This is a genomic window from Streptomyces montanus, assembly GCF_005786655.1.
Taxonomy (GTDB): domain Bacteria; phylum Actinomycetota; class Actinomycetes; order Streptomycetales; family Streptomycetaceae; genus Streptomyces; species Streptomyces sporangiiformans.
Map to the genome: position 1 here is coordinate 113480 of NZ_VBZC01000001.1, position 115343 is coordinate 228822.

Below are 115343 nucleotides of genomic sequence, written 5' to 3' on the forward strand. Positions count from 1 at the left end.
GCGACGACCGGAATGGGCATCGCGGAACCGGCCGTCGCCCAACCGGCCGTCGCCCAACCGGCCGCCGCCCCACCGGGCGCGGCCGTCGGTCCCGTGGCCCTCACCGGCATGCGTACCGACCGCGAGTGGCAGGACTTCCTCGCCGGCCAGGACCCGCGCTGGAAACGACTGCCGCGCGCCTGGTACGAGGGCCCGTTCCTCGGCAACGGACTGCTCGGCTCGATCGTCTACCAGGAACCCGGGGCGAACGCCCTGCGGTTCACCGTTCACCACAGCGAAGTGCAGGACCATCGGCCGCAGTTCGGCCACAACTGGGGCGTGGCCCGCCTTCCGGTCGGCAATCTCCTGCTGCGCCCCGTCGGCACCCTCACCGGTGCCGACCTGCGCCTGGACCTGTGGAACGCCGAGGTCAGCGGAACGGTCACCACGGACAAGGGCACCATCGAACTACGCGCCCTGGTCCACAACGACCGTACGCTGCTGCTCGTCACAGCGCGGGCGAGCGCGGGGGAGCAGGGCTTCCGCTGGGAGTTCGTCCCCTCGCCCGCCGTCAGCCCGCGCATCGTCCGGGAGAACCCGCCGGCGGGCCTGGAGCCCAACCCCGAGCCGGTGACCTCGAGGGAGCCGGACGGCACCGGTGTCGTCGTCCAGTCCCTGGTCGCGGGCGGCCGGACCGTCACCGCCCACCGGGAACGCGACGTCGGCGACGACCGCGTGTACGTCCTGGCCGTCGCCCACTCCCATCCCGGCACCGACGCCGAGGGCCGCGCCAGAACGGCCGTCCGCAAGGCGTCCGCGCTGCCCGTCTCCGGCCTGCTGCGCACCCACCGCGAGTGGTGGCACCGCTTCTACCGCAAGAGCTTCCTCTCCGTCCCCGACGGGATGCTGCAGAGCTTCTACTGGATCCAGCTCTACAAGCTCGCCTCCGCCGCCCGCGAGCACGCGCCGATCATGGCGACCACCGGCCCCTGGCTGGAGTCCACCCCGTGGCCGGCGGTGTGGTGGAACCTCAACGTCCAGCTGGAGTACTGGGCGGTGCACGGCTCCAACCACCTGGAGCTGGACGCCGTCCCGCGCACCCTCGCCGAGCACACCGACACACTGATCGGCGCCCTGCGCCCCGAGTACCGGTCCGACTCGGCGGGCGTGCGCCGCGCCACCGACGCCACGTGCGACACCAGCGGCACCGTCGCCGTCCCGGGCGTCAGCAGCACCCCCGAGGTCGGCAACCTGCCCTGGGCGCTGCACAACGTATGGCTGACCTACCGGCACACCATGGACCGAGGCGTCCTGGAAGACGTCCTGTTCCCGCTGCTGCGCCGGACCACCAACTACTACCTGCACTTCCTGTACGAGGGCGAGGACGGGCGGCTGCACCTGCCGACGACCTACTCACCGGAGTACGGCAGCGCCCCTGACTGCAACTACGACCTGGCGCTGCTGCGCTGGAGCTGCGCGACCCTGCTGGAGACCGTCGGCCTGCTCGGCATACGGGACGACCTGGAGCCGAAGTGGCGCGAGGTGCTGGAGAAGCTCACCGACTACCCGGTGGACGAGAACGGCTTCATGATCGGTGCCGGGGTCCCCTTCGACAAGTCCCACCGGCACTACTCCCACATGCTCTCCGTCTACCCCCTCTACCTCGTCAACTGGGAGCAGCCCGAGCACCGTGACCTGATCGAACGCTCGCTGAACCACTGGATAGGCTTCGAGGGTGCCCTGCGCGGCTACAGCTTCACCGGCGCCGCCTCGATCACCGCCCAGATGGGCCGGGGCGACGACGCGCTGACGTACCTGCGGGAGCTGGTCGACCGGTTCGTGCAGCCCAATACCATGTACTACGAGGCCGGGCCCGTCATCGAGACACCGCTGTCCGCCGCGCAGAGCCTGCACGACATGCTGTGCCAGAGCTGGGGCAGCACGATCCGCGTCTTCCCCGCCGTCCCCGACGCATGGCGAGACGTCACGCTGCACGACTTCCGCACCCAGGGCGCGTTCCTGGTCAGCGCCGTCCGTCGGGGCGGTACCACCCGCTGGGTCCGGGTACGCAGCCTCGCCGGGGAGCCGTGCCGGGTACGCCACTCCCTGAGCGGACGGCTCACGGTCACCGGGGTCGACGGCCCCGCCCCCTCCTGGCGCGACCTGGGCGACGGCGTGATCGAGCTGGACCTGCCACAGGACGCGGAGGCGGTGATCCACCCGGCCGGCTCGCGGCCCGACCTGCGGATCGCCCCGGTGACGGTGACCGTGCCCGCCGCCCCGTGGGGACTGCCCGAACCGCCGCAGAACGGAACCGCCACCCAGATCGATCTCACCGGAGCCTTCGACAACGACGGCATCACCACCGAGATGTACTACGGCGACGGGGACTTCGACGGCGCCGGCCGTACGTACCCCATGGCCCAGCTGCCGCAGACCGGGCAGACGATGGACAACGGGATCGCCTTCCTCTTCACCAACGGGAGCGAGGGAACCAACAACAACGTCGTGGCGGCCGGGCAGGAGATCGCCGTCCCGCAAGGTGCGTACACGAAGCTGCATGTGCTCGGTGCGGGCGACACGGCGGCCGTGACCGTCCCGGCGGTTGTCCGGTACGCCGACGGGACAAGCGAGGCCGCGCCGTTCACGCTCACCAACTGGCTGGCGTCCGGCCCCGAGAACGGCGAGACCGAGGCGGTGACCACCGGCCAGATCCACACGCGGACCGGGCCGGTGGCCACCAAGGCGGCCATCTTCCACCAGGTGATCGATCTCGACGCGAACAGGCAGCTCACCGCGATCACGCTGGCCGCGCCCTCCGGGTCGGCCAGGGCCCATGTCTTCGCACTCTCGCTGGAGCAGCAGACCTGATCCTCTCGGCCCTTCAGAAGTGATCGCCCCACCCCTAACGTGGTGGCCAGGCACGTGGCCACTTCGCCCAGCCGGAGGCACCCGGGGGAGTGGCTGGGCTCACATGGCAGTGAAGCGGCGTGGCCGACACCATGGTGCGTGTCTCCGGCAGGCTGAAGGGATCCCCAGATGTTCCGCAAAGTGCTGGTCGCCAACCGCGGTGAAATCGCGATTCGCGCGTTCCGCGCCGGCTACGAGCTGGGTGCGAGGACCGTTGCCGTCTTTCCCCACGAGGATCGCAACTCACTGCACCGGTTGAAGGCCGACGAGGCCTACGAGATCGGCGAGCCGGGCCACCCGGTGCGGGCCTACCTGTCCGTCGAGGAGATCGTCCTCGCGGCGCGCCGCGCGGAGGCGGACGCGGTGTACCCGGGATACGGATTCCTGTCGGAGAACCCCGAGCTGGCGCGCGCCTGCGAGGAGGCCGGCATCACGTTCGTCGGGCCGGACGCGGGGACACTCGAGCTGACCGGGAACAAGGCTCGCGCGGTGGCCGCCGCCCGCGCGGCCGGCGTACCGGTGCTCGGCTCCTCGGCGCCCTCCAGCGACGTGGACGAGCTCGTCCGTGCCGCCGAGGACATCGGCTTTCCGGTGTTCGTCAAGGCGGTCGCCGGCGGTGGCGGGCGCGGTATGCGCCGGGTCGAGGAGCCGGCGATGCTGCGCGAGTCGATCGAGGCGGCGGCCCGCGAGGCCGCGTCAGCGTTCGGCGACTCCACGGTCTTCCTGGAGAAGGCCGTCGTCGAGCCTCGCCACATCGAGGTGCAGATCCTCGCCGACGGGCAGGGCAATGTCATCCACCTGTTCGAGCGCGACTGCTCGGTGCAGCGCCGCCACCAGAAGGTGATCGAGCTGGCGCCCGCGCCGAACCTCGACCCGGAGCTGCGCGACCGGATCTGCGCCGACGCCGTGCGATTCGCCCGGGAGATCGGCTACCGCAACGCGGGCACCGTGGAATTCCTGCTCGACCGCGACGGCAATCACGTCTTCATCGAGATGAACCCGCGCATCCAGGTCGAGCACACGGTGACCGAGGAGGTCACCGACGTCGACCTCGTACAGGCGCAGCTGCGCATCGCGGCCGGTGAGACGCTCACCGACCTCGGCCTCGCACAGGACACCGTCACGCTGCGCGGCGCCGCACTGCAGTGCCGTATCACCACCGAGGACCCGGCCAACGGCTTCCGCCCCGACACCGGCAGGATCAGCGCCTACCGGTCGCCGGGCGGCTCGGGCATCCGCCTGGACGGCGGCACCACCCACGCCGGTACGGAGATCAGCGCGCACTTCGACTCGATGCTGGTCAAACTCACCTGCCGAGGCCGGGACTTCAAGACCGCGATCGGCCGGGCCCGGCGCGCCGTGGCCGAGTTCCGCATCCGCGGCGTGGCCACCAACATCCCCTTCCTGCAGGCCGTACTGGACGACCCGGACTTCCAGACCGGCCAGGTCACGACGTCGTTCATCGAACAGCGGCCGCACCTGCTCACCGCACGACACTCCGCCGACCGCGGTACGAAGCTGCTGACCTACCTGGCCGACGTCACGGTGAACAAGCCCCATGGCGAACGGCCCGCGCTGATCGACCCGAGCACCAAACTGCCGCCCGTGCCCCCGGCCGAGCCGCCCGCCGGCTCCCGGCAGCGGCTCGTCGAACTCGGCCCGGAAGGCTTCGCCCGGTGGCTGCGCGAATCACCGACCATCGGCATCACCGACACCACGTTCCGCGACGCCCACCAATCGCTGCTCGCCACCCGGGTTCGCACCAAGGACCTGCTCGCCGTCGCCCCGGTGGTCGCGCGTACTCTGCCGCAGCTGCTGTCCCTGGAGTGCTGGGGCGGCGCCACCTATGACGTCGCGCTGCGCTTCCTCGCCGAGGACCCGTGGGAGCGCCTGGCCGCGCTCCGCGAAGCCGTACCCAACATCTGCCTGCAGATGCTGCTGCGCGGCCGCAACACCGTGGGCTACACGCCGTACCCGACCGAGGTGACCGACGCCTTCGTGCAGGAGGCCGCCGCCACCGGCATCGACATCTTCCGCATCTTCGACGCGCTGAACGACGTCGGCCAGATGCGGCCCGCCATCGAGGCCGTACGCGAGACCGGAACGGCCGTCGCCGAGGTCGCCCTGTGCTACACCTCCGACCTGTCCGACCCGTCGGAGCGCCTGTACACCCTGGACTACTACCTCCGCCTGGCCGAGCAGATCGTGGCCGCCGGCGCCCACGTCCTGGCCATCAAGGACATGGCGGGCCTGCTGCGCGCCCCGGCCGCCGCGACGCTCGTATCGGCGCTGCGCCGTGAGTTCGACCTGCCGGTGCACCTGCACACCCACGACACGGCGGGCGGCCAGCTCGCCACCTACCTGGCCGCGGTCCAGGCCGGCGCGGACGCGGTCGACGGCGCGGTGGCGTCGATGGCGGGGACCACCTCGCAGCCGTCGCTGTCGGCGATCGTGGCCGCGACCGACCACTCCGAGCGGCCCACCGGGCTGAGCCTCCAGGCCGTCGGCGACCTGGAGCCGTACTGGGAGAGCGTCCGCAAGATCTACGCACCGTTCGAGGCGGGCCTGGCCTCGCCGACCGGGCGCGTCTACCACCACGAGATCCCCGGCGGCCAGCTCTCCAACCTGCGCACCCAGGCGATCGCGCTCGGCCTCGGCGACCGCTTCGAGGACATCGAGGCCATGTACGCCGCCGCCGACCGGATGCTCGGCCGCCTGGTCAAGGTCACCCCGTCGTCGAAGGTGGTCGGCGACCTCGCGCTCCACCTGGTGGGCGCCGATGTGTCACCGGAGGACTTCGAGGCGACGCCGGACAGGTTCGACATCCCCGACTCCGTCATCGGCTTCCTGCGCGGCGAGTTGGGCAACCCGCCCGGCGGATGGCCGGAGCCGTTCCGCACCAGGGCACTGGAGGGCCGCGCCGACCCCAAGCCGGTGCAGGAACTGACGGCGGACGACCGTACGGGGCTGGTGAAGGACCGGCGGGCGACGCTCAACCGGCTGCTGTTCCCCGGGCCGACGCGCGAGTACGAGACGCACCGCCAGACCTACGGCGACATCAGCGTGCTGGACAGCAAGGACTTCTTCTACGGTCTGCGTCCCGGGAAGGAGTACGCCGTCGACCTCGACCCCGGCGTACGGCTGCTCATCGCGCTGGAGGCCGTCGGCGAGGCCGACGACCGCGGCATGCGCACCGTGATGTCCACCCTGAACGGCCAACTGCGCCCGATCCAGGTACGCGACATCGCCGCGGCCTCCGACGTCCCGGTGACGGAGAAGGCCGACCGGGCCAACCCCGGCCATGTCGCCGCGCCGTTCGCCGGAGTGGTGACACTCGCGGTCGTCGAGGGGGACGAGGTGGCGGCCGGCGCCACGGTGGCCACCATCGAGGCGATGAAGATGGAAGCGACGATCACCGCGTCGAAGGCGGGGAAGGTGTCGCGGCTGGCCATCAACAGGATCCAGCAGGTGGAGGGCGGCGATCTCCTCGTCGAGATCGCCTGAGTCCCGGGATCGCTTCGGTCTGGCGGGCGTTCTCTCGGGTCCGGCGCGGGCAGCGGTCGGCGCGGCAGCGGTTGGTGCGGCAGCGGTCGGTGCCGGCGGGCGCCGCGCCGACCGGCCGCGGCGCCGCATTCTGCTGTTCGTTGGGGGGCTGCCCCCGGCCCCCCCGACGACTACTGCGGAACCGCGCCGAAGATCATGCGGTGCCCGCGGGCTGTGTCCATGTACTCGCGGACTCGGTGGATCAGCCCGTCCCGGAGCTCGAAAACGAAGCAGTAGTCGTTTGCGTAGTGGCTGCCGTTGGCCAGGGTCGCCGTCATGGTCTCCTCCACGACCACGCGATCGCCGTCGGCGTAGAAACCGTGGAAGGTGACGGTGACGTCACGCACGAAGAAGCGGGGAAAGTCCTCCGCGAGGAAGCGCACGATCGCCTTCCTGCCGACCAGGTGGCTGGGACCCTCCAGCGCGACGGCAGTAGCGTTCCCCGGGGGCGCCAGCCACTCGGCGTCCTCGGTGAAGACCGCGGAGATCCGGTCGGAGTCATGGCTGGCAAATGCCTTCCAGGCGTTCTCAACGACGGTGCGGCTCTGCTGCGACATGCCCGCGACCCTAGGCGACCGCAGGCGAAGAGCCTGGCGGCTTTCCGACATCACCCCTTGGATCTCGGGACCGACACTCCCACTGTGCGCAGTCCGCACCGCTCGGTACGAGTGCGGGCCAGGAGCGCTACTTGGTTCTGCCCGGCTGCTCGTTGGAGCGGGAGCGCCGGTGGGCCGCGACGCGTTCGCGGGTCGCGCAGCGGCGTGAACAGTAGCGGCGCTCCGGGCCGCTGCCTTGCGTGATGAAGACGTTCCGGCAGCTCGGTGACGCGCAGATACTGCCGGGCGGGCGTTGATGGTCCCAGACCAGCACGGTCAGTGCCAAGCAGGAAGAGGCGAGCAGCCACTCGCCCCAGGGGCCGTTGTCGTCGTGGTCCAGGTGGGGGTGCCAGGGGGCGCTGCCACCGTGTGAGGTCAGACGCAGGTGCCCGGCGTGCTCCCGCAGGAGACGGTTGAGCGTTTCGGCGGCGTCGTCGACGTGATCGGCCGCGAAGACCTCTCGGAGCAGGGCGGCAGCCGTGCGCATCTGTGCGACGTCACGGGGTGCGAGGTCGATGGAGCCCGTCTCGCCGAACGCGCGAAGCACCTCGGCGACTGTCGCGGGGGCGGGACGGTCGTCGGCGAGGACGTTGATGAGGGCAGCGGTGCGCCGCGCCATGGTCAGCACGGAGTGCCGGGTGGACCAGTCGTCAGCGGTGAAGGGCACGCACGCGACTGTAACGCATATTGCAGAGTTTTGAGTTACATCCGTAACGTTCCGCTGATGACAAAGCGTTACCCGATGGGCTGCTATCTCGCTGGAACGGTGACCGCCCGCACCGGTGATGAAATGTCCGGGCCGGCTCTGATGCTGGCAGGATTCGCCCTCGCCGGATCGACCACCGAAGCGTCGTCGTTGCTCGCCGGCATCACGATGTCCGCCGCGGTCGGTGGACCGGTTTTCGGAGCACTGTTCGACAGAGCGGCGCGGCCGGGCCGTCTGCTGGCCGGAGCGCTCGTCCTGTATGCGACGGGCCTGGCGATGATTCTCGTGGGGCTCGGCCGCCTTCCGACCGCTGTCACCGTGCTGATCGCCGTGCTCACGGGGCTGTTGGGGCCGGCGCTGTCGGGCGGCTGGACGGCCCAGCTGCCCCGGTTGGCGTCGGCTGATGACCTGCCTCGGGCGAACGCGCTCGACGCGATGACCTTCAGCACGGCGAGCCTGGTCGGACCGGCCCTCGCCGGCGGCGTGGCAGGGGCGTTCGGGGCACCGACGGCCGTGGTGGTCTCATCGGTGCTCATCGGCCTGGCGCTGCCTGCCGCATGGGCGTTGCCAGCCCGCTCCGGTGCGGCGCGGGATGCGCGAACGGCCTCGGTGGTCAACGCCGTTGCTGCCGGATCGCGGTTCATCGTCAGGAGTCCTCGCCTGGCCCGAGCGACCCTCACCTCGGTCATCTCCTGCATCGCCCAGGGCATGCTGACCGTCTGCATCCCGCTCCTGGGCGAACGCGCCTTCGGCGGAGCCGGCCGCGGCGTGATGCTGCTCTCCTGCGTTGCCGTCTCGGCCCTGGCGGCCAACGCGGCACTGGCGCGATTTCCGCGCTCGGTCGCTCCCGACACGATCGTCTGGGGCAGTGCCCTTGTCCAGGCCGCCGCGTTGGCTCTGGCCACGACGGGTCGACCACCCCTGCTCATCGCCGCGGTTCTCCTCGCCGGATTCGGTGAAGGGCCCCAGCTCACCGCCCTGTTCGCCGTGCGCCACCGGGAAGCACCGGAACACCTGCGCGGCCAGATCTTCACCACCGGCGCCAGTTTGAAGATCACCGGATTCGCCCTGGGCGCGGCAGTTGCCGGTCCGGTCACCGCATGGTCCCTTTCCGGCGCCCTGGCGCTGGCGGCCGGCGTGGCGGTCCTCGCGGCACTGGCCTTCTTCGCGGGTCCGTCGGTGTCGCGGGAAGGCGTGCCCGATGAGTGGAGAGCGATGTGAAAGACGCTCACGCGCGGGCCCCGACGGGTTGACTCCGTCGGGGCCCGCGTTCTGACGAGTTACTTGGTGTGGGCCACGTCCACGATCAGCTTGTCGCCGGACTGCTGGACCCGGAACGGCAGCTTGGCGGCGACGCCGAGCCCGACCTGGGTCTGCCCCTCGAGGCTCGCCCCGAACTTGGTGTCCTGGAACGTCTTGTATCCCGTCACGTTCACACCCGGCAGGGACTTCCCGGGCTGACCGGCGTACGTCTGCTCGGTCGGGTTCGATGTGTCGTAGCTCGGAGCGTTCACGACGATCTCCAGGATCGCGCCGCCCGCGACCTTGATCTCGTCACCGGTGCCGTCCTGGTGGAACTGCTTCACGTACCCGACGTGGTAGCCGATCTTGCCCGTCGCGCCCGTGACATCGAAGACCATGCGGTCGTAGCAGGCGTGCTCGCCCGTCCTGATGTTCCGCAGCGGCTTGGCGGTGCTGTCCGCCGCCGACTTGGTGCCGCTGGTCCAGGAGGCCGAGCAGGCCGCGGCCGAGACGGCCTTGTCCGCCTGACCGGTCGCGGCGCCGGCGATCCCGGCCGTGCTCGCCAGACCGGCACCTGCCATGACGAGTAACACGGCAGCTGTTCCGATCTTGCGCATGTGATACCTCCGAGAGGTTGGAGTAGTGGTCCACGAGAGGGGCGGCGCCCCTCTCGGTGACCTCCACTTTCCCCGTCCGGACAGTGAGGCCGCATCCGCCCGGGTACTCAACTCAGGCCACTTGAGTACTCATTCCCCGCAGGTACGTCACACCCGGCGGCGCAGATCACTCGTCGATGGCGTCGCCGAAGCGGGCGTTGTCACCCGGGGCGCCGAGCGATCCCGCACCGTAGAGCCACGAGCCGTTCGCGACGAGTCCCTTCGTGCTCGCGGGCAGATGCCAGACAACCCCGTCCTGCGTGTCCTCCTCCGGCGCGGCGGCCAGCAGTTCGGAGCGGCGGTCGCGGTTCGTGTCGGCGAGCCGCACCTGCGAGCCCCACCGGTCGCCGGCCTCCGCGGTACCGGGGACGTCGGTGGTGTTCTGGTCGAAGGACTGCGCGCCCGTCGTGGTCACTCCGTCCGCCGAGCCGCGCAGCAGCCACACCGCACCGGCGTCCGCGACGGTCCCGATGTCCTCGCCGGGAGCGCCCACGGCCACGTCCGCGTAGCCGTCCCCGTCGACGTCGCCGATGGAGAGCTCCGTGCCCCAGGCGTCACCCGGCTCGCCGGCGCCGGGTACACCCGGGGAGGTCTGCGTCCACCACTGGGGCGCGCTGCCCGGCCCTTCATGCCCCTCGGGGCCTTCCTCGCCTCCGTAGTAGACGGCGATTTTCCCGCCGTGGTAGCCCTCGGCCTCGTCGTCGGGGGAGCTGTTCTGGCCGAGGACGAGGTCGTCGTACCCGTCGTGGTTGATGTCGCCCGACGCGCTGGAGAGACCGCCCCAAAGGTCCCGCAGGTGGGTCACACCACTGTCCCCGCCCGAGTAGACCGACGCCCAGCCCTGGGCGTAACCGTCGTCGGGGCCGTAACCCGAGACCACCAGGTCGGCGTAGCCGTCCGAGTCGTAGTCCCCCGTGGTCAGGTACGCCGGCTGGATGGCGCGCCCGGCGGGGTGCGCGGTCGTGTCCAGCGTGCCCGTGTGCCGCAGCGTGCCCTCGCTGTACGTGAACAACTGCGCGCCGCGCTGGTCGAGTACCGCGACGACGTCGCCCGGGGTCGCCCCCGTCAGCCGTGCCGCGGTGACGGCGGAGCCGAAGCGGGTCCCGGCGGCCGGTTCCGCGGAGGTGAGGGAGACACTGCGGGCGGAGCCGAGTCCGGTCTTGGAGCCGTACAGGACGGTCACCCGGCCGGCATCGTCCAGGGAACCGACGTCCTCGCCGGGCGATCCTATGACCGCGTCGTCATAGCCATCGGCGTCGATGTCACCCGTGGCGACGGCCGCGCCGAAGAAGCCCCACCTCTGAGAGTCGCCCGGGACGCCGGCCGTGGAGGGGCTGAAGACGGCGGTGCGGGCCTTGGGAACGCTGTTGTTGGTGCCCAGACCGTTGGCCGCCCCGTACTGGACGGTGACGTATCCGGCTTGCTCCTTCCCGCCGACGGTACCGTCCGGCGCTCCGGTCAAGATGTCGTCGTAACCGTCGCCGTCGAAGTCGGAGTTGCGGTCGATCGCGGAGGTCCCGCCGGGGGTGCCCGCGAAAGAGGCGGGCGCGGCGGCGATGCCGAGGCCGGTCAGCAGCAGGAAGGAAGCCGCGGTTAAGGCGGTGGAGGCGATTCTGCGGCGGGAACGCGGTCCGCGCTGCCCGGAGTTGGCGGTGGTGCTGCCGGAAGGCGTGGTGCCGGTCGTGAGCTGCGTGGTGGTCATGATCTGCTCCCCGTTGATGATGTGACCCGAGAGGTCGAGAGTCGGTCTTGTGCATGAATGCGGCGATAGAACCGAGTTGCTTTCATTCACGCCCAGTTCGACACGAGAGGTGCCGGGGGAGTTGTGGTGCCCGAAGGGGCCGTGACACAGCGGTGACATGTGTTGCGATACGAAGATGATCCGTCAGTCGATGCGGGGCAGTGCAGGACTCAGCTCAGCGCAGGACTCAGCTCAGGACTCAGCTCAGGACAAGCATGACCGCCAACGCGATGAGCAGTGAGTCGATCCGGTCCAGCAGGCCGCCGGAGCCGGGCAGCCAGTTGCCGGCGTCCTTCGCCTCCGCACCTCTTTTGATCATGGACTCGAGAAGGTCGCCGGCCGGGCCGCCGACCGCCACCGCGACCGCCATCGGCCAGCTCAGCGCGGACAGCACGGCGAGCGCGCCGAGGCCGGCCGCGGCCCCGGCCAGGGTCCCGCTCCACCGCTTGGCCGGTGACAGTGGCGACAGCCGCGGACCGCCCAGCCTCTGACCGGCGAAGTACGCCGCGATGTCGGCGATCGAGACCGCCACGAACAGCGCGAGCGCACTCGCTCCCAGTGGCACCAGTGCGGCCAGCGCACTCAGCCAGGCCAGCCCGAGCAGGCCGGCGCCGAGCCGGCGCAGGCCATGGTCGGCGTCGCCGGCCAGGAGTGGCACCGCGGCCACCGCGAGCGCCCCGATCGCGACGACCCGGAGTATCTGTCCGGGCGCCAGCCAGGCGGCCAGCACCACGCCCGCCACCGCCGCGGCCAGCACCACCCGGTCCAGCCGGCCCAGCCGCATCAGCCCGCCGAACTCCATCACCGCGATCACCCCGACCACGATGGCGAGGGCCGCGGCGCCCGGGCGGCCCCACCAGAACGCACCGGTGACCAGGGGCACTCCGACCGCCCAGGCGCACCACCGGATCAGCAGCTCGCGGCGCCGGGACACGGCCACCGCGACTCCGCCCAGCGCCAACGCCCCACCGAGGTAGGGCGCCAGGGAGGCCACGGTCATCATCGGGCGGATCCGGCGGCGGGAACGCCCGGAGGCATCGAAAGGAGCGAGGCCGACCCCGGCCGCAGTACGTCCAGGGCGGCCTGACACGCGGCAACGATGCGCGCGTTCTCGGCGGTGTCCCTGACCGCGATGCGCACGGCCCGGCCCTGGTACTCCGACGACAACGGCGACAGATCGCGCAGGTACACGTCACGGCGGCGGCATTCGTGCACCAGTTGTGCGGCACTCGGCCCGCCGGACGGCAGGGTCACGGTGAGGAAGTTGGCCACGGCCTCCTCGACCACCACGGCCTCGTCCAGCCCGGCCAGGCCGGCGGCCAGCTGCCGGCGCAGTGCATGGGTGCGAAGCCAGCGGTCGCTGTAGTACGCCGGGTCGCGCAGGGCTGCCACCGCGGCCAGTTGCGCGGGGAGGCTGACCGGCCAGGGCGGTGTCCATCGGCGCAGCCGCGCCGCGGTGCTCGGCTCGGCCACCAGGTACGCGGCCCGCATGCCGGACAGCGCGTACATCTTGGACAAAGAGCTGCACACCACCACCCGCGGGTCCGCCGTGGCAAGACCGGCGAGCGACTCGGCCAGATCGACATAGCCCAGATACGCCTCGTCGATCCACCAGCGGGTTCGGGCCGGCGCGGCGGCGATCACCGAGCGCAGCTCCGCGGCCGGTGCGTGGCGTCCGGTCGGGTTGTTCGGGTTGACCACCACCACGAGGTCGTAGCGGCCGGACTCGACGGCGGCGGACAGCCGGGCCGGGTCGATCCGCCAGCCGTCTTCGCGGTGCAGCCGGAACCGGTCCACCCGGCATCCGATCACCCGCTCGGTGACGTGGGCGTACTCGCCGTAGCCCGGGTCCGTCAGAAGCACCCTGCTCTCCGAGGTCAGCCACTGGCCAAATGCCCTGAAAATCAAGTCGGATGAACCGGCGCCGACCGCGAGCGTCTCCGCCGGCAGTGCCCGGGCCGTGGCTATTTCCGCCAGCAGGCCCTCGGCGTCGGTCGGCGGCGAGGTGCGGGCGGCCCAGGCCGGATCTTCGGCGAGCGCCGCCCGCACCCCGGGGGCCGGCGGGAACCAGGCGTCCAGCACATCGGCCGCGACCACTTGATGGCGCCGGTGCAGGCTACGGAAGTCCGTGCCGATGGCGGTGAACGAGGCGCCGCCGTGTTCGCAGCCGTCCGGCCGGGGCGCGAACGCCACGTCCAGCCGCCAGTCCACGGCGGACCGCAGCCGCTCCAACGTGCCGCGGTAACGGTCCATCGCGACCTTCGTCAGCTCGGTCACGCTGCCGGTCAGCACCTCGAACGTCAACGCACCGCTGTGCACGGTCCGGCCGACCGGGCGCAGGCCGACGGCCAGGTACATGTCGAGCAGCTCGGTGCGCCCCATCGCCACCACCCGGCGACCGCCCCGGGCGGCGATCCAGCGCAGCGCCGCGTACATCAGCAGCGCTGCCGCCGCGCTGGACCGCCGGCGCGGCTCGACGGTGAGTATGCGCACCTCGAACAGATCGTCCTCGGTCAGCAGCGGCAGCTCGTCCCGGGTCAGGTACTTGTCCAGCCCGTACCGCCCCAACCAGGGCGGAGTCAGGCTGACAAAGCCGATTCGGTCCGCGCCTCGCGCCGCGACCAGGTAGACGTTGTCGCCGTCCAGCCCGTCGCGAAGCCGCCCGGTGGGATCCGGCACATGCTGGCCCAACTCCTCCGCGTACACGCGGTGACGCAGTTCGTGGACCCATTCGAGATCCTCCGGAGTGGCAGCGCGCAGCTGCAGGTAACGGCCCATCAGTACCTCTTCCGACGCAGGGTGAGCCGTTCCATCGTGGGGATCGCGGACAGGCCTCGTCAGTGCTGAACGACACAAGCACCCTGGGTACGCGTACTCAGGCGAAACCGTCCCCGGTGTGCTCTCGACTCGCGGTGTTTCAGGGGCGGCGCGGCGTGTGAAAATGCGGCCGATTCGTGGAAAACGTCAGGCGGTGTGCCGTGGGGAAATAGAGAGAAGATCTGCGTGATGGCATCAGGAATTGGTGTCTTCCGCGCCGGACTCGCGGAAGTCCGTGATGAGTTCATGGAACAAGTCGTGCACGGCGAGGGCGGGCTCCGACAGGGGCTGGCTGTCGGAGGTACAGAGCGACACCTTGACCTCGATGGTCGGGTCGACGATCCGGCGCACCACCAGATTCCGTACGTCGAGGATGGGGCGCGCCGCCGACCAGGGCAGCACCGTCGCCCCGAGGTCGGCGCCGACGGCACTGACCAGGGTCAGAACCGACTCGATCTCCCCGACCACCCGCGGCTTCAGCGACGCCTGCTGGAACGCGCCGTCGACCACCTGCCGGATGGTGTGAATACGGCTGGGCAGCAGCAGGCCCACGTCGGCCAGCTCCTGGAGGCGGACATCGCCTTCCCCGGGCGGCGCGGCTCCGCCGGGCGCGGCGATCAGGAACAGGTCCTCGGTGCGCAGCGGCTCGAACTGCACGCCCCGCAGGGGCCCGGCCCCGTAGATGAACGCCATGTCCATACGCCCCGTCATGATCGCTTCGCTGATGACGCCACCGAAGTTCTCGTTGATGTGCAGCAGGATGTCGGGATAGCGCTCACGCACGCTCGTGAGCAGCGGTAGTGCGAGTGCCGCGCCCATGCTGTACGGAGCGAGGCCCACGGAGACGCTGCCGGCCGGCGCGCGGCCGGAGACGTCGACCGCCGCGTGGGCGAGCTCGACCTGGCGCAGGATGAGCTGCGCGTGCCGGTACAGCGCGCGGCCGGCTTCGGTCGGGGCGACCCCTCGCTTGCTGCGGATCAGCAGCTGCTGTTTGAACTGGGCTTCCAGCGCGGAGAGTTGCTGGCTCAGCGCGGGCTGGGCGATGTGCAGGATGTCGGCCGCGCGCGTGATGCTCCCGGCATCCACGATCTTCACGAACGAGTAGAGACGCCTGGTGTCCATGCGCGGCCTTCCAGCGTGGGCGGAGCCTCATGGTAGGTGCCGGACCGCGTGCCGAACCCTGGCCCGTGTGTCCCACGTCATATCCAGCGGTGATTGCGTCACGCAGAACGCATATTTGCCGCCACGTCGCGTTGGTATTACGTTCACCGGAACGCAAAGATTCCGGCCGTTCGACCGGCAAACACCCAGGTTTGCCGCGGGAATGTTGACGGCCTGTTGATTTCCCGCCGCCGGTGATGGGCGGGTCCGGTGGAAAGCGCCGAAAGAGAAGAAGCGGCGATTTCGTGCTCTTCCTTTTCTGGAGGAATTCATGCCCCACACGGTCGATCTCGTGGCCGACCTCGGCGAGGGTTTCGGCTCCTACACCATGGGCGATGACGAGGCGCTCATCGATGTGCTCACCTCGGCCAACATCGCTTGTGGATTTCACGCGGGTGACCCGCGGATCATGGACGACACGGTCCGCAGCTGCGTGCGGCAAGGCGTCGCCGTGGGAGCGCACCCGAGCTTCCCCGATCTCGTCGGATTCGGCCGCCGCGCCATGGATCTGTCGCCGGACGAGGTCCGCACCGACATGCTCTACCAGATCGGTGCGCTGCAGGCGTTCGCGGCCGCGCACGGCACCCGCGTGCACCATGTGGCCCCGCACGGCCGGCTCGGCAACCTGGTCGCGGTCCGTCCGGACTACGCGGCCGCGGTGGCCGACGCCGTCGCCTCGGTCGACCGGTCGCTGATCGTGCTGGCGCAGGACGGAGAGCTTGCCGATGCCGCCCACGCGCGCGGCCTTCGCGTCGGCATCGTCGGGATCGCCGACCGGGCCTATCGGGACGACGGCACGCTGGTGCCGAGGAGTGAGCCCGGTGCCGTCATCCATGACCCGGGGGAGATCGCCGAACGGACCGTCCGCATGGTGACCGAAGGGGTCGTACGCGGCGTCGGCGGCCACGACATCCCCGTACGGTGCGACACGGTGCTGGTGCACGGTGACACGCCCGGGTCCGTCGCACTCGCGCACCGCGTCCGCGAGGAACTGCTCGCCGCGGGCATCAAGATCACGTCGCTCACGGACGTCCTGGACGGCCGGGATGCCTGAAACGGAAACGGACGGCGGCGTCGTGATCGTGGACTGCGGTGACTCGGCTGTCATGGCCAGGGCCGTGAGCAGGGACGCGGAGCACAACTGGCGGCTCGTGCACACCCTGGCCGACGCGATCGACTCGGTCCGGCTCGACGGGGTGCACGGGATCGTGCCCACGTACGATGCGCTGCTCGTCGAGTTCGACTGCGCCGGCACCGATCACGACACGGTACGGCGCGTGCTGCGGCACGAGGCCGACCGGCTCGGCGAGGGGCCAATCCGGACGGCCACGGCGCGGCACTTCGTGGTCCCGGTGGTGTACGGGGGCGAGTACGGCCCCGATCTCCCCGTCGTGGCCGAGCAGTTGGGGATCACCGAGCAGGAGGTCGTGGAGCTGCACTCCGGTTCCGACCTGACGGTCCGCTGCCTCGGGGCACCCGCCGGCGCGCCGATGATGGACGGCCCGGCGTTCCCCGGACCGGTCCCGAGGCTGGCCTCGCCGCGTACGCGGGTCCTGCCCGGGTCGATCGCGGTGGCCGGACGGCAGGCCGTCATCTGCCCGATGCCGTCACCCGGCGGCTGGCCGCTCCTGGGCCGTACCCCGTTGCGCGTACTCGACTTCGCCGCCGACCCGATGACTCTGTACCGGCCCGGCGACACCTTCCGATTCCAGCCGATCACCCCCGACCAGTGGGACGACCACGCCGGCCTGCCCCTGGCGGTGTCCCATGGCTGACACCCTGACCGTCCACCGCGCCGGTCTCGCGACGGTGCAGGATCTCGGACGGTTCGGACGCTCGCGGTACGGGCTCCCGGTCAACGGCGCGCTCGACCAGCACTCGGCCCGTGTCGCCAACGTGCTGTGCGGCAACGACGAGGGCGCACCCCTGATAGAGATCACCGCCCTCGACTTCAGCTGCACTCCCTCGACCGACGTGCTCATGGCCGTGACCGGCGCGCCCGCGGACCTGACCGTCGACGGCGTCGCACGCCCCCAGTGGGAACCCGTCTCCGTACGCTCCGGCCAGACGATCCGCATCACCGGCATCCGGGTCGGCATCAGGGTCTACCTGGCCGTGCTCGGCTCGGTGGACGCCCCCTGGCTGCAAGGCAGTTGTGCCCCGGACACGATCCTCGGCTTCGGGCGCGCGCTGCGCGACGGCGACGAAGTGGGCCTGCGGACCCACTGCCCGCCCATCGACCATCCGCACTTCCGCATCCCGCTGTTCCGGCTGCACGCCCCCGTGCGGCGCTTCCACGCCGCGTGGACGATCGACGTCACGGACGGCCCCGACCGCACGGAGTTCGGTGACACCGCCGAACGGCTCTTCCGGTCGCCGTACACCGTGGGCCCGCAGAGCAACCACATCGGACTGCGCCTGCGCGGCGACGTACCGCGGCGGGTGGCGACCGGCGAGGTGCTCTCGCGCGGCGTCCCCGTCGGGGCCGTCGAGGTGCCCGCGGGAGACGAACTCCTGATCCTGCACCGCGGCCGTGGTGTCACCGCCGGCTATCCGGTCCTCGCGGTCGTCACAGCGACCGGTCTGTCCGCACTGGGGCAGGCCGGACCGGGCCAGGCCGTCCGCTTCCGGCACCGCACCATCGCCGAAGCGGTGACCGCGTACCGGTCTCAGCGAAACGCCGTCAACGCCCTCAAGGCGCGGGTGCGTACGGCTTTCGACGCCCTGCGTATCCCCGTCCCCTCAACCCGTAACCCGTCCCCTCAGCCCGTAACCCGTCCCCTCAGCCCGTAACCCGTCCCCTCAGCCCGTAACCCGTCCCCTCAGCCCGTAACCCGTCCCCTCAGCCCGTAACCCGTCCCCTCAGCCCGTAACCCGTCCCCTCAGCCCGTAACCCGTCCCCTCGGTCCCTATCTCGTCCCCTTCAACCGTCATCACCCGCCGCCCCCCTGAAAGCAGCACCCGCATCGAGCCGTGAGCAACCCATCCCCGTCCCACCCCCAGACAGGAGACGCCATGAGTACCGTGGCCGCTCAGCCGGTACCCAACACCGTCGACCCGAGAACGGCGAGGAAAGTCACTCTCGCCGGATGCGTCGGAATCTTCGCCGAGCTCTACGACAACGGCATCTTCGGCTTCATGGCGGGCACCCTGGCCGCCGTGTTCTTCCCCGGTTCGGAGAACGCCGTCCAGCTCGTCTTCCTCGGCTACGCCGTCTCGTTCTTCTTCCGCCCCCTGGGCGGAATCATCTGCGGACACCTCGGTGACCGCATCGGACGGCAGCGCATGCTCGTCTTCGTCATCCTGCTCATCAGCGTCGCGACCGCGGGCATCGGCATCCTGCCGACGTACGCGAGCATCGGTATCGCGGCACCCGCCCTGCTCATCCTGCTGCGCGTCGCGCAGGGCTTCTCGGTCGGCGGCGAGGCCTCCGGCGCGATGAGCTTCCTCGCCGAACACGCCCCCGAGGGCAAGCGCGGCCTCTACACCAGCTACGCGCAGATCGCCTCGTTCCTCTCCCTGCTCACCGGAACGCTCATCGCCGCCGCGATGACCAGCGGCCTCGGAGCGGAGCGCATGGAGTCGTGGGGCTGGCGCATCCCGTTCCTGCTGGCCGTCCCGCTCGGCATCACCGGCATCTACATCCGCAAGCGGATCAGCGACACCCCCAACTTCACGCGCCTGCAAGAAGGCGGAGGCCTGTCGAAGAACCCGCTGAAGGAGGCCTTCTCCTCGGCCGAGCACCGCCGCGCGATGCTGCTCGCCCTGTTCATCCCGCTCATGAACGGCTCCGGCTACTACGTGCTGTTCGGCTACATGCCGACGTTCATGAGCACCGAGCTGCACTTCGGCCAGGTGCAGGGCCTGCTGGTCACCGCGGCCAGCCTGGTGGCCATCTCCCTCGCGATCCCCTACATGGGCCGCCTCTCCGACCGGATCGGCCGCAAGAAGGTCCTCGCGGGCGCCGCGATGGCCATGGCCGTCGCCGGCATCCCCTGTTACCTGCTCATCGGCACCGGCAGCGTCCCGCTCGCGATCCTGGGCGCCTGCCTCATGGCGGTCATCTTCGCCGGGCACACCGGCGTCATCCACATCCTGCTCGTCGAGCTCTTCCCCACCCGCGTCCGCTACTCCGCCTACGGCCTGGGCTACAACGTCTCCGCCGCCCTCTTCGGCGGCACGGCGCCCCTGCTGATGACGTACCTCATCGACAAGACCGGCAACGTCAACATGCCCGCCTTCTACGCGGTCGTCACCGCCCTCGGCACGCTCATCGCCGTGTCCCGGGTGCAGGACAGGGCCCACCTGCCGCTACGCGACGTATAAGACGCGCGACCGGCTGATCACCCCCCCCACATCTCTCCAGACCTCTAGGAGCACACCCTCATGCCCTTTTCCGACTACAGGACTGCCCTGGTGACCGGTGCCTCGACCGGAATCGGAGCGGTGGTCGTCGAGCGGCTGGCCAAACAAGGGCTCCAGGTCCATGCCATCGCCCGTAACGCCGAGCGGCTCGACGACCTCGCCCGGCGTACGGGATGTACACCGCACGCCGTGGACATCACCGACACCGCGGCACTGAGCGAAACCCTGCACGACCTCGACATCGACGTCCTCGTCAACAACGCCGGGGTCTCCCGCACCGGAAACATCCTCACCGCCGACGAGTTCGCCGTCGACGAGCAGATCGCGGTCAACATCCAGGCCGTACTGCATCTCGTACGCCTGCTGATGCCGGGGATGGTCGAACGCGACCGCGGGCACATCGTGAACATCAGCTCGATCGCCGGCGTCTACAACTTCGGCGGGAACACCGTCTACCACGCCACCAAGGCGGCCGTGCACACCCTCTCGCGCCAGCTCCGCGTCGACGGATACGGCCGTCGCGTCCGGGTCACCGAGATCTGCCCGGGCCGGGTGGAGACGGAGATCTTCGGCCGTCTCCTCGGCGACATGGAAGAGGCCCAGCGCCAGTTCTACGACGGCTACGAGTCGCTGAAGCCGGAGGACATCGCCGACGCCATCGAGTTCGCGATCGGCTCACCGCGGCACGTGAACATCGGCCATGTGGAGATCCTGCCCACGTTCCAGGTGCCGGGTGGCCTCAACTTCGAGAGGAGGACCGGCTGACATGACGGCCGCTGACAAGACGACGACCGACAAGACGACGACCGACAAGGCGACGACCGACAAGACGACCGCCCGGCGCGTGCAGCGCATCAAACCCTCGCCGAGCACCGCGGCCGCCCAGCGCGTCCGCGAACTGAAGGCCCAGGGCCTCGGCATCCTCGACCTCACCGTGGGCGAGCCCGACTTCGACACCCCCGACCATGTGAAGGCCGCCGCGATCGAGGCGATCCGGCAGGGAGACACGAAGTACACCCCGGTCAACGGCACCCCCCAACTGCGGGCCGCCATCGCGCAGAAGCTCCAGCACCGGCACGGACTGCACTACCCGGCCGACCGGATCGCGGTCGGCGGGGGAGCGAAGCAGGTCATCTTCCTCGCGCTGATGGCCACCCTGGACGCGGGCCACGAAGTGGTCATCCCCGCTCCGTACTGGGTGTCCTATCCGGACATGGTCCTCGCCAACGACGGCACTCCGGTCATCGTGACCTGCCCGGAGGCGGACGGCTTCAAGCTGACTCCGCAGCGGCTGGAATCGGTGATCAACGACCGGACGCGCTGGGTCGTCCTCAACGCTCCGGGCAATCCCACCGGCGCCGCCTACACGGTCGGCGAACTCGCCGCGCTCGCCGAGGTGTTGCTCGCTCATCCGCACGTCCAGGTGCTCACGGACGAGATCTACGACGAGATCTGGTACGAGCCGGGCCAGGTCCCCAGCATCGCCGGCGTCGAACCACGCCTGACCGACCGGGTGTTCCTCACCAACGGCGTCTCCAAGACGTACGCGATGACCGGCTGGCGCATCGGCTACGGCGTGGGCTCCGCCGAACTGGTGTCGGCCGTCAACGCCCTGCAGTCGCAGATCTCCTCCTGCCCGTCGTCGATCAGCCAGGCGGCGGCCACCGCTGCGCTCACCGGCGACCAGACCTTCGTACGCAACTGTGTCGCCGTCTACCGCGGGCGCCGCGATCTCACGGTGAAGCTCGTCAACGACATTCCCGGCCTGTCCTGCACCCCTCCCAGCGGCGGCTTCTATGCCTTCGTCAACTGCTCCGGCGTACACGGAAAGCGCACTCCGGCCGGCGAGGAGATCCGCTCCGACGAGGACTTCGCCCGCTATCTGCTGGAGTCGCAGCAGGTGGCGGTCATCCACGGCGCCGCATACGGATCGCCGGGCTACTTCCGCGTCTCCTTCGCGACCTCGACCGACGTCCTCACCGAGGCCTGCGAGCGCATCGGCCGCGCCTGCGCGGCCCTGTCCCCGGCCGATCCCTCCCGACGGAGCTCAAGGAGCTGAAGGAGCGACATGATCCGAGTCAACACCAAGTTCGAGCGGCCCGAACCGGCGCTGGTCGAGCAGCTCAGCACGTACTCCGCCGCCACCATTCACGAGGCACAGGGGCGCCTGGGCGCCCTCGACTCGACGATCAAGCCGGTCGACCACACGATGTCCCTGTGCGGCCCCGCGTTCACGGTGTCCTGCGCTCCCCGCGACAACATCATGCTGCAGGTCGCCATCGCCCACGCGCAGCCCGGTGACGTCATCGTCGTCTCCGCGGGCGCGTACGCCGAGGCCGGCTCCTTCGGCGACGTCCTCGCCAACGCGTGTGTGGCCAAGGGCCTGGGCGGCCTCGTCACCGACACCGGTGTGCGCGACACGCAGGAACTTCGCGAACTCGGCTTCCCGGTGTTCTCGTACAGCGTCTGCATGAAGGGCACCGTCAAGGAAACCGTCGGGCCGATGGCCGAACCGGTGCTGATCGGGGGCGAGATCGTCCGTCCGGGAGACGTGGTGCGCGCGGACGCCGACGGCGTGGTGGTCGTTCGGCGTGACGACGTTGCGGACGTCATCCGCAAGTCCCAGCAGCGAGTCGAGGCCGAGGACTCGTACATCGCCGCCTACCGTTCCGGGAGGAGCGTCATCGAGGTCAGCAACCTCGCCGCCGTGCTCGAAGCCAAGGGGCTCGTCATCGACACGTGAGTCATCGACACATGAGCCGCTCCCGGAACGGGCTTCAATGGGGCCGCCCGGCGATTCGGTCCCAGGTGCGGGGAGTGAGGCCCCGTTCCCGCAGCACCGCTTTGCGTACCTTGCCCGTCTCGGTGAGCGGCAGGGCCGGGACCGTCTCGATGTACCGGGGGACGGCGAACGCCGGGAGCTCCCGTGCGCAGTGGCGGGCCAGGTCCGCCGGATCCAGCACGCCGCCGGGCCGGACGACCACCACGACCATGACCTCGTCCTCGGCCAGTTCGGAGGCCACCGGGAACGCCGCGGCCTCGACGACCGCCGGATGGGAGCGGACGGCCGACTCCACCTCGTACGAGGAGATGTTCTCGCCGCGGCGCCGGATGACGTCCTTGATGCGGTCGACGAAGCGGAACCAGCCGTCGGGTTCGCGGATCACCCGGTCGCCCGTCCGGCGCCAGGAGTCGGGGGCCGCTTCCGGGTCCCCCAGGTAACCGGTGGAAAAGGCGTACTCCTGGTGGCTGCGCACGACGAGTTCGCCGGGCGTCCCGTCGGCGACCTGAACGAGGGCTTCGTCGACCACCCGCGCGGAGAAGCCCGCGCGCACGGTGCCGACGTAACCGGGCCGGTACTCCTCGGGTGTGGACCCGATGACGAGGTTCGTCTCCGTGGAACCGAACCCGTCGACGAGCGTCACACCGAAGCGCGCGCGGAACGGCTCCCACACCGGCCCCGGCGTCGCCGGGGAAAGGCCGCGCCACACCTGGTGCGCCCGATCGTGCGGACCGGGTGGCCGTGCGAGCAGCATCGGCACCATCGCGCCGAGCAGACAGACGGCCGTGGCGCGCGCGTCGGCCACCTGCGACCAATAGCGCGAGGCGGAGAAACGCCGCTCCACGACGCAGCTCGCGCCCACCGTCATGGCGTGCGCCAGGGTGTTGAGGGCGTTGGTGTGGAACAGCGGAAGACAGGTGAACAGCACGTCGTCCGGTGTGAGGCGCAGGGCGTCCGAGACATTGCGGCCCCACCGGACGAACTGGGCCTGCGGGCAGCGGACGCCGCGCGACGCGCCCGTGGTGCCGGACGTGAAGAGGATGGCCGCGGTGTCTCCCGGACGCACCGGCGCGGGCCGGACCGCTTCGGTCGTCGCCCCGGGCCGGGGGACGTCGTCCCCGCCCACCACCCACACGCCGCCACGGTGTCCCGCCGCGGCGGCGTGCTGCGCCAACTCGGCCTCGGCGTACAGGAATCGCGGCTCAGCCGCCTGCAGCACCTGCCGCAGCGACCGGCCGCGCAGCGCGGTGTTCAACGGCACCACGACCGCACCGAGCCAGGCGCAGCCGAGCACCAGGTCGACAAGCTCGATCCGGTTGGACAGCAGGGCCGCGATGCGGTCGCCGGGCCGGCAGCCGTGGGCCGCGAGGGCTCCGGCCATGGTGGCCGCGGCCTCGCGGGTCTGGGCGTAGGTCCGCGTCGTGTCCGCCATGCGCAGGAAGACGCGGTCGCCGAATCGCTCGGCCGCCGCCTCGACGAGTCCCGGCACGGTCAGGTCGTTCACCGCAGGACCCCGGCCTCGTGCAGACGCCGGAGCCGCTCCGGGGAGAAGCCCGCCACCTCGCGCAGCACCTCGTCGGTGTCGGCGCCGAGCAGGGGCGCGGGCCGGCGGACGGAGCCGGGAGTGCCGGTGAGGCGGATGGGCACGCCCTCGTGGAGGAAGGCGCCCGCGGCGGGGTGTTCGAGACGGACGTAGAAGCCGCGCGCCCTCAACTGCGGGTCGTGTTCGACGAGATCGCGGCCGTCCTGCACGGCTCCGGCCGGAATCCCGTGCTCCTGAAGCGACTCCGCGGCCACGTCGGCGGGCAGGCCGCGAGCCCACTCGGCGATCACCCCGTCGACCAGGACACGCTCCCGCCCACGGCCCTCCGCCGTGCGCAGCCTCTCGTCGGCGGCCAGTTCGGGGCGTCCGACGGCGTGGCACAGGGCCGTCCATTCCGCGTCCGAGCGGACACTGACGGCCAGCCAGCGATCCGCCCCGAGGGCCCGGTAGACACCCTGCGGGCTCCACCGCGGATCCGCGTTGCCCGTCGGGGACCCCGACGACGTGAGGAGACTCGTCCCCATGTGGGCGGCGATCGCCTCGAGTTGGGACAGGTCGATGTGCTGTCCGCGGCCGGTCTCCGCGCGGTGCTCCAGCGCGGCGATCGTCGCCAGCGCCGCCTGGAGTCCGGCGACGATGTCACCGTGTCCGTAGATCACGCCGACCACGTCGTCCGGCTCCCAGCCGGTCAGGCCCGTCAGCCCCGCACTCGCCGACACGGTGTCCGCGTACGACACCCAGCCGGAGCGGGGGCCGCTGTGTCCCATGCCCGACATGCTCACATAGACGAGACCCGGGTTGATCTCGCGCAGCGCGTCGTAGCCGAGGCCGAGTCCGGTCATGACTGTGGCGCTGAAGTTCTCCACGAGGACGTCGCAGGACGCGATCAGGTCGCGGAGCACGGCGACGCCCTCCTCGGTCCGGGTGTCGAGGGCGATACCGCGCTTGTTCCGGTTGACCTCGTTGAAATAGCCGTTGGTGTTCGGGTCGGTATGGGGACCGCGGGACAGGTGCATGAACGGCGCGAACCGGGTGGGGTCGGGGCGGCGGACGGACTCGACCTTGATGACGTCCGCGCCGTGGTCGGCCAGGACCTTGGTGCAGTACGGGCCCGCGAGGACCCAGGTCAGGTCCAGGACACGTACTCCGTCCAGGGCGGGCCGGGCGGGCGAGCCGCTGCCGCCGACCGCGGGCGTCGCCCGGTGCTCGTCGAGCAGGGCCTGGTCGTCACCGGGCCCGGGTACGGTGAGCGAGGTGACCCTGCGGCCTTCGGGGAACGCGAAGGGGAAGCCGAGGTCGGTCCGGCCCTCGACCTCGGTGAAGAAGTTCCGGGCCGCGAGCTGAGGGTTGTCCGGCAGTTCGGGCGGCAGGTCGACGGCCGCCCACGGCAGCTTCCTCGCCTGAGCCTGCTCCGCGAACTCGGACTTCGGCCAGGTGCCCACGAAGTCCTGGACGACCTTGAAGACGTGCTCCTGGTGCTTCTTGCGCTCCACCGGGTCCTGCCACCGCGGCTCCGCCAGATCCGCCTCCGCCCCCTCCTCGCACAGCCAGGCGAGCAACGCGTCCCACATACGGGGGCTGCCGCCGAGCCCACCGCCGACGTGACCGTCGGCCGCGCGGAACAGCCCGTGCGGGACCAGGGGATGCACACGTCCCGGACGTGGCGGTACCCGGTCCTTGTGCAGGTAGGCGAGGGTGCCCGCCTCCAGGGCCGCCGCGACGCACGCCTGGGCGGAGACGTCGACGAGCTGCCCCGGCCCGCGGCGTCGTGCCCGCAGGCCCAGCAGGGCGGCGATCGCCGCGTTGACGCCCGCGAGGTGCTCCGCCTGGTTCTCCGGCAGACGCAGGGGCGGGCCGTCGGGATCGCCCACCTGCGCGAGCATCCCGCCCAGCGCGGCCACCACCAGATCGGTGCCCTGCCAGCCGCTGCGCGGGCCGACCAGCCCGAACGGGGTGACACGTACGTGGACCAGGTGCTCGAGACCCTCGACGGCCGCCCCCGCACCGTCCGGTGTTCCGTCGAGCAGCACGTCCGCGCCCGTCAGGAGGTGGCGCAACTCGGCGGGGGCGGAAGGGGCCAGGGTCACCGAACGCTTTCCGGCGTGCCAGTGGGCGAAGGCGTCGCCGTCGAGTTCGCGCCGGGTCTCGTCGCCCTCCGGGGGCTCGACCAGGACGACCTCGAAGCCGAGCCCCACCAGAAGCCTGCCCGCGAACCGGGTGAGGGGGCTGGACAGTTCGACGACGCGTGGAATCGATGCGCTCACGTGTCCTCCGCTCGCTGTCAGCCGTGGTGCTGGTTCAGGAAGCCGCTGACCGCGCTGTAGTAGTCATACGGTCGCTCTTCCTGGGGGTGGTGGGAAGCCCGGCTCATCACATGGAGATTGCCCTGGGGGACCATGCGGGCGAGCATCAGCGGGTAGTCCGGCGTCAGGAACGCGTCGTACATCGCCCAGAAGAAGAGCGTGGGGGCCTGGATACGGCCGAGTTCGGCGGACAGGTCCTGCCAGTCACCGCGCGGGTTGTCCGACGCACCGGCCAGCGCGGTCTCCTCCGCGTCGAGGCTCTGCTCGTAGCGCAACGTCACGGTGCCGTCGGGGATGGCGTCCGGGTCGTACCACTCCAGGCGCGCCATCAGGTCCCGCATCTTCTCCCAGGACGGGCCGTCACCGCCGTAGTACCTGTCGCGGGCGTTGCGTCCGCGGCGGCCGCCCTCCGGGAGCGGGGCGAGCGGGCCGTGGAAAACGGGCATGCTGCCGGTGATGACCAGCGACCGTACGCGCTCGGGGTACTTGGCGGCCAGGTTGAGCGCGATCGTCCCGCCCCACGAGTTGCAGACGAAGTCGGCACGGTCGATGCCCAGCTCGTCCATCAGGGCCACGGTCTTGGCGGCGTGGTAGTCCCACATCGGGCCCTCGATGACGGGCTTCGCCGACTTGCCGTACTGCAGGATGTCGACCAGGAAGCAGCTGCGGTCCTCGGCGAACAGCGGGGCCACCTGCCCGAAGTCGGACCAGCCGGTGCACCCCGGGCCGCCGCCGTGCAGGAAGATCGTGGGGCTGCCCTCGCCCAGCTCGATGTAGTGGTACTTGACGCCGTCCGCCTCCGCGTAGGCGCCCTGCGGAGGCGCCTGAATGTCCATGAGATCCATGGGCGGATGGTCTCGGGTTCCGCAACGCCGGTCCAAGCGGACCGGTCCGCTCAGCGGGCCGGTTCCGTGGCCGCCGGGCCACGGCCGCTCCTGGCGTTCCGGTATCGGACCGACCGGCGGGGGAGGCGGCATGGTGGTCAGGAGGCGCGCTGGATCGGTGACGTGCGGCCGGGCGATCGGATCGAGGTGCACCATGCGCTCACAGATGTTCAACGCAAGGTCGCCGCAACGGAGTTCCTGCTGCCGAGCGTGGACAAGACCTACACCGCCGGGCGAGGGCTCCTCGCCGAAGTCACGGAGAGGTTCATCGTGCGATGACGGAGACGGCGATGCGCGGCATGTGCACCGGACGGGTCCTCCGGGTCCGCCTGGCAGAACCGGGCGCCCGTGTATCCCGGCGACCGGGTGAGGGTGACCGGAACGGTACGTGAAGTCGACCGGGCGAGCGGGGGGGATCACCCTCGACCTCGTGGAACGCCGGCTCGGGGAACACCGGGAAGGCCCCGGCATCGTCTCCTGCCGGGGCCATGCCGTGGTCGTCCTGGGCTGAGCCCGCGTCACGCCAGGTCGAGCACCACTCTCCCCACCGCCGCCCCCGTCCGCAGCCGCTCCACGGCCTCGGTCAGCCGGTCCGGGCCGTACCGTTCGATCGGCAGGTTCAGCTGGCCCGCCGCCAGCTCGGTCAGCAGCCGCTCGGCGTCCGCGGCGACCTCCTTGCCCCGCGTCATCAGGTTCACGGGCAGCAAGGAGACGTCGGCCAGCAGGAAGTCCGCGAGATCCACGGTGAATTCGCGGCCGGCGGTGTAGCCGACCAGGGCGACACGTCCACGTGGGCGGACCAGGCCCAGGGCGTCCCGCAGTACAGAGCCGCCCACGGTGTCGACGACCGCATCGATCTGCCCGCCCACGGCCTCGGGCGACATCTCGGTCGCCAGTACCGCCTTGGCCGGCGCGGGCACGTGGCTCAGCTTGGACGCGCGGCCGACGACGCCGATCACCTCGGCCCCGGCGCGCGCCGCGATCTGCACGGTCAGGGACCCGACCGCCCCCGCCGCGCCGGTGACGAGGACCCGCTCGCCCGGCTGCACGGCCGCCACCGGGTGCACCGCCGCCCAGGCCGTGCCGACCGGTGTGAAGAAGCTGCACGCCAGCGCGGGATCCGTGCCCTCCGGTACCGCGATCACGGCCGCATCGGGCACCACGGCATGATCGGCCCAGCAGCCGTCCCAACGCAGCCCGAGCCCCTTGCCGTTGACCCTCACCAGGGTGCCTTCTTGATGACGGTCCGAGGCGAGCACGATCCCGGCCCCGTTGGTGCCGGGCACCGCCGGCAGATCCGGGAGGATCCCGAACTTGCCGTCGACGACATTGAGATCGAGATGGGCCACCTGTGTCGCCAGCATCCGTACAAGTGTCTGTCCCGGGCTCGCCGCGGGCACGGGCCGCTCCACCAGCCGGGGCAGCTCGCCGAAGTGCTCCAGGATCAGGGCACGTGACATCTGACCGCTCACAGCTTCACTCCGTATCGACGCAGGACCCGGGACGCGACGATCCGCAGCACACGGTCGAAGACGAACCCGAGGATGCCCAGGGTGATGATGCCGACGAAGACCCAGTCGATACGACCGTAGTTGCGGGAGGTCCAGATCAGCGCGCCGAGTCCGACCTGGGCGGCGACGATCTCGGCGGAGACGATGGTCAGGAAGCTGTTGCCCATGGCCAGTCGGGCCCCGGTGATGATGTACGGCACCGTCGAGGGCAGCACGACCCCCCGCAGGATCTGCCGTCGGCTCGCACCCAGGCTCGCCGCGGCGCGCAGCTTCGACTCGCTCACCGCCATCACCCCGGCACTGGTGTTCAGGATGACGATGAAGACCGCCGTGTAGAAGATCAGGACGACCTTCGACGACTCGCCGATGCCCAGCCACACCACGGCCAGTGTCACGAAGGCGATCGGCGGGATGAAGCGGAAGAACTCGATGTAGGGCTCGAGGAGTTGGCGTACGAGCCGGATCTGCCCGATGAACAGGCCCGCCGGTACGCCCACCAGCAGGCCGAGGCCCCAGCCGATCAGAATGCGGCGGCCGGAGGCGATGATCGAGTTGGTGAGCGTGCCGTCGCTCGCGAGCTCGCCCGCCGCGGACAGGGTCGCGCTCGGGGAGGCCACGAGCGAGGGGCCGTAACTCATCGCGAGCAGTTGCCAGACACCGATGCCGACGAGGACGGACACCGCGTACAGGGCGACCGTGCGCAGCCTGAGCCGGGTGACCTGCAGCGCGCGCCGCTCGTCGCGGGGCTTCGGGGTGGCGTCGACGGTGACCGTCGTCATCGTTCCTCCTCCGGGCCGAGTTCCGGGCCGAGTTCCGCGTCGCGCTCCGTGTCGAGCCCCTGGTCGCGCAGGGCCTTGCGCACCTCTTCGCCGATGTCCCGCCGCAGGCTGCGGCGCAGCTCGAGGGCCGCGGGGTCGGACTCGTCGCGCGGCCTGGGCAGGTCCACGGGGTAGACGGACTTGACGGAGGCCGCGGGACCGGCGGTCATGACGGCGATGCGGTCCGCCAGCAGGATCGCCTCGTCGATGTCGTGGGTGACGAACACGACGGTGCAGCCAGAGGCCTGCCAGAGGCGGGCCATCTCCTCCTGCATCACCTGCCGGGTCTGTGCGTCCAGCGCCCCGAACGGCTCGTCCATCAGCACGACCTGGGGCTTGTTCGCCAGGACGCGTGCGATCTGTACGCGCTGGCGCATGCCGCCCGACAGCTGGGCGGGGTACCGGTCGGCGCAGTGCCGCAGCCCGACAAGGCCCAGGTACTCGTCGGCCAGCGCCGCCTGCTCGGCCCGGGACCGGCCGCGCATCCGCGGGCCGAAGGCCACGTTCTGGCGGACCGTCAGCCAGTCGAAGAGGGCCTCGCTGCTCTGGAAGACCATGCCGAGTTCGGGATCGGGACCCGTGACGGGCGTGCCGTCGACGGTCAGGCTGCCCTGGTGCGGCCGGACGAACCCGGCGAGTGCGGACAGCAGGGTGGACTTGCCGCAGCCGCTCGGCCCGAGCAGACAGAGGAACTCCCCGGCGGCGATGTCGAGCGATATGTCCCGTACGGCGTGGAAGGAGCCGAACCGGATGTCGACGCCATCGACGCGTACGGCCGCGCCATGCCCACTCCTGTCGGTCTTCTCGGCCCTGGCGGGCGTCGCCGCGGCCTTGATGGCGTTCGTCATCACGATCCCTTCGTCTGCCGGGTGGCGGCGCCGCCCCCGGTGGCGGAGCCGGTGGTGGTGGCGCCGCACGCGGTGAGCGGGACCAACGCGGTGGTGAGGAGGGCGAGGACGCCTCTGGCGGGGTGTCCTCGGCTGGCCTGTGGCTCCATGAGCACCTCGATGGGTGGTGGCGGGAATGCGCGCACCGTAGAACGCGGTGCCACGGGAGCGCATGGACCCTGGTCCGCTCAGTGGGACACGACCTGCGGGGTGACCGCGGATGACCGCCGTCCGCCGGGCGGTCTGCTGGGCGGAACGGTTCCGTAGGCGGACGCGCCGCCTCACCCGATGCTCAAGGCCATGCATCGACTGCAGCAGGAGGTCACGCACGATGACGACGGGTGAAAGTTCGCTCGCTCCCAAGGGCAGAAGCCGGTCCGGGCGCGGCCGCACAGCGCAGCCCGGCCGGCAGGACTGGACGTCGTGGCCGCATTACGACGGGGCGGCCGCGGGATTCCGCGGGTACTGGTATCCGGTCACCTGGTCCAGCCAGATCACGGGCAGGCCGCTCCCGTTCACCATCTGCGGCGAGAAGATCACACTGATCCGCGACGGCGGAAAGGCCTACGCCCTGCACAACCGCTGCCCGCACCGCGGAGTGCCGCTGTCCGAGGGCAACCAGCAGTTCCCGGGCACCGTCAGCTGTCCCTATCACGGCTGGACGTTCGACCTGCCCACCGGCAACCTGAGCGCGGTCATCACCGACGGTCCCGAGTGCCGGCTGACCGGCAAGGTCCAGGTGCGGACGTACGCGGTCGAGGAGCGCCTCGGCATGGTGTGGGTGTACATCCCCCTCGCCGACGAGGAGCCGCATCCGATCGACGAGCAGCTTCCCGAGGAACTCGTCTCCAACGGCTTCGTCATGGGCGGCCGTATCGAGCCCCGCGGCGGCAACTGGCGTTTCGCCTGCGAGAACGGATTCGACGAGGGCCACGCCAAGTACCTGCACCGCACGGCCCTGTGGCGGCTGTTCAAGCCGATGCCGACCTGGAACATCACCCGGATCGTGCCCAAGGGCCGCTGGATCTTCCGGGTGCAGGACGAGGTCCACTGGGATGCCGAGTTCCCCGGCGTCGGCCGCTGGACCAACAAGCGCTGGTGGAAGCTGCAGCCGCCGAAGGAGACCTTCAACATCGGCAACACCGGCGCGGCGGACAAGGTCAACCCGACCATCGAGGCCCAGGACTTCCCCGGCTTCGCGTCCCTGTCCATGCCGGGCATGCTGCGCATCGTCTACCCCAACTTCATCCACTACGAGTTCTACGTCCCCGTCGACGCCGACCACCACCGCTACGTCGGCGTGATGGTCAACTTCACCGAGGGCTGGAAGACCCTCGGTTTCTACGCCAAGTACCTGGGCGCCATCCGCTGGCTGTTCCACGGACAGTTCTCCGGCCAGGACGCCTGGATGGTCGACGTCACCGACGCGCCCCCGGAGAAGCTCTACCGCCCCGACATCTCGCTGACCGCCTGGCGGAACCTGAGCGAGGAGGAGTACGGCAAGAAGCTGGCCGCGGTCGGCGCCCACACCCGGAGTGAGAAGGAGGCGTGACCATGCGCCGCACACTGCTCGCAGTGCTGGCCGGGGCCGCCCTCGCCGTGGGGCTGCCCCGGGTCAAGAGGCGCTTCGCGCGCACCACCATGACCCAGGTCCACAGGGTCAACCAATGAGCGGCGACGGACTGGCCGGACTCGACACCCCACGCCGCACCTGGGTGGAGGAGGCCTGGCGGCACGTCACCGGCGACCGGCTGCGCGAGCTGATCATCGGGCTCGTCGACATCCCGAGCCCCACCGGCGACGAGGGCCCGCTCGCCACCCACATCGCGGACACGCTGAAAGCGTCGGGATGCGGTGCCGCGATCCAGCCGCTCGACGACCGGCAGGCCAACGCGTGGGCCAGGCTCTCCGGCGACGGCACCGGCCCCGACCTCATGCTGTACGCGCCGATCGACACCCTCACCGTGGGCGAGGAGAGCGAGGACCTCCCCTGGATAGGCCCGGAGTTGCGGGACGACATGCGCCCGCGGGCCACCGTCTACGACGACCTGGTGACCGGCCTCGGGGCATCGAACCCCAAGGGGCACGCGGCCTGCGTGATGATGGCCGCCGAAGCGATCGCCCTCGCCGGGATCCCGCTCACCGGGGACCTCGTCGCGGCGTTCGGCGCGGGCGGTATGCCCACCAACGCCCGGCCGGTCGGCACCCGCCTCAACACCGGGCAGGGCGTGGGCTGTTCGTTCCTCCTCGAGCAGGGCGTGTGGACCGATTACGCGCTCATCGCCAAGCCCGGCTGGACCGTCTCCTGGGACGAGGTCGGCCTCGTATGGTTCGAGGTCACCGTCCGCGGCACGCACACCTACGTGGGCTCCCGTCACCGGCTGCCGTACGACAACGCCATCGCCCGCGCCGGCGAGGTCGCCCGGCACCTGGAGGAGTGGTTCGTCGCATACGCCGACCGTTACACGGACGGCACGGTCGCACCGCAGGGCATCGTCTCCTCCGTACGCGGCGGCTGGCCGCGCATGGCGGCGGTCACGCCGGCCTCCTGCACCCTCAGGGTGGACCTGCGCATCAGCCCCGACACGACGCCGATGCGGGCCAAGCGGGAGTTCGCGGCCGCCTTGGAGGCCATCCGGGACAAGGTGCCCGGACTCGACGTCACCGCCGAGATGATCCTGGCCATTCCCGGGACACGGACCGGTCCGGACAGCTGGATCTTCCGCAGCGCGGCGGCCGGCTGGGAGGCCTTCGAGGGACGCGAGCACGAGGTCGTCCGGGGCAACAGCGGCGCCACCGACGCCAACATCCTGCGCGGGCGCGGCATCCCGACCGTCCGGGTCGGCATGCCGAAGGTCCCCGAGGCCGAGGCACCCTTCGAGATCGACTTCGCCCGCGGGATGAACACCGTCTCCGTACGGGCCATGGAAAAACTGACACGCCATCTGATCCGTACGGCCGTCGACACCGTCACCCGCTCCCGCGACGAACTGCACCAGCTGGAAGGAGAGGCGGCATGACCGAGATCGTCCTCGGGGTGGGCGCGTCGCACAGCACGCTGATGAACACCCACTGGGAGGAGACCCTCCACAAGGACCGCGCCGAACGGTTCCGTGACGCACTGCGCTCGGCGCGCGACGAACTCGCCGCGGCCCGCCCCGACACGGTGATCCTCGTCGGCTCCAACCACTTCCGTGGCTTCTGGCTGGACCTGATCCCGAGCTTCACGATCGGCGTGGGGGAGTGCATCGCCAGCGGCGAGTCCGGCACCCCCAAGGGTCCGCAGCCGGTGGACGTGCCACTCGCCCGGCACATCGCCAACTCCCTGGTGGAGCACGGCCGTTTCGACGTCGCCTTCTCGGCCCGGCTGCAGATCGACCACGGCCAGTCGCACGCGATCCAGTACCTCCTCGACGGTCTGGACGTGGAGATCGTGCCGCTCGTCGTGAACGTCTTCGCACCTCCCTTGCCCACCCTGGACCGCTGCGAGCAGCTGGGCCGGGCGATCAGGGACGCCGTACTCGCCTTCCCCGAGGGCCGCCGCGTCGCCGTCATCGGCTCCGGCGGGCTCTCGCACCGGCTGCCCTGGCCGGACTGGCGCGAACCGCACGGCGACGACGAGGAGTTCATGGTCGGTGCCTGGCTCAACGGCCGGGAGAACTGGCAGGACTACGACGCCCGCCGCCGCGAGATCATCCGGGCCGCCGAGGCCGCGCTCAACCCGGAGTTCGACGACGAGTTCCTGACCCTGGTGGAGCGCGGCCGGACACACCGCATCACCGAATACACCACCGAAGCGCTGGAGAAGACCGCGGGCAATGGAGCGCAGGAGCTGCGCACCTGGCTGCTCACGGCTGCCCTGCTCGACCACGCACCCGCCCGCCGACTGGCGTACGAGCCCATGCCCGAGTGGCTCACCGGCATGGCCGTCGCCGTCCTCGACCCCGCACGCATCACCCAGGAAAGGCAGCCATGAGCATCTGGACCGAACTGTCGGGCATCGACCACCGGCACGCATACGTCGACGCCGGCGGCATCAGGACCCGTGCGCTGCAAGCAGGCCCCGAGGACGGCGAGCACGTGGTGTTCCTGCACGGCACGACCGGCCACCTGGAGGCGTTCGTCAAGAACATCCCGGTGCACGCCGAGCGCTACCGCTGCCACGCCATCGACATGCTCGGCCACGGCTACACCGGCAAGCCGGACCGCCCCGGTGAGATTCCCGCGTACGTCGAGCATCTGATGGCGTACCTCGACGCGGTGGGCGCCGAACGCGCGCACCTGGTCGGCGAGTCGCTGGGCGGCTGGGTGTCGTCCTGGGCGGCGAGCGAGTACCCGGACCGCGTCGCCTCGCTGCAACTGCTGTGCATGGGCGGTACGAAGGTCAACCCGACAGTGATGGAACGGCTGAAGACCTCCACGCGGGCCGCCGCGCTGGAGGAGGACATCTCCCTCACCCGGGACCGGCTGCGCCTGTTGTGGGCGGAGTGGGACGAGGACCTCGGCGACGAGCTGACCCAGGTGCGGTACGAGATCTACCACCAGCCCGAGTTCCAGCGGAATCTGCACAACCTGCTGGCCCTGCAGGAGGTCGAGACCCGCGAACGCAACCTGCTCCGGCCGGACCGTATGGCCAGGATCAAGGCACCCACCCTCGTGGTCTGGGCCAACAAGAACCCGTTCGGGGACGTCCCGGAGGCCGAGGCCATCACCGCCGCGATTCCCGGGGCCCGTCTTGAGATCTTCAATGAGTGCGGGCACTGGCCGCAGCACGAGAAGGCCGACCTCTACAACCCGCTCAGCCTGGGGTTCCTCGCCGGGGTTTCGTGAACCCGCCCCGGTGCGGGCCCGCGGTCACCGCGAATTTACGACGCCACCCATGGCCATGATCAAGGAACACGTGGTTCCGTTGAGGGGCCAGATCCAGCCAAGAACGTGTTCCGAGGCAGGCAACGGATCGACCGGGAGGTTCTCCCCATGACTGTCACCGCAGTCGGCCGCACCGACCCCGCGGCCGTCGTACCCCGCGGGTCCGCCATCCCCCGGGACGCGGCCCCCGATCCCGATCCCATGAACTCGGTCCTCGGCAAGGTCAGGCCCATCCTGGAGGCCTTCACGGCCGAGGACGCCACCCTCTCCCTGGCCGAGCTGGTGCGCCGGACCGGGGTCGCCAAGGCCACCGTGCACCGGCTCGCCCAGGAACTCGTCGTGTGGGGCCTGCTGGAACGGTCGGGTTGCGACTACCGGCTCGGGCTGCGCCTCTTCGAGATCGGGCAGCGCGTGCACCGCCAGCGCATCCTGCGCGAGGTCGCCCAGCCGTACATGGAGGACCTGCTGCTGGCGACCCAGGAGACCATCCACTTCGCCATCCACGACAGCCTGGACGTCGTGTACCTGGAGAAGATCTTCCCGCACCGGGGGCTGAACGAGGAGTCGCGGGTGGCGGGCCGGCTGCCGCTGTACTGTACGGCCACCGGCAAGGCGATCCTCGCCTTCTCCCCGGCCTCCCTGTTCGCCGATGTGGTCAGGAGCGGGCTGAAACCCTTCACCCGTCACACCGTCACGTCACCGGGCCGGTTGCGGGTCCAGCTGGAGCGGATCCGGGCGGAGGGCATAGCGACCGAGGCCGAGGAGATCCGCCTGGGCTACACGAGCATGGCCGTCCCCGTCTTCGGCGGCCGGGCCTCCCTCGTCGGCGCGCTGTCCATCACCGCGCCCACCTACCGCATGGATCCTTCCGGGCACGCCGTCGCCCTGCGCGCCGCGGCTTCGGGGATCAGCCGGTCGCTGCGGTGAGTTCGGTACTGGAGGAGGTCCTGGCCAGGGCCCGGAAGCTGATCGGGAAGTGGGAGGACGAGGACTGCGGCGTGCTCACCGTGAAGGACTTCTGCCGGTACGCCGCCGCCCTCAACGACCTCGACTACATCCGCACCGCCCGCGCCCAGGAGACGGCGGGAGAGCCTGTCCAGGCCCCCGCCCTGTTCCTCGCAGGGACGCTGAGCTGGGAGGACGGCCCGGCGGAGGACGGACTGCGCCCGGACGGACTGGCCGCCCGCGAGTCGCCCTGCACCCAGGGCCTGCCGGTCCGCCAGGTGCACGGCGGCCAGACGGTGCGGTTGGGCACGCCCCCGGTCGCGGGCATCCGCGTCACCGCCACCCGGGCGGTCACCTCGGCCGACCACCGCCGCGGCCGCTCGGGCGAGTTCGTGCTGCTCGGCGTCACCACCCGCTTCACGGCAGCACACGACGGAGAGGACCTGATGGCCGTGGACGAGACGATCGTCGTACTCGACGCGCTCGACGGCGTTCCGGACGAGCGGAGCGGCGCCGACGAGCGGAGCGGAGCCGACGAGCCGAGCGAGGCCGCGGCATGACGGCGGGCGCCCCGGTCGCCGGGCAGGTCTGCCCGTCGCGCGCGTACTCCCACAGCAGGGTGCAGCTGTTCCGGTTCAGCGCCGTGTCGTGGAACGCGCATCGCATCCACTACGACGCCGAGTTCGCCGCCTCGGAGGGCTTCCCGGACGTGGTCGTACAGTCGACGCTGCACGGCGAGATGCTCAGCCGGCACGCACTTCGGTGGGCCGGGCCCGGAGCGCGCCTTACGTCGGTTAACTGGCGCAACCGCGCGACAGCCGTGGCAGGAGAGCCGCTCACCTGGACGGCGACGGTGCGCACGGTAGCGCCCTGCGACGACGGGGCCCAGGTGACGCTGGACGTCTCCGTCCTCAAGGGCGACGGCGCCCCCTGCGTCACCGGGCACGTCGAACTCACTTGGCGTTCTGCTCGTACCAGCCCTTCAGCAGGGTCGTCCCCAGCTCCGGCGACTTCTTGACCAGTTTCTGGACGAGGTAGAAGTCGACGATCTTCTTCGATTCGGCGACATCCGCGTCGTCGATGCCGCGAGCGGTGAAGGTGATCTCCGGCAGCACCTTCTCCGTCTGCTCCTCGGGCAGCTTGACCTGCTGCTTGGTCGCCTTCGCCGCGGCGGCCGGATCGTCGGTGACGAGCTTGTCCGCGGCGGCCACCACCTTGAAGATCTTGCCGGCGATCTCCTCGTTGTCCTTCAGCCAGCTCTGGTCGGCAAGCAGCCACTGCACGTACTTCACGCCGAAGTCGCCGATCGTCCCGGCGATGTGACCACCCGCCGCGTCACCCCGGGCCGCCCACGGTTCGAATAGGACGTACGCGTCGATCGAGCCCTGCTCCAGCATCCCGGGGATCTCCGGCGGTGAGCTCTGCAGGATCTTCACGGACTTCGGGTCGATGCCGTTGTGCTGCAGATACCGGTGTGTCGAGTACAGGCCGAGCCCGCCGATCGACGCCATGGTCCTGATCTGCTTCGGGGACTTGATGCCGTCGCGCAGCACGACCTTCAAGTAGCGGTCGGAGGACTGGAAGACACCCAGGGCCCGCAGATCGGGGTTGTTGACCATCAGAGGCAGCGCGGTGGAGTCCGCGTTGGCCGATATCTGCGCGGTGCCCGCGGACACGGCCTCGGACGCCGCCGGACCACCCTCGGTCTTCACCAACTCGACATTCACGCCCGCCTTGGCGAACATGCCGCGCTCCACGGCCAGATAGAACGGGGCGTACGAGGCGTCCACCCCGAGGGCGACCCGCACCGTCGGCTTCCCCGCCGCCGACACCCCCGCCGAGTCCGTGGTACCGGCCGAGCAGGCGGTGACGAGAACGAGGGCCAGGGCCGTACAGCCGACTGCCGTGGCACCTCTCCTGCTGATCTTCTCCGTGTGCATGTGTGTCCTCCGAGCGCCGGACTTGATGGGATGCAGACGTTCCCAGCACCATGCGCGGTCGCATAAGCGTGGCGTCCTGCTCAACGGAACGAACCCATTTGTCGGGACCCGGGCCGTCCCTACGCTCCCAGCCCATGAGTGTTCTTTCCGACGTGCCGACGAGCACGGACGACGACTCGCGCACGATCGAGACGGACATCCTGATCATCGGAGCCGGCCCCGCAGGCCTCTACGGCGCCTACTACGCCGGCTTCCGGGGACTGAGCGTCGCCGTCATGGACGTCCTGCCCCAACAGGGCGGTCAGATCAGCGCGATGTACCCCGAGAAACCCATCTTCGACATCGCCGGATTCCCCGCCGTGCGCGGCCGCGATCTGGTCGCGAACCTGGTCGCCCAGGCTGAGCCGTACGACCCCCGTTATCTCCTCGGCCACCGGGCGGCCGAACTCTCCCACGATCCCGACGGCCGTCCCGTCGTCCGCAGCGACCAGGGGGCCGTGGTCCGGGCCGGAGCGGTCGTGATCACCGGCGGGGTGGGGACGTTCACGCCCCGGCCGCTCCCGGCGGGCGAGGACTACCTCGGCCGCGGGCAGGTGTACTTCGTACCGGACCCCGCCGACCACACCGACCACGACGTCGTGGTCGTCGGCGGCGGCGACAGTGCCTTCGACTGGGCCTCGCTGCTCGCCCCCATCGCCCGCTCCGTCCGGCTCGTCCACCGCACCGACCGGTTCCGGGCCCACCGCAGCACCGTGGAGAAGGTCCGCGCCCTCGGCATCGAGATCATCACCGACTCCGAGGTGAGCGCATTGCACGGCGCCGGGCACCTCGAGCAGATCGAGATCCGGCACCGCACCACGAAGGAGACCAGGCTGCTCCCGGCGCGCACCGTCGTCGCCGCACTCGGTTTCATCGCCAACCTCGGGCCCCTCCAGCACTGGGGCCTGGCACTCGAAGCACGGCGGATCGCCGTGGACACCCGGATGGCCACCAACCTGCCCCGCGTCTTCGCCGCCGGGGACATCACCGACTACCCGGGCAAGGTGCGCCTGATCTCCGTGGGCTTCGGCGAGGTCGCCACCGCGGTGAACAACGCGGCGACCGTCATCGACCCGGAGGCGGCCCTGTTCCCCGGGCACTCCACCGAGAAGGAGAACTGACATGGCATACGTCATCGGCCCGGCCTGTGTCGACATCATGGACCGTTCCTGCGTCGAGGAATGCCCCGTCGACTGCATCTACGAGGGCGAGCGCAAGCTCTACATCCATCCGACGGAGTGCATCGACTGCGGCGCCTGCGAGACGGCGTGCCCCGAACAGGCGATCGCCGTCGACCGCCTGGCCGACCCCGACTTCCGTGCGGACAACCGCCGCTTCTTCGAGGAGCCCCTGCCCGGTCGTGAGGCGCCTCTCGGCGCCCCGGGCGGAGCGACCGGTCTCGGTCCCGTGGGCGCCGACACCCCGCTGGTGAGCGCCCGATGACGGCGGCGGAGGTGGCCAAGACCGCCGAGGTGCTGAGGGAGGCCGCGCGCACGAACTCCCCGTGCCCGCCCGTGCGTTCTCATCTCGGCGACGGCGACATCCAGGCCGCGTACGCGGTGCAGCGGACGAACGTCGAGCGGGGCGTGGCCGCCGGCCGGCGGATCGTCGGCCGCAAGATCGGCCTGACCTCGCCCGCGGTACAGGACCAACTCGGCGTAAACCAGCCGGACTTCGGGACGCTCTTCGCCGACATGGCGGTCCCCGAGGGCGGCCTGGTCGAGGCCGGGCGGCTCATTCAGCCCAAGGTGGAAGCGGAGGTCGCGCTCGTCCTCGGCGCCGAACTGCCGCACCGTGACTGCACGGTGGCCGACGTGCTGCGCGCGACCGACTTCGCGCTGCCCGCACTGGAGATCGTGGACAGCCGCATCGCCGACTGGGACATCGGCATCGTCGACACCGTCGCCGACAACGCCTCCAGCGGACTGTTCGTCCTCGGCGGCACCCCCGTACCGCTGACCGGCCTGGACCTGCGCGGTGTACGGATGACGATGACCCGCGACGGCGAGGTGGTCTCCGAAGGAACCGGCGCCGACTGCCTGGGCAGCCCGCTCAACGCCGCCGCCTGGCTGGCCTCGACGCTGGCGGGGATGGGCGATCCGCTACGCGCGGGGGATGTCGTCCTGACCGGGGCGCTCGGGCCGATGGCGGTCGCCGGCCCCGGCGATCGGTTCGAGGCACGCATCAGCCAACTGGGGTGCATCACAGTCGAGTTCGCGACGGACACGGAGGGAGACAGGCCGTGAAGGACACCACCCGCACCAAGGTCGCCGTCATCGGCTCCGGGAACATCGGCACCGATCTGATGATCAAGGTGCTGCGACTGTCCGAGAGCCTGGAGATGGCGGCGATGGCGGGCATCGACCCGGACTCCGACGGACTGGCACGCGCCGGCCGCCTGAAGGTCGCCACCACACACGAGGGAGTGGACGGCCTGGTCGCCCTTGACGAGTTCGACGACGTGCGGATCGTCTTCGACGCGACGTCGGCGGGCGCCCACCGCCGCCACGACGAGGTGCTGCGCGACCTGGGGCGGACGGTGGTCGACCTCACCCCGGCGGCCATCGGCCCCTATGTCGTGCCGCCGGTCAACCTCGACGCCCATCTCGACAGCCCGAACCTCAACATGGTGACCTGCGGCGGCCAGGCGACGATCCCGGTCGTGGCCGCCGTGTCCGCGGCGACTCCCGTCCACTACGGGGAGATCGTCGCCTCCATCGCCTCCCGCTCGGCAGGCCCCGGCACCCGGGCCAACATCGACGAGTTCACCGAGACCACCGCCGCCGCGATCGAGAAGGTCGGCGGCGCGCGGCGGGGCAAGGCGATCATCGTCCTCAACCCGGCCGAACCACCGCTGATCATGCGGGACACCGTGCACTGCCTGGTCTCCGAGTGCGACGAGGAGGCGGTCACCGCCTCGATCGAAGCCATGGTCGGCCGCGTCCAGGCCTACGTACCCGGCTATCGCCTCAAGCAGAAGGTGCAGTTCGACCGGATCGACGCGGAGGATCCACTGCGCGCGCTCGTGCCGGCCGGCTTCGCGCCTGTGAAGGTGTCGGTGTTCCTGGAGGTCGAGGGCGCCGCCCACTACCTGCCGGGCTACGCCGGGAACCTCGACATCATGACCTCGGCCGCACTGCGCACCGCGGAACGCCTGGCCGCCCACCACGCGACGGAGGCAGCCAAGTGACCGCTTTGTACGTTCAGGACGTGACGCTGCGCGACGGCATGCACGCCGTCCGGCACCGCTACACCGTCGAGCAGGCCCGCACCATCGCCGCCGCCCTGGACGCGGCAGGTGTTCGCGCCATCGAGATCGCGCACGGCGACGGCCTGTCCGGCTCCAGCATCACCTACGGCGTCGGCGCCCACACCGACTGGGAGTGGATCGAGGCGGTCGCCGACGCCGTCCGGCACGCGATCCCCACCACCCTGCTGCTGCCCGGCATCGGCACCGTGCACGACCTCAAGCAGGCCCATGCGCTGGGCATCCGCTCGGTGCGCATCGCCACCCACTGCACCGAGGCCGACATCTCCGCCCAGCACATCGCCGCGGCCCGCGAGCTGGGCATGGACGTGGCCGGTTTCCTGATGATGTCGCACATGGCGGAGCCGGCCGAACTGGCCCGCCAGGCCCAGCTGATGGAGTCGTACGGCGCCCACTGCGTATACGTCACCGACTCCGGCGGCCGCCTCACCATGGACGGCGTCCGCGACCGCTTCCGCGCCTACCGCGACGTGCTGTCGCCCGACACCGAACTGGGCATCCACGCCCACCACAACCTCGGCCTCGGCGTGGCCAACAGTGTGGTCGCCGTGGAGAACGGCGTCACCCGCGTCGACGCCTCGCTGGCCGGTCAGGGCGCGGGCGCCGGCAACTGCCCTCTGGAGGCGTTCGTCGCCGTCGCCGACCTGATGGGCTGGGCGCACGGCTGCGACCTGTTCCCGCTGATGGACGCCGCCGACGACCTCGTACGGCCCCTCCAGGACCGCCCGGTGCGCGTCGACCGCGAGACCCTCAGCCTCGGCTACGCGGGCGTGTACTCCAGCTTCCTGCGTCACGCCGAGGCGGCCGCCCGGCGCTACGGCCTGGACACCCGGGCCATCCTCGTCGAGGTCGGCCGGCGCGGCATGGTCGGCGGACAGGAGGACCTGATCACCGACGTCGCCCTGGATCTGGTGGGGGAGGCGCGGGCATGAGCGCACCGGGGACCCCGCTGCGGGTCGGTGTCCGCGTGCCGCCCTGCGACCGGGCGGACCGCGTGGTCGAGACCGTACGACGAGCGGAGCGACTCGGCTTCGACGACGTGTGGTTCCCCGACTCCCAGTTGCTGTGGCGGGACGTGTTCACCACACTGACCGCCGCCGCTCTGGGGACCGAGCGGATCGGCCTCGGCACCGCGGTCACCAACCTCGCGACCCGGCACCCGGCCGTCGTCGCCTCGGCCGCACGCAGTGTCGCCGAGCTCGCCCCCGGACGTTTCACCCTCGGCCTCGGCGTGGGCAACAGCTCCGTCGGCCCCGTCGGGCTGCGCCAGACCACCTCGGCGGCGATGCGTGAGGGAATCGGCCTGGTGCGCGCACTGCTCGGCGGCGAGGAGTGGGACTTCGCGGGGAAGGTCCGCTCGCGGCTGCGTGACCCTCAGCCCGGACTGCCTGTACACCTGGCCGCGAGCGGGCCGAAGAACCTGCGGCTCGCGGGTGAGATCGCGGACGGGGTGATCCTCCTGAGCGGTGTCTCACCGAGGACCCTGGCGGGAGCGACCGCGCGCGTACGCGAAGGCGCCGAGGCGGCGGGCCGGAACGCCGACCACATCCCCCTCACCGTCTCCGCGTTCTGCGCGGTGACCGACGACATCGAGGCCGAGGCCCGGCTGGTCAAACCCATCTGCGCCTCCGTCGCGCAGAACGGCGGGGCACCCTTCCTCGCCCTCGCGGGGATCGATGTCCAGGTGCCCGCGACGGTCGACGGGGTCTACCCCGACCTCGTACACGCCGAGGACTGGGACCGGGCCGTCGAGATCTGCTCGGCCTGGATCAGCGACGAGGACGCCCTCCGATTCGCCCAGGAATTCTGTCTGTTCGGCACCGCGGAACAGATCGCCGAACGGCTCCGCGCGCTGCACACGAGTGGAGTCACCGGTGTGTTCCTCCAGCACGTGGGCTCCTACGACCCTCCCACCGATCTGATCGAGGCCGTCGGCTCCTCCGTGCTGCCGGCGCTGTCCCCGACCCGAGCGAAGGCGAACGACTGATGACCTTGCGAAAGGGCTATGTGCCCAGCGGCTTCGGCCAGTTGCACTACGTCGAATGCGGCGCGGGCGAACCCGTCCTGATGCTCCATCAGACCCCGCGCTCGTGGACCGAGTACCTCGACGTGCTGCCGCTGGTCGGTGCCGCGCACCGGGCGATCGCCATGGACACCTTGGGCTTCGGAGCCTCCGCCAAGCCCGACGCACCTCACTCGATCGAGCGTTTCGCCGACGCCGCTCAGGCACTGGTCGACGCACTCGGACTGGAGCGCTTCCACCTCGTCGGACACCACACGGGCGGCGTGATCGCCGTGGAACTCGCCGCGCGCCTCCAGGGCCGGGTCGCGAGCCTCCTGCTCTCCGCCACGCCCTTCGTCGACGAGGAGAAGCGCCGCACGGCGGGCGAGCGCAAGCCCGTCGACCACGTCGACCCGAAGCCGGACGGCTCGCACCTCCTTGAGCTGTGGAACCGGCGCCGCGGGTTCTACATGGACGGGGAGGAGGCCGCGCTCACCCGGTTCATGGTCGACGCGCTCTCCGTGCTGGACCGGGTGGAGGAGGGCCATGTGGCCGTACGGCGGTACGCGATGGACCAACGGCTGCCGTACGTCACCGCCCGCACCCTCGCCGTCTGCGCCCCCGGGGACCACTACTCCCTGCCGGCGCTGGAGAAGTTCGCCGACGCCCTCGGCTGCGAGACCCGTGTCCTTTCCGGCGGCCACGTCCCACTCCCCGAGCAACTGCCCGGGGAGTTCGCCAAGGTCGTACTGGCATGGGCGGCGTCCGCGTAGCGCGGTCACTTGAGGCCGATGTGCGCACCCGGCCCGAGCGGCAGATCGAACCCGTAGAAGATCCCCAGGATCGCGAGCCACACCACGAGGAAGGGCACGGTGAAGATCGACAGCCGGGAGATGAGCGTGCCCAGACGTGCCTCCGGTTCGTACTGGCGCAGCATCGCCAGGAGCAGGAAGACATACGGGTTCATCGGCGTGATGATGCCGGTGGCGGAGTCGCCGATGCGGAAGGCGGCCTGACTGAGGGCAGGGCTCATGCCCAGGAGCATGAACGCCGGGACGAACACGGGACCGACCAGCGACCACAGGGCGGACCCGGAGACGATGAACAGGTTGAGGCAGGACGCCAGGAGGACGAAGGCGATGAGCGCCCAGAACCCGGTCAGGCCGATGGAGTCGAGCCCCGCCGCGGCCTTCACGGCGAGCAGGATTCCCACGTTGGACCAGTTGAACAGGGCGATGACCTGGGCGGCGACGAACATCAGGACGATGTAGCCCGACATGTTCTTCACCGAGTCGGTCATCGCCGTGACCACGCCCTCCGAGCCGGCCAGCGCCTTGACCGTGAAGCCGTAGGTGAGCCCCGCCAGCAGGAACGCGCCGAACAGCACCGGGACGACGCCGGTGAGCAGGGGCGAGGGCACGAGGGCTCCGCCCTCGCCGCGCAGCGGTGCGCCTTCGGGCAGCCACAGGGACAGGACCGCCCCCGCGTACAGGACGACGACCAGGGCGGTGAACAGCAGCCCCCGGCGCTGAACCGGCGTCAGGGTGAAGTCCGGCTCGTCCGGCTCGTCCGCGGTGGGCTCGTACGGGGCCAGGCGCGGTTCGAGGACGCGGCTGATGAGGAAGCCGCCCAGCAGGCCCAGCACGAGGCTGCTGGAGGCGGTGAAGAAGTAGTTGATGAGCAGGTTCAGGTCGAGGCCCTCGGCGGCCGGCAGCACCGAGGCCGCCTGCTGGGTGATGCCGATGTAGAGGGCGTCCAGCGAGCCGATGGTGAACCCGGCCGCGTAACCGGCGCCGACGCACGCGAAACCACCGATCAGGCCGGCCACGGGGTGGCGCCCGGCGCTCTTGAAGACCACGGCCGCCAGCGGCGGGAGCACGATGGCGGCGACGTCGCTGATCATGTGCGCCTGGCAGGCGATCAGCGCCAGCAGGTACGGCAGGACCGCACGCGGGGCGCGGGCCAGCGTGGCCCGCATGACGGTCTCCAGGAGTCCGGCCTTCTCCGCGACGCCTACGGCCATGATCATGAGCAGAACGGCGGCGATGGGCGGGAACGTGGCGAAGTTGGTGATGAGATTCTCCGTCAGCCAGCGCACCCCCTCGCCGGTGAACAGCCCGGTGATGGCCTTCGTCTCGTCGGTGCCGGGGACGGCGACGGACACGTCCGCCAGCGCGAGCGCGGTGGATATGACGGCCAGCAGCACGAAGAGGCCGGTGAACAGCAGAATCGGGTTGGGCAGGGCGTTGCCCGCTCGCTCGATGAGGGACAGCGCGCGGTCGAGGCGGGTCGGCCGCCGCGTGTCCGGGGATTCGCTGTCCGGGGCCGGGAGGTTGGTCAATGAGGACATCAGGGCTGCCTTCCGCTCGGAGCCGCTGGGAGAAGGAGGTCCTTGCGGACGACGCCGCCCTGGACGACGCACACGATGCGGGCGGGATCACCGAGGACACCGATGTCCTGGAGCGGATCGCCGTCGCAGATGACCAGGTCGGCCGTGCGTCCGGGGGCGAGAGTGCCCAACCGGTCGGCGACGCCGAGGAGTTCGGCGGAGGTGCGGGTGCCGGCGACGATGGCGGCCATGGGGTCCATGCCCAGGTCCACCAGATAGCTGAGCTCCATCAGGTTCACGCCGTGCGGACCGACGGCGGCGTCGGTGCCGAGCGCGATCCGGGCGCCGTACTCGATGGCCCGGGCGATGTTCTCCTTGGTGGTGCCGGACCAGCGGACCTTCTTCTGGTAGTGGTAGTCCGGCATCGTGTCCTTGTTGATGCCCGCGTACACGGTGGACAGCGTCGGTACGACGAAGACACCGCGCTCACCGGCCAGGTCCAGCGCTCGCTCGTCCAGTCCGTAACCGTGCTCGATGCTGGTCACACCGCCGCGGAGCGCGTTGAGGATGCCCGCGTTGCCCTGGGCGTGGGCGGCGACCGGCCTGCCGCCGTGGCGCCGGGCCTCGTCCACGACGGCCCGGATCTCCTCCTCCAACAGGCCCTCGTCGTCGGGGTCGTCATAGGGGCTGCCCATGCCGCCCGTGGCGCAGACCTTGACCAGGTCGGCGCCGTCGCGCAGCACCCGGCGCACGGCGAGCCGGGCCGCGTCGGTGCTGTCGGCGATCTCGGACATCCCGGCGCTCAGATCGGTGCCGTCACGCAGGCGTACGTCGGCGTGGCCGCCGGTGTGGCTGATGATCCGTACGGCCGTGTGCAGCCGCGGGCCCACGACCCGTCCGGTTTCGACGGCCGTACGGAAGCCCGCCGACAGGCCGCCCAGGTCGCGGGCGCTGGTGATGCCGGCGTCGAGGGTCTGCCGCAGCCGCGTGACCGTGTCCAGGGTGACCAGGACCGGGTCGAGCTCCGCGCGGCGGCCGGGCGGCGAGCCCTGCGCGTAGGCGAGGTGGACGTGGCAGTCGAAGAAGCCCGGCAGTACGGTGCGGCCGCCGGCGTCGACGGCGCGGACCGTGGAGGCGTCGTCGGCGGCCGGGGGAGCCGTCGCGGCGGCTCCGGCGTAGGTGATGGTCCCCTGGGCATCGATGGTGACGACGGCGTCGTCCACGGGGGACGAGCCGGTGCCGTCGATGAGCCGGGCGTTGTGGACCCGCAGGGCGGTCCGGGCGTCCCCCGGTGCTGTGGTGGCTTGCGTCATAGGGCGCGGTCACTCCTCCGTGGTCGGGAATTCCGTTGTCGGGAACAGGCGAAGGGAGTGTGGAATGCGGAAGAAAACCTGGTGTTGCGATGCAGGCTTCACGCCGGATTCCCCGGACGTGCGCAGAGAAGCGCCGTCCATGGGTGTGCAGGATTGTGCCGCCGAGCAAGCCGCCGCGGCCACCGCCGCAACCAACGCCGCAGCCGCGGCCGCGGACACCGACGTGGAGCTCGACGAACTCGACCGCGCTGTCGTCCACGCCCTGCAGATTCACCCCAGGGCCCCGTGGACGCTGGTGGGCGAGGTGCTCGGGGTCAACCCGGTCACCGCCGCACGGCGCTGGCACCGGTTGGAGGAGGCGGGCCTGGCGTGGGTGACCGCCTATCCGCGGCTGTCCAACTCCCGGATCGTGGTGACCGGTGTGATCGAGGTGGACACCGAGCCGGGTGTGGCCGAGGACGTGGCGCGGAGTCTCGCGGCGGACCCCGCGGTGGCGAACCTCAAGCTCACGGCGGGCGGCCGGGATCTGGTGGCCTCCGTCCAGGCCCGGAGCCTGGATGAGCTGGCCCGCGTCCCCACGCTGCTGTTCCAGCGGACACCAGGGGTACGGGCGACGCGCACCCATGTGTCGACCGGCGTCTCCACCGAGGGCAGCCGATGGCGGCTGCGCAGCCTGGACGACGCCCAGAGCGCGCGCATCCAGGCGGCTGTTCCCCCGACCGGTCGGCCCGTGCCCGCGGCCGAGGCGCGCTGGGACGCCCTCGACGCGCGCCTGCTGGAACTGCTGAGCGTGGACGGACGCATGTCGCTGCGCGACCTGGCGGTGGCGACCGACACGAGCCTCACCACGGTGCGCCGCAGAGTGCAGTCACTGATTGCCTCACGCCTGAGCCTGCGCTGCGATCTGGCCCGGCCACTGTCGGGATGGCCGCTGTCCGCCGTGTACTTCGCATCGGTACCGGGGCAGTACGTGGAGGAGACCAGCAGGGTGCTGGCCGGTGTGCGCGAGGTCCGCTCCTGCGCGATCACGGCCGGCCCGCACAATCTGGTGATCGACGTCTGGCTGCGCGATCTGCGCGATGTGCACGCCTTCGAGGCCCACCTGTCCCGCAAGTTGCCACGCCTCACCGTCGCCGATCGCTCGGTGGTACTGCGCACGATCAAGCACATGGGGCACCTGCTCGACCACGACGGCCGCTGCGTCGGAGTAGTCCCGCTTCGGCACCCGCAAGGACCTCGATCAGCCGCCGCCGGGTCGGTCGTGGGATCGGCCGTGTAGGTTCAGAGAACGCTGCATCAGCAGTGTGTCGACCCACCGCCCGTGCTTGTAGCCGACCTCCGTCAGCCGGCCGACGTCCGTGAAGCCGAAGCGGCGGTGCAGTGCGGCCGAGGCATCGCTGCCGGTGTCCGCGATGACCGCGATCATCTTGCGCATCCCGGCCCGGGCGGCACCCGTGACCACGGGCTCCAGGAGAGCGGCGCCCAGGCCCCGGCCGGTGAAGCCGGGAGCGAGGTAGATCGTGTCCTCCACGGTGTGACGGTAGGCCGGCTTGGGCCGCCAAGGCCCGGCGTAGGCGAAACCGGCCACTTCGCCGGAGAGTTCGGCGATCACGAAGGGCAGGTCCCGTCCGGCGAGTTCGTCCAGCCGTCGCTGCCAGGCGGCGACGGTCCACGGCGTCTCCTCGAACGTGGTCACCGTATGCCGCACATAGTGGGCGTAGATGTCGGCCACGGCCTTGAGGTCCCCGGAGGCCGCCGGGCGGATGATCGACGCGGAACCTGTCACGATCGGCTCAATTCCCTTCCACGGAGGCCTCGTTCAGGAGAGGCAACCGACGTATGCGAGAGCCTGCTTGAGGAGGACTCCCTGCCCGCCGGGCATCTCGTTCTGGACCAGAGGCGATGAGGCCTCCTGAGGGCTGAACCAGACCAGGTCCAGGGCGTCCTGCCGGGGGCGGCAGTCGCCGGCCACCGGGACGATGTAGGCGAGGGACACCGCGTGCTGGCGGGGATCGTGGAACGGCGTGACCCCCTGCGTCGGGAAGTACTCGGCGACGGTGAAGGGCTGCAAGGAGGCCGGGACCCGGGGCAGCGCCACCGGGCCGAGGTCCTTCTCCAGATTGCGCAGGAGGGCGTCCCGGACCCGTTCATGGTGCAGTACGCGCCCGGAGACGAGGGCGCGGCTGACCGTGCCGTCCGCCCCGATGCGCAGGAGCAGCCCGATGCTGGTGACTTCGCCGCTGTCGTCGACTCGTACGGGAACGGCTTCGACGTACAGGATCGGCATGCGGGCGCGCGACAGTTCGAGCTCGTCGGAAGTCAGCCAGCCGGGCGTGGTCTCGGTCGTGTCAGACATTGGCTGATCATACTTTCCGAGCCTCCTGATGCGCGTACCGCTGCATGTCAACCGGCGGGGGCTGACTCCGGACATTCTAAAGCAGTCGCTTGACTGAGGTTGTGGGGATGGGCTTGCCTGATCTTGCGGGGGCTGCCGGATCGGAGGAGGTCGTGATGAGCCGGAGCGACAGCGAGCAGGGTGACGGCAAGCAGGGCGGTGGCGAGGAGGGGGCCTGCGAGCAGGTGCTGAGCTACCCGTTGTCCAGCCGTACGGCGCTGGGGCCGCCGGAGGAGTGGCGGCAACTGCGACAGCAGTGCCCCGTGGCGCGGGTGACGCTGCCCAGTGGCGACGAGGCGTCGCTGCTGACGCGCTTCGAGGACGTCAAGCAGGTGCTGTCGGACCCGCGGTTCGGCCGGCTGCTGGACGCCGACGACGCGGCCCGGATCTCGGACACGGAGTCGGGCGGTGTGTTCAACGACGACATGGCGGCGGCCATCCCCCAGACCGGTGAGGCGCATCAGCGGTGGCGGCGGATGCTGACCAAGTGGTTCACGGCCAAGCGCATGGCCGCGCTGCGGCCGGGCATCGAGGCGATGGCCGAGCGGCTCATCGACGACATGGTCAAGCGCGGTCATCCCGCGGATCTGAAGGCCGGCCTGGGCTTCCCGCTGCCGGTGTGGGTGATCTGCGATCTGCTCGGGGTCCCCGACGCGGACCGGGACCGGTTCGCCCACTGGTCGGACACCATGCTCAATCTGACCCGGTATCAGCAGGAGGAAGTGGACGCGGCGCAGGCCGAGTTCGTCGAGTACATGGCCGCCCACATCGCTGCCAAACGGGCGAAGCCGGGTGACGACCTGCTCAGTGAGCTCACCACGGGCACCGGCCCCGGGGGCTACCGGATGTCCGACAGGGAACTGGTGGCCACCGGTCAGGGCCTGCTGATCGCCGGGCACGAGACCACGGCGAACATGATCGGGAAGATGGTGGCCATGCTGCTGGCCGACCGACGGCTCTGGGAGAGGTTGCTGGCGGACCGGTCGTTGGTGCGTTCCACGGTGGAGGAGGCACTGCGGCTCGACGCCAACCCGGGGCTGGGCATGCCGCGGTACATCGCCGAGGAGGTCGAGGTGGCCGGCACCGTGCTGCCCCGCGGCACCACCGTGATGTGCAGCATGGCCGCGGCCAACCGTGACGAGACGGCCTTCGACGCGGCCGAGGAGATGATGCTCGACCGCGCCCCGAACCCCCATCTGGCGTTCGGCGTCGGGCCCCACTCCTGTCTGGGCCAGGCACTGGCCCGCACCGAGCTGCGGGCCGTGCTCGAGGTACTGCTGCGCCGACTCCCCTCCCTGGAGCTCGCCGTGCCGCCGGAGGACCTGCGCCGCGTCGAGGGCCTTGTCATCGGCGGACTGAGCGAAGTCCCGGTGAGGTGGTGACGATGCCGGCCGGCACCGCACGGGCCGCGCAGGTCAGCGCGACGCGAGAACTGATTCTGACGACGGCGGAGCGGCTGTTCGCCGAGCGCGGTGTGTACGCGGTGTCGAACCGTCAGGTCAGCGAGGCCGCGGGACAGGGCAACAACGCCGCGGTCGGCTACCACTTCGGCACCAAGGCCGACCTGGTGCTCGCCATCGCCCGCAGGCACGCCGAACAGGTCGAGCAGGCGCGCGTACGGATGCTGGCCGAGATCGGCGACTCCACCGAACTGCGGGACTGGGTGGCCTGTCTGGTACGCCCGCTCACCGAGCATCTGGCGGACCTGGGCAGCCCGAGCTGGTACGCGCGGTTCAGCGCCCAGGTGATGACCGACCCCGCGCTCCGTCAGATCATGGTCGAGGAGTCCCTCACCTCACCGACGCTGCGGCGGATCCTGGAACGACTGCACCGGTGCCTGTCCGAGCTGCCGGTCGAGGTGCACGCCGAGCGCTCCGACATGGCGCGGCAGCTGATCCTGCACCTGTGCGCCGAGCGTGAACGTGCTCTCGCCGAGAGCACCCCCACGGCCCGCTCCTGCTGGCACGACGCCGCCACCGGGCTGATCGACGCGATCGTCGGCCTGTGGCTCGCGCCCGTCACGAGCCGCCCGACCGGCGGGGAGGAGTGACCCGCCGAGAAGCAGCGGGCGAGGCACCGGGACCGATGGCTTGAACCGGGCGCTCCCCGAGTGAACCGGTTACGCACGGCCGCCGTCTCCGATGAGACCGACCAAGGCCCTCGCCCGTCGCGGAGTGCTCTGAGATCTCCGACAGCCCGGCGACGGCACCTGAAGCGTCGAAACTTTCGGGGTCGACATCCTCGGCAACCCTTTCGCCCAGGAGCGGCAACTGCCTGGAGCAATGAACCGAAGAAGTGTCGGACGCACAAGTCGGACCAACAGTTCTCCCCAGGGCGGTTGAGGTAATGGATACATCCCAGCAGAAGGCGCGCCACCGCAGGCGCAGGCTCGGCCTGTCGGTCGGGATCCCGGTGGCGATGGCCGCCGCGGCCGGACTGTCGTACGGCCCGGATCTCGGTCTCTTCGGCGAGGACGCTCAGCGGACGGCCTCGGCGGCGGCCGCCCCGGCCTGGGCGGACGACACGGCCGACGGCTTCGCTTCGGTCAACGCGCTGGGCCAGAACGGCACTTACGGCGGTCGGGGCGGCAAGACCGTCACCGTGAAGACGCTCGCCGACCTCGAGAAGTACGCGACGGCGGCGGAGCCGTACGTCATCGTCGTGGCCGGGGCGATCAACATGGACCCCAAGGGCAAGGAGATCAAGGTCGCCTCGGACAAGACGATCGTCGGCTCCGGAACCTCGGGCCAGATCGTCGGGGGCGGCTTCTTCCTCGGCCAGGGCGTGCACAACGTGATCATCCGGAACCTGACGATCCGGGACTCGTACATGGGGACCTGGAACGACAAGGACCACGACTTCGACGCCATCCAGATGGACGGCGCGCACCACGTGTGGATCGACCACAACGACCTGCGGCACATGGCCGACGGCCTGATCGACAGCCGCAAGGACACCACCTACGTGACGGTGTCCTGGAACAAGCTCAGCAACAACAACAAGACCTTCGGTATCGGCTGGACCGAGAACACCACCGCCGACCTGACGATCCACCACAACTGGTTCCGCGAGACCGAGCAGCGCAACCCCTCCGCCGACAACCTCGCCCACGCGCACCTCTACAACAACTGGCTGCAGGACGAGTCGGGTACCGACATCACCACGTCGTACGGCAACTACGCGCGCGGCAAGACGAAGATGGTCCTGGAGAACAGCTACTTCCAGGGGCTGAAGAACCCGGTCACCAAGGACAGCACCGCCGCCCTCGTGCAGCGCGGCAACGTGTTCTCCGGCACCAGCGGGCGCAACGAGAGCGGCGGCACGGCCTTCGACCCGAAGAGCTTCTACAGCTACACGCTCGACAAGGCCGCCGACCTCCCGGCGCTCCTCAAGTCCGGTGCCGGGCCCCGGACTTCGATCGGTACGACGGCGGGTACGGGTACCCCGAGCACCAAGGCGGCGGCCACGCTCACCGTCGCCAAGGACGGCAGCGGCCAGTACAAGACCGTGCAAGCCGCGGTCAACGCCGTACCGGCGAACAACCCCTCACGGGTCGTCATCTCCATCAAGCCCGGCACCTACCGTGAGACGGTCAAGGTCCCGTCCAACAAGCCGCATGTGACCTTCCAGGGCACGGGTGGCAGCCGCAAGGACACCGTGATCGTCTTCAACAACGCCGCCGGCACGCCGAAGCCGGACGGCTCGGGGAACTACGGCACCGGTGGCAGCGCCACCGTCGCCGTCGACGCCGACGACTTCCAGGCCCGCAACCTCACCATCTCCAACGACTTCGACGAGGCGAAGAACCAGAACCTGAACGGACACCAGGCCGTCGCCCTGCGCACCGGCGCGGACAAGGTCTTCCTCGACGGCATCATCATGACCGGGGACCAGGACACGCTGCTGCTGGACACGGCGGCCAGAGACAAGCTCGGCCGGGTCTACATCACCAACTCCTACGTCGTCGGCAACGTCGACTTCATCTTCGGCCGGGCCACCGCGGTGATCAACAAGTCGGTGATCACCCTGAAGAAGCGGTGGGACGGCACCTCGGCCGGATACGTCACGGCGCCCAGCACGGCCCCCGACCGCAAGGGCTTCCTGATCAACAACACCACGTTCAGCGGCGACGTGTCCGCGGGAAGCTTCTTCCTCGGCCGCAACTGGCACGCCGGCGGTGACGCCTCCCTCGACCCGCAGACCACGGTCCGCAATTCCACCCTCAGCAACGCCATCAAGTCCAAGCCCTGGACCGACATGGGCGGCTTCTCCTGGAAGGACGACCGGTTCGCCGAGTACAAGAACACCGGCCCCGGTGCCGGCTCCGCGAGCGGCGACCGGCCTCAGCTGACCGACGCCCAGGCCACCGGCCAGGAGATCGACGACTGGCTGGGCAACTGGACGCCCACGGCCTCCTGAACGGTTCCGCTCCGCTCCGTGCGGCTGTTCAATGGGAGCGAACGCTCTCCGCGAGAGGAGCCGTCCGTGTCCCCTGTGGTCGTGCCGCCCGTCGGTGCGCGCATCCGTCAGGCGCGCACCGTGCGGGGCATGACCCTGCGCGGCCTGGCGCGGGAGATCGGGGTGTCCGCGAGCCTCATATCGCAGATCGAGACGGGGAAGAGCCAGCCGTCGGTCAGCACGCTGTACGCGATCACGACCGCCCTCTCCATACCGGTCGAGTCGCTCTTCGACGCGGCGGACGGGGCAGGCGCGACTGAAGTGACGGGTGTGCCCGACGTGCCGACGGAGGCGAACGCGGGCGCACCGCCCGGCACGGTCCTGCACGCCCTCGCAGCCTTCGCCGCGGACCCCGGCCTCAGGATCGGGCCGCTGGTCGAGGCCGACGACCGCGAGGTGCTGGAGCTCGACTCGGGTGTCGTATGGGAGCGGCTCGGCCGGGTTCCGGGCACGGACGTCGACTTCCTGCTGGTCACGTACCGCCCCGGGGGCTCCTCGTCCAGCACGGGCAAGCTGATGCGGCACCCGGGAACGGAGTACGGCTACCTCACCTCGGGCGAACTGGTGCTCACCCTCGGTTTCGAGGAGTACACGCTACGGCCCGGCGACGCGGTGTCCTTCGAGTCGACGACGCCGCACCGCTATCGCAACGACGGGGACGAACCGGCCATCGGCGTGTGGTTCGTGTTCAGTATGCCTTGACACTCCCCTCGGACGGTCGTTCACTCGAAGGGGAGGTTCGCCATGGCGATCCGCACTTTCGGCCCCAATGCCGTCGACTGGGAAGAGCGTGTCGACCTGGACAGGCTGCGCAAGGAACGGCTGGCGCGGCTGAACGCGGCGCTGAACCGTTCCGAGCTGGGCGCGCTGCTGAGCTTCGACTTCTCCAACATCCGCTACATGTCGTCCACCCACATCGGCACGTGGGCCATGGACAAGCTGATCCGCTTCGCGCTGCTCGTCCGCGGCGGCGAACCGGTCGTCTGGGACTTCGGCTCCGCGGCCCGCCACCATCAGCTCTACAACCCGTGGCTGGACTACAGCGACGGCAAGGGCGGCCCGCCCACGGGCGCCCGCGCCGGGATCTCGACGCTCCGGGGCGCCTTCCATCCGGATGCCGGGATCGCCGAGGACGTCGCCGCGAAGATCGCCGAGGTGCTGCGCGAACACGGCCTGGCCGGCGAGCCGTTGGGCGTCGACCTGGCCGAGATGCCCGTACTCCAGGCACTCAAGGACCAGGGCATCGACGTCGTCGACGGCCAGCAGGTCTTCCTGGAGGCCCGCCGCATCAAGACCTCCGACGAGATCTCCCTGCTCACCCAGGCCTGCTCGATGGTCGACGCGGCGTACGAGGAGCTGTACGGCCACCTGCGGCCGGGCGTGCGCGAGAACGAATGTGTCGGACTCGTCAGCAAGGTCCTCTACGACCTGGGCAGCGAATACGTCGAGGGCGTCAACGCCATCTCGGGGGAGCGCTGTTCACCGCACCCGCACGTCTACAGCGACCGCCTGATCCGTCCCGGCGACCCCGCCTTCTTCGACATCCTGCACAGCCACCTCGGCTACCGCACCTGCTACTACCGCACGTTCGCCGTCGGCAGCGCCTCCGCCGCGCAGCGCGACGCGTACGTCCGCTGCCGCGCCTACATGGACGAGGCCATCGCCCTGGTGCGGCCGGGCGCCACGACCGCCGACATCGTCCGGGTCTGGCCGCGCGCCGAGGAGTTCGGCTTCCCCGACGAGACCGCCGCGTTCGCGCTGCAGTACGGGCACGGCGTGGGCCTGTCGATCTGGGAGAAGCCCATCTTCAGCCGCCTCGTGTCGCTCGACCACCCCGAAGTCCTCGAACAGGGCATGGTGTTCGCGCTGGAGACGTACTGGCCGGCGGCGGACGGCTGGTCGGCCGCCCGGATCGAGGAGGAAGTCGTCGTCACGGCCGACGGCTGCGAGGTGATCACCAAGTTCCCGGCCGAGGAACTGCTCGTGGCGGGCCGCAAGTACTGGACGGTCGGCGGCGAGCTCAACACGAGGCGTGAGGCGCAGTCCCACCTCAACACCCGCGAGGGCAGGGGCGAGCCATGACGAACGCGGCCCAACTCCTCGCGCTCTACGAGCAGATGGCCGTGATCCGGCGTACGGAGAAGGCCGCCCACGACCTGTTCATGTCCGGCCTCGTCAAGGGCACCACCCACCTCGCCTCCGGCCACGAGGCCATCGCCGTCGGCGCGAGCGCGGCACTCCGGGACGACGACTACGTGTTCGCGACCTACCGGGGCCACCACCACGCGCTGGCCCGCGGCGCCACCCCCGAGGAATGCCTCGCCGAACTGATGAGCCGTGCCACCGGCCTGTGCAAGGCCAAGGGCGGCTCGATGCACCTCACCAAGGCGTCGGGCAACATGCTCGGCTCGTACGCCATCGTCGGCGCCCACCTCCCCATGGCGGTCGGCGCCGCCTGGTCCGCCCGGCTGCGCGGTAGCGGACAGATCGCGGTGGCCTTCTTCGGCGACGGCGCCACCAACATCGGCGCGTTCCACGAGGCGCTCAACCTGGCGGCCGTGTGGAAGCTGCCCGTGCTCTTCGTCTGCGAGAACAACCTGTACATGGAGTACACGCCGATCGCCGACGTCACCGCCGTGGCCAACCCCGCGGCGGACCGCGCTTCCGCCTACGGTATGCCCGGCGAGATCGTCGACGGCAACGACGTGGTCCTCGTCCAGGAGGCCGTGGGCCGGCTGGCGGACCGGGCCCGGGCGGGGGACGGGCCCAGCCTGCTGGAGGCGCAGACCTACCGGCACTTCGGCCACAGCCGCGCCGACCCGGCCAGTTACCGGCCGGCGGAGGAGGTGGAGCGCTGGCTCAAGCACGACCCGCTGGACGTCGCCCGCGGCCGCCTCGCCGAACTCGGCGTGCCCGCGGACGCGGCCACCGAGGCCGACGAACGCGCCAACAGCCTCGTACAGCAGGCCGTCGAGGCCGCGAAGAACGCCCCCGCGCCCGATCCGCGCGAGGCGCTGACCGACGTATGGGCCGACGGAGGTGCGGCGTGGCGGACGTGATCACCTACCGCGAGGCCGTCGCCGAAGGCATCGCACGTGAGATGCGGCGCGATCCGGCGGTCGTCTGCCTGGGCGAGGACATCGGCGCCGCGGGCGGGGTGTTCAAGACGACCGTCGGACTGCACAAGGAGTTCGGACCCGAGCGGGTGTGGGACACGCCGATCTCCGAACAGGCCATCGTCGGGGCGGCGATGGGCGCCGCGATGACGGGGATGCGGCCCATCGCCGAGATCATGTTCTCGGACTTCCTCGCCTGCTGCTGGGACTACCTCGCCAACGAGATCCCCAAGGTCCGCTACATGACGGGAGGCCAGGTCACCGTGCCGCTCGTGGTGCGCACGGCCAACGGCGGCGGTCTCGGCTTCGGCGCGCAGCACTCCCAGGCGACCGAGAACTGGGCGTTCACCGTGCCCGGACTGAAGATCGCGGCACCCGCCACACCCGCGGACGTGATCGGCATGATGGCGGCCGCCGTCCGCAGCGACGACCCCGTGGTCTTCTTCGAGCACAAGGGGCTCCTCGCGACGAAGGGGCCGCCCGCGCCACTGGACCACGTCGTCGAGCTGGGGCGGGCCGCCGTCGTGCGCGAGGGCGCAGACGTCACGCTCGTCGCCCTCGCCTCGATGGTGCCCGTGGCGCTGACGGCGGCCGAGCGGCTGGCCGAGGAACACATCGACGCCGAGGTGATCGACCTGCGCTGCCTGGTGCCGCTCGACACCCGGACGGTGCTCGGCTCCCTCGCGAAGACCTCGCGGCTCGTGACCGTCGAGGAGAACCCCTACCAGGGCGGGTGGGGCGCAACACTTGTATCGGTCGTCGCCGATGAGGGATTCGGCCTCCTCGACGCGCCCGTACGCAGGGTGGCGGCCGAGTGCGTGCCGCTGCCCTTCGCGGACGCGCTCGAAGAGCAGGTCATCCCCACCGTCGACAAGGTCGAGGCCTCGGTCCGCGACCTCACCAGCTACTGAACCCGGCACGGAGAAAGGCGGGTAGCGCGATGACCAAACGAATGCTCCTGCGCGCGGGCCATGTGATCTCGATGGACCCCGGCATCGGGGACCTGCCCCGGGGAGACGTCCTGATCGAGGACGGCAGGATCGCGGCGGTCGAACCGGAGATCGCCGCCGAAGTGGACGCCGAAGTCCTGGACATGACGGACCGCATCGTCATGCCGGGCTTCGTCGACACCCACCGCCACACCTGGGAGGCGCCCATCAGGGGCTGCGCGCCCGACGCCACACTCGACGACTACTTCGTCGAGGTACTCGACACCTTCGCACCCGTCTACGGCCCCGAGGACGTGTACGCGGGCAACCTGGCGGGCTCTCTGGAATGCCTGAACGCCGGGATCACCACGCTCGTCGACTGGTCGCACATCAACAACACGCCCGAGCACCCGGACGCCGCCGTGCAGGCGCTGAGCGAGACCGGGATCCGCGCCCAGTACGCGTACGGCAGCGCCAACACCTCGCTCGCGGACTACTGGTTCGAGAGCAAGATCGCCATGCCCGGCGACGACGTACGCCGGGTGAGGGAGCGTCACTTCCCGTCCGGTGACGGCTTGTTGACCATGGGTCTGGCGACCCGCGGCCCGGGCTTCTGCGTCAACGACGTCGTCGACGCCGAGTGGCGGCTCGCACGCGAGCTGGACATCCCGATCACCGTGCACGTCGGCATGGGCCGGCTGGCCGGACGCTTCGGGATGGTCAGGCAACTGCACGACCTCGGGCTGCTCGGCTCCGACACCACCTACGTCCACTGCTGCTACTTCAGCGAGGAGGAGTGGCGGATGGTCGCCGACAGCGGCGGCACGGTCTCCATCGCGCCGCAGGTGGAGACGCAGATGGGGCACGGCTGGCCGCCCGTGATGAAGGCGATCGAGTACGGGCTGCGGCCGAGTCTGAGCATCGACGTGGTCACCACCGTGCCCGGCGACATGTTCACCCAGATCCGCGCGGCCTTCGGGGCCGAGCGCGCCCGGGTGAACGCGGAGTGCTGGCAGGCCGACACCCCCGTTCCCGAAACGATGCTGACGGCACGTCGGATGCTCGAGATCGCGACAGTCAACGGCGCGCATGTCGCGGGACTCGAGCAGCGCACCGGCTCACTGACCCCGGGCAAGCGCGCCGACGTCGTCGCGATCGACGCGACCGCCCTCAACATCGCGCCCCTGATCGACCCGGTCGCCGCGGTGACGCTGTGCGCGGACGTGTCCAACGTCGAGACGGTCATCGTCGACGGCACGGTCCACAAACGGGACGGCCGGCTGCTCGCCGACTCCGCGCGGGCGCGGCGTCTGGTCGAGGAGTCCCGCGACCGTCTCGCGGCGGCGGTCGAGAAGCGGAAGAGGCAGCCGGCGTGACGCACTACGTCGTACAGCGGGCGGCGGACGCCACGTTCGCCGTTCCGCCTCAACTGCCCTACAGCAGCAGGGGATTCAGGCGGCGGACGGTCGTCGACGAGGCGGACGGCGCCGTGCACACCGGCTTCGGCGTCTGCGAGCTGGCGCCCGACGGGGCGATCGGCGCGCATGTGCACGCGTACGAGGAGTCCTTCCACGTCCTGTCGGGGACGGTGATCCTCGATGTGCCGGAGGGCGCGTACCTGCTCGAGGAAGGCGACTACGGGGTGCTCCCGACCGGCGTGCCGCACGCCTGGCGTGGCGCCGGGGACACCGTCGCGCGCTGGGCCGACATGCTCGCGCCGGTGCCGCGCGCACGGTACGAGTACGACACCCAGGTGGTGCCCGCGCTGACGGCGGCCGGCACCCGCGAGCCGGTCCGGATCGACGTACGCGATCCGCGCACCCGCTCGTTCGGCCACTTCGAGGCCGCCCAGATGGAACCCGGCAAGCAGTCCCAGGAACTGCTCGCGGTGTCGGCGAGCATGCGCACGGCGCTGCTCGTCTACAGCGGCATCACCGTGAAGATGATGGTGGACACGGACCTGGGCGCGGTGGCCTCGACGATGTTCATGGTGCAGTACGCGGCCGACGGCGTCGTGGGCGGGCACGACCACCCCTTCGAGGAGACGTATCTGATCGTCGAGGGCGCCGTGGACGCCACCTTCGACGGCGAGCGGCACCGGCTCGGGGTGGGCGACGCGGCCTGGGCGGGCGCCGGCTGTGTGCACAGCTTCGTCAACGTCGGGCCGGGCCCGGTGCGTTGGCTGGAGACGCAGGCACCGCAGCCTCCGTCACGCCACTCCTATCGATTCACCCGGGACTGGGACTATCTGCGTGCGGCACTGAAGGAGCAGCCATGAGCAGCGTGGTGGTGATCGGGGGTACAGCAGGTATCGGGCGCGAGATCGCACGGTTCCGCGCCGCGCGCGGTGACGACGTCGTGCTCACCGGGCGCGACGCGCACCGCGCCGACACCGTCGCCAAGGAGATCGGCGCGCGGGGACTGGCCCTCGACCTGTCCCGGCCCCATGACATCGCTTCTGCCCTGACGGACATCGAGCGCGTCGACCATCTCGTCCTCGTCGGCATCTCGCGCGACCAGAACCTCGTCGCCGAGTACGACATCGACGCCGCGCTGCACCTCGTGACGCTCAAGCTCGTCGGATACACCGAGGTGGTACATGCGCTGCTGCCGCGGATGAGCGATCAGAGCGCCGTCGTGATCTTCGGCGGGCAGGCCAAGGAACGGCCCTACCCGGGCGCGACGACCGTCGCGACCGTGAACGCCGGCGTGACCGGGCTGGTGCGCACCCTCGCGACCGAACTCGCCCCGATCCGGGTGAACGCCGTCCACCCGGGCATCGTCGGCGACAGCCCGTTCTGGGCGGGCAAGCCGGCCGAGGTGCTGGAGAACTACCGTGCGCAGACGCCCACGGGACAGCTGACGAGCATGCGGGACGTCGTGGACACGGTGGACTTCCTGCTGCGCAACCGCTCGGTCAACGGCGTCAATCTCAACGTGGACGGCGGGTGGCTGCTGCGATGAGTGGCGGCGACGGAGCAGGCGACCGGCGGGTCGCGCTGGTCGGCACCGGGCGTATGGGCGGTGCCATGGCGCGCCGGCTGCGCGACGCCGGCTTCGAGGTGATCGCGTACAACCGCACCCGCGCGAAGGCCGAAGCGGTCGCCGACACCGTCGCCGCGACGCCCCGCGAGGCGGCCGCGGGCGCGTGGACCGTCCTCGTCTCGCTCGCCGACGACGCGGCCGTGACCGAGGCCTACGGCGGGGACGACGGCATCGCCGCCGGGCTGCGCCCCGGGAGCGTGGTCCTGGACACGAGCACGATCGCGCCCGAGACGGTGTCGGCCCTGCACACCCTCGTCGACAAGACCGGCGCGAGCCTGCTCGACACCCCCGTCTCCGGCAGCGTCTCCTTCGTCGAACAGGGCAGGCTGACCGTGCTGGCGGGCGGCTCCGCCGAGGCGCTGGAGCGGGCCCGGCCCGTGCTCGACACGCTGGCGGCGCGGGTGTTCCACCTCGGCGACAGTGGCTCGGGCGCGGCGATGAAGCTCGCGGTGAACTCCGTCGTCCACGCCCTCAACCAGGCCCTGTCCGAGGCGCTGGTCCTCGCCGAGCGGGCCGGTGTGCCGAGAGAGTCCGCGTACGAGGTGTTCGCCGCGAGTGCCGCGGGGGCGCCCTTCGTGCACTACAAGAAGGACGCCTATCTGCACCCGGAGGACACCCCCGTGGCCTTCACCCTCGAACTGGTCGCCAAGGACCTGGACTTGATCCTTGGGCTCGCCGAGCGGGTGGGCGCGCCCATGCAACAGGCCTACGTCAACGGCCGGTTGGCCCGAGCCGCAGCCGAAGCGGGCTTCGCGGAACGCGACCTGAGCGCGATGGCGGAGTTCCTCAGGTCCGGTCGGGCGTGAGGGCCTCAGCCCCTTCGGCGTTCCCTCAGCCCTTTGGCGTTCCTCGGCCTTCGGCGTTCCCTCAGCGCTTGAGACCGACCCCGCCGTACAGCGGAACGGGTGCGTCGCCGGTGAGGGTCTCCGTCTCATCCTCCGCGAGTTCCGGATGCCACCGCGACACGGACACGATCCCCGGATCGACCAGCTCAAGTCCCTTGAAGAAGCGGCCCGCTTCGGCGTGCGAGCGGGCCACCAGGGTCACGCCTCCCGCCGTGTACGTGGCGATGCCCCGCTCCACGGTCTGGGGGTCGAAGTCGGCGGTCAACGCGGACAGGACCAGGCAACTGCCCGGCGCCAGCGCGTCGGCCAGGGTGTCCACCAGGTACGCCGGTCTGGGCGATCTGGTGGAGGTTGGGCTCCGTGGGAATCCCGCTGCCGATGTCGAGGAACTGCCGGATCCCGGTCTCCCGGACGATCCAGCGGGTGGCAGTTGTCCTTGCCTCCCAGGTACCAGTCGTACACCCGCGCCGGATGCGGCTTGCTCGTGTCGATCAACCGGGTGGCGGGTTCGCCGACGGGCTCGGTCCGGTCATGCGACTCCTCTGCTCGTCGTGACGTACGAGCAGTGTGACACCGTCACCCGGGCCGTCGAACCCCTCGAACCCCGTTGCTCAGGCCGCCTTCGAGGAACCTTGCCCGGCGCGCCGCAGGCACTCCTCCACGACCTTCTTGTCGAGCGCGGCGCGCACCAACGCGGCTGCCAGCACGACCGGTTCGGTGCCACCGGCGAGTTTCACCAGACGGTCGGGATCCTTGGGCAGCCCGAGCCGTTCCGCGCCCTGCAGCGCCTTCGCGTCGAGATACGGCGCGACCTCGGACCAGACCCGCTGCACCTCACGCAGGAAGATGTCCACGCCCGCCGGACCGAGCCCCGGTATCTCCCGCAGCAGTGACCGCAGTTCGTCGAGGTCACCGTCCGCCGTGTCCCGCATCCGCCGCAGATCGCCGCCCCAGCGCTCCGTCAACAGCTCGGCGCCATCGCCGAGTTGAGTCGCCGTGCGTTCGTCATAGCGCCGGTAGCCGCCTTCGCCCAGCGCGTCGACCCGTTCCTGCCAACTCGCGTCGCCCATCCGGCGCGGATCGCGCAGCCCGGCCTCGTACAGCGCGCGCGTGGTCGCCACGGCGACGGAACCGCGGATACGCGCGCTGAGGAGGCAGGCCATGACCATGGTGCGGTACAGCGGCTGCGGCGTGTTCCGCAGCGTGATGCCCGCCTCCTCGGCGAACGTCGTGCCGTGTTCGGAGACCAGCGCCTCCACGATCCGGCTGTGCCTGGTCATGACGGCACCCTGAGCGGATCATGCCCCAGCGTCATCAGCCGATGGCGCCGCCGGGTCTCCTCGGCCTCGTGCTCCTGCCCGGGGCCCGTCTGGTCCATCCGGTCCGCCTGTTCGGTCTCTTCCGTGACGGTGTCCACGACCCCGTACATGACGTTGATGTCGTCCTCGGTGAGGTCCGTACGGCGCTTCTGGAGGATTTCCAGGACATGCTGACCGGTGGGTGACCCCGCGTGCTCCGGCAGTGGTTCGGCCTCCTCGCCCACGTCAAGCGCCGTCAGCCAGGCGGCCAGCTCCTGCGAGGTCATGTTCACCACGCGGTGGAACTCGTCCCACAGCGCGTCGAGTTCGAGGGCGTCGGTCATGGCGTAACCCCCTTTCGGTCGTGCGCCTCTTGGTCGGTGAGCCGCTTCGTCGTTGTGGGCGCCTCCTCCCTCGGCGTCGTGGGCCCCCTCGGACGTCAGCTCGGCCAGTCCTCGGCCTGGAACATCCAGCGGTGCTTCTCGAGCTCGGCCGTGAGACCGATCAGCAGGTCCTGGGTGACGCGATCGGCTTCGTCCGTCGCGTCGATCCGCTCCCGCAGCTGCCCGATGACCGTCTCCAGGGCCTCGATGAGCAGGCTGACGACCTCGGTGTCCTGGACCCAGCCGCCGTCCTTCGGGCCCTGCAGGGCGCAGGTCGCGGCGATGGTCTCGGGCCGTCCGTCGGGAGGGATGCCGAGTGCCGCCGCACGTTCCGCCACCGTGTCGGAGTACGTACGTGCCGTCGCGACGACCTCGTCGATCTGCAGATGGATCGAGCGGAATCGTGGGCCCACGATGTTCCAGTGGGCCTGCTTGCCGATGAGTGAGAGGCCGAGCAGGTCCACCAGGGTGCCCTGCAGGGCGTCCCCGACCACCTGACGTGCGGGGTCGGGGAGGGTGCTCTTCACCACAGTCATGACGCGCTTCTCCTCGTGGGTTGACCGCGAACCATACGGAGCAGCTCCGTGCGCTCTTCCTCACCGGTTCCGCCCCACACACCCGAGGTCTGTCCGGTGTCGAGCGCCCAGGTCAGGCACTCGAAGGTCACCGGGCAGCGGGCGCATACCCGCTTGGCGGCCACGACGTCCCGTACTGCGGGGCCGGTCGTGCCCACGGGGAAGAACAGTTCCGGGTCCTCATCCGCGCAGGCTGCTCTCCGCAACCACTCCATGCGGCCGCGAGTGCCCAGGGCGTATCAGTGGAAACACCCGTGCTTCAGTTCCCGAGGACGCGGTCCACGAAGCCGGTCACGTCCGCGAGAACCGCGGCCTTGTCCGTCTCGTTGAACACCTCGTGCTGGGCTCCGGCGCAGATGCGTTCGGTCCAGTCGCTGCCGCGCAGCTCCTCGACGCCCGCGCGGCTGGCGGAAATCGGCACGATCCGGTCGTCGTCGCCGTGCAGCCACAGCAGCGGAAGTGCGCCCACGTTCCCGCTCTTGGAGATGGTCTCCAGCGTACGGACGAACGCCTCCAGCGTCGGGCGCTTGAACGGGCCGTGCCAGACAAGGGGATCCGTGGCGTACGCCTCGCCGACCGACGGGTCACGCGAGAGCGTCGAGGGGTCGATGGGGACGTCGGGCAGCGGGTCGAGCGGGAGCAGCCGGTCGAGCAGCGCCCAGCTGCCGATCACCGGCCCGGACAGCACGAGGGCGGCGAGGCCCTCGCCGTACCTCTGGGCGTAACGCGCCGCGATCAGCCCGCCCATGGAGTGGCCTATCAGCACGACGGGCACCCCCGGGTACGAGGCCCGCGCCAGCCGTTCCGTCGCGTGGACGTCGGTCACCACGTCCTCGAAGTCCTCGATCAGCACCCGCTCGCCCGCCGACTTCCCGTGCCCCATGTGGTCGGGGCCGAACACCGCCGCGCCATGCCTGTTCAGTACGTCCGCCACGTACTCGTACCGGCCGATGTGCTCCCCGTAGCCATGGACCAGGAGCGCGACGTACCGCGGACGCTCCTGTGGCCACTCGCGTGCGGTGATGGCGCCTTTGGTGCCGGTGAGGGTGTGCTCGCGCGAGTCGGTCATCGCTCCTCCATCGTCGTCGGCAAAGGTTCCGGACGATCTTCCCAGGGGGGCGGGACGGCGGTCCACAGTGCAAGACCAGCGGTCCCCTACGGGCAGGGGCCACCTGGCGAGACGGTCTGCCGCGGCGAGATGCTTGCGCATAGCATCGGCCTTCGCATGAACACGATGACGCTCTGGCACATATCCGCCTGGGAGTTCGCCGCACTCGCCGCCGCGGCGATGCTCGTCGGCTTCTCGAAGACCGCGGTGAGCGGGGCCAATACGGTAAGTCTCGCGATCTTCGCGGCCGTCCTGCCCGCCCGCGCTTCGACGGGGGTACTGCTGCCCATCCTCATCGTCGGGGACGTGCTCGCCGTGCTCACCTATCGGCGGCACGCGCACTGGCCCACGCTGTGGCGGCTCTTCCCGGCGGTCGCGGCAGGCGTCGTCTTCGGCACCCTGTTCCTGATGTGGGCGGACGACGGGATCGTACGGATGTCGATCGGCGCGATCCTGCTGTTCATGGCCGGGGTCACGGTGTGGCGCCGCAGACAGGCCACGGCCGAGGAGGAGCCGGACTCGGTGACCTCGCGGGCGGGCCGGATCAAGGCTCGTTCGTACGGTGTGCTCGGAGGCTTCACCACGATGGTCGCCAACGCGGGCGGCCCCGTCATGTCGATGTATCTCCTCTCCGCCGGCTTCCGCAAGCTCGGCTTCCTGGGGACCTCGGCCTTCTTCTTCCTGATCGTCAACGTCTCCAAGGTGCCCTTCAGCGTCGGCCTCGGGCTGATCGACGGCCGCTCGCTGCTGCTGGACGCCGCCCTCGCCATGTTCGTCGTCCCGGGCGCCTTCATCGGCAAGGTCGCCGTGCACCGCATCAATCAGCGGCTCTTCGAACAGCTGGTGATCGCGGCGACGGTGGTGGGCGGAATCCAGCTTCTCCTCCGCTGAGCTTGCCGACTTCCGGGCCCCGTACGCTCGACGCCATGTCCCACCAGCACGTCCTGGTCCTCGGCGGCACGGCCGAGGCCCGTGAACTCGCCGCGTCCCTCGCCGCCCGGCCCGGCGTGCGCGTGACGACATCGCTCGCGGGCCGGGTGTCCCGGCCCGGGGCGCTCGACGGGGACGTACGCATCGGGGGGTTCGGCGGGGCGGAGGGGCTCGCGGAGTGGCTGCGCGCGCACCGTGTGGACGCCGTTGCCGACGCCACGCATCCCTTCGCGGCGGGCATCACCGCGAACGCCGCGCGGGCCGCGGCGGCCGTGGGCGTGCCGGCCGTCGTCCTGCGCCGGCCCGGCTGGGAACCGGGTCCAGGCGACCGCTGGCACTCGGTGGCGTCCCTCGCCGAGGCCGCCGATCTGCTTCCGTCGCTGGGCCGCCGCGTCTTCCTGACCACGGGCCGCCTGGGCCTGGCGGCCTTCGCGGGCGTACCTGAGCTGTACTTCCTCGTACGCTCGGTGGAGCCCCCCGGGCCGCCGATGCCGCTCCACACGGAAGTCCTGCTGGCACGCGGCCCGTTCTCGGTGGAGGGCGAGACGGCCCTTCTCCGCGAGCGCCGTATCGACGTGCTGGTCACCAAGGACAGTGGTGGCGCGTCGACGTCGGCCAAGCTGACGGCGGCCCGCGCACTCGGCCTGCCGGTCGTGGTCGTACGCCGCCCTCCGCTGCCCGAGGGCGTCACACCTGCCTCCGACGTCGCCGAGACGCTGACCCGGCTGGGCCTCAACTCGCCGTGACGGACGCGCGCATCCGCCGGACGCACGCGTCCGGCGGTCTGCCGCCCCCGCCCCGCCCCAGCCCGGGGCTTCCTATCCCCGCGGCCGCCTGCGGAGCAGGTACGTGTCCATGATCCAGCCCTTGCGCTCGCGCGCCTCGGCGCGGAGTTCGGCGATGCGGGGTGCGGTCTCCGCGAGGGGCCCCGAGGCGAGGATCTCGTCAGGGGTGCCTATGTAGGCGCCCCAGTAGATGTCGATGTCCTGGTCCGCGTACTTCTGGAAGATCTGGTGGGCGTCGAGCATGACGACGACGTCGTCGACGCCCTCGGGGAAGCCCTCGGCGAGACGCCGGCCCGTCGTGATCTGGACGGGCCGGGCGACACGGTTGAGGCCCGTACGGTGGCGGGCGACGAGGGCCGAGACACTGCTGATACCGGGCACGACGTCGTAGTCGAAGGCCACCGCACCCCGGTCGAGGATCTCCTCCAGGATCCCGAGCGTGCTGTCGTACAGCGCGGGATCGCCCCACACCAGGAACGCCCCGCTCTGGTCCTCGCCCAGCTCCTCGGCGATCAGACGCTCGTAGATGTCGGCGCGGGCGCTGCGCCAGTCGCCGACGGCGGGGGAGTAGCCCGCGCCCCCGGCGGCCCGGTCCCGCTCCGGATCCCGGGCCTCCACCAGCCGGTACGCCCTGTCCGGCAGGTGCGCGTCGAGGATGTCACGGCGCAGCCGGACGAGGTCGGACTTCACCTCGCCCTTGTCCAGGATGAAGAACACGTCCGTGCTCCGCAGAGCCTTGACCGCCTGAAGGGTCAGCTGGTCGGGGTCGCCCGCCCCGATGCCGATGACATGAATCTTTCGCACACCCCGAGTCTGCCCCACGCCACTGACAGCCCGGTCACCGCACCGGACCGGAACAGCCGGGAAAGGAAAACGAGCCGCGCCCCATACGCCCCATCATCGCGCCGCACTCGCGTACTACGCCGTTGCTACGCCGTCCTCCCGCGCAGCCGAGGAGCCCACGCCTCCGCGTCCACCGCGGCCCCCTCCCGCTCCACAGTCCCCGCCAACTCCCGTGCCCAGGCGGCGAGTCCAGGCAGATCGACGCCATGCGGCCGCTCCCGCCCGGCCTCCGCCCCCCACTCCTCGATCGCCCCGGCCCCGCGCCGCAGCAGTCGCGCCCCGCCCGTCACGTTCCCCCGAGCCGCATGCGTGAGCCCCACCGCTAGCTGCGCCAGCCCCCGCCACAGCGCTCGCTCCTCCTCGGGCCCCGACTTCCAGGCATCCTCGAAGACCTCGTGTGCGTGGAACGGTTTCCCCGCCGCCATCAGCGACTGCGCCTCGGCGACGGTTTCCTCGGGCGTGCGTACGACCCCTTCGGGCTGCCGCTCCACCCCGTCGGCCCCGTACGGCAGGGGCCGACCGAGCCCGTCCCGTGGCCGCGCGTTGCGGGCTCGCCCTTCGGCGTCCCGGTCCCGTCCGACATCAGAAGTAGCGCTCATACGCCGATTGTCCCTCGCCCCCACGCCGCTTTCGGGCCCGGCCGGGGTGTGGGGTAGAGTTCTGATTGCGCGATCACGCCGTTCACTGCGGCGGAGCGCATCGGGACGTGGCGCAGCTTGGTAGCGCACTTGACTGGGGGTCAAGGGGTCGCAGGTTCAAATCCTGTCGTCCCGACTTTTGAAGTCGCAGCTCAGGGCCGTTTTCTCAGCGATGGGAAGCGGCCCTCGTTGTGTCTGTGGGCGTGCTGGTCGCAACAGGGCTGCTTGATACAGGCGACTTGGCCGCGCGGCCGGCAGAAGCGAGGGCCCTGTTCCTGGCTCACGCGTGGGGGGCTCTGGTGCCCCTCACCGCACTTCAGCAGGGGAGCCGCGGGAGGCGGCGGGCTGGCGCCGACAGAGGACAGGGAGTCGAGGACGAGCAGCTCCAGGGCGTCGTTGAACGGGGCGGTGACCTCACCGGTGAGGTCACCGGAGTTGTCCGCGGCGGCCAGGGTGTCGCGCCCGCGGGCCATCATGGCCAGGGCCGCGTGCAGCAGGGTGGCCAGGCCCTGTCTGGGGTCGTCGTCGCCCAGCGCCCGCTCGATGGCGGGGGAGAGCTGCTCGGTGATGCTCAGCTCGACCGCGGCCCTGACCAGGGCTTCCTTGTTGGAGAAGCGGCGATAGAGCGTGGCGATACCCACCCCGGCGCGGCGGCGGGCGATGTCCTCGAGCATCGCCCCCGGACCGCACTCGGCGAACACCTCCCGCGCGGCCCGGAGGATCCTCTCGGAGTTTCGCGCGGCGTCGGCGCGCAGCCGCCGCGATGCATCGGTGGACATGGAGTGGCGCCACCGTCGCGGCGGTGGGCCGCTCACAGGAGAAGACGGCAGCAGTCGCCGCCGACGCCGGTGGCCGGGCGCACCTGGCGGACTTCGCACCGCTGGACAGCGTGCGCGGCCTCGCCGCCGACCTGCCGACCGCCTACGACCGGATCGGCATCCTGGCCAACAACGCGGGCGCCATGTTCGCCGACCACCGGACCAGCGTCGACGGTCATGAGATGTCGTTCCAGGTGAACCACCTGTCCCCGTTCCTCCTGACCAACCTGCTCCTGGACCGCCCCACCACCCCCATGGGCGTCGACGCCCCCACGATTCTCGACGCCATCCGGCAGGAGTTCCCCGGCGCCGCCGTGCGCCACGAGCCCGGGTGCCCCGTCACCGGCGAGGACCGAAGTGGCATCGAAGCGGGTGACCGCGGCCGCGACGGCCGATCTGACGGTTCTCGTCGTCGGCGACCGCTCCGGGATGTTCGGGGAGGGGACGTCGGGCGAGGGATGCGACGTCGGCGTGCTCACGCCCGGGAGTGCAGGACGACCTGGTGGAGGCCGTCCTCGACGCCGCGCGGCGGGCCGTGCTCGTCGTCGTGTCGGGCCGCCCGTACGCCATCGGCCGGCACGCCAGCCGGGCACGTACCTGGCACCCTGGCGGGCACGGCGGTGCCCCAGCTGTACCTCACCGACCCGGTCGCCTCGGTCACCCGCCCCGTCTGCCAGCTGATCGGCTTCACCCGTGTCGACCTCGCCGCACGTGAGAGCCGCGTCGTCGAGTTCCAGGTCTACATGGACATGACCGGCTTCACCGGAAGGGACCTGCGCCGACGCGTCGAACCCGGCGGGATCACGCTGACCGTCGCGCAGTCGGCGGGCGACCGGGGCTCCTCGGTGCAGGTGCGGCTGGAAGGAGACATACGCACGGTCGACCACACCAGGACGATGACCACCGCCGTCACCGTACGGCGGGACGGGAGCCGGTGACGTGGCGGCGATCAGTCCGCGTAGTCGGGGGCGATGCGTTCCAGCAGACGGAGCAGGGCCTGCCAGGCCAGATCGTAGGCCTGGCGGTCCTGGAGGTCCGAGCCGTGTTCCTCGCCGCGCAGTTGGCGGGCGGTCTGCTCGCGCACGTCGGCGGGCGGCAGGGTGAGGGGAGTGTTGCCGGCCTGGGCAGCGACCTGGATCTCGCAAGCCTTCTCCAGGTAGTACATGCGCAGGAACGCCTCGGCGGCGGTCTCGCCGACGGTGAGCAGGCCGTGGTTGCGCAGGATGAGCGCGGGGTGGTCACCGATGTCGGCGACAAGGCGCTGCTGCTCGTCGAGGTTGAGGGCCACGCCCTCGTAGTCGTGGTAGCCGATTCGCTCGTGGAACTCCATGGACATCTGGTTGACCGGCAGCAGTCCGTCCCGCTGCGCGGCGACGGCGCAACCGGCCCTGGTGTGGGTGTGCAGCACGCAGTGCGCGTCGGGCCGGGCGGCGTGGATCGCGCTGTGGATGACGAATCCGGCGGGGTTGACCGCGTGCGGGGTCGGTTCGACGGCATTGCCATGAAGGTCGATCTTGACGAGGCTGGAGGCGGTGATCTCCTCGAAGAGCAGCCCGTAGGGATTGATGAGGAAGTGGTGGTCGGGCCCCGGCAGCCGCAGCGAGATGTGGGTGAAGATCAGGTCGGTCATGCGGAAGTGCGCCACGAGCCGGTAGACGGCGGCCAGTTCGCTCCGCAGACGCTGTTCTTCCTCGCTGTGGGCCTGTTGTCCGGTGGGCATGGACGTGGCTGCGGCGGTGGGCGAGGCGGTCTCAGCGGGTGTGGCGTTGGTGGCCATGGAACTGAACTCCTGTCGAAGCGTCAGAGGGAAGTGGCTGCCGTCTTGGGCTGCGCGGCTCGGCCGCTGCCGGGATCGGTGGCCTGCCCGGCGAGGCGGCGGCGCCACTGGTCGAGGACGCGCGCATCGGTGGGCCGGGTGGAGAGGCTGACCGCGACATGGGCGACCAGGCTGGCGGCGAGGCCGTAGTAGATGGGCTCGTTGGCGAGCATGCCCTCGGTGGCCATCAGGGCGATGACGGTGACGCTGCCGGCGGTCATGGCCGCGAGAGCCCCGGGCAAGTTGCCGCGCTTCCAGAGCAGACCGCCGAGGATGGGCACCAACAGGCCGCCGACCAGCAGGTTGTAGGCGACCGTGAGGGCTGCGAGGACGTCGTCGAGCAGGCAGGCGAGAGCGATGGACACCGCGCCGAGGATGATGATCGCGATCCGGTTGGAGGCGATTTCGTCGTGGTCCTCGCCGGTCTGCCGGTGGACGGTTCGTCCGCCGAGGGCACGCAGTCGGTGCCAGATGTCGTTGTTGGCCACGGTGGCGGAGGCGATCAGGGCGCCACTGGCGGTGGACATCATCGCGGACAGGGCGGCGGCCAGAACCAGGCCCTTGACGCCGGTGGGCAGGGCGCTCTTGACGATGGTCGCGAAGGCACTGTCCGCGTCGGCGAGGTGGGGGTGGAGGACCTTCGTGGCCATGCCGATCACGGCGCCGGCCAGTGCGTAGAACAGGCAGTACAGGCCGGCGACGGTGCCGCCCCAGGAAGCGACCCTGTCGCTGCGGGCGGTGAAGACGCGCTGCCAGATGTCCTGGCCGATCAGCATGCCGAAGGTGTAGATCAGCACATAGGTGAAGATGCTCTCGCCGCCTATGGATCCGAACGACAGGTAGCTGTCGGGGAGTTGGGCGGACAGCTCGGAGAAACCGCCCGCCTTCACGACCGCGACCGGCAGCAGCACCACGAGAACACCGATGCTCTTGACCACGAACTGCACCATGTCGGTGAGGGTGATCGACCACATGCCGCCGAGGGCCGAGTAACCGACCACGATCGTGCCGCCGATGACGACGGCGGCCCAGCGGGGCACGTCGAAGAGGACGTCGAAGACGGTGGCGTAGGCGATGGTGGAGGTGACGGCGAGCATCAGGGTGTAAATCCACATCACCAGGCCGGAGATGACGCTGGCCGAGTCGCCGTAGCGAAGAGACAGCATGTCGGCGACGGTGTAGACCCGCAGACGGGCGATGCGGGCGGAGAAACAGATGCTCAGTGCCAGCAGTCCGAAGCCGATGGCGAAGACCATCCAGGCACCGGACAGGCCGTAGGTGTAGCCGAGACGTACACCGCCGATGGTGGACGCGCCACCGATGACCACGGCGGCCATGGTGCCCGAGTACATGGCCGGGCCGAGGCGCCGTCCGGCGACGAGGAAGTCGCTGGTGGAACGGGCGCGTCTCTTGCCCCACCACCCGACGGCGACGATGCCGAGCAGATATCCGACGATCACTACGTAGTCGACGCCCATGACGTCCTCCGGTCCTTGGCGGCCCGCGTCGGGGAACGCGGTACCGGGATGCTCGAATGAGGGAGCGGCTGCGCGCGGGCCGGGTAGGGCGGCGGCTTTGCTGCTCAGGGGCGACAGCCGGGCTGGACCACGGTGGGGGACGTGGGGGACGGTGGTGCCGGTGCGGAAGGGTGTGTGCCCGGTGTCTGGTGGGAGTCCGACAACCGTAGGCCGCCGGGGCCTTGACACCACAGTGGCGGATTCGTCTCATATCCTGACTGCCGAGGGATGAATCAACCCGCCGGTGGTGCACGACGATTCCGAGGAACCGCACATGCCGCCGACCACCTCCGCCCCACCCGCGCCGGGCACTCCGGCGATCCCGCTGAGCACTCTGCTCGCCGACGCCGGTTTGGGGATGCGGCAGGTTGCCGGGCCCCGAGAGGACCGCCTCGTCGGGACGATCGGCACCACGGAACTGGAAGACCCCGCCCCGTACTTGCTCGGAGGCGAACTCCTGCTCATCGCCGGCGTCCGCCTTCCGGAGACCGCCGACGGCATCGACGCCTACGTACGGCGCGTCGTCCAGGCGGACATCGCGGCGCTCGGCTTCGGTGTGGCCCCCGTGCACGACGAGGTCCCGCCCGCCCTGATTCAAGCCTGCGACCGGCACGGACTGCCCCTGTTGCGGATCCCGCCCGAGACGCCGTTCGTCGCCGTGAACCATGCCGCGCACGCGGCCATGGCCGAGGCCCGGCACCAGGAACTGCGCCAGATCTCCGAGGCCCAGGCCGCCCTGGCCACGGCCGCGGCCCGTACGGACGCACTGAGAGCCGTTCTGCACCAACTCGCCGCACGGCTCGGCGCCTGGACCGTCCTGCTCGATCCGCTCGGCAACGAACTCCTCGCCGCCGGCACCCGGCCGAGCGCACCCGCCGCGGATCAGGTGCGCGCACTCGCCGCGCGCACCACGGCCCGCGTGCGGTCCCGCTCCGCCGACGGGCGGCCGCAGCCGCCCACGGCAGCGGCCGAGCACCACGCCGAGGTCCACCTCACGGTGCACACCCTCCCCGCACAGACCGCCGACGGCCCGTTCGTTCTCGGCGTCGCGGCCACCGTGGCGCCCACCGTCGTGCACCGGTCCGTGATCGGCACCGCTCTCGTCCTGCTGTCCCTGCTCACCACGCCCCGGCACGCCCTGGGCACCGACACCCGCGCGTCCGCGGCACTGGTCCGCCTGATGCTCGGTCAGGACCCGGTCGACGTGGCCCCGCTTCTGTCGTCGGCCGCACGGCAGGACAGCTGGGTCGTGGTCCACGGCCGCCTCACGAGGCCGGGCCCCGGGGCAACGGCGCGTCCCGGCGGGGCCCCTGTGCAACTGGCTGCCCTCGGCACCGCCCTGGCCACCCCCTACCTCGACATCGACGGCACCACTCTGTGCGCGCTGATCCCGAGCGCCCCCGGCTCCCCACCGCCCGACCTCGCCCCGGCCGTCCGCCTCGGCTGGACCCTCGGCATCAGCTCGCCCGTCGCCGCCGCCGACCTCGCGATCGCCGACAGGCAGGCCGATCGCATGCTGCGCCATGCCGTCGCCACGGGCTCGTCCCTGGCACAGCACCGCGCCCAGGACCTGACCATGCATTCCCTGGTCAGTGCGGGCGATGCCGTCGCACTCGCTCAGGCCCGCTTCGCCCCCTTCGCCAAAGCCTCCGCGCCCGGCTCCGCCGTTCTGCTGGAAACCTTGCGCACCTGGCTCGCGCACCACGGCAACTGGGACCGCACCGCAGCCGCTCTCGAGATCCACCGCAACACCGTGCGCCGACGCATCGCCAAGTCAGCCGAACTGCTCGACGTGGACCTTCAGGATCTCGACGTCCGGATGGAGCTCTGGTTCGCCCTGCGCTGGCTCACCGGTGACGGGTGTGAGTAGTTGAGGCGCAGGAAATCCCGGTGAGATTGATTCTGCTGGGGTTCGTATGGTTCGGCCTGGCTACAGGGGCAGGACGCATTCGTGGCCGGCGCCTGGTCCCCACGGGCGTGCACATCGACCTCGCCACCACCTCTGCGGCACATCGGCGGACCTGGTCGCGCGCCTGGACCGGACCCTGGACGAGGTCACCGACAATCATGCGGTGCTGCGCTCCGCCAAGGGTGTGTTCTTGAAGCCTGGCAGCTCAGCGAACAGATAATCGGTTGCCGGTTGGCGATGGTCATGGATGCAATGTCCGGCATGATCACGCAGGTGCGCTCGCCACGGCGAGATGAGATGGACGTGTACCACCGGGTCCTGCCACTCGGCGATCTGGGCAACCTGCGAGCGAATCGTCACGCGGGAGACGCCAACGCATGAATACGCCACCATCAGCATCAGCATCAGCATCTGGAACGGGGCGGACTGGCGGATCATCAGTGCAGGTCGGCGCTCTCGTTCCGCTCACTCGGCCTGGCTGGGTAGAGGCGGGCCAGCACTTGCTCGCTGGACTCGAGCTGGCCGTCCGCGAAGTCAATGACACCGGCGGGATCGTCGGAAGACCACTCGAGCTGGTGGTCCGAGACACCGCGGCTGATCCACAGAGGGCCACGGCGGCCGTAGATGAATTGGATCGCCTGGGTGTGGCTGCCTTGGCGGGGGAGTATCACAGCGTCGTCGCTCGCGCCGCTGCCGGCAGGGCCGACGCCCTCGGCCTGCCGTTCCTCTGCTCGTCAGCCGTACTCGACGCGCTCACCGAACAGCCAACGGAATGGGTCGCGCGCCTCTCCCCGCCGCAGTCCCGCGGCTGGCAGGTCTACGCAGACTTCCTCCTCGGCGCGGGCCACAGCCGAATCGCCGTAGCAACCCAGCCGAGTGTCTACTGGGCATCTGGGACCCGCATTCTGCGGGACTACCTCGCTCCACGCGGCGGCGCCGTCATCGAACTCGACATGAGCGCGCTCACCCCCGCGGCCGTGTGCGACGAACTCGTCGACAATCGCGCGACAGCCCTCCTTCTTCTGGTCGGCCACCCGGAGCCGGCCGTGCCGATCGTCAAGTCTGTCCGCCGCGACCAGCGCCTCGCCGAGATCATGATTGGTGCTCCGGCCGGACAACCGGAGTTCGCCGAATGGGCAACGTTGCTGGGCGACGACAGCGCCGAGGTCCCGTTCTTGCGCTACCTTCCCGAGCGCCTCAGCCCACTGGGTGCACGAGTCGAGAAGGTCCTCCGCGAGCGGCTCGGCGAAGCGCCCTCCTTCGTCGCCTTCGAGGGCTACGACACGGTCGCCGTCCTCGCCGATGTGTTGCGTTCTCACGGCACGGACCGGGCGTGCACTGCCGAATTCTGGCCGCGCGTTGCAGTCGAAGGCACCCGCGGGCAGATCCAGTTCTCCCGCACGCCGGGCATCAGCGTTTGGCAATGGGCCTCGACGCCGGTCCAAGTCGTTGATCGCGATCCGGCGGAACCCGGTCGCTTTCGGATCCTTCACGCCGGCTGAGAGAGCACGGAGGTCCGACTTGTCCTAACGTGAGGCTGTCGGACCGGCATCGAGGTCAACGGCGAACCGGTCGTCTTCGACAGCCCTCGCGACGCATCCGCCCAGGGCATCGCCACCGTGCACCAGTTCGGCGGCACGTTCCCGCTGATGGGTGTGCCGCACTGCTTCCCGCCCGCGCGGCGCGGCTTCGAGTTCCACCTCTTCGCCCGTGCCGGAGCGCACTGAGCACCTGGTCCACGCCGTCGTGAGTCGTACCACCGAACCCTACGTACTAAGCGTGTACGTAGTAGTCGGCGATCGGCGAGCCGGAGGACCGGCTCTCGTGAAGGGTGGCGACGTGACGGGAGAGTACCTGGGCTGGACGTTGGTGGTACTGGGGACAGGGGTGGCTGTCGGGAACCTCGTCCGGATGGCCATGGTCACGGGCTGGGCGCGGTACGAAGCGGGGGCCGAGGCGGTGATGGGCGCAGGCATGGCCGTGATGTCCGCGCCTCCGACAGCGGCGCTCTACGGCACGCACGGCGTGTGGTGGGCAGCGGTCTTCGGGCTGCTCTGTGTCGGGGGCGTGGCCCAGTCCGTTCGGCGTGCGACCCAGGGAGGCCTCCGGCACCTGCACCACGGCGCCCACCTGGTGATCGGCAGCGCCGCCATGGTGCTGATGACCCTGGCCATGCCGGGCGCGGCGTCGGGGCCCGTGCTCGCACTGGCAGGCTCCTCCGGGCATGGGCACGGAGCCATGCCGGGCATGGCCGGGATGGGAGGCATGGAGGGCATGGAGGGCATGGATGCCCACGGCATGACCGAAGCCGCCGCCTCCACGGGATCCACAGTCGCCTGGCGAGCGACCTTCTGGGTCCTGGCCGCGTACTTCCTGGTCTTCATGGCCCTGGCGGTACGAGCCCGGATGCGGGGCGCGGACGGATCGCCGCAGACCGCGGAAACCGGTGGCAGTGCGCGCCACCGCCGGGCACACCGGAAGCCCACGGTGCTCTCGGCGCCGAACGCGCGCCTGGCCGGTCACGTAGGCATGGGCGGGTCGATGGCGACGATGCTGCTGATGATGACCGCCTGACCGCCTGACCGCTTGAACAAGAAATTCCTTGCGCGGTAGGGGAGTTGGCGCGCTCAGGGTCGGCCCACCTGATCTACGCCCCGACGCGGCGCCACCGGCCTGTGACCTGCCTCACGTCAGCTTGCTGTCAGGTAACTGACCGGAAGCTGTCAGAGCGCTCTGTTTGCATGTGCTCATCGAGGCCTTCGACCACCGTATCCCCGGTCTCCGATCCCGTCGGAGCCCCCACTGCCGAGGAGAGACATGGCCGACACCCTGACCGGTTGTCCCGCGCACGCCGACGCGCCGGTTCCCGCGTACCCGATGCCCAGGGCGGAGGCCTGCCCGCTCGCCCCGCCTCCGGCGGTGGAGCCGTTGCGGGCGGAGCAACCGATCACCAAAGTGCGGATCTGGAACGGCGGTACGCCCTGGCTGATCACCCGTCACGCGGACCAGCGCGCCCTGCTCACCGACCCCCGCGTCAGCAACGACGACTGTGAGCCCGGCTTTCCGCACGTCAACGCGCACCGGGCGCAGATCGCGCCCCACACCCCGAAGTTGATCACGAACACGGACGCTCCGGAGCACACCCGGCTGCGCCGGACGGTCAACGGGCCGTTCCTCGTCAAGCGGATCGAGGCCATGCGGCCCGCCATCCAGAAGATGGTCGACGGCATGATCGACGACATGCTGGCCGGCCCCAAGCCGGCCGATCTGCTCACGGCGCTGGCGCTCCCCGTGCCCTCGCTGGTCATCGCCGAACTGCTCGGCGTGCCGTACAAGGACCACGCGTTCTTCCAGCGCAACGCGAGTCTCGCCCTGGACAACTCACTCTCCGCGGACGAGGCGACGGCGGCGAGCCGCGCGCTGGGCCAGTACATCGACACCTTGTTCCGGGAGAAGCTCGAGAACCCGGACGATGCCGTGTTGTCCGAGATGGCGGGCCGGGTCAAGGCCGGTGAGATGGAGCACGCCGAGGCCGTCAACATGGGTGTGGCCATGCTGATCGCCGGACACGAGACCACCGCCACGATGATCAGCCTCGGCACGCTCGCCCTGCTGCAGCACCCCGAGCAACTGGCCGTGCTGCGCGACACCGAGGACCCGAAGGTGATCGGGAACGCGGTGGACGAACTGCTGCGTTACCTCAGCATCCTTCAGACCGGTGTCCGCCGGGTCGCCCTCGAGGACATCGAGATCGGCGGCCTGACGATCCGTGCCGGTGAGGGCATGATCTTCGACATACAGGCCGCCAACTGGGACCCGGAGGCCTTCCCCGAGGCCGAGCGGCTGGACCTGAGCCGGCCCGCCCGCCAGCACCAGGCGTTCGGCTACGGTCCGCACCAGTGCCTCGGCCAGAACCTCGCCCGCCTGGAACTCCATGTCGTCTACGGCACCCTCTACCGCCGTATCCCCACCCTCCAACTGGCCGCGAATGTCGACGAGTTGGAGTTCGACCACACCGGCACCACCTACGGGGTCCACTCCCTTCCCGTCACCTGGTGACCCATCCCGCGTCGGCGAACGTACCAAGGAGCAAGGAACACATCATGCGAGTGGAACTGGACGAACCGAAATGCGTGGCGGCGGGACAGTGCGTCATGGCCTCCCCGGAGGTGTTCGACCAGCGTGAGGAGGACGGCGTCGCCATCCTGCTGGAGGAGCGGCCCGGCGACGAACTCCTCGACGGGGTACGGGAAGCCGTGGCGGTCTGCCCGGCCGCGGCGCTCCGGCTGGTGGAGGAGTGAAGCGGATCGTAGTCGTCGGCGCCTCGGCCGCCGGGCTCGCGGCGACCGAGACGCTGCGTCGCGAGGGCTACGACGGCACCCTCACCCTCATCGGTGAGGAGCCCAACGCGCCCTACGACCGGCCGCCGCTCTCGAAGCAGATCCTCTCCGGCGAGTGGAGCACCGACCGGTTGCCGCTGCGCCCCTCCGCAGACTTCGACGGCCTCGACCTCGACCTGCGGCTGGGCGTCGCCGCGACCGGCCTTGAACTCGCCGACCGTACGGTGGTGTTGGCCGACGGGACGCGGGTGCCGTACGACGGCCTGATCGTGGCCACCGGCGTGCGGCCGCGCCAGCTGCCCGGCGACGGCGCGCACGTGCTGCGCACCGTGGACGATGCCCTGGCCCTGCGTGACCGGCTGGCACCGGGACGGCACCTGGTAGTGGTCGGTGCCGGGTTCCTCGGCGCGGAGGCCGCCGCGGTGGCCCGCGGCCTCGGCTGTGCGGTCACCCTCCTGGAACCGGCACCGGTGCCGCTGGCCCACGCCGTCGGCGAGCAGGTCGGGCGCGTGCTGTCGCAGGCCCACCTGGACCACGGGGTGGAGCTGCGTACCGGAGTCACGGTGACCGCGGTGACCGGGGGCGGGGTGCGGCTCGCGGACGGTGAACTGGTCGAGGGCGACGCGGTGTTGGTCGCCGTCGGCTCCCTGCCGAACACCGAGTGGCTCGCGGACAGCGGCCTGAGCGTGGGCGATGGCCTGATCTGCGACGAGTACGGCGAGGCCGCCTGGGGGTCCCCCCGGCCGAAGGTTGGGGGAGTGTACGCGGCAGGGGACGTCGCCCGCTGGTACAACGCGCTGTTCGGCGTGCCGATGCGCATCGAGCACCGCACGAACGCCGCCGAGCAGGGCATGGCCGTGGCCCGCAACCTCCTGCGCCCCGAGGCACGCAAGCCGTTCACACCGGTGCCGTACTTCTGGTCCGACCAGTACGACATGAAGGTCCAGGCCTACGGCTACCTGCGCGGCCACGACGAAGTCGCCGTCGTCGACGGTGACTTGAGCCGACGACGGTTCGTGGCCGCCTATCGCACCGGCGACCGGCTGACCGGCGCCCTCGCGGTCGGCATGCCGCCCAAGGCGATCCGGCCATGGCGGCAGGCCATTGCGACACGCGCGGCGTGGCATGAGACGGTACCGGTCGCGATACCGGCGGCCGGCGCTCAACTCAACGGACGGTGACCGTCCCGGTGATCACTCGCACCGCTCGGGGCGGAGAATTTACTTGAGTTAGGCAATGAGATGGTAAAGTGGTGCGTATGTCCACACCATCACCCCTACCCGACTCCGCCTCGACGGAAGTGATCGAGATCGAGCGAGCCCTCACCCGTATCTCCTATCTGATCAGCCGCGCCCGACAGCATGACCGCCTGATGGCGCTGGCCGGCGTACCGCTGGACCGTGCCGCGGTGGCCCTCCTGCGGCAGATCGCCGACTCGGAGCCCCTGCGTCCCGGTGAGCTGGCGAACCGGCTCGCGGTGGAAGCCTCCCACGTCACCCGCCAGGTGCAGCAACTGATGAAGGCCGGCTACGTCACCCGCGTCCCCGACCCCGACGACCGCCGCGCCCAGCGCATCCAGCTCACCTCGGCCGGTCAGGAGGCCGTGCGGCGCATCCGCGAGTCCAGCACTCGCGGCATGCAGCTGGCCTTGGCCGACTGGTCGCCCGAGGAGCTGCGACAGCTCGCCACCCTCTTCCATCGCATGGTCGACGACTTCCTCTCCTATGCCGAAACGGACGCCACGCAGGAAGCCGCCCCTGCCGCGTCGACCACGGCGGGGCAGTAGGCGAACCAAAGCGAACCAAAGCGAACCAAGGCGAACCAGCGCCTGATCATGCGGCAACCCCTGGATTCCTGGCGCGCTCCTGACAGCGGTGACCGGGTTGAGGGAAAGCCGTGAAGGGATCATTCTGGGGCGTATGGAGCATGTCGCCGCTGCGGCGATCATCGATGCACAGGGCACGGTGACGGGGTGGAGCGACGGTGCCCGGCGGCTGACGGGATATGCGGCCGAGGAGGTCGTGGGGCGGGCGGCGGCGGAGCTGCTCGCCGAGGACGTGCCACGCGGGGTGGTGGCCGCGAAGGCCGGTGAGGTCGTCGTGCGGCACCGGGACGGTCACCGCGTCGAGCTCGCGTTGACGGCGCAGACGGTGCTGGGCCACGACGGGGGACCGCACGCATTCATGGTCATCGCCGCCCGGCCGGGGGAACCGGAGTCCGAGCCGAACTTGGCGGGGCTGTCCTTCCAGCAGGCGTCCGTCTCGATGTCCGCCTTCAGCACGGACCAGCGATATCTGCGGCTCAACGATGTGGCCTGCCGCGTGATGGGGGTCGGCGAGGACGCCCTGGTGGGGCGGTTCTACCTGGACACAGTGCCGGAGGACCGGACCAGCCGGGGATTTCTCCAGCACCTTCGCGAGGTGGCGAGGACCGGCAAACCCGTGCATTACGAGAGCTACACCAGTGCGCCGTCCGGGAGCCGGGAGCACGCGTGGAACATCGAGATGTGGCCGGTGCGCGACGCCTCCGGCGACATGGCCGCGGTCGCCATGGCCGCGTTCGACAGCAGCGAGCAGCACTGGGCCCGGCAGCGGCTGGCCCTGCTGAACGAGGCCGCGGCCGGCATCGGGACCACCTTGGACGTGGTCCGGACCGCCGATGAGCTGCTGGGGCTGGTCGTGCCGCGGTTCGCCGACTTCGCCAGCGTGGACCTGCTCGACTGGGTCCTGCGAGCGGACGCACCGCCGGCTGCGGAGCGCACCCAGGTCGTGCTGCGCCGGGTCGCGCACCGGTCCGTCACCACGGGGACACCAGAGGCGGCCGTCGAGCTGGGCGAGGAGGACTCTTATCCGCCGTTCTCGCCGCCAGCGCGGGCGCTGCTGGACGGACGGGCCGTTCTCAGCAGGGCCGGGGAGCCGGACTTCGACCGGTGGCTGAGCGGCCACGAGGCACGAAACGCCAAGGACCGCGAGTACGGAGTGGTCGTTCACTCGCTGCTGGCCGTGCCACTGCGCGCCCGTGGCACCACGCTCGGGGTCGCGGTCTTCATCCGGGTCGCGAACCCGGACCCGTATGCCGGCGACGACGTCGCTCTCGCCGAGGAACTGGCGAGCCGGGCCGCCGTCTGTGTGGACAACGCCCGCCGGTTCGCCCGTGAGCGGTCGACCGCGCTGACCCTCCAGCACAGCCTGCTGCCGCGGGGACTGCCCGGACAGGCGGCGGTGGAGGTGGCCCACCGCTACCTCCCCAGCCACGCGGTGGCCGGTATCGGCGGCGACTGGTTCGATGTGATCCCGCTGTCCGGCAGCCGGGTCGGTCTGGTCGTCGGCGACGTGGTGGGACACGGCATCCAGTCGTCCGCGACCATGGGGCGCCTGCGTACGGCCGTACGAACCCTCGCCGACGTGGATCTGCCGCCGGACGAACTCCTGACCCACCTCGACGACTTGGTGATCCACCTGGCGACGGACGTGGGTGACGAGGATGTCGCCGAGCAGGGCGCGACCTGCCTGTACGCGGTCTACGACCCCGTGTCGCGCCATCTTGCCCTGGCCGCCGCCGGACATCCGCCACCGGCCGTCCTCCTGCCCGACGGCACCACGCGGATCGTCACGATGTCCGCCGGGCCGCCGCTCGGGGTGGGGGGCCTGCCCTTCGAGGCGACGGAACTGGAGCTGCCAGAGGACTCGCTGATCGCCTTCTACACGAACGGGCTGATCGAGGGCCGCGACCGCGACCTGGACCGCGCCACCGCCGAGCTGTGCCGTGCGCTGACCGTCCCCACCGATTCACTGGACGCCCTGTGCGACGCGGTGCTGAAGTCCGTGCTGCCGGTACAGCCCGCCGACGACGTGGCTCTGCTGCTGGCCCGTACGCGTGCGCTGGGCGCCGACCAGGTGGCCACCTGGGACATCTCGCCGGACCCCGAACATGTGGCGGCCACGCGGCAGTACGCCACCGAGCAGCTGACCGAATGGGGCCTGGACGAGACCGCGTTCGTGACCGAACTGGTCGTCAGCGAACTGGTCACCAACGCGATCCGGTACGGAGAACCCCCCATCCAGCTACGCCTGATCCGCGACCGCGCACTGATCTGCGAGGTCTCCGACGGCAGCTCCACCTCACCGCATCTGCGCCGCGCGCATGTCTTCGACGAGGGCGGCCGCGGCCTGCTGCTCGTCGCCCAGCTCACGCAGCGCTGGGGCAGCCGGCAGACCGGCAACGGCAAGACGATCTGGGCGGAACAGCCCCTGCCGCCGGTGTGACTCGACGACGGCAACGCTGACGGCCCGCGCGAGCATCGAAACTTTCGAATAGGGATTCTCGCGTGCCCGAAACATTGACCGCCCAACAACCGGTTCCTACATTGAGCCCGCCTTAACACGGCGTGAGGGGCTGGGGATTCTGATGCCGTTCGGGCACCGAAACTTTTCGAAATCCAGGAACGCGGGCCGCGTGCCGATCGCGGTGACAACAGAGGGGTGAAGGCATGAGACATCACGCCAGCCATGGAATACGGGTGGCGGCCGGCGCCGCGGTCATCGCCCTCACGGCGTCCGGCTGCGGCGGGGGTTCGTCGGACAGCGCGAACGGCGGGACCGTCACGCTGACGGTCACGACACATGTCGACTACGGCTACCGCAACCTCTACAAGGAGTTCGAGAAGACCCACCCCGGCATCAAGGTCAAGGAAGTCCTGGTCGAGGACCTTCCGAAGAAGCTCGTCACCCAGCTCGCGGCGAACCGCGGCGCCGCCGACGTCGTCGGAGTCGGCGACGACATCATCGGCAAGTTCAAGCCCAGTCACGAGCGGTTCCTCAACCTCGCCGACTACGGCGTGAACAACACCGACGACCCCTGGGTGCAGTGGGCCTACGACGCCGGAACGGTCGAGGACGGCAAGTTCGTGATGGGCCTGCGCACCGACATCGGCGGCCTCGGCATCTGCTATCGCACCGACCTTTTCAAGAAGGCCGGACTGCCCACCGATCCGGAGAAGGTCGCCGAACTCTGGCCCACCTGGAACGACTTCACGGCCACCGGCGAGAAGTTCTCCAAGAAGGTCAAGAACGCCTCGTTCACGGCCAACACCGGCGACATCTGGGTCGGTATGGGCAACCAGCACAAGGAGACCTTCTTCGCGGAATCCGACGACTCCTTCATCGCCGACAAGAACACGGAACTCAAGCAGGACTTCCTCACCGCGGCGAACATGTCGGTGCGAAAGGTCAGCGGCGGATACCCGCCCTTCTCCCCGGAAATGGCCAACGCCCTGAAGACAGGCAAGGCGGCAACCGCTGTCTGCCCGGCGTGGAAACTCGACCGCACCAAGGAGGCCTCGGGCCCCGACAACGCCGGTAAGTGGTCGGTCGCCGCGGCCCCCGAGGGCGGCAACTGGGGCGGGTCCTACCTCATGGTGCCCAAGCAGACCAAGCACCCGAAGGAAGCCGTCGAGCTCGCCCGCTGGCTGACCTCGTCCAAGACCCAGAAGCAGCTCTTCCTCGACGAGGGCTACCTCTCCAGCCACCCGAAGGTCTACAACGACCCCGAGGTGCAGGCGAAGAAGGACCCGTACTTCTCCAACGCCCCCACCGGCAAGATCTTCGCGCAGGCCGCCGACTCCATGGAGCCCATCTACCGTGGCACCAAGGACAGCGACGTCGCCTCCGCCTTCATGAACGCCCTGCTCCGCGTCGAACAGGGCAAGCAGAAGCCGGAAGCGGCCTGGGACCAGGCGATCGAGGACGCCAAGAAGGTCGCCGGGTGAGCGTCACCGAACTGCCCCGCGCGGCGGAGGCCCCCGAGGCCCCCGCCGCGCGGCGGCGCCCACGCAGCCCCTGGCGCAGCCGCCTCTCGCGGTTCGACCTGCGCTACACCCCGTATCTGTTCATCCTGCCGTTCTTCGTGATCTTCGGTGTCTTCGCCGTCTACCCGCTGCTGTACACCGGCTGGATCTCGTTCCACGAGTGGGCGATCATCGAGGGCGACCAGGGCTGGACGGGCCTGGGCAACTACCAGGACCTGTTCGCCGACACCTACTTCTGGAACGCCCTGCTCAACACCGGGCTCCTGCTGGTGCTCGGCACCGGCGGCGAACTGCTCGTCGCCCTGTGGCTCGCCGCCGTTCTCAACCGGAAGCTGAGCGGCAGCGCGTTCTGGCGGGCCGGCGTCGTGCTGCCGCACGTCGTGTCCGTGGTCGCCGTCAGTCTCGTCTTCGCGCAGCTCTTCGGCTACCAGACCGGCATCTTCAACGACGTGCTGGAAATGGTCGGCGTCGACCGGATCAACTGGCAGGCGAGCCGCTGGTCCGCGATCATCGCCGTCTCGACCATCATCATCTGGCGCTGGGCCGGCTACTTCGCACTGATCTTCCTCGCCGCGATGCAGGGTGTCCCGCACGAGCTCAACGAGGCGGCCATGCTCGACGGCGCCTCGAGGCGGCGGATCTTCTGGTCGATCACCGTGCCCTCGATCCGTCCCACCATCGTCTTCTGCGTGGTGATGTCGACGATCATCGGTATGCAGACCTTCGCCGAACCCCAGCTCTTCGACGTGCAGGGCACGGAGGGCACCGGCGGCAGCGACCGGCAGTTCCAGACGCTGATGATGTACCTCTACGAGAAGGGCTTCCGCGAGTTCAACGCGGGCTACGCCGCCACCCTCGCCTGGGTGATGTTCCTGCTCATCGCCATCGTCTCCGGCATCAACTACGCGCTGTCGCGGCGCATCGCGTCGAAGGACTGACACCACCATGGCCCTCGCTCTGCGTCCCGCGCCCCGCCCCCGCCCGCACACCGAACGGTCCGGCGGCCGACGGCCCGGGGCCCTCGTCTACGCCACCCTCGTCGGCGTCATGGCAGCCTCCCTCTTCCCCCTCTACTACTCCTTCGTCCTGCCCACCCGCGACAACTCGGCGATCGGCGACTCCGCGCTCACGCTCACGCCGGGCGGCAACCTGTTCCACAACATCCAACGCGTCTACGACACCGTCGACTTCTGGCTCGCGCTGCGCAACTCCATGATCATCTCCAGCACGGTGACGGTCTGCTGCGTGTTCCTGGCCTCGCTCGCCGGATTCGCCTTCGCCAAGCTGCCGTTCCGCGGACGCAACGCGCTCTTCGTCACCGTGGTCATCACCGCGATGCTCCCCACCCAACTCGGCATGATCCCGCTGTACATGCTGATGGGGGAGCTCGGCTGGATCGCGACCCTCAAGGCCGTCATCGTCCCGGCGCTCGTCAGCGCCTTCGCCGTCTTCTGGATGCGGCAGGCCTGCGACGAGGCCGTGCCGTACGAACTCGTCGAGGCCGCCCGGGTCGACGGCTGCTCCACGCTCGGCATCTTCTGGCATGTGGCGCTGCCCGCGATCCGCCCGCAGGCCGCCGTGCTCGCGATGTTCATCTTCATGGCCACCTGGAACGACTTCATGTGGCCGCTGATCGTCCTCGACCCGTCCGTGACGCCGACCGTGCAGACGGCGCTGTCCTCGCTCGCCAGCGGCTACGCCCTCGACTACACGCTCATCCTCTCCGGCGCCGCCATCGGCGTACTGCCGCTGCTCGTCGTCTTCCTTCTGCTGTCCAAGCAGATCGTCGCCGGTGTGATGCAGGGCGCCGTCAAAGGCTGACGCCCGGTCAAACACTGCCCCACCTCCGTAAGCCACCTGCGAAAGGACCTGCATGACCGCGGGCCGCCTCCGCAACCCCGTGCTGCCCGGATTCCACCCGGACCCGAGCATCGTGCGCGTCGGTGCGGACTACTTTCTCGCCACCTCGACCTTCGAGTGGTTCCCGGGCGTGCCCGTGCACCGCTCGACCGATCTCGTCCACTGGGAGCCGACCGGCCACATCCTGGACCGCACCGACCTGCTCGACCTGCGCGGAGTCGCCGACTCGGCCGGGGTGTGGGCGCCCTCGCTGTCGTACCACGACGGGCGGTTCTGGCTGGTCTACAGCATCGTCCGCACCATCGGGCACCCGTACAAGGACGTCGACAACTACCTGATCACGGCGCCGTCGATCGAAGGCCCCTGGTCGGAGCCGGTCTTCCTGAACTCCTCCGGCTTCGACCCGTCCTTCTTCCACGACGAGGACGGCCGCAGCTGGCTGCTGAACATCCAGTGGGACCCGCGCGAGGGACACCCCTCGTTCGCCGGGATCCTGCTCCAGGAGTACGACGCTGCCAAGCGAGCCCTGATCGGGCAGCCGCGGACGATCCTCCGGCACGAGGAGCTCATCGAGGGGCCCAACGTCTACCGCCGGGACGGCTGGTACCACCTGATGCTCGCCGAGGGCGGCACGGGCTGGAACCACGGCATCCTGATGGCCCGCTCACGCGAGCTGGCGGGTCCGTACGAACTCGACCCGCGGGGCTCGCTGTTGACCACTCGGGACGCCCCGGACTGGCCGTTGCAGAAGGCGGGGCACGGCGAGCTGGTCGAAACACCGGAAGGGGAGTGGTACCTCGCGCATCTGGCCGCACGCCCAGTGCGGACGCCGGACGGGCCGCGCTGTGTCCTGGGCCGCGAGACATGTCTGCAGCGGGTGGAGTGGACGGACGACGGTTGGCTGCGGCTGGCCGGTGGAGGACGGCTGCCGAGTCTGGAGGTGCCGGCACCCACGGGGGTGGAGCCGGGACCGGTCGTCGCGCCCACCGGGCGCGACGACTTCGACTCGGCTTCCGTGGACTGCCGTTGGAGCACACTGCGCACGCCTGCCGGCCCCGACTGGCTGACGCTCGCCGAGCGACCCGGGCATCTGCGGCTGCGCGGGCGGCAGAGCCTGCACTCGCGCTACGACCAGAGCCTGGTCGCCCAGCGGCTCACCTCGGTCCACTGTGAGGCGACGACGGTCGTCGACTTCCGCCCGGGGCACTTCAGCCAGCTCGCGGGCCTGATCTGCTGGTACGACACGTCGACGCACTACTACCTGCGGCTGACGCACGCCGAGGGCAAGGGCCGCGTGCTGGGTGTCGCCCTCACGGACAACGGCGTCTACCGCGAACTCGGGGACAGTGAACTCGACGTGGACGACTGGCCGTTGGTGTACCTCAGAGCCCGCTTCGACGGCGCGGAGCTGCGCTTCTCGGCTTCGCCGGACGGCGCGGACTGGCGCCCCGTGGGGCAGATCCTGGACGCGAGCAAGCTCTCCGACGACTACGGAGACCGGTTGCGGTTCACCGGCGCGTTCGTCGGGGTCTGCGTCCAGGACCTGAACGGGACCCGCGTCCCCGCGGACTTCGACTGGTTCGAACTGCGGGACCTGGACCGGTAATCGGACCGGGATCGGGTCCCGAACGGCCCGGCGGCCAGCGGCGGCGCCCCGCTGACCGCCGGACGGTGCCTGCGGTCTCGGCGCGCAGGCCCACGCCGAGGCGGGTCGTCGTACGGCTCGTCACAGAGTGATCCCGTGAACGGTCATCCGGTTGAGCGCGGCCGCCAGGTCGGGTGTCTCGCTGAGGACGAGTGCGGCGCCGCCGAGCGCACCGACCCGGGCGCCGAGCCCCAGCTCGGCGGGCACGAGGTCCACCTCGCGGGCGAGGGCCAGGGCGTGGCGGCGTATCGCGTCCCGCATCGGGGCCAGCAGCACCTCGCCCGCCCGGGACAGTTCGCCGCCCACCACGATGCGTTCGGGGTTGAGCAGATTGCACAGGTTGGCGAGGACCCGGCCGACCACGGTGCCCACCTCGGTGAACACCTTGTCGCCGGAGCGGTCCCCGGCCGCCGTGCGCGCCAGCATCTCCTCCAGAGTCATGTCCTTGCCGAACACGGGCCGCAGCGCGGCGAGCGCGGCCGGGAGGCCGGCGTGCAGCACCAGACAGCCCTGGTTGCCGCAAGGGCAGGGCTGTCCGTCGATGCTCACCGACATATGGCCCAACTCCCCTGCGGCGCCCACCGCTCCGCGGTACAGCCGCCCGTCGAGGATCAGACCGGATCCGATGCCGCTGGACAGGCCGAAGTACAGCAGGTTCGCCACCCCGCGGCCGGCGCCCCAGCGTGCCTCGGCCAAGCCCTCCAGGCGTGCGTTGTTCTCCACGGTGACCGGTAGGCCGAGGGCCCGGCCGAACTCCTCGGCGGCGTGTACGTGCGACCAGGGCTGGCCCGGCAGGGACACCCCCACCACTCCGGTCTCGCGGTGGATGGGCCCGGGTACGCCCACGCCCACGCCGATGACCTGGCGTCTGTCCAGCTCGGCGGTGCCGAGCAGCCGTTGGAGGATCGACGTGCCGGCCTCGATGCGCTCGGCCGGGCCGGTGCCGGCGTCCAGTGCCGTGCCGGAGCTGGCGATCTCCCTCGATGCCAGATCGCTCAGCTGGACGAAGACGCCGTCGAAAGTGTGGTTCATGCCCGCCACGACCGCCGCCCGCGGGTTGACCAGCAACCGGTTTCCAGCCCTGCCGTCGAGATCGTCATGCGGTTCCGCGTCCGCCGTGATGATCAAGCCGCGCGCCATCAGCTCACTGACGATGGTCGACACCGTCGTCCGTGACACACCGGCCTTACGCGCCAACTCGGCCCGGTGGGCGGGTCCTTGGGCTAGTAGCAGGGCGATGAGCTGCTCTTGGTTCGATCGCCGCAGGCTCCGCAGCGACCCTCCGGCCTTCTGGCTCATGGCGCTGAGGTTACACGTTCTTTTCGAAAGTTCGTCAAGAGTCTTGACGCAGATTCCGGACAGGAAGAAGCTCTGCCCAAACACATGGCAACCGGTTGCCGACAGCCGGGCCTTTTGGGGCGGGACACGTCGACCCGTGGTCGTCATTTCGAACAGCTGGAAGCAGGAGGTGCTGCGTTCATGCGCGCTCATGCCGGTGTGCCTCGCGTCGCATGTGCCCCTCTTCGTCCCCAGCCGGCAGTACATACGCAGGAAAGGCCAACAACTATGTCCACTTCCGCCGGTTCCCTCGGGAGGCGTCAGTTCCTCGCCGCCTCCGCCGGTGCGGCGCTCGCCGCGACTGCCCTGCCCGGCTGTGCCGCCTCCGTCGACGACGGCTCGGGTGACGGCGGTGCGAAGAGCGGCAGTACGACGATCACCGTCATGTCCACCGAGGATGACAAGAAGGTCCTCCAGGCCGCCGGAAAGGGGATGGGCCTGAAGGTCAACTTCGTCGTTCTGGACGCGACCAAGCTCAACGCGATGCTGGCGGCGAAGAACCCGCCGGACCTGGTGCGCGGCCTGGGTGCCACGGACACGGCGTACTTCGCCGCTCGCGGGCTGATGACCGACCTGGACCCGTACTTCGCCAAGAGCTCGCTGCTCAAGGTCGCCGACCTCGACCCGGTCAACGACGTCTGGCGCTTCGACGGCAAGAAGCAGGGCGCGGGGCCCCGTTACGGCATGGCCAAGGACTACTCGCAGGACCAGATGTTCTGGTACCGCACGGACATGCTCGAGGCGGCGAAGCTGGACATGCCCAGCGAGACCGAGCCGCTGTCGTACGACGAGTGGCTGGATATGGGCAAGCAGCTGACCAAGCGCCGGCTCGGCAAGGTCAAGGTCTACGGGATGAACGCCTCAGGGCTCGGAACCTTCACGCAGCTCATGGGGATGACCGTCTCCGCCGGCGGAAACCTGTTCGCCGAGGACCTCGCCTCGGTCGACTTCTCCTCGCCCGAGGCGCAGAAGGCGCTGAAGTGGTATCTGGAGTACGCGCGGGCGGACATCGGCCCGAACGTCGCCAACCCCAACCCGGACGGCTGGGACTGGCCCACCTACCAGGCCGGGCGGATGGCGATGGCCGAGGACGGCTACTGGTTCGGCGGGGCGATCGGCGCCGACCCCAAGGCCTCCAAGGTGTCGCGCTTCGCGCCAGCCCCGCAGCTCGGCAGCAACCGCGTCAGCCCCTGCTTCGGCGCCACCGGCTTCTGGATCCCCAAGGCGGCCAAGAACAAGGACGGGGCCTGGAAGTTCTTCGAGGAGTACTTCGGCGGCAAGCCCGCCCAGGAGCGGGCCGTGGGCGGCTGGGGCATCCCCAGCCTGAAGTCGCTGCGTCCGAAGATGCCGCAGAGCACGGCGTTCCAGAAGCAGGCGTTCAAGGTGCAGGAGCAGGAGCAGGAGCACTTCTCGGTGCTGACGTTCACTCCGTACGCCCAGTTGTCCGCCCTGGACGGAGTGATCAACAAGGTGCTGCCGAAGGCGATCAAGGGCAAGACGTCGGCGGGTCAGGTCGCCGACGAGCTCAACAAACTCATGAACGAGCAGATCGCCAAGGGCAAGGAGCTGGTGGGGTGAGCACCGGTCAGCTCACCGATCAGGCGGCCGGGACGAGTGCGGCGGCACCGTCGTCCTCGACCCGGCCGCCGACCGGCGCGACACGCAGGCCGACCTCGCTGCGGACCCGCCGGGCGCGGGCGTTCTATGTGTTCACCGTGCCCTGGGTGGTGGGCTTCCTGGCCCTGACGGCCTTCCCCCTGGGATACGCGCTGTGGCTGAGTTTCACCAACGCCGACGGGCTGTCGCAGAACTCGCGTTTCGTGGGGCTGGACAACTACCGGGAGGTGTTCTCCGACCCGGAGACGATGGACTCCTTGTGGCGCACCGGGGTGTTCACCGCGATCACGGTGCCGCTCACGATCGCGGCGGGGCTGCTGCTCGCGGTGCTGGTGAACCAGCCGATCCGGGCCCGCGGGGTGTTCCGCACCCTGCTGTACCTGCCCGCGGTGGTGCCCCCGGTGGGTGCCGCCCTCACCTTCAAGCTGATCTTCGACCGTGACTCGGGGGCGGCCAACGGCGCACTGGACATAGCCGGTATCAACGGCATCAACTGGCTGGTCGACCCCTACGCCCGCTGGGTGCTGATCGTGCTGACCATGTGGGCCGTGGGCAACGGCATGATCATCTCGCTCGCCGGCCTGCAGGACATCCCCAGGGAACTGAACGAAGCGGCCAGAGTGGACGGTGCCAGTCCCTGGCAGTCCTTCACCCGCATCACCCTGCCGCTGCTGTCCCCGGTGATCTTCTTCCAGATCGTCACGGGCATCATCGGCTCGCTGCAGAGCTTCATGCCGCTGCTCATCGCGCTCAACCCCACGCCCAACGGCGTCTCGGCCGTGCCCGAGAGCAACTACTTCTACATGATCAACGTCTTCGCCCAGTACTTCGCCAACGGCCGCTACGGTTACGCCTCCGCCCTGCTGTGGGTGCTCTTCGCGATCATCTGCCTCGTCACCTTCCTCATCTTCAAGCTCAGCAAGGGCGCGGTCTTCTACTCCGTGGAACCGGAGAAGGCGAAGCCCAAGGCCCGCACGATCGGAGGCGTCCGATGAGTCTGCTCTCCCGGCGCACCACCGTCTACATGCTGCTGATCGCGATCCTGGTGCTGATGCTCAGCCCCTTCGGCTGGCTCGCGATCACCGCACTCAAGGCATCGTCCGAGCTGCGTGCCGTCCCCATCCACTGGTGGCCGCACGAGCCGGATCTGGGCAACTTCCACCAGGCTCTGACCCTCTTCGACTACCTCGGCTACGCCCGCAACTCGCTGACGATCGCCACCGTCTACGCGGTGCTGGTCACCCTGGCCTCGGCCTGGGCGGGCTACGGCTTCGCCCGGCTGGAGGCACCGGGCAAGAAGCTCATCTTCAGCGTGCTGCTGTCGACGATGATGCTGCCGGCCGTGATCACCCTCATCCCGACCTATCTGATGTTCGCCGAACTCCACCTGACCAACACCTACATGCCATGGGTGCTGTGGGGTCTGAGCGGCGCCCCCTATCTCATCTTCCTGTTCCGGCAGTTCTTCACGAACATGCCCAAGGAATTGGAGGAGGCGGCGATCGTCGACGGCTGCGGGCAGATCCGCATCTTCTGGCGGATCTTCCTGCCGCAGTCCTGGCCGGTCATCGCCACGAGTCTGATCCTGTCCTTCTCCTGGACCTGGGGCGACTACATCGCCCCCGCCCTGCTGCTGGACGACGCCCGCACCACCCTCGCGGTCAAGCTCGCCACCGGCTATGTCAACCAGCACGGCGCCCAGCTCGGCAACGTGGTCGCCGCCGGCGCGGTGATGTACGTCGTACCCGTGCTCGCGCTCTTCCTGATCATGCAGCGCGGTTTCATCTCCGGCATCTCGACCTCGGGCCTCAAGTAACGGACCGGTCCGGACGCCCCTGACCTCCGCCTTCCGGACTGCCGTCAGCAACCTCCGGACGAAGCCACCTACCTCACTCTCTTTGCCACGAAGGAACGTTTCCATGGACGAGACCCAGAGAGCCGGCCTGTCCCGGCGCACCGTTCTCCAGGCCGCGGGCGCCACCGCCGCCGCCTACTCACTGATCGGCGCGGCGGCCGGCACCGCCCGAGCCGAGGACACGCCCGGAGCGTCCGACCGGCTGGTGGTGTACCCCATTCCGAGCGGGGTCCCGACCAACTCGAGTTTCTCCGTCAAGGCCCGTACGACGGGCGGTGAGTGGCAGACGGTGCCCGTCTACCGCGCCCGGGCGAAGCAGATCGACGCGAACACGGGCAGTGGTCCGGTCTTCAACTCCTCCGTAGCCACCTTCGACTTCAAGGGCACCGTCGAGGTCATCGTCACCTCGTCCAAGGGCACCATCGGCTCCGCACGGATCCGCCCCCTGTCGTCCGACACCGAGTTCACGGTGGACGGTGCCACGGTGAGCTTCACCCTCACCGAGCCGCGCAACCTCTCCATCGAGATCGACGGCGAGATCTTCAACAACCTGCAGCTGCACGCCAACCCGATCGAGTCGAACGCGCCCGACCCCGACGACGAGGACGTCATCTACTTCGGCCCCGGCCTGCACAAGACCACCGACAACGTGGTGAAGGTGCCCAGCGGGAAGACGCTCTACCTGGCCGGTGGTGCGGTGCTGACGTCCCGGGTGGAGTTCGTCAACGTGGAGAACGCCCGGCTGCTCGGCCGCGGCGTGCTGTACAACTCGCCGAGCGGTGTCCTCCTGCAGTTCTCCAAGAACATCGAGATCGACGGCATCATGGTGCTCAACCCGAGCAGCGGCTACTCGGTGACCGTCGGCCAGTCCAAGCAGGTCACCGTCCGCAACCTGCACTCCTACAGCCACGGCCAGTGGGGCGACGGCATCGACGTCTTCTCCAGTGAGGACGTCCTGATCGACGGCGTCTGGATGCGCAACTCCGACGACTGCATCGCGATCTACGCCCACCGCTGGGAGTACTACGGCGACTGCCGCAACATCACCGTCCGCAACTCCACCCTCTGGGCGGATGTCGCGCACCCGATCAACGTCGGCACGCACGGCAACACCGACAAGCCGGAGACCATCGAGAACCTCGTCTTCAGCAACATCGACATCCTCGACCACCGCGAACCGCAGATGGACTACCAGGGCTGCATCGCGCTCAACCCGGGCGACAGCAACCTGCTGCGCAACGTGCGCGCCCAGGACATCCGGGTGGACGACTTCCGCTGGGGTCAGCTGATCAACATGCGAGTCATGTACAACAAGAGCTACAACACCTCGGTCGGACGGGGCATCGACGGGGTCTTCATCCGGAACCTGAAGTACACCGGGACGCACGCCAACCCGTCCGTCATGGTCGGCTACGACGCGGACCACGCCATCAAGGACGTCACCTTCCAGAACCTCGTCATCAACGGCAAGTTCATCGGCAACGGGATGAAGAAGCCCGGCTGGTACAAGTTCACGGACATGATGCCGGCGTACGCCAACGAGCACGTGCTGAACACGCGGTTCCTGAACTCCACCGAGGCCACGGCGGGCGACGCGCCCAAGGTCACCAGCCCGGACAAGGCGACGGCCACCAAGAACCAGGTCTTCAACTACCTGATCACGGCCTCCGGGCTGCCGACGTCGTTCAACGCCGACGGGCTGCCGAAGGGGCTGGACATCGACACCGACACCGGTCTGATCTCCGGGACCGCCGAGGACAACGTCGGCACCTTCACGGTCACCGTCTCGGCCACCAACAGCGTGGGCACCGCGACGCAGGCCGTCACGCTCACCGTCCAGCACGCGTGATGCGGCACCTCTGAACCACTAGGAGTCACCCGTGCTTCCTCTCAGCCGACGTTCCTTCCTCGGCGCGGCGGGGCTCGTGGCCGCGGCCGGCGGCGGACTGCTGTCCGCCGCCGCCACGGCGGCGTGGGCCCAGGACGACAAGACCCGGCTTCGGGCCTTCACCCACCCCGGACTGCTGCACACCGCCGCGGACCTCGCGCGCATGAAAGCCGCGGTCGCCGCGCAGGAATCGCCCGTCTACGACGGATACCTGACGTTCGCGGCCCACGCCCGGTCGAAGGCCACGTACACGATCCAGAACACCGGCCAGATCACCTCCTGGGGCCGCGGCCCCACCAACTTCCAGAACCAGGCCGTCGCCGACTCGGCAGCCGCCTACCAGAACGCGCTGATGTGGTGCGTCACGGGCAACCGCGCCCATGCCGACAAGGCCCGCGACATCCTCAACGTCTGGTCGGCGTCCCTGACGATGATCACCGGGGCCGACGGGCCGCTCGGCGCCGGGCTCCAGGCCTTCAAGTTCGTCAACGCGGCCGAGTTGCTGCGGCACAGCGACTACGACGGATGGGCCGAGGAGGACCTCGCCCGCTGCGAGCAGTCCTTCCTGCGTGTGTGGTATCCCGCCGTCTCCTGCTACATGCTCTACGCCAACGGCAACTGGGACCTGACGAGCGTTCAGTCGATCCTGGCCATCGGCGTGTTCTGCGAGGAGCCCACGCTGTTCGAGGACGCGCTCCGCTTCGCCGCCGCCGGCGCGGGCAACGGCAGCGTCCGGGGCCGCATCGTCACCGACGCGGGCCAAGGCCAGGAGAGCGGCCGCGACCAGGGTCACGAACAGCTCGCGGCCGGTCTCCTCGCGGACGCCGCCCAGGTCGCCTGGAACCAGGGCGTCGACCTGTGGGGCTACGACGACCAGCGCATCCTTGCCAACTTCGAGTACCTCGCCCGCTACAACCTCGGCGGCGACGTCCCCTTCACCACCGACCTCGACCGCACCGGCAAGTACATCAAGAAGTCCCTCGGCGCCAACGGCCGCGGGAACCTGCCGCCGATCTACGAGATGGCGTACGCCCACTACGCCGGCGTACGCGGCCTCGACGCCCCCTACACCAAGGCGGCCGTCTTCCGCGGCACCGGTGGCACCCGTGTCGTCGAGGGCAGCAATGACGACCTGCCCAGCTTCGGCACCTTCGCCTACGCCGGTGCCGTGGCCCCCTCGCCGACCGTGCCCACGGTTCCGGCGGGTGTCACGGCGGTGGGCGAGGACAAGGCCGTCACGGTCGCCTGGCTGCCGTCCGCGTGGGCGAGCGAGTACACCGTCCGGCGGGCCACCAGGCCCGAGGGCCCGTACGAGGAGATCGCCTCCGGAGTCGGCAGGCCGACGTGCACGGACAGCGACGTGAACGCGGGCCGAACCTACTACTACACGGTCACCGCCGCCAACGCCCAAGGAAACAGCGGCACTTCAGGCCCGGTGGCCGCCACCGCCGGCCTCCCGGAGCCCTGGTCGACGCGGGACGTCGGCGATGTGAAGATCCCTGGCTCCGCCGTCTTCGACGGTGAGCGTTTCGTGCTGGAGGCGAGCGGCACCGCCGACACCTATCGCCTCGCCCAGCTGCCGCTGGCCGGTGACGGCACCGTCACCGCGCGCATCGTGTTCCCGCTCAGCTCGCAGTACTCCAAGATCGGCGTCACCCTCCGCGACTCTCTCGACGCGGACGCCGCGCACGCGTCGATGCTGATCCAGGGGCTGCCGCTGCACACCTGGAGCGGAGTGTGGACCGTACGCCCGACGACCGGGGCGTCCGTCTCCGCCACCGGCAGTACTCCTGTGCCGCCCACCCAACAGCAGGCGATCACCAGCAAGGCGTCGTTCCCGATCTCCGACCTGGGCACGCTGCCGGAGTCGGCGACACCGCTTGAGGCCCCGTACGTCGAGGGCGCGGGCGACGGCTACCGGCTGCGCATGCCGTACTGGGTGCGCGTCACCCGTAAGGGACGGCGCTGCACCGGAGCCATCTCCCCGGACGGCATCCGCTGGACCGAGGTCGGCTCCACCGAGGTCGATCTGGGGCGCACCGCGTACGCCGGGCTCGCGCTCACCTCCTGCCTGGGCGTCGACGAGGAGTACGCCGAGACCGGCACCGGCGCCTTCGACAACGTATCCGTGGTGTCGTCGGCCGGCGGTGACGTCTGGACCACGCCCCGCCCCACCCGCACCGCCACCGATCTGCGGGCGTCCGCCGGCGCCGACGCCGTGGAGCTGGCCTGGACCGACCCGGATCTCTCGGCCCGGTACAAGGTGCTGCGGTCCACCGACCCGGGCGGCCCGTACGTGACGGTCGCGACGGGCATCGGCCCCGTCGGCTTCGGTGCCCGCATCCGGTACGCGGACGCGACGGGAACGCCCGGCACGACGTACCACTACGTCGTCGCGAAGTCCAACGGCGGTGGACGAGGTCCGCTCTCGGAGCCCACCGCGGGGACGATGCCGACCCCGTCGGTACCGCAACTCACCTCCGACACCACCGCGTTCGCGAACAAGGGCGTCGCGTTCCGGCACCTGCTGCGGGCCTCGCACGAGCCCGTGCGGTTCACCGCGGACGGCCTGCCCGACGGCCTGCGCCTCGACAAGCGCACGGGTGTCGTCTGCGGAACGCCCACCGAGACCGGCGAGTTCACCGTCAACACCACCGCCGGCAATGCCGCCGGTGACGGGACCGGCACGCTGAAGCTCACGGTCGGCACGCCGCCGCCCGATCCCTGGACGTACGGCGACCTCGGCGACGCGGTCCTCGACGACCGCGACTTCGGGACCCTCGGCGTGGTCGCCGTCGCCACCCCCGGCAGCACCGCGTACGAGGACGGGACTTTCGTCGTGCGGGGTGCCGGGAGCGACCTGACCGTCAACAACCAAGGGATGACGGGACAGTTCGTACGACGCCCGGTCACCGGTGACTGCGAGGTCACCGCCCGGCTCGTCTCCCGGGACGGGGCGAGCGGCGACCGGGTCGGGCTGCTCATGGCCAAGTCACTGTCCCCGTTCGACCAGGCGGCCGGAGCGATCGTCACGGGCGGGAGCAGCGCTCAGCTGATGCTCCGTACGACCGTGGCCGGACGGTCGGCCTTCACGGGCAGTGGCACGGTCACCGCCCCCTGTCTGCTGCGGCTGAAGCGCGCCGGGACCGCCTTCACCGCGTCCGTCTCCACCGATGACGGCGTCAGCTGGACCCCCCTCGCCGCGGGAGAGATCCCCGGCTTCGGCGACGCCCCCTACTACGTGGGCCTCGTGGTCTGCTCGCGCAGCCCCCTGGTCCGCAGCACCACGCATTTCGAGCAGGTGAGCATCACCCCCACCTAGAACGGAGATGCACTGCAATGAGCCGCACAAACCCCCACACCAGCAGTGATCAACCAGAAGTGAGCCGGCGCGGCCTCCTGCGGACCGCGGGAGGCCTCACCGCCGCCCTCGCCGTAGGCGGCTCGGCCGCCGCCGCGACCACCGCGGCGGCGGCGCCCGCCACCTTCACGCACCCCGGGATGCTGCACAACTGGGGTGACATCAACCGCGCCAAGGTCAGGGTCGCCGCGGGCGACGACCCCTGGCTGTCCGGCTGGAACCGGCTGACCGCCAACTCCCACTCCCAGTCCACCTGGACGGCCCGCCCCCAGGCCACCATCATCCGAGGCGGCACGGGGGAGAACTACGGGCTCCTCTACAACGACATCGCCGCCGCCTACCAGAACGCACTGCGCTGGAACGTGGCCGGCACCGCCGCGCACGGCGACTGCGCCGTGCGCATCCTCAACGCCTGGTCGTCCACGCTGACCAGCATCACCGGAAACGCCGACCGGTTCCTCGCCGCCGGCATCTACGGCTGGGAGTTCGCGCAGGCCGCCGAACTCATGCGCGGGTACGCGGGCTTCGACCTCAACCGGTTCAAGACGATGATGCTCAACGTCTTCTACCCGCTCAACAACCAGTTCCTCAACAACCACAACGACGCCTGCATCACCAACTACTGGGCCAACTGGGACCTGTGCAACATGGCCTCGATCATGGCCATCGGGATCCTGTGCGACGACGGCGCCAAGTACGACCAGGCCGTGAACTACTTCAAGAGCGGAGGGGGCAACGGCTCGATCGGACATGCGGTCCCGTTCCTGTACCCGAACGTCGAGGGCTACGACCTCGGCCAGTGGCAGGAGTCCGGCCGCGACCAGGGCCACACCGTCATGGGCATGGGCCAGATGGGCGCGGTCTGCGAGATGGCCTGGAACCAGGGCGACGATCTGTACTCCTACGACGGCCGTCGCTTCATGAAGGCGGCCCAGTACGTCGCCAAGTACAACCTCGGCATGAACGTGCCGTACACGACCTACACCTGGGGCAGCGGCCAGAACTGCTCCCAGCAGTCGCAGACGGTGATCGGCTCCGGCTCCCGCGGCCAGGTCCGCCCGGTCTGGGCGATGCTGCACTACCACTACGGTCGGCGGCTGCTCCTGGACGACAAGTACATCGCCCAGATGTGCTTCTCGGTCGCCCCCGAAGGAGGCGGCGGTGACTACGGCTCGACCAGCGGCGGCTACGACCAGCTCGGCTTCGGCACGCTGATGTACGCGAAGTAGCGGCATCCGACACCTAATCTGGAGGCGATGCGATGACCTGATGCGAACGGTTCGCGGGGCAGTGAGGAGCTGATGCCGCATGGCGGACCAGGCGGGACCGGTGGTCGGCACTCCCTACGGCGCCGTACGCGGCCGGTACGAGGACGGGATCGCCGTCTTCCGCGGCATCCCGTACGCCGCCCCGCCCTTCGGCCCCCGCCGGTTCCGGCCGCCCGTCCCGCCCGAGCCCTGGGAGGGTGTGCGCGACGCGGCCGCGTTCGGGCCGACCTCGCCGAAGCCGCCGTACTCGGAGGCGTTCGCCCGGATCCTGTCCGATCCGGTCGTGCCGGGCGACGACTGCCTCAACCTCAATGTGTGGACGCCGGAGCCGGGCCCAGGGGCCCGGCTTCCGGTCATGGTGTGGATCCACGGGGGCGCGCTCACCCGTGGATCGTCGGCCGTTCCCGTCTACGACGGACGAGCCTTCGCACGCGACGGCGTCGTCATGGTCTCGGTCAACTACCGCCTGGGCGTGGAGGGTTACGGCCTCTTCCCGGACACACCCGCCAACCCGGGGCTGCGTGACCAGCTCGCCGCGCTGAAGTGGGTGCGGGACTCGATCACGGCCTTCGGCGGCGACCCCGACGGGGTGACCGTCTTCGGCCAGTCGGCCGGGGCGATCAGCATCGGCGCGCTGCTGGCCGCCCCGCAGGCCGCCGGCCTGATCCACCGGGCCGTGCTGCAGAGCGGGCCGCCCGAGGCCGCCGACCGCGACAAGGTACGGCGGATGGTGCGCCGCATGGCGAACCGTCTGAAGATCCCCGCGACGGCGGAGGCGTTCGCCGCCGTCGACCGCGAACTGCTGCTGCGCACGCAGGCCGAGGTGGGCAAGCTCAGCAGTCCGGTCCTCGGCGGGCCCGCCTTCGGCATCGTCGTCGACGGCGACCTGGTCCCGCGCGACCCCCTGGAGGCCCTGACCCAGGGCGGCGCCGCGCCCGACATCGACCTGCTCCTGGGCTGGACCAGCGAGGAGTACCGGTTGTGGCTCGTGCCGGGCGGCCTCCTTGAGCGGATCAACCGGCTCGGCCCCGTCGCCGTGGCCGGCGCCATGGCCCGCTGCCACTGCGGCCCCGAGATCCCGCGCGGCTACCGCGCCCTGAGCCCGGACGCCACCACCGCGGAGATCGTCGGCCAGATGGTCACCGACCACCTGCTGCGCATCCCGCTGCACCGGCTGGCCGACGCCCGTGCCGCCTCGTCCCACCTGTACGAGTTCGCCTGGCCCTCGAACGTGCCCGACCTCGGCGCCTGCCACGCCCTGGAACTCGGCTTCGTCTTCGACACCGGCGACCTCCCGGAATCGGCCAGGCTCGCGGGTGAGGGCGCCCCACGGGAACTGGCCGACGCGATGCACGCGGCATGGGTGCGGTTCGCCGTCCATGGCGACCCGGGCTGGCCCGCATGGGACGCCTCGCACCCGGTGCGCGTCTTCGGCGCGGACGGGCCGCCGGTGGAGCGCGGCCCGCGCGACCGCGAACTCGCCCTGTGGGACGCCGAGTCCGCGAAGCCGGTCACGTCCGCGGAATCCAGACCCGCGCCGCCCCTTCGTCCCGGCTCGTCCACGCGTCGCACGGCACCGCTGTCAGCCGTACGGCGCTTCCGTCGCTTCGGTGGCGCCGGTCGGCCGTGACGACGGCGACCCCGCCGAGCACGTCATCGGCCCGCCGCCTCGCCCACCGCCGCCACCGAGCCCCGCACCACCACGTGCGTGCCCAGCAACAGGTGTTCGTCGGGGGTGTCCGGGGTTCTGCTCAGGGCCGTACGGACGGCGAGGCGGCCGAGTTCCTCGTACGGCACATGAACCGTCGTCAGGGCCGGATGCAGATCGCGGGCGAAGGGAATGTCGTCGTAGCCGGCCAGGGACACGTCGTCCGGCACGCTCAGGCCCGCCTCGTGGAGCGCGGTCAGCGCGCCCGCCGCGACCATGTCCGTGGAGGCCATCACCGCTGTGAACTCCAGGCCCTGGGAGAGGGCCTGGCGCATCAGACGGTGGCCCGCGTCGCGGGTGAAGTCGGCGGACAGGCGCAGCTTCGGGTCCGGGTCGACGCCGTGTGCGCGGTGGGCGGCCAGGTAGCCCCGTTCGCGGCCCTGGGCCGTGGTGTTCTCCGGCTTGCCCCCGAGGAAGAGGACGCGCCGGTGTCCCTGCGCGAGGAGGTGGGCGCACAGCGCGTACGCCCCGCTTTCGTTGTCGTACTCGATGACCGTCACGGGCGTGCCGGGGTCCAGTGGCGGCCGCCCGCACAGCACGAGCCGTGAGCCGGCCGACGCCAGGGAGTCGGCGATACGGGACATGCGCGCGCGGTACTCGGCGGTGTCCGCGGCGCCGCCGACCAGGATCACCGCGGCGGCACGCTGGGCGCGCATCGTCTCGATGAACTCCAGCTCGTGGTCCGCGTCACCGTCCGTGCTGCACACCAGGCACAGATGGCCGAGCCGGGTCGCCTCGCGCTCCACGCCGTGCGCCATGTGCGCGAACGACGGGCCGGTGATGTCGTCCAGGACGAAGGCGAGGGTCGGTGTCCCCACGCCCGCGATCGCCTTGGCACGGGCGTCGGCGACATAGTCCAGCTCGCGGACCGCGCGCATCACGCGCGTACGCGTCGCCGTGCTCACCGGGTACTCGCCGCCGAGCACGCGCGACACCGTCGAGGCGGACACCCCCGCCCGGGCCGCCACGTCCCGGATCGTGCTGCGGCCCCCGACGTCGCCGTTGCTCTTCCTCGTCATCGCCGCCCCCCTTTCCTCCGCCCCGGAGGAGCCGTTCTCGGCCTTCCCGGGGATCACTCAGTCCCTTGGGAACTGCGGCAACACTCATGGCAACCGGTTCCCACAACGGAGGCTAGCAGCGAGGAGGGCCTGCGACGACACAAAAACGGATCGAGCCTCGAGAGCCGGTACGAACCTGTGAGCCCGCCGTCACACGTGTGTGGAGCCGGGGGAGGCTTCGCGCAGTCGCGGAGCGCGCACTACTGGGGCGGCGGAGGGAGGGGTACGAAGAGCGGCGGCCGATAACCGGGCATACGGCGCTCACCACTTGGGAAGCGCCCATGGAGCACAACACCATTGGAAATCCCGACCATAAGGATGCGCCTGCTCGCTGAGGCGCCCTCCCGACTGTGGATGGCGGCCGGCGGCACGCTGGGCGTCACCACGCAACGGCAACTGCGGCAGTGGCTGCACGACCATGCCGAGGACGGCTACCGCAAGTTCTTCCTCGACCTGCGGGAACTCCGCTGTGCCGACGGGGCGTTAGCCGGCGAACTCTGCGCGCTGTTCCCTCGGATCGCTGACGCGCGCTTCCATCTCATCGGAGCCCCCGACCGCATCCGCGACTGCGTCATCGGCGACGAGCGCTTCACCCTGCACACCGCCCCGGACACCGCGTGGTGGCAGTGGGCTCACGGCTCGTGATCCCACCGAATCCGAGACACGTCCGTGCCGGTGGACCTCAGCCGTGCGGCACGATCGCCACGGGGCAGCTCGCGTGGCGGATCACCGTGTGGGCGACGGGGCCCGTACGTGGCCCGAGCGGGCTCTCATGGGCGCGACGGCCGAGCACGAGGAGACCGGCGCCGGTGGACGCGCGCACCAGGTGGGTGCCGGCCCTGCCCTCGACGAGGGTCTCGGTGACCTCGACGTCGGGGAATTTCCCCCGCCAGGTCTCCAGCACCGCTGACAGGAAGCCGCGCCACTCCGCCACGCGCCCCGGGCCCTCCACGAGGCCGATCTCGCCGGGGCCGAGCGTGAGCGGGGACGGGGCGCTCCAGACGTGTACGACGTGCAGCCCCGCCTTCCGCTGCCGGGCGGCGTCGAAGGCGAACCCGATCACCTCGTCGCTCGCGTCGCTGAGGTCGATGCCGAGGACGACATCACGGTACGGCGTACCGACCGACGCCTGGCCGTCCACGTCCGCCGCATGTTCGTCCGCCGCCTCCTCGCCCGCCCGCACGAGAACCACCGGCCGGGCCGCGCGCGCCACGACCCCCAGTGCCACCGAGCCGACGAGAAACCCGGTGAAGCCGCTCAGCCCGCGGGAGCCGAGCACCATGAGTGCGCTGTGCTCCGCGGCCCGCAGGAGGGCCGCGGTGGCGGGCCCCTCAAGCTGCTCGTCCGTGAGGCGCGCCCCGGGGCACGTACGGGCGATGCGGTCCTCGGCCTCGCGGAGGATGCCTCGGCCCTCAGGGCTGCGGCGCACCGTGCTCGCCGCGGCGGAGGGTACTGGGGCCGGGTTCCAGTTCGTCGCGTGCACCAGACGCAGCGGAAGTCCGCGGCGCACCGCTTCGCGCGCCGCCCACTCGGCGGCGGCCAGGCTTTCGGGGGATCCGTCGACTCCGGCGACGACCGGCGGCTGCATGAATGCACCTCCATCGCTGTGGCACGAGGCAGCTCGGGGTCCTGCGTGCTCGCGCGGGTTCGCTGGTTTCCGTTCTCGGGGGCAACTCAGCCCCACTCCGGTACGACCGCCACCGGGCAGTCGGCATGGTGCAGCAGGGTGTGGGGCACCCGGCCCAGCTGGACACCGAAGCGGCCGGGTTGCCGTCGGGTCCCGACCACCAGCAGGTCGGCGTCGGCCGCGCGGTCCAGGAGGACCTTGCGCGCCGGGCCCTCGACGAGCGTGCGGTGTACCTCGATGCCGGGGTGCTCACGCTCGAGGCCGCGTAGTGCCTCGTCGAGCAGCTCGGCGGCATGGTCCTCGTGCCGGTGGGCGGGCTCGCCGGTCAGAAGCGGATGATCCATCGTCCTGTGCGCCGGGCGCCGCCAGGCACGCACCGCCACCAGGACGCTCCGGCGCGCCCCGGCCTCCCGGAAGGCGAAACGGACGGCTGCCGTCCCTCCCTCGGCCTCCGGCCCGGGGGAGCCCCGTCTCTCTTCGCTGGTGGCGTCGCCCACCCCGAGCACGATGCGACCGTGTTCGCCCGCGCGGCTTTCGGCGGTGCCGCGCACCACGATCACCGGGCAGTCGGCACGGGTCGCCATGGCGAGACCGACCGAGCCGAGCAGCATCTCCGCCACCTGGCTCCGGCCGCGATGGCCGACGACCAGGGCGGTCGCGTTGCGTGACTCGCGCAGCAGCACGGTCTCGGCGTCAGTGGGCCACACATCGGTGGAGCACTTGACATGCGGGTCGCGCAGCCGGGCGCGTTCCGCCGCCCCGTGGACGATCTCCTCGGCCTGCCCCCGCTCCGGGGGGCCGACGGGTTCATCGGCGAGGCCGGCACCTTCGTACCGCTCCCACAGCGAGGCATGGACCAGCCGCAGGGGAAGCCCGTGCCGGGCCGCCTCGTCCACGGCCCAGTCGACCGCCTGAAGGCTGGACTCAGAGCCGTCTGCCCCCACCACCAGGGGAAGCTCCATGATCCGCACCGCCTCTCGCACGCGAACGGGAGGGAGCCCTCGTCCCACCATGGCACGTTCCGCCGCGCGGAGCAGGGCAGGTCAGGGGCAGGGCCGGTGCGGAGCAGGGCCGGTCCGGCCCCACTCGGGGACGTTCGGCCCAGGGCGCTTCGCCCCGGCGTGCGACAGGCTCATAGGAGAGGGGCGGGCCCCCAGCGGTCCGCCGGACCGGTCCTCCGGACCGCTTCGCCGGACAGGTTCCGCCGTGGCGGGCCGCTGGGTGGGCCGCCGGGTGGGCCACGGCCACGTCCCCGCCTGTTCGCTCGCGACGCAAGAGAGGCAGGTCGTCGCCATGACCGCCACCAGCACCACGATGAGGGCTCTGTCCACCGAGCAGCGCGACGCACTGATGAGCGTCGGTCGTGAGGTGTCGTTCCCCGAGGGAGCACGCATCTTCCAGGAAGGGCAGCGCGCCGACCGCTTCTGGATCATCCGCACCGGCACCGTGTCCCTGGACATGCATGTGCCGGGACGCCGCTCCCCGGCCATCGACTCGCTCGGGCACGGCGAACTCCTCGGCTGGTCATGGCTGTTCGCCCCGTACACCTGGCAGTTGGGCGCGGAGGCCATGACGCCCGTGCGCGCCTACGAGTTCGACGCGCGGGACGTCCGCAAGATGTGCGCGGCCGATCCGGCGCTGGGCGCGGCCATCGGGCAGTGGGTCGGCATGGTCCTCGCGCATCGGCTCCAGGCCGCCCGCACTCGGCTGCTGGACCTGTACGCCCCCTACGGCAGCGGCAGCCCACGGTAAGCCCGCCGAGGAGTATGTGGCAGGCCGCGGCAGCGGAGTCCGTGGCAGGCCCGCCGCGGAGCGGGAGGCAGCGGAAGGGCCCGCGCACTCACGTACGTACTCGTACGGTGTGCGCGGGCCCCGCGGCGCCGGGCTGCCCTGCTCAGCCACGCCGCACCGGAATGGACCTCTCGGCGGCTGCAGCGCTCGTTCCCGCTCGTCGTCCCCCAGCCTCCGCCATCAGGAGGACGGCTGCCCAGGGCCGTTCGGCCCTCTGCCGCGGCCGATCGGCCCCTTGGTGCCGTACGCGGGTACTGGACCGCGCCCCACGGGTACCCGGACAGCCCTCCCGCATGGCCCGATCGGCCCTGTCGGGCACCGGTCGGGCGAGCGGAGGGTGGGAGAGATACGGAAACGGACCGACACACGACCCCGGCCCGGAAGGGACCTCATCATGTCCGCCGACACACAGCAGGCGCCCCTCGAGATCACGGACGAGGAGGTGCGGGCGCTGGACGCCCACTGGCGTGCCGCGAACTACCTGGCCGTCGGCCAGATCTACCTGATGGCGAACCCCCTGCTCGCCGAGCCGCTGCGTCCGGAGCACGTCAAACCGCGGCTGCTAGGCCACTGGGGCACGTCCCCGGGACTGAACCTGGTGCACACGCACCTCAACCGTGTCATCAAGGCACGCGGCCAGGACGCCCTGTGCGTCTGGGGGCCGGGGCACGGCGGGCCCGCCGTACTCGCCAACTCCTGGCTGGAGGGCACGTATACGCAGACGTACCCGGACGTCACCCGGGACGCGGCAGGCATGGAGCGGCTCTTCAAGCAGTTCTCCTTCCCCGGCGGAGTCCCCAGCCACGTCGCACCCGAGACCCCCGGCTCCATCCACGAGGGCGGCGAGCTCGGGTACTCCCTCTCCCACGCCTACGGTGCCGCCCTGGACAACCCGGACCTGCTGGTCGCCTGCGTGATCGGCGACGGCGAGGCGGAGACGGGACCGCTCGCCGCATCCTGGCACTCCAACAAGTTCCTCGACCCGGTGCATGACGGCGCCGTCCTGCCGATCCTGCACCTCAACGGCTACAAGATCGCCAACCCGACGGTGCTGGCCCGGCTGCCCGAGCCCGAACTCGACGAGCTGCTGCGGGGCTACGGCCACGTGCCGATCCATGTCGCCGGCGACGACCCCGAGGCCGTCCACCGCGCGATGGCCCACGCCATGGACACAGCGCTGGACCACATCGCCCTCATCCAGAGCACCGCACGGGAGGAGGGCGTCGCGGAGCGCGCCCGCTGGCCCCTGATCGTGCTGCGCACGCCCAAGGGCTGGACCGGCCCGGCCGAGGTCGACGGCCTGCCCGTGGAGGGCACCTGGCGGTCCCACCAGGTGCCGCTGTCCGCCGTGCGGGACAACCCCCAGCACCTGCGGCAGTTGGAGGACTGGCTGCGCTCGTACCGTCCGCGGGAGCTCTTCGACGAGCACGGCAGCCCGCGTCCCCTGGTCCTGGACTGCGTACCGGAAGGCGCGCGCAGGCTCGGCGCGACCCCGCACGCCAACGGCGGTCTGCTGCTGCGCGAACTCCCCCTGCCGCCGCTGGAGCGATACGCCGTCCCCGTGGACAAGCCGGGTGTGACGACGCACGAACCCACCCGGGTCCTCGGCAGCCTGCTGGAGCACGTCATGCACGACACCGCCGGGCGCCGCGACTTCCGCGTCGTCGGCCCGGACGAGACCGAGTCCAACCGGCTCCAGGCCGTCTACTCCGCCAGCGGCAAGGCCTGGCAGGCCGGGACCCTCACGGTCGACGAGCACCTGGACCGGCACGGCCGGGTGATGGAGATCCTCTCCGAACACACCTGCCAGGGCTGGCTGGAGGGCTATCTCCTGACTGGTCGCAGCGGCCTGTTCTCCTGCTACGAGGCGTTCGCCCACATCGTCGACTCGATGGTCAACCAGCACATCAAGTGGCTGCGCGTGACGCGTCGGCTGCCCTGGCGTGCCCCCATCGCGTCCCTCAACTACCTGCTGACCTCGCACGTCTGGCGACAGGACCACAACGGCTTCTCCCACCAGGACCCCGGCTTCGTCGACCACGTCCTCAACAAGAGCCCCGAGGTCGTACGCGTCTATCTGCCGCCGGACGCCAACACGTTGCTGTCGGTGGCCGACCACGCGCTGCGCAGCCGTGACTACGTCAACGTCATCGTGGCCGGCAAGCAGCCCTGCTTCGACTGGCTGAGCATGGAGCAGGCGCGGGCCCACTGCGCGCGCGGCGCCGGGATCTGGGACTGGGCCGGCACCGAGGGCGGCACTCGCGAACCCGACGTGGTGCTCGCCGCGGCGGGCGACGTCCCCACCCAGGAGGTGCTGGCCGCCGCACAGTTGCTGCGCCGCCACCTTCCCGACCTGACCGTGCGCGTGGTCAATGTCGTCGACCTCGCGCGGCTGCTGCCCCATGAGGAACACCCGCACGGGATGAGTGACTTCGAGTACGACGGCCTGTTCACCACGGACAAGCCGGTGATCTTCGCCTACCACGGCTACCCGTGGCTGATCCACCGCCTCGCCTACCGGCGCGCCGGCCACCCGCAGCTGCATGTGCGGGGCTACAAGGAGATCGGCACCACCACGACGCCCTTCGACATGGTGGTCCGCAACGACCTGGACCGCTACCGCCTCGTCATGGACGTCATCGACCGCGTGCCCGGCCTGGCCGTGCGTGCCGCGCCCGTCCGTCAGTCGATGGAGGACGCGCGACTGCGCCACCACGACTGGATCCGCGAGCACGGCACGGATCTGCCCGAGGTCGCCGACTGGACGTGGGCCGGCTGAACAGGGCCGATCGGCCCTGGCCTTTCGGACCGGAAGCGAGAAAGATCCCTGGAAGGAGAGCAGGGCCCGCTGACAGGGCGGACAGCGGCGCCGCGGACGTAGGAGAGGACGGGAGCGGTCAATGACGGACGGCGAGCAGCCCGGGCCCGGTACCCCGATCCGGGTCTTCCTGCTGGACGACCACGAGGTGGTACGGCGAGGGGTGCACGACCTGCTGAACGACGAGCCGGACATCACCGTGGTCGGCGAGGCGGCCACCGCCGAGCAGGCCCTCGCGCGTGTCCCCGCGCTGCGTCCGCATGTGGCCGTGCTGGACGTACGGCTGCCGGACGGCGACGGAGTGACGGTCTGCCGGGAGCTGCGCTCGCGGGTGCCCGACCTGGCCTGTCTGATGCTGACTTCCTTCGACGACGAGGAGGCGCTGCTCGACTCGATCATGGCCGGCGCGTCCGGTTATGTGCTGAAGCAGATCCAGGGCTCGGACCTGGTGTCGGCGGTACGCACCGTGGCGGCGGGCCAGTCGCTGCTCGACGCCAGTGCGACCGCCAAGCTGATGGCCCGGTTGCGCGGGGGGCAGGAGCAGGAGGAGGAGCCGGACGTGCTGCCGGGCCTGACCGACCGGGAACGGGAGATCCTCGCGCTGATCGGTGAGGGGCTGACGAACCGGCAGATCGGTCAGCGGCTCTACCTCGCCGAGAAGACCGTCAAGAACCACATCTCCCGGCTGCTGGCCAAGCTCGGAGTCGAGCGGCGCGTCCAGGCCGCCGTGATCGCGACCCAGGCCCAGGACCGGCTGAAGCCGAACGGGCCGCCGTCGGCCGGCCGCCGGGAGGGCCCGCCCTGGTGATCCCGTACGCCCGCGCCGATCAGGCGCGGGTGGTGCTGGAGACCGACGGGCACGAGGTGCGGCTGAGGGTCTCCGGCAACGGCGTGGGCATCTCCGGCGCGCAGGCCGGGGGCCGGCTCACCGAGGCAGGCGCAGGTCGCACGACTCGCCGGGGGCCACGGAGACCGTACGGTCCGGGAGCTGGATGTCGATGGGGTCGCGGTCGGAGGCGGGCACGTCGATGTGCAGCGTGCCGGACCGCATCGTCAGCCGGATGCCCCAGTGCCCCTGATAGCGGATGGCGAAGCTGGACTGGGAGAGCTCGGGAAGCGGGACGGGGTCGAGCCAGAGAGCGCCGGAGCGGGTTTCCAGGCCGGTGAGACCGCGCTGCACGAGGTCGAGCGTGCCCGCCATGGCGCCCAGGTGGATGCCCTCGCCCGTGGTGCCTCCCTGGAGATCGGCGATGTCCCCCTTGAGGGCTTCCTGAGCGAACGTCCAGGCTTCGGTGCGCCGGGCGCGGGCCAGCACCCAGGCGTGCACCAGGCCGCTGAGCGTGGAGCCGTGGCTGGTGCGGTCCAGGTAGTAGTCGACCGTGCGCCGCCAGGTCTCCTCGTCCAGCTGGTGGCCCAGCCTCCCGAAGAGGCCACGTAGTTCGGCGGGGGAGAAGAGGTAGCCGAGCATGAGGACATCGGCCTGCTTGGAGGCCTGGTAGCGGTTGACGGTGTCGCCCTCGGCCTCGAGGATCCGGTCGAGCCTGCGGATGTCGTCGTAGCGGGCCCGGTAGTCGTCCCAGTCCAGCTCGGTCAGCTGCCCGTAGCCGTCGAACTGGCTGATCACCCCGGCGTGGAACGGCACGTGGAGCCGGCGCGAGATGTCGTCCCACCGGGCCAGTTCGCCGTGGTCCAGGCCGGTGCGTTCGGCCAGTTCGCGCAGGCGCGGTTCGGGCAGCGCGCGGATCACGTCGACGGTGCGGGACAGCACCCACGCGGCGGTGACGTTGGTGTAGGCGTTGTCGTCCAGGCCGGGACGATCCGCGTCCGGGTAGGCGTCGTGGTACTCGTCGGGGCCCATGACACCACGGATGCGGTAGCGGCCCAGACGGTCGTCGTACGTCGCGGCGTCGGCCCAGAAACGGGAGATCTGCAGCAGCATCTCGGCGCCCTTGGTGTGCAGGAACTCGGCATCGCCGCTCGCCTCGCAGTACTGCCACACGTTGTACGCGATCGCCGAGTTGACGTGGTGCTGGAGCGAGGAGTGGTCGGCCAGCCAGCGACCCGAGTGCGGGTTGAGATGCATCTGCTGGGTCTCCTCGCGGCCGTCGCTGCCGCTCTGCCACGGATACATCGCCCCGGCCCGGCCCACCCGGCGCGCGGCACGGCGGGCCTGGTCCAGACGGCGATGGCGGTAGGTGAGCAGGGCCCTCGACACCTCGGGAAAGTGCAGGTTCAGGTACGGCAGCACGAACAGCTCGTCCCAGAAGACATGGCCGCGGTACGCCTCGCCGTGCAGGCCACGGGCGGGCACACCGACGTCCAGGTCGGCGGTCTGCGGAGAGAGGGTCTGCAGCACATGGAACAGATGCAGCCGCAGAATCCGTCCGGCCTCGTTCGGCACCGTCAACTCGGCCCTGCGCCACAGCTGCTCCCAGGCGACGCGGTGCGAGGCGAACAGCTCGTCCCAGGTGCCCGCATGCTCCACCCGCTCCACAGAGGCCCGCAGCGGCTCGCTGATCGCCCGGTCACGTGAGGTGTGCACGGCGATGATCTTGTCCACGACGGCGGGACGGCCGGGGTCCAGGGAGAACCGGAAGCGCTGGACGGTCTTCCCCGTCTCACGATCGGGCTCGTGCCGGCGCGGGAGCCGCACCGCCCCGGCATCGGTGCTGGTGCGGGCCGCCATGCCGATGCCGACATGGGAGTCGGACGTGCGGCAGCGCAGCCACACGGTGTCCGGCCCCGCTTCCCCGGTACGTACCCGCACGAGGTGGTCGCTCGCCAGCTCGCGATAGCGCGCGACGCCGTCGTTGGTGACGGCCCCGTCCAACGCGGTCTCCACCTCCAGCTCGCACGGCCGACCCTCCACGGTGAACGCGGTACGCAGCGCGGCCAGATGAGGGTCGGCCATGTGCACGAGCCGCGATTGCCGCACGCCGAGGACCCGGCCGTCCCTCTCCTCGTACCGCGTCTCCCGTTCCAGGACACCGGACCTCAGGTCGAGGGACTGCCGGTGCGCGACGCACGCGTCGCTGTCCGGCGTCAGCCACTCTCCCGCGCGCCCGTCGTCCGTGGTGCGGTAGCGCAGCGGCAGCCAGTTCGGGACGTTGACCAGGTCCTCGTTGTCGACCTGCCGGCCGGAGACGTCCGAGGTGAGGCGGTTGTAGCAGCCGGCCACGTACGTTCCGGGATAGTGCACGTCGTCCGCGGCGCACTCGGGGGCCGCCCCGCGCGTGGCGAAGTAGCCGTTGCCCAAGGTGCACAGTGACTCCCTGAGCCGCTCCTGCGCGGGGTCGTAGCCCTCGTAAGGCCAGATCCAGTCGTTCATTGCGCTGCGCCTTTCGGCGGACGTCATGGCGGCTGCACTCCCTGGAGGCATCGACTGTTTCTTCGCTTCCGGGATGTGCAGCAGTACCCATGAACACCACTGAGTAACGGGCGGTACGACCGACAGAGCAGCCTTTTGTCCGTCTTTTGTCCGTCATGGTGCCCGGGGAAGCCGGTCAGGCCGCGTCGGGCAGCCACAGGTCGGGGCCGAAGACCTCGTAGCGGATGCTCCGGGCGGGAACTTGGGCCCGCAGCAACTGGCCGCGAACGGCGCGCATGAACGGCAGCGGGCCGCAGAGGTACACGGTGGCGGTCCTCGGGATGTCGACTCCGGCCAGGTCCATCAGTCCGGTGCGCGCGTCGGGCTCCTCCGGGCCGGGGTGCTCGTACCAGAAGGCCGCCGTCGCCTCGGGCAGGCCGTCCACGAGTGCGCGCACCTCGGTGCGCAGAGCGTGCTCGGCGGGGGAGCTGTCGGCGTGCAGGACCACGACCGGGCGGGTGGAGCCGGTGGCGGCGAGATGGCCGAGCATGCCGGCCATGGGGGTGCAGCCGATGCCGGCGGAGACCAGGATCAGCGGGGTGTCGGCGTCGTCGAGCGCCACGTCGCCGAAGGGCGCGGAAAGGGTGAGTTCGTCCCCGGCGCGTATCTGCCGGTGCAGCAGGTTGGACACCTCGCCGTCCGGTGCGCCGGACTCGCCGGCCACCCGCTTGACGGTGATGCGGCGCAGCTCGCCGCCCGGGTCGGACGACAGGCTGTACTGGCGCAACTGCTGCACCCCGTCGGGCATGCGCAGCCGCACGCTCACGTACTGACCGGCACGGGCGGCGGGTGCGGGTTCGCCGTCCGCCGGGCGCAGCAGGAAGGACACCACGTCCGCCGTCTCCTCGTGGCGCTCGACGACCGTCCACTGCCGCCAGGTCCTGCCCGGCAGCACACCCGCTTCCTGGTACAGACGGGCCTCCTGGGCGATGAGGGCGCCGGCCATCAGCCAGTACACCTCGTCCCAGGCGGCGGCCACCTCCGGGGTGACCGCGTCGCCCAGTACCTCGGCGATGGCGGCGAACAGGTACTTGTGCACGATCGTGTACTGGTCGTCGGTGACACCGACCGCGGTGTGCTTGTGGGCGATCCGGGCCAGCATCGCGTCCGGTCGGGTGTCGGGGTCGGCGAGCAGCGCGCTCGCGAACCCGGCGATGGAGCCGGCCAGGGCGCGGCGCTGGGCTCCGCTGGCCTGGTTGCCACGGTTGAACATCCCGTCGAGCAGCTCGGGCCGGTCACGGAACATCGCTCCGTAGAAACGCGTGGTGATCTCGTCGAGCGCCCCGCCCACGGCGGGCAGGGTCGCCCGGATCACTTCGGCGGATTCTGCGGACAGCATGAGGCCTCCCAGGACGGGATGGAACAGGGGGAGTGGCCGCGGACCGAGCCGGCGGCCGTCACCTGTATAGCAAGTCGGAGACCGATGTTTCCTCCGGTAACACCGTCTACCGACGGAAGCGGCCCCAACGACCCAGGGAAAAGGGACCTTCGGCCCCATGGCTCGGTCCGTGCCAGGGCCGGACGGCCGCCGATCTACCGACGGGCCCCGATCCTGACCCCCGATCCTGAACCGCGACACCGGCGGCGGCGCCAGCACTGGCACGGGCGCGAGCACCGGCGGCACCATGGCCTGAGGAGGCCCGTTATGCCTGAAGTCAGTGAATCCCCGAGCACGGTGAGTGACGTCATGACGCAGACGGTCGTCTCTGTCGGCCGTGACGCGTCCTTCAAGGAGATCGTCGGGCTGATCGATCAGTGGCGGGTCAGCGCCCTGCCCGTGCTGGAGGGCGAGGGGCGGGTGGTCGGCGTGGTGTCGGAGGCGGACCTGCTGGCCAAGGAGGAGTTCCGGGACACCGACCCCGTCCTCCTCCAGGCGCGGCCGTCGTCCACGGGGGACCCGTTCGTCGCCCGGACACGACGGCTGGCCGACCTGGCCAAGGCCGGTGCCGTCACCGCCGGTGAGCTGATGACCAGTCCGGCCATCACGGTGCGCGCGGACGCCACGGTTGCCCAGGCCGCCCGGATCATGGCACAGCGAGGCGTCAAACGGCTGCCCGTGACGGACGTGCACGGGATCCTGCAGGGCATCGTCAGCCGCAGCGACCTGCTGAAGGTGTTCCTGCGGACGGACGAGGACATAGCGCAGGAGGTACGGAACACCGTTCTGGCCCAGCTGACCCCGGCGAGGTTGCGTGCCTCCGTGGACGACGGTGTGGTCACCCTGAGCGGCGACCTCCGCGACCGCTCGCTCGTGCCGACCCTCGCCAGGCTCACGCGTGCCGTCGAAGGCGTCGTCGACGTCCACGTCGAGCTCGCCGGGCAGGGCTCTTCCTGAGGCACCCTTCACGCTCCCCGACCGCCGGCGGCTGTACGGTAGGGTCTACCTGCGTGTTCTCCTACGGAACTCCGTGGTGGGACACATCGGGACGTGGCGCAGCTTGGTAGCGCACTTGACTGGGGGTCAAGGGGTCGCAGGTTCAAATCCTGTCGTCCCGACGGTGATGTCGGAAGTTTCCGCAGGTGAGGGGCGCTCTTCGGGGCGCCCCTCACGCATGAGTGGGAGCAGCCTGGGAGCCCTCTTCCGCGCATGACCCGGATCTTGGTTCTGATCGAGATGGTGGCGTACCCGAAATGAGGGCCCAGGCGCTTGGTTCGCCCATGGCTGGTGTCGCTGGTGTAGATGGTTCAGTCCCGGAAGCGAGCGGCCACTGCTGATTGATGGCATCGACGTCGAAGCCGGCGAGCGTTTGAAGTTCGGAGACTGCTGTCGGAACGGTCAGCCGTCGGCAGGGTTATGTACGTCCGCGGTGACGGTCTCGTCGAACGCCTCCAGCGCACCGCGGAAACCGGTCCTGCCCCACAGCGTGAGGCCCAGAACGGCGACTCCTACTGCCGGCCATGTGCACGGCCCCCGGGAGGTCTCGGCCCGAGAGTGCACGCATGGCCGACTGGTCTCCGCGGGCCGGTCACGCGTTGCCTCGGCTATCGCCAACTCGTAGTGGGGTGGGGCTGCTGCGGCGACTTCGTCGGCCTTGGGAGTCCCGGTCGCTCGACGCTGGGACGCACCGCACAACGAGGCGGGCGGCCAGCACCCTCCTAACAGGTTCGTGCAGATCGAGGGTGCCGTCAGCAGGGGCGCCCGAGGTTTCCTCAGTGGATGTGGGATCCGCCGTTGACGTCATACGTCGCACCGGTCAGGTAGCCCGACTCGGGACGGGCCAGGAAGGCGATGACGTCGGCCACGTCCTCGACACCGCCGATGCGGCGTACCGGAACCTCCGCGATCATGGCCGCCTTGCGCTCCTCGTCCAGTTTCCCCTGCGTGATGTCGGTGTCGATCAGTCCCGGCGCAACGGAGTTGACCGTGACTCCGGACGGGCCGAGTTCGCGGGCGAGTGACCGGGCGAAGCCCAGGAGGGCGGCCTTGGCCGCCGAGTAG

The 115343-nt window shown here is 70.3% G+C and carries 102 protein-coding genes, 2 tRNA genes and 1 pseudogene (2 of these 105 running past the window's edge); 67 read left to right on the forward strand and 38 right to left on the reverse strand.

The genetic code is table 11. The features are described from left to right. Positions 1-2850, forward strand: the 3' portion of a protein-coding gene (locus FE633_RS00530) for a glycosyl hydrolase family 95 catalytic domain-containing protein (protein ID WP_138042978.1). The gene continues 57 nt to the left of window position 1, outside the view; only the last 2850 of its 2907 coding nucleotides appear in the window; the start codon falls outside the window, past its left edge; the stop codon is at positions 2848-2850. Positions 2851-3018: 168 nt separating this feature from the next. Next, on the forward strand, positions 3019-6393 hold the full coding sequence (locus tag FE633_RS00535) for a pyruvate carboxylase (protein WP_138042979.1): 3375 nt from the start codon (positions 3019-3021) through the stop codon (positions 6391-6393). 170 nt (positions 6394-6563) lie between these two features. Here the strand turns inward: FE633_RS00535 and FE633_RS00540 are convergent, their stop codons facing one another. Together FE633_RS00540 and FE633_RS00545 are read right to left on the reverse strand one after the other, a co-directional pair. Next, positions 6564-6989: a nuclear transport factor 2 family protein gene (locus tag FE633_RS00540; protein WP_138042980.1), complete on the reverse strand. Its 426-nt coding sequence runs from the start codon at positions 6987-6989 to the stop codon at positions 6564-6566. 127 nt (positions 6990-7116) lie between these two features. Further along, positions 7117-7647, reverse strand: coding sequence for a CGNR zinc finger domain-containing protein (locus FE633_RS00545; protein ID WP_138043143.1), 531 nt, complete (start codon positions 7645-7647; stop codon positions 7117-7119). A 105-nt stretch (positions 7648-7752) separates the two neighbouring features. Here FE633_RS00545 and FE633_RS00550 point away from each other — a divergent pair, with 105 nt between their 5' ends. Then, a complete protein-coding gene (locus FE633_RS00550) occupies positions 7753-8955 on the forward strand; it encodes an MFS transporter (protein ID WP_246113340.1) in 1203 nt (400 codons plus the stop codon). Positions 8956-9014: 59 nt separating this feature from the next. On the opposite strand, the gene FE633_RS00555 is transcribed toward FE633_RS00550, so the two are convergent. The 5 genes from FE633_RS00555 to nac form a co-directional block, all read right to left on the reverse strand. Beyond that, a complete protein-coding gene (locus FE633_RS00555; protein ID WP_138042981.1) occupies positions 9015-9593 on the reverse strand; it encodes an AMIN-like domain-containing (lipo)protein in 579 nt (192 codons plus the stop codon). Between the two features lie 166 nt (positions 9594-9759). Then, the gene (locus FE633_RS00560; protein ID WP_138042982.1) at positions 9760-11334 is read right to left on the reverse strand and encodes an FG-GAP repeat protein; all 1575 of its coding nucleotides are present in this window, start codon (positions 11332-11334) and stop codon (positions 9760-9762) included. A gap of 238 nt (positions 11335-11572) precedes the next feature. Then, on the reverse strand, positions 11573-12376 hold the full coding sequence (locus tag FE633_RS00565) for a phosphatidate cytidylyltransferase (protein ID WP_171059745.1): 804 nt from the start codon (positions 12374-12376) through the stop codon (positions 11573-11575). Then, positions 12373-14151 (reverse strand): histidinol-phosphate aminotransferase family protein, encoded by a 1779-nt coding sequence (locus FE633_RS00570; RefSeq protein ID WP_138042983.1) that lies wholly within the window; start codon positions 14149-14151, stop codon positions 12373-12375. Before FE633_RS00570 ends, FE633_RS00565 begins: the two co-directional genes overlap by 4 nt. Before the next feature lie 234 nt (positions 14152-14385). Then, entirely contained in the window at positions 14386-15312 is a 927-nt protein-coding gene (gene nac, locus FE633_RS00575) for a nitrogen assimilation transcriptional regulator NAC (protein ID WP_138042984.1), read from the reverse strand. A gap of 310 nt (positions 15313-15622) precedes the next feature. On the opposite strand from nac, the gene FE633_RS00580 reads away from it, so the two are divergent. The 7 genes from FE633_RS00580 (at position 15623) to FE633_RS00610 (ending at position 22459) form a co-directional block, all read left to right on the forward strand. Beyond that, positions 15623-16405: a LamB/YcsF family protein gene (locus FE633_RS00580; protein WP_138042985.1), complete on the forward strand. Its 783-nt coding sequence runs from the start codon at positions 15623-15625 to the stop codon at positions 16403-16405. Continuing rightward, positions 16398-17126, forward strand: a complete 729-nt coding sequence (locus tag FE633_RS00585) for a 5-oxoprolinase subunit B family protein (RefSeq protein WP_138042986.1) — start codon at positions 16398-16400, stop codon at positions 17124-17126. The genes FE633_RS00580 and FE633_RS00585 overlap by 8 nt, the downstream gene beginning before the upstream one ends. Continuing rightward, positions 17119-18144: a 5-oxoprolinase subunit C family protein gene (locus FE633_RS00590; RefSeq protein WP_138042987.1), complete on the forward strand. Its 1026-nt coding sequence runs from the start codon at positions 17119-17121 to the stop codon at positions 18142-18144. The genes FE633_RS00585 and FE633_RS00590 overlap by 8 nt, the downstream gene beginning before the upstream one ends. A 222-nt stretch (positions 18145-18366) precedes the next feature. After that, a complete protein-coding gene (locus FE633_RS00595; protein WP_138042988.1) occupies positions 18367-19677 on the forward strand; it encodes an MFS transporter in 1311 nt (436 codons plus the stop codon). A 60-nt stretch (positions 19678-19737) separates the two neighbouring features. Further along, complete coding sequence (locus FE633_RS00600; RefSeq protein ID WP_138042989.1) at positions 19738-20481, forward strand: SDR family oxidoreductase; 744 nt, start codon at positions 19738-19740, stop codon at positions 20479-20481. Between the two features lies 1 nt (position 20482). After that, a complete protein-coding gene (locus FE633_RS00605) occupies positions 20483-21775 on the forward strand; it encodes an aspartate transaminase (RefSeq protein WP_138042990.1) in 1293 nt (430 codons plus the stop codon). Between the two features lie 9 nt (positions 21776-21784). Then, the gene (locus FE633_RS00610) at positions 21785-22459 is read left to right on the forward strand and encodes a 4-carboxy-4-hydroxy-2-oxoadipate aldolase/oxaloacetate decarboxylase (protein ID WP_138042991.1); all 675 of its coding nucleotides are present in this window, start codon (positions 21785-21787) and stop codon (positions 22457-22459) included. Positions 22460-22493: 34 nt separating this feature from the next. Here the strand turns inward: FE633_RS00610 and FE633_RS00615 are convergent, their stop codons facing one another. The 3 genes from FE633_RS00615 to FE633_RS00625 are packed head-to-tail and all read right to left on the reverse strand — an operon-like array spanning position 22494 to position 27189. After that, complete coding sequence (locus tag FE633_RS00615; protein WP_138042992.1) at positions 22494-24002, reverse strand: AMP-binding protein; 1509 nt, start codon at positions 24000-24002, stop codon at positions 22494-22496. Beyond that, positions 23999-26305, reverse strand: coding sequence for a CaiB/BaiF CoA-transferase family protein (locus tag FE633_RS00620; protein WP_138042993.1), 2307 nt, complete (start codon positions 26303-26305; stop codon positions 23999-24001). Before FE633_RS00620 ends, FE633_RS00615 begins: the two co-directional genes overlap by 4 nt. Before the next feature lie 17 nt (positions 26306-26322). Further along, positions 26323-27189, reverse strand: a complete 867-nt coding sequence (locus tag FE633_RS00625) for an alpha/beta fold hydrolase (protein WP_138042994.1) — start codon at positions 27187-27189, stop codon at positions 26323-26325. Positions 27190-27351: 162 nt separating this feature from the next. Between FE633_RS00625 and FE633_RS46965 the strand changes: the two genes are divergently transcribed. Together FE633_RS46965 and FE633_RS49115 are read left to right on the forward strand one after the other, a co-directional pair. Continuing rightward, positions 27352-27507, forward strand: coding sequence for a hypothetical protein (locus FE633_RS46965; RefSeq protein WP_171059746.1), 156 nt, complete (start codon positions 27352-27354; stop codon positions 27505-27507). Between the two features lie 109 nt (positions 27508-27616). Beyond that, entirely contained in the window at positions 27617-27739 is a 123-nt protein-coding gene (locus FE633_RS49115) for a hypothetical protein (protein ID WP_281291082.1), read from the forward strand. A 7-nt stretch (positions 27740-27746) separates the two neighbouring features. Here FE633_RS49115 and FE633_RS00630 read toward each other — a convergent pair whose 3' ends face one another. From FE633_RS00630 to FE633_RS46970, 4 genes are read right to left on the reverse strand one after another with little or no spacing between them, the layout of a single operon-like run. Beyond that, positions 27747-28700, reverse strand: coding sequence for a quinone oxidoreductase family protein (locus FE633_RS00630; RefSeq protein WP_138042995.1), 954 nt, complete (start codon positions 28698-28700; stop codon positions 27747-27749). Continuing rightward, positions 28697-29518: an ABC transporter permease gene (locus FE633_RS00635; protein WP_138042996.1), complete on the reverse strand. Its 822-nt coding sequence runs from the start codon at positions 29516-29518 to the stop codon at positions 28697-28699. Before FE633_RS00635 ends, FE633_RS00630 begins: the two co-directional genes overlap by 4 nt. Beyond that, positions 29515-30405 (reverse strand): ABC transporter ATP-binding protein, encoded by an 891-nt coding sequence (locus FE633_RS00640; RefSeq protein ID WP_138042997.1) that lies wholly within the window; start codon positions 30403-30405, stop codon positions 29515-29517. The genes FE633_RS00635 and FE633_RS00640 overlap by 4 nt, the downstream gene beginning before the upstream one ends. Further along, complete coding sequence (locus FE633_RS46970) at positions 30405-30554, reverse strand: hypothetical protein (RefSeq protein ID WP_171059747.1); 150 nt, start codon at positions 30552-30554, stop codon at positions 30405-30407. The genes FE633_RS00640 and FE633_RS46970 overlap by 1 nt, the downstream gene beginning before the upstream one ends. Before the next feature lie 221 nt (positions 30555-30775). Here FE633_RS46970 and FE633_RS00645 point away from each other — a divergent pair, with 221 nt between their 5' ends. The 7 genes from FE633_RS00645 to FE633_RS00675 all read left to right on the forward strand — a co-directional run bounded on the left by FE633_RS00645 (position 30776) and on the right by FE633_RS00675 (position 37276). After that, entirely contained in the window at positions 30776-31996 is a 1221-nt protein-coding gene (locus tag FE633_RS00645) for a Rieske 2Fe-2S domain-containing protein (RefSeq protein WP_138042998.1), read from the forward strand. Between the two features lie 115 nt (positions 31997-32111). Next, entirely contained in the window at positions 32112-33464 is a 1353-nt protein-coding gene (locus tag FE633_RS00650; RefSeq protein ID WP_138042999.1) for a M20 family metallopeptidase, read from the forward strand. Next, positions 33461-34420 (forward strand): DODA-type extradiol aromatic ring-opening family dioxygenase, encoded by a 960-nt coding sequence (locus tag FE633_RS00655; protein WP_138043000.1) that lies wholly within the window; start codon positions 33461-33463, stop codon positions 34418-34420. Before FE633_RS00650 ends, FE633_RS00655 begins: the two co-directional genes overlap by 4 nt. After that, positions 34417-35274 carry an alpha/beta fold hydrolase gene (locus FE633_RS00660; RefSeq protein ID WP_138043001.1) on the forward strand — a complete coding sequence of 286 codons (858 nt, stop codon included), beginning with the start codon at positions 34417-34419 and terminating at the stop codon, positions 35272-35274. The genes FE633_RS00655 and FE633_RS00660 overlap by 4 nt, the downstream gene beginning before the upstream one ends. A 147-nt stretch (positions 35275-35421) precedes the next feature. Then, positions 35422-36240 (forward strand): IclR family transcriptional regulator, encoded by an 819-nt coding sequence (locus FE633_RS00665; protein WP_138043002.1) that lies wholly within the window; start codon positions 35422-35424, stop codon positions 36238-36240. Then, on the forward strand, positions 36237-36818 hold the full coding sequence (locus tag FE633_RS00670; RefSeq protein WP_138043003.1) for a MaoC family dehydratase N-terminal domain-containing protein: 582 nt from the start codon (positions 36237-36239) through the stop codon (positions 36816-36818). Before FE633_RS00665 ends, FE633_RS00670 begins: the two co-directional genes overlap by 4 nt. Then, positions 36815-37276, forward strand: a complete 462-nt coding sequence (locus FE633_RS00675; RefSeq protein WP_138043004.1) for a hotdog family protein — start codon at positions 36815-36817, stop codon at positions 37274-37276. The genes FE633_RS00670 and FE633_RS00675 overlap by 4 nt, the downstream gene beginning before the upstream one ends. On the opposite strand, the gene FE633_RS00680 is transcribed toward FE633_RS00675, so the two are convergent. After that, positions 37212-38198: an ABC transporter substrate-binding protein gene (locus FE633_RS00680; RefSeq protein WP_138043005.1), complete on the reverse strand. Its 987-nt coding sequence runs from the start codon at positions 38196-38198 to the stop codon at positions 37212-37214. The two genes, FE633_RS00675 and FE633_RS00680, sit on opposite strands and share 65 nt — an antisense overlap. A 134-nt stretch (positions 38199-38332) precedes the next feature. On the opposite strand from FE633_RS00680, the gene FE633_RS00685 reads away from it, so the two are divergent. Genes FE633_RS00685 through FE633_RS00715 form a run of 7 tightly spaced genes read left to right on the forward strand, consistent with a single transcriptional unit; the run spans position 38333 to position 44280 of the window. Next, a complete protein-coding gene (locus tag FE633_RS00685; protein ID WP_138043006.1) occupies positions 38333-39358 on the forward strand; it encodes an NAD(P)/FAD-dependent oxidoreductase in 1026 nt (341 codons plus the stop codon). A gap of 1 nt (position 39359) precedes the next feature. Continuing rightward, on the forward strand, positions 39360-39680 hold the full coding sequence (gene fdxA, locus FE633_RS00690; protein WP_138043007.1) for a ferredoxin: 321 nt from the start codon (positions 39360-39362) through the stop codon (positions 39678-39680). Next, positions 39677-40483 (forward strand): 2-keto-4-pentenoate hydratase, encoded by an 807-nt coding sequence (gene mhpD / locus FE633_RS00695; RefSeq protein WP_138043008.1) that lies wholly within the window; start codon positions 39677-39679, stop codon positions 40481-40483. Before fdxA ends, mhpD begins: the two co-directional genes overlap by 4 nt. Further along, complete coding sequence (locus FE633_RS00700) at positions 40480-41427, forward strand: acetaldehyde dehydrogenase (acetylating) (RefSeq protein WP_138043009.1); 948 nt, start codon at positions 40480-40482, stop codon at positions 41425-41427. Before mhpD ends, FE633_RS00700 begins: the two co-directional genes overlap by 4 nt. Then, complete coding sequence (dmpG, locus tag FE633_RS00705; protein ID WP_138043010.1) at positions 41424-42437, forward strand: 4-hydroxy-2-oxovalerate aldolase; 1014 nt, start codon at positions 41424-41426, stop codon at positions 42435-42437. Before FE633_RS00700 ends, dmpG begins: the two co-directional genes overlap by 4 nt. Then, on the forward strand, positions 42434-43492 hold the full coding sequence (locus FE633_RS00710) for an LLM class flavin-dependent oxidoreductase (RefSeq protein WP_138043011.1): 1059 nt from the start codon (positions 42434-42436) through the stop codon (positions 43490-43492). The genes dmpG and FE633_RS00710 overlap by 4 nt, the downstream gene beginning before the upstream one ends. Beyond that, entirely contained in the window at positions 43492-44280 is a 789-nt protein-coding gene (locus tag FE633_RS00715; RefSeq protein WP_138043012.1) for an alpha/beta fold hydrolase, read from the forward strand. The genes FE633_RS00710 and FE633_RS00715 overlap by 1 nt, the downstream gene beginning before the upstream one ends. A gap of 5 nt (positions 44281-44285) precedes the next feature. On the opposite strand, the gene FE633_RS00720 is transcribed toward FE633_RS00715, so the two are convergent. Both FE633_RS00720 and FE633_RS00725 read right to left on the reverse strand, forming a co-directional pair. Continuing rightward, complete coding sequence (locus FE633_RS00720) at positions 44286-45857, reverse strand: AbgT family transporter (protein ID WP_138043013.1); 1572 nt, start codon at positions 45855-45857, stop codon at positions 44286-44288. After that, positions 45857-47149: a metal-dependent hydrolase family protein gene (locus FE633_RS00725; protein WP_138043014.1), complete on the reverse strand. Its 1293-nt coding sequence runs from the start codon at positions 47147-47149 to the stop codon at positions 45857-45859. Before FE633_RS00725 ends, FE633_RS00720 begins: the two co-directional genes overlap by 1 nt. Positions 47150-47288: 139 nt before the next feature. Here FE633_RS00725 and FE633_RS00730 point away from each other — a divergent pair, with 139 nt between their 5' ends. Then, positions 47289-48428 carry an Lrp/AsnC family transcriptional regulator gene (locus tag FE633_RS00730; RefSeq protein ID WP_246113341.1) on the forward strand — a complete coding sequence of 380 codons (1140 nt, stop codon included), beginning with the start codon at positions 47289-47291 and terminating at the stop codon, positions 48426-48428. Here the strand turns inward: FE633_RS00730 and FE633_RS00735 are convergent. Next, positions 48390-48935: a GNAT family N-acetyltransferase gene (locus tag FE633_RS00735; RefSeq protein ID WP_138043016.1), complete on the reverse strand. Its 546-nt coding sequence runs from the start codon at positions 48933-48935 to the stop codon at positions 48390-48392. The two genes, FE633_RS00730 and FE633_RS00735, sit on opposite strands and share 39 nt — an antisense overlap. 33 nt (positions 48936-48968) lie before the next feature. After that, the gene (locus FE633_RS00740; protein WP_138043017.1) at positions 48969-49505 is read right to left on the reverse strand and encodes an NUDIX hydrolase family protein; all 537 of its coding nucleotides are present in this window, start codon (positions 49503-49505) and stop codon (positions 48969-48971) included. A gap of 155 nt (positions 49506-49660) precedes the next feature. On the opposite strand from FE633_RS00740, the gene FE633_RS00745 reads away from it, so the two are divergent. The 11 genes from FE633_RS00745 (at position 49661) to FE633_RS00795 (ending at position 61898) form a co-directional block, all read left to right on the forward strand. Next, positions 49661-50926, forward strand: a complete 1266-nt coding sequence (locus FE633_RS00745; protein ID WP_246113342.1) for a cytochrome P450 — start codon at positions 49661-49663, stop codon at positions 50924-50926. A 2-nt stretch (positions 50927-50928) separates the two neighbouring features. Next, positions 50929-51594, forward strand: a complete 666-nt coding sequence (locus FE633_RS00750; protein ID WP_138043019.1) for a TetR/AcrR family transcriptional regulator — start codon at positions 50929-50931, stop codon at positions 51592-51594. Between the two features lie 296 nt (positions 51595-51890). Further along, complete coding sequence (locus tag FE633_RS00755) at positions 51891-53963, forward strand: pectinesterase family protein (RefSeq protein ID WP_138043020.1); 2073 nt, start codon at positions 51891-51893, stop codon at positions 53961-53963. Between the two features lie 66 nt (positions 53964-54029). After that, positions 54030-54704 (forward strand): helix-turn-helix domain-containing protein, encoded by a 675-nt coding sequence (locus FE633_RS00760; protein WP_138043021.1) that lies wholly within the window; start codon positions 54030-54032, stop codon positions 54702-54704. 42 nt (positions 54705-54746) lie between these two features. After that, positions 54747-56084 carry a M24 family metallopeptidase gene (locus tag FE633_RS00765; RefSeq protein ID WP_138043022.1) on the forward strand — a complete coding sequence of 446 codons (1338 nt, stop codon included), beginning with the start codon at positions 54747-54749 and terminating at the stop codon, positions 56082-56084. Next, positions 56081-57061, forward strand: a complete 981-nt coding sequence (locus FE633_RS00770; RefSeq protein WP_138043023.1) for a thiamine pyrophosphate-dependent dehydrogenase E1 component subunit alpha — start codon at positions 56081-56083, stop codon at positions 57059-57061. Before FE633_RS00765 ends, FE633_RS00770 begins: the two co-directional genes overlap by 4 nt. Beyond that, on the forward strand, positions 57049-58029 hold the full coding sequence (locus tag FE633_RS00775) for an alpha-ketoacid dehydrogenase subunit beta (RefSeq protein ID WP_138043024.1): 981 nt from the start codon (positions 57049-57051) through the stop codon (positions 58027-58029). The genes FE633_RS00770 and FE633_RS00775 overlap by 13 nt, the downstream gene beginning before the upstream one ends. Before the next feature lie 29 nt (positions 58030-58058). After that, the gene (locus FE633_RS00780; protein WP_138043025.1) at positions 58059-59423 is read left to right on the forward strand and encodes an amidohydrolase family protein; all 1365 of its coding nucleotides are present in this window, start codon (positions 58059-58061) and stop codon (positions 59421-59423) included. Next, positions 59420-60325: a cupin domain-containing protein gene (locus FE633_RS00785; protein ID WP_138043026.1), complete on the forward strand. Its 906-nt coding sequence runs from the start codon at positions 59420-59422 to the stop codon at positions 60323-60325. The genes FE633_RS00780 and FE633_RS00785 overlap by 4 nt, the downstream gene beginning before the upstream one ends. Further along, on the forward strand, positions 60322-61011 hold the full coding sequence (locus tag FE633_RS00790) for an SDR family NAD(P)-dependent oxidoreductase (RefSeq protein ID WP_138043027.1): 690 nt from the start codon (positions 60322-60324) through the stop codon (positions 61009-61011). The genes FE633_RS00785 and FE633_RS00790 overlap by 4 nt, the downstream gene beginning before the upstream one ends. Further along, positions 61008-61898 (forward strand): NAD(P)-dependent oxidoreductase, encoded by an 891-nt coding sequence (locus FE633_RS00795; RefSeq protein WP_138043028.1) that lies wholly within the window; start codon positions 61008-61010, stop codon positions 61896-61898. Before FE633_RS00790 ends, FE633_RS00795 begins: the two co-directional genes overlap by 4 nt. Before the next feature lie 61 nt (positions 61899-61959). On the opposite strand, the pseudogene FE633_RS00800 reads toward FE633_RS00795, so the two are convergent. The 6 genes and pseudogenes from FE633_RS00800 to FE633_RS00825 form a co-directional block, all read right to left on the reverse strand. Next, a pseudogene (locus FE633_RS00800) lies at positions 61960-62432 on the reverse strand (SAM-dependent methyltransferase). Between the two features lie 116 nt (positions 62433-62548). Then, positions 62549-63217: an HhH-GDP family DNA glycosylase gene (locus FE633_RS00805; protein WP_138043029.1), complete on the reverse strand. Its 669-nt coding sequence runs from the start codon at positions 63215-63217 to the stop codon at positions 62549-62551. Further along, positions 63214-63579 (reverse strand): DUF3140 domain-containing protein, encoded by a 366-nt coding sequence (locus tag FE633_RS00810; RefSeq protein WP_138043030.1) that lies wholly within the window; start codon positions 63577-63579, stop codon positions 63214-63216. The genes FE633_RS00805 and FE633_RS00810 overlap by 4 nt, the downstream gene beginning before the upstream one ends. 95 nt (positions 63580-63674) lie before the next feature. Next, positions 63675-64154 carry a Dps family protein gene (locus tag FE633_RS00815; RefSeq protein ID WP_138043031.1) on the reverse strand — a complete coding sequence of 160 codons (480 nt, stop codon included), beginning with the start codon at positions 64152-64154 and terminating at the stop codon, positions 63675-63677. Next, positions 64151-64408: a WhiB family transcriptional regulator gene (locus FE633_RS00820; protein ID WP_138043032.1), complete on the reverse strand. Its 258-nt coding sequence runs from the start codon at positions 64406-64408 to the stop codon at positions 64151-64153. Before FE633_RS00820 ends, FE633_RS00815 begins: the two co-directional genes overlap by 4 nt. A gap of 44 nt (positions 64409-64452) precedes the next feature. Then, positions 64453-65262, reverse strand: a complete 810-nt coding sequence (locus tag FE633_RS00825; protein WP_138043033.1) for an alpha/beta hydrolase — start codon at positions 65260-65262, stop codon at positions 64453-64455. A 156-nt stretch (positions 65263-65418) separates the two neighbouring features. Between FE633_RS00825 and FE633_RS00830 the strand changes: the two genes are divergently transcribed. Both FE633_RS00830 and FE633_RS00835 read left to right on the forward strand, forming a co-directional pair. Beyond that, complete coding sequence (locus FE633_RS00830) at positions 65419-66192, forward strand: sulfite exporter TauE/SafE family protein (protein ID WP_138043034.1); 774 nt, start codon at positions 65419-65421, stop codon at positions 66190-66192. Between the two features lie 35 nt (positions 66193-66227). Beyond that, on the forward strand, positions 66228-66977 hold the full coding sequence (locus FE633_RS00835; protein ID WP_138043035.1) for a cobalt-precorrin-6A reductase: 750 nt from the start codon (positions 66228-66230) through the stop codon (positions 66975-66977). A 72-nt stretch (positions 66978-67049) separates the two neighbouring features. Here the strand turns inward: FE633_RS00835 and cobF are convergent, their stop codons facing one another. Continuing rightward, positions 67050-67820: a precorrin-6A synthase (deacetylating) gene (gene cobF, locus FE633_RS00840; protein ID WP_138043036.1), complete on the reverse strand. Its 771-nt coding sequence runs from the start codon at positions 67818-67820 to the stop codon at positions 67050-67052. A gap of 125 nt (positions 67821-67945) precedes the next feature. Further along, positions 67946-68458, reverse strand: coding sequence for a DUF309 domain-containing protein (locus tag FE633_RS00845; RefSeq protein ID WP_138043037.1), 513 nt, complete (start codon positions 68456-68458; stop codon positions 67946-67948). A gap of 101 nt (positions 68459-68559) precedes the next feature. Here FE633_RS00845 and FE633_RS00850 point away from each other — a divergent pair. Beyond that, a tRNA-Pro gene (locus FE633_RS00850) sits at positions 68560-68633 on the forward strand. A 16-nt stretch (positions 68634-68649) separates the two neighbouring features. Here FE633_RS00850 and FE633_RS00855 read toward each other — a convergent pair. Then, positions 68650-69276 carry a TetR/AcrR family transcriptional regulator gene (locus FE633_RS00855; RefSeq protein ID WP_138043038.1) on the reverse strand — a complete coding sequence of 209 codons (627 nt, stop codon included), beginning with the start codon at positions 69274-69276 and terminating at the stop codon, positions 68650-68652. Between the two features lie 23 nt (positions 69277-69299). Between FE633_RS00855 and FE633_RS46975 the strand changes: the two genes are divergently transcribed. Beyond that, entirely contained in the window at positions 69300-70253 is a 954-nt protein-coding gene (locus FE633_RS46975; RefSeq protein ID WP_246113343.1) for a fibronectin type III-like domain-contianing protein, read from the forward strand. Between the two features lie 11 nt (positions 70254-70264). Here the strand turns inward: FE633_RS46975 and FE633_RS00865 are convergent, their stop codons facing one another. Both FE633_RS00865 and FE633_RS00870 read right to left on the reverse strand, forming a co-directional pair. After that, the gene (locus FE633_RS00865; RefSeq protein ID WP_138043146.1) at positions 70265-71035 is read right to left on the reverse strand and encodes a class II aldolase/adducin family protein; all 771 of its coding nucleotides are present in this window, start codon (positions 71033-71035) and stop codon (positions 70265-70267) included. An 80-nt stretch (positions 71036-71115) separates the two neighbouring features. Further along, positions 71116-72609, reverse strand: a complete 1494-nt coding sequence (locus FE633_RS00870; RefSeq protein WP_138043039.1) for a sodium:solute symporter family protein — start codon at positions 72607-72609, stop codon at positions 71116-71118. A gap of 313 nt (positions 72610-72922) precedes the next feature. On the opposite strand from FE633_RS00870, the gene FE633_RS00875 reads away from it, so the two are divergent. Then, positions 72923-74518, forward strand: coding sequence for a PucR family transcriptional regulator (locus tag FE633_RS00875; protein WP_138043040.1), 1596 nt, complete (start codon positions 72923-72925; stop codon positions 74516-74518). 195 nt (positions 74519-74713) lie between these two features. Here the strand turns inward: FE633_RS00875 and FE633_RS00880 are convergent, their stop codons facing one another. After that, on the reverse strand, positions 74714-74995 hold the full coding sequence (locus FE633_RS00880; protein WP_171059739.1) for a hypothetical protein: 282 nt from the start codon (positions 74993-74995) through the stop codon (positions 74714-74716). On the opposite strand from FE633_RS00880, the gene FE633_RS00885 reads away from it, so the two are divergent. From FE633_RS00885 to FE633_RS00940, 11 genes are all read left to right on the forward strand, one after another. Next, positions 74935-76059: an ABC transporter substrate-binding protein gene (locus FE633_RS00885; protein ID WP_138043042.1), complete on the forward strand. Its 1125-nt coding sequence runs from the start codon at positions 74935-74937 to the stop codon at positions 76057-76059. The two genes, FE633_RS00880 and FE633_RS00885, sit on opposite strands and share 61 nt — an antisense overlap. A 337-nt stretch (positions 76060-76396) precedes the next feature. Next, the gene (locus FE633_RS00895) at positions 76397-77131 is read left to right on the forward strand and encodes a DUF5134 domain-containing protein (protein ID WP_138043043.1); all 735 of its coding nucleotides are present in this window, start codon (positions 76397-76399) and stop codon (positions 77129-77131) included. Between the two features lie 243 nt (positions 77132-77374). Further along, positions 77375-78616: a cytochrome P450 gene (locus tag FE633_RS00900; protein ID WP_138043044.1), complete on the forward strand. Its 1242-nt coding sequence runs from the start codon at positions 77375-77377 to the stop codon at positions 78614-78616. A gap of 44 nt (positions 78617-78660) precedes the next feature. Beyond that, positions 78661-78858, forward strand: a complete 198-nt coding sequence (locus FE633_RS00905; protein WP_119100893.1) for a ferredoxin — start codon at positions 78661-78663, stop codon at positions 78856-78858. Continuing rightward, positions 78855-80078, forward strand: coding sequence for an NAD(P)/FAD-dependent oxidoreductase (locus FE633_RS00910; protein WP_138043045.1), 1224 nt, complete (start codon positions 78855-78857; stop codon positions 80076-80078). The genes FE633_RS00905 and FE633_RS00910 overlap by 4 nt, the downstream gene beginning before the upstream one ends. A gap of 77 nt (positions 80079-80155) precedes the next feature. Then, positions 80156-80683 carry a MarR family winged helix-turn-helix transcriptional regulator gene (locus FE633_RS00915; protein ID WP_138043046.1) on the forward strand — a complete coding sequence of 176 codons (528 nt, stop codon included), beginning with the start codon at positions 80156-80158 and terminating at the stop codon, positions 80681-80683. A gap of 133 nt (positions 80684-80816) precedes the next feature. Then, entirely contained in the window at positions 80817-83162 is a 2346-nt protein-coding gene (locus FE633_RS00920) for a SpoIIE family protein phosphatase (protein WP_138043047.1), read from the forward strand. Positions 83163-83386: 224 nt separating this feature from the next. After that, entirely contained in the window at positions 83387-84664 is a 1278-nt protein-coding gene (locus FE633_RS00925) for an extracellular solute-binding protein (RefSeq protein WP_138043048.1), read from the forward strand. Next, positions 84661-85641 carry a carbohydrate ABC transporter permease gene (locus tag FE633_RS00930; protein WP_138043049.1) on the forward strand — a complete coding sequence of 327 codons (981 nt, stop codon included), beginning with the start codon at positions 84661-84663 and terminating at the stop codon, positions 85639-85641. The genes FE633_RS00925 and FE633_RS00930 overlap by 4 nt, the downstream gene beginning before the upstream one ends. 7 nt (positions 85642-85648) lie before the next feature. Beyond that, positions 85649-86524, forward strand: a complete 876-nt coding sequence (locus FE633_RS00935) for a carbohydrate ABC transporter permease (RefSeq protein ID WP_138043050.1) — start codon at positions 85649-85651, stop codon at positions 86522-86524. Positions 86525-86576: 52 nt separating this feature from the next. Next, the gene (locus FE633_RS00940) at positions 86577-88169 is read left to right on the forward strand and encodes a glycoside hydrolase family 43 protein (RefSeq protein ID WP_138043051.1); all 1593 of its coding nucleotides are present in this window, start codon (positions 86577-86579) and stop codon (positions 88167-88169) included. Between the two features lie 120 nt (positions 88170-88289). Here FE633_RS00940 and FE633_RS00945 read toward each other — a convergent pair whose 3' ends face one another. Then, entirely contained in the window at positions 88290-89507 is a 1218-nt protein-coding gene (locus FE633_RS00945) for an ROK family transcriptional regulator (RefSeq protein WP_171059749.1), read from the reverse strand. 267 nt (positions 89508-89774) lie between these two features. Between FE633_RS00945 and FE633_RS00950 the strand changes: the two genes are divergently transcribed. The 7 genes from FE633_RS00950 to FE633_RS00980 all read left to right on the forward strand — a co-directional run bounded on the left by FE633_RS00950 (position 89775) and on the right by FE633_RS00980 (position 101165). After that, the gene (locus FE633_RS00950; protein ID WP_138043053.1) at positions 89775-91124 is read left to right on the forward strand and encodes an extracellular solute-binding protein; all 1350 of its coding nucleotides are present in this window, start codon (positions 89775-89777) and stop codon (positions 91122-91124) included. Further along, positions 91121-92158 (forward strand): carbohydrate ABC transporter permease, encoded by a 1038-nt coding sequence (locus tag FE633_RS00955; RefSeq protein ID WP_138043054.1) that lies wholly within the window; start codon positions 91121-91123, stop codon positions 92156-92158. The genes FE633_RS00950 and FE633_RS00955 overlap by 4 nt, the downstream gene beginning before the upstream one ends. Then, positions 92155-92979 carry a carbohydrate ABC transporter permease gene (locus FE633_RS00960; RefSeq protein WP_138043055.1) on the forward strand — a complete coding sequence of 275 codons (825 nt, stop codon included), beginning with the start codon at positions 92155-92157 and terminating at the stop codon, positions 92977-92979. Before FE633_RS00955 ends, FE633_RS00960 begins: the two co-directional genes overlap by 4 nt. 103 nt (positions 92980-93082) lie before the next feature. Continuing rightward, a complete protein-coding gene (locus FE633_RS00965) occupies positions 93083-94867 on the forward strand; it encodes an Ig domain-containing protein (protein ID WP_138043056.1) in 1785 nt (594 codons plus the stop codon). Between the two features lie 31 nt (positions 94868-94898). Further along, complete coding sequence (locus FE633_RS00970) at positions 94899-98228, forward strand: alginate lyase family protein (RefSeq protein ID WP_138043057.1); 3330 nt, start codon at positions 94899-94901, stop codon at positions 98226-98228. A 17-nt stretch (positions 98229-98245) separates the two neighbouring features. Then, a complete protein-coding gene (locus tag FE633_RS00975; RefSeq protein ID WP_138043058.1) occupies positions 98246-99496 on the forward strand; it encodes an alginate lyase family protein in 1251 nt (416 codons plus the stop codon). A gap of 79 nt (positions 99497-99575) precedes the next feature. After that, positions 99576-101165, forward strand: a complete 1590-nt coding sequence (locus FE633_RS00980) for a carboxylesterase/lipase family protein (RefSeq protein ID WP_138043059.1) — start codon at positions 99576-99578, stop codon at positions 101163-101165. A gap of 23 nt (positions 101166-101188) precedes the next feature. Here FE633_RS00980 and FE633_RS00985 read toward each other — a convergent pair whose 3' ends face one another. After that, complete coding sequence (locus FE633_RS00985) at positions 101189-102262, reverse strand: LacI family DNA-binding transcriptional regulator (RefSeq protein WP_138043060.1); 1074 nt, start codon at positions 102260-102262, stop codon at positions 101189-101191. Positions 102263-102619: 357 nt separating this feature from the next. Between FE633_RS00985 and FE633_RS00990 the strand changes: the two genes are divergently transcribed. Further along, a complete protein-coding gene (locus FE633_RS00990; protein WP_138043061.1) occupies positions 102620-102946 on the forward strand; it encodes an STAS domain-containing protein in 327 nt (108 codons plus the stop codon). Positions 102947-102983: 37 nt separating this feature from the next. On the opposite strand, the gene FE633_RS00995 is transcribed toward FE633_RS00990, so the two are convergent. Further along, positions 102984-103889, reverse strand: coding sequence for a universal stress protein (locus FE633_RS00995; protein WP_138043062.1), 906 nt, complete (start codon positions 103887-103889; stop codon positions 102984-102986). Positions 103890-103975: 86 nt separating this feature from the next. Next, positions 103976-104890 carry a universal stress protein gene (locus tag FE633_RS01000; protein WP_138043063.1) on the reverse strand — a complete coding sequence of 305 codons (915 nt, stop codon included), beginning with the start codon at positions 104888-104890 and terminating at the stop codon, positions 103976-103978. 331 nt (positions 104891-105221) lie between these two features. Between FE633_RS01000 and FE633_RS01005 the strand changes: the two genes are divergently transcribed. The 3 genes from FE633_RS01005 (at position 105222) to FE633_RS01015 (ending at position 109345) form a co-directional block, all read left to right on the forward strand. Further along, positions 105222-105680: a Crp/Fnr family transcriptional regulator gene (locus tag FE633_RS01005; protein ID WP_138043064.1), complete on the forward strand. Its 459-nt coding sequence runs from the start codon at positions 105222-105224 to the stop codon at positions 105678-105680. 433 nt (positions 105681-106113) lie between these two features. Next, positions 106114-108498, forward strand: a complete 2385-nt coding sequence (locus FE633_RS01010; protein WP_138043065.1) for a phosphoketolase family protein — start codon at positions 106114-106116, stop codon at positions 108496-108498. Positions 108499-108619: 121 nt separating this feature from the next. Continuing rightward, the gene (locus tag FE633_RS01015; RefSeq protein WP_138043066.1) at positions 108620-109345 is read left to right on the forward strand and encodes a response regulator; all 726 of its coding nucleotides are present in this window, start codon (positions 108620-108622) and stop codon (positions 109343-109345) included. A gap of 117 nt (positions 109346-109462) precedes the next feature. Here the strand turns inward: FE633_RS01015 and FE633_RS01020 are convergent, their stop codons facing one another. Next, a complete protein-coding gene (locus FE633_RS01020) occupies positions 109463-111865 on the reverse strand; it encodes a glycoside hydrolase family 65 protein (protein WP_138043067.1) in 2403 nt (800 codons plus the stop codon). 175 nt (positions 111866-112040) lie between these two features. Beyond that, on the reverse strand, positions 112041-113243 hold the full coding sequence (locus tag FE633_RS01025; RefSeq protein ID WP_138043068.1) for a globin domain-containing protein: 1203 nt from the start codon (positions 113241-113243) through the stop codon (positions 112041-112043). A 306-nt stretch (positions 113244-113549) separates the two neighbouring features. Between FE633_RS01025 and FE633_RS01030 the strand changes: the two genes are divergently transcribed. Together FE633_RS01030 and FE633_RS01035 are read left to right on the forward strand one after the other, a co-directional pair. After that, a complete protein-coding gene (locus FE633_RS01030) occupies positions 113550-114239 on the forward strand; it encodes a CBS domain-containing protein (protein WP_138043069.1) in 690 nt (229 codons plus the stop codon). An 87-nt stretch (positions 114240-114326) separates the two neighbouring features. After that, positions 114327-114400: transfer RNA gene (locus tag FE633_RS01035), tRNA-Pro, on the forward strand. 654 nt (positions 114401-115054) lie between these two features. On the opposite strand, the gene FE633_RS01045 is transcribed toward FE633_RS01035, so the two are convergent. Beyond that, positions 115055-115343, reverse strand: the 3' end of a protein-coding gene (locus FE633_RS01045) for an SDR family NAD(P)-dependent oxidoreductase (RefSeq protein WP_138043070.1). The gene runs 482 nt beyond the window's last position; 289 of the gene's 771 nt are visible here — the last part of the coding sequence; its start codon lies off the right edge, out of view — the gene reads right to left on this strand; the stop codon is at positions 115055-115057.

Excerpts from the sequence above, each read along its gene's own strand:
- FE633_RS00535 (WP_138042979.1), top strand. The coding sequence starts at position 3,019 with ATGTTCCGCAAAGTGCTGGTCGCCAACCGCGGTGAAATCGCGATTCGC.
- FE633_RS00540 (WP_138042980.1), bottom strand. The coding sequence starts at position 6,989 with ATGTCGCAGCAGAGCCGCACCGTCGTTGAGAACGCCTGGAAGGCATTT.
- FE633_RS00545 (WP_138043143.1), bottom strand. The coding sequence starts at position 7,647 with ATGGCGCGGCGCACCGCTGCCCTCATCAACGTCCTCGCCGACGACCGT.
- FE633_RS00550 (WP_246113340.1), top strand. The coding sequence starts at position 7,753 with ATGACAAAGCGTTACCCGATGGGCTGCTATCTCGCTGGAACGGTGACC.
- FE633_RS00555 (WP_138042981.1), bottom strand. The coding sequence starts at position 9,593 with ATGCGCAAGATCGGAACAGCTGCCGTGTTACTCGTCATGGCAGGTGCC.
- FE633_RS00560 (WP_138042982.1), bottom strand. The coding sequence starts at position 11,334 with ATGACCACCACGCAGCTCACGACCGGCACCACGCCTTCCGGCAGCACC.
- FE633_RS00565 (WP_171059745.1), bottom strand. The coding sequence starts at position 12,376 with ATGATGACCGTGGCCTCCCTGGCGCCCTACCTCGGTGGGGCGTTGGCG.
- FE633_RS00570 (WP_138042983.1), bottom strand. The coding sequence starts at position 14,151 with ATGGGCCGTTACCTGCAGCTGCGCGCTGCCACTCCGGAGGATCTCGAA.
- nac (WP_138042984.1), bottom strand. The coding sequence starts at position 15,312 with ATGGACACCAGGCGTCTCTACTCGTTCGTGAAGATCGTGGATGCCGGG.
- FE633_RS00580 (WP_138042985.1), top strand. The coding sequence starts at position 15,623 with ATGCCCCACACGGTCGATCTCGTGGCCGACCTCGGCGAGGGTTTCGGC.
- FE633_RS00585 (WP_138042986.1), top strand. The coding sequence starts at position 16,398 with ATGCCTGAAACGGAAACGGACGGCGGCGTCGTGATCGTGGACTGCGGT.
- FE633_RS00590 (WP_138042987.1), top strand. The coding sequence starts at position 17,119 with ATGGCTGACACCCTGACCGTCCACCGCGCCGGTCTCGCGACGGTGCAG.
- FE633_RS00595 (WP_138042988.1), top strand. The coding sequence starts at position 18,367 with ATGAGTACCGTGGCCGCTCAGCCGGTACCCAACACCGTCGACCCGAGA.
- FE633_RS00600 (WP_138042989.1), top strand. The coding sequence starts at position 19,738 with ATGCCCTTTTCCGACTACAGGACTGCCCTGGTGACCGGTGCCTCGACC.
- FE633_RS00605 (WP_138042990.1), top strand. The coding sequence starts at position 20,483 with ATGACGGCCGCTGACAAGACGACGACCGACAAGACGACGACCGACAAG.
- FE633_RS00610 (WP_138042991.1), top strand. The coding sequence starts at position 21,785 with ATGATCCGAGTCAACACCAAGTTCGAGCGGCCCGAACCGGCGCTGGTC.
- FE633_RS00625 (WP_138042994.1), bottom strand. The coding sequence starts at position 27,189 with ATGGATCTCATGGACATTCAGGCGCCTCCGCAGGGCGCCTACGCGGAG.
- FE633_RS00635 (WP_138042996.1), bottom strand. The coding sequence starts at position 29,518 with ATGACGACGGTCACCGTCGACGCCACCCCGAAGCCCCGCGACGAGCGG.
- FE633_RS00640 (WP_138042997.1), bottom strand. The coding sequence starts at position 30,405 with ATGACGAACGCCATCAAGGCCGCGGCGACGCCCGCCAGGGCCGAGAAG.
- FE633_RS46970 (WP_171059747.1), bottom strand. The coding sequence starts at position 30,554 with ATGGAGCCACAGGCCAGCCGAGGACACCCCGCCAGAGGCGTCCTCGCC.
- FE633_RS00645 (WP_138042998.1), top strand. The coding sequence starts at position 30,776 with ATGACGACGGGTGAAAGTTCGCTCGCTCCCAAGGGCAGAAGCCGGTCC.
- FE633_RS00650 (WP_138042999.1), top strand. The coding sequence starts at position 32,112 with ATGAGCGGCGACGGACTGGCCGGACTCGACACCCCACGCCGCACCTGG.
- FE633_RS00655 (WP_138043000.1), top strand. The coding sequence starts at position 33,461 with ATGACCGAGATCGTCCTCGGGGTGGGCGCGTCGCACAGCACGCTGATG.
- FE633_RS00660 (WP_138043001.1), top strand. The coding sequence starts at position 34,417 with ATGAGCATCTGGACCGAACTGTCGGGCATCGACCACCGGCACGCATAC.
- FE633_RS00665 (WP_138043002.1), top strand. The coding sequence starts at position 35,422 with ATGACTGTCACCGCAGTCGGCCGCACCGACCCCGCGGCCGTCGTACCC.
- FE633_RS00675 (WP_138043004.1), top strand. The coding sequence starts at position 36,815 with ATGACGGCGGGCGCCCCGGTCGCCGGGCAGGTCTGCCCGTCGCGCGCG.
- FE633_RS00680 (WP_138043005.1), bottom strand. The coding sequence starts at position 38,198 with ATGCACACGGAGAAGATCAGCAGGAGAGGTGCCACGGCAGTCGGCTGT.
- FE633_RS00685 (WP_138043006.1), top strand. The coding sequence starts at position 38,333 with ATGAGTGTTCTTTCCGACGTGCCGACGAGCACGGACGACGACTCGCGC.
- fdxA (WP_138043007.1), top strand. The coding sequence starts at position 39,360 with ATGGCATACGTCATCGGCCCGGCCTGTGTCGACATCATGGACCGTTCC.
- mhpD (WP_138043008.1), top strand. The coding sequence starts at position 39,677 with ATGACGGCGGCGGAGGTGGCCAAGACCGCCGAGGTGCTGAGGGAGGCC.
- FE633_RS00710 (WP_138043011.1), top strand. The coding sequence starts at position 42,434 with ATGAGCGCACCGGGGACCCCGCTGCGGGTCGGTGTCCGCGTGCCGCCC.
- FE633_RS00715 (WP_138043012.1), top strand. The coding sequence starts at position 43,492 with ATGACCTTGCGAAAGGGCTATGTGCCCAGCGGCTTCGGCCAGTTGCAC.
- FE633_RS00720 (WP_138043013.1), bottom strand. The coding sequence starts at position 45,857 with ATGTCCTCATTGACCAACCTCCCGGCCCCGGACAGCGAATCCCCGGAC.
- FE633_RS00725 (WP_138043014.1), bottom strand. The coding sequence starts at position 47,149 with ATGACGCAAGCCACCACAGCACCGGGGGACGCCCGGACCGCCCTGCGG.
- FE633_RS00730 (WP_246113341.1), top strand. The coding sequence starts at position 47,289 with ATGGGTGTGCAGGATTGTGCCGCCGAGCAAGCCGCCGCGGCCACCGCC.
- FE633_RS00740 (WP_138043017.1), bottom strand. The coding sequence starts at position 49,505 with ATGTCTGACACGACCGAGACCACGCCCGGCTGGCTGACTTCCGACGAG.
- FE633_RS00745 (WP_246113342.1), top strand. The coding sequence starts at position 49,661 with ATGAGCCGGAGCGACAGCGAGCAGGGTGACGGCAAGCAGGGCGGTGGC.
- FE633_RS00750 (WP_138043019.1), top strand. The coding sequence starts at position 50,929 with ATGCCGGCCGGCACCGCACGGGCCGCGCAGGTCAGCGCGACGCGAGAA.
- FE633_RS00755 (WP_138043020.1), top strand. The coding sequence starts at position 51,891 with ATGGATACATCCCAGCAGAAGGCGCGCCACCGCAGGCGCAGGCTCGGC.
- FE633_RS00765 (WP_138043022.1), top strand. The coding sequence starts at position 54,747 with ATGGCGATCCGCACTTTCGGCCCCAATGCCGTCGACTGGGAAGAGCGT.
- FE633_RS00770 (WP_138043023.1), top strand. The coding sequence starts at position 56,081 with ATGACGAACGCGGCCCAACTCCTCGCGCTCTACGAGCAGATGGCCGTG.
- FE633_RS00780 (WP_138043025.1), top strand. The coding sequence starts at position 58,059 with ATGACCAAACGAATGCTCCTGCGCGCGGGCCATGTGATCTCGATGGAC.
- FE633_RS00790 (WP_138043027.1), top strand. The coding sequence starts at position 60,322 with ATGAGCAGCGTGGTGGTGATCGGGGGTACAGCAGGTATCGGGCGCGAG.
- FE633_RS00795 (WP_138043028.1), top strand. The coding sequence starts at position 61,008 with ATGAGTGGCGGCGACGGAGCAGGCGACCGGCGGGTCGCGCTGGTCGGC.
- FE633_RS00805 (WP_138043029.1), bottom strand. The coding sequence starts at position 63,217 with ATGACCAGGCACAGCCGGATCGTGGAGGCGCTGGTCTCCGAACACGGC.
- FE633_RS00810 (WP_138043030.1), bottom strand. The coding sequence starts at position 63,579 with ATGACCGACGCCCTCGAACTCGACGCGCTGTGGGACGAGTTCCACCGC.
- FE633_RS00815 (WP_138043031.1), bottom strand. The coding sequence starts at position 64,154 with ATGACTGTGGTGAAGAGCACCCTCCCCGACCCCGCACGTCAGGTGGTC.
- FE633_RS00820 (WP_138043032.1), bottom strand. The coding sequence starts at position 64,408 with ATGGAGTGGTTGCGGAGAGCAGCCTGCGCGGATGAGGACCCGGAACTG.
- FE633_RS00825 (WP_138043033.1), bottom strand. The coding sequence starts at position 65,262 with ATGACCGACTCGCGCGAGCACACCCTCACCGGCACCAAAGGCGCCATC.
- FE633_RS00830 (WP_138043034.1), top strand. The coding sequence starts at position 65,419 with ATGAACACGATGACGCTCTGGCACATATCCGCCTGGGAGTTCGCCGCA.
- FE633_RS00835 (WP_138043035.1), top strand. The coding sequence starts at position 66,228 with ATGTCCCACCAGCACGTCCTGGTCCTCGGCGGCACGGCCGAGGCCCGT.
- FE633_RS00845 (WP_138043037.1), bottom strand. The coding sequence starts at position 68,458 with ATGAGCGCTACTTCTGATGTCGGACGGGACCGGGACGCCGAAGGGCGA.
- FE633_RS00855 (WP_138043038.1), bottom strand. The coding sequence starts at position 69,276 with ATGTCCACCGATGCATCGCGGCGGCTGCGCGCCGACGCCGCGCGAAAC.
- FE633_RS00865 (WP_138043146.1), bottom strand. The coding sequence starts at position 71,035 with ATGCCCACCGGACAACAGGCCCACAGCGAGGAAGAACAGCGTCTGCGG.
- FE633_RS00870 (WP_138043039.1), bottom strand. The coding sequence starts at position 72,609 with ATGGGCGTCGACTACGTAGTGATCGTCGGATATCTGCTCGGCATCGTC.
- FE633_RS00875 (WP_138043040.1), top strand. The coding sequence starts at position 72,923 with ATGCCGCCGACCACCTCCGCCCCACCCGCGCCGGGCACTCCGGCGATC.
- FE633_RS00885 (WP_138043042.1), top strand. The coding sequence starts at position 74,935 with ATGAATACGCCACCATCAGCATCAGCATCAGCATCTGGAACGGGGCGG.
- FE633_RS00880 (WP_171059739.1), bottom strand. The coding sequence starts at position 74,995 with ATGATCCGCCAGTCCGCCCCGTTCCAGATGCTGATGCTGATGCTGATG.
- FE633_RS00900 (WP_138043044.1), top strand. The coding sequence starts at position 77,375 with ATGGCCGACACCCTGACCGGTTGTCCCGCGCACGCCGACGCGCCGGTT.
- FE633_RS00905 (WP_119100893.1), top strand. The coding sequence starts at position 78,661 with ATGCGAGTGGAACTGGACGAACCGAAATGCGTGGCGGCGGGACAGTGC.
- FE633_RS00915 (WP_138043046.1), top strand. The coding sequence starts at position 80,156 with ATGTCCACACCATCACCCCTACCCGACTCCGCCTCGACGGAAGTGATC.
- FE633_RS00920 (WP_138043047.1), top strand. The coding sequence starts at position 80,817 with ATGGAGCATGTCGCCGCTGCGGCGATCATCGATGCACAGGGCACGGTG.
- FE633_RS00925 (WP_138043048.1), top strand. The coding sequence starts at position 83,387 with ATGAGACATCACGCCAGCCATGGAATACGGGTGGCGGCCGGCGCCGCG.
- FE633_RS00935 (WP_138043050.1), top strand. The coding sequence starts at position 85,649 with ATGGCCCTCGCTCTGCGTCCCGCGCCCCGCCCCCGCCCGCACACCGAA.
- FE633_RS00940 (WP_138043051.1), top strand. The coding sequence starts at position 86,577 with ATGACCGCGGGCCGCCTCCGCAACCCCGTGCTGCCCGGATTCCACCCG.
- FE633_RS00945 (WP_171059749.1), bottom strand. The coding sequence starts at position 89,507 with ATGAGCCAGAAGGCCGGAGGGTCGCTGCGGAGCCTGCGGCGATCGAAC.
- FE633_RS00950 (WP_138043053.1), top strand. The coding sequence starts at position 89,775 with ATGTCCACTTCCGCCGGTTCCCTCGGGAGGCGTCAGTTCCTCGCCGCC.
- FE633_RS00960 (WP_138043055.1), top strand. The coding sequence starts at position 92,155 with ATGAGTCTGCTCTCCCGGCGCACCACCGTCTACATGCTGCTGATCGCG.
- FE633_RS00965 (WP_138043056.1), top strand. The coding sequence starts at position 93,083 with ATGGACGAGACCCAGAGAGCCGGCCTGTCCCGGCGCACCGTTCTCCAG.
- FE633_RS00975 (WP_138043058.1), top strand. The coding sequence starts at position 98,246 with ATGAGCCGCACAAACCCCCACACCAGCAGTGATCAACCAGAAGTGAGC.
- FE633_RS00980 (WP_138043059.1), top strand. The coding sequence starts at position 99,576 with ATGGCGGACCAGGCGGGACCGGTGGTCGGCACTCCCTACGGCGCCGTA.
- FE633_RS00985 (WP_138043060.1), bottom strand. The coding sequence starts at position 102,262 with ATGACGAGGAAGAGCAACGGCGACGTCGGGGGCCGCAGCACGATCCGG.
- FE633_RS00990 (WP_138043061.1), top strand. The coding sequence starts at position 102,620 with ATGCGCCTGCTCGCTGAGGCGCCCTCCCGACTGTGGATGGCGGCCGGC.
- FE633_RS00995 (WP_138043062.1), bottom strand. The coding sequence starts at position 103,889 with ATGCAGCCGCCGGTCGTCGCCGGAGTCGACGGATCCCCCGAAAGCCTG.
- FE633_RS01000 (WP_138043063.1), bottom strand. The coding sequence starts at position 104,890 with ATGGAGCTTCCCCTGGTGGTGGGGGCAGACGGCTCTGAGTCCAGCCTT.
- FE633_RS01005 (WP_138043064.1), top strand. The coding sequence starts at position 105,222 with ATGACCGCCACCAGCACCACGATGAGGGCTCTGTCCACCGAGCAGCGC.
- FE633_RS01010 (WP_138043065.1), top strand. The coding sequence starts at position 106,114 with ATGTCCGCCGACACACAGCAGGCGCCCCTCGAGATCACGGACGAGGAG.
- FE633_RS01015 (WP_138043066.1), top strand. The coding sequence starts at position 108,620 with ATGACGGACGGCGAGCAGCCCGGGCCCGGTACCCCGATCCGGGTCTTC.
- FE633_RS01020 (WP_138043067.1), bottom strand. The coding sequence starts at position 111,865 with ATGAACGACTGGATCTGGCCTTACGAGGGCTACGACCCCGCGCAGGAG.
- FE633_RS01025 (WP_138043068.1), bottom strand. The coding sequence starts at position 113,243 with ATGCTGTCCGCAGAATCCGCCGAAGTGATCCGGGCGACCCTGCCCGCC.
- FE633_RS01030 (WP_138043069.1), top strand. The coding sequence starts at position 113,550 with ATGCCTGAAGTCAGTGAATCCCCGAGCACGGTGAGTGACGTCATGACG.